Raw genomic sequence first — 85,535 nt, forward strand, 5'->3', positions numbered from 1 at the left:
AGCGGTCCGAACCACGCCCCGAACATGGCCTACCTCGGATGGGGCGTTTACGTCATGGCCCGGGTCGACAGCGACGAAAAAAAGAAGAAGGCAGCCTGGAGCGCCGCCGCCCATCTCGGCGGCAAAGACCTGGCTCTGTGGATGGCGGCATATCCGTCCGGCTTCCAGTGCTATCGCAAGAGCCAGTTCGACACCAAGGAATGGGTCGAGGCTGGCTACGACGAGGCCTTCATCTCGAACTATCTCGCCTCGCAGTCGAACTCATACAACCACCCCAATGCTGCCATCGAGCCGCGCATCCCCGGCATCTTCCAGTATTACAGCGTCGCGGAAGACGAGTTGGCCAAGGTGTTCGCAGGCCAGATGACAGCCCAGGAGGGGGCGGATGCGATTGCCGTTGCCTGGGAGAAGATCACCGATCAGCTGGGCCGCGACAAGCAGATAGCCCTCTACAAGGCATCGCTCGGCGTCTGAGCCTGAGGTCAATCGCCTCAAGGGCTCACCTGCGGGGTTCCGGCGGCATGATTCTCCCATGTCGCCGGAACCGCAGAGACAATTTTCAAACTTCGGCCGTGAGGGTCTGCTGCCATGTCTCAGTCAATGACGCTGGTCACGAACGAACCATTTGCAGTGCGCCGTGCTGCCCCTGCCGGAAAACATGTCCTGCTCGGCAGGGCTATGCTGGCGTTCGCGACCATCACCTTCCTGGTGGTCCTGGCGCTTCAGTCGCTCGATGCCATGGGCGTCATTGCGTTGGGCTTTGAGAGCTGGCGCCCTCTGCTCTACGTCTATCTCATCTGGGCGGTGGTCTTCGGCGTATCCCAGGTGATGATCCGCGGCGAGGCGGGCGAGCGTGCGGCCTTCGTCCTTCCGGCGGTTCTTTTTACCGTCGCCATGGTGATCTTCCCGACAATCTTCGGCCTCTACATCGCGTTTACCGATTGGAACCTCAGTGCGGTCGAGGGACGACGCTTCAACGGTCTCGACAATCTGCGCACACTTCTGGCGGATACCTATTTCTGGAATGCGCTCCTGAACATGGTCTACTATGTTCTGGCGGTTCTCGCCCAATATGCGATCGCCTTCGGCCTGGCTCTTCTCCTCAACGCGGAGATCAAGGCCCGCAAGTTCTTCCGCGTCGCTTTTCTGTTGCCGTTGATGCTGAGCCCGGTCGCCGTCAGCTGGATGATCGGCAAATCGCTAATGGAGTACCGCTTCGGTCCCGCGGCGACGCTGGCACGCTATCTGGGCTGGGACAATCCCGCCTTCTTCTCCACCCCCTGGCTGGCGCGGTTGTCGATCATGGCCATGGATGCGTGGGTATCCATTCCCTTCATGATGGTTCTGCTGCTGGCAGGCCTGCAGGCATTGCCTGCGGAAATCAAGGAGGCGGCGCGCGTCGATGGCGCCACTGGCTGGCAATCATTCAAGGAAATCACCTTCCCGCTGATGCTGCCGGTGAGCATGACCGCCTTGATCCTGCGCATCATATTCGAGCTGAAACTTGCCGACATCGTCATCAACGTCACGGCAGGCGGCCCCGGTGGCGCGACCGACACGGTATCGAGTTTCATCTTCCGGGAATACCGGGACCGTTCCAACGTCGGCTACGGCACCATGCTCGCCGAAGTCTATCTCGTCATCATCATCGTTTTCGTCGCGCTCATCCTGAAATGGGCAAGCCGGTGGATGCAAAGAACAAACTGAGGGCTGACACGATGTCGACAGCACATGAGGCAATACGTCCAGAAACGCCCGCACGTCGTAGCTTCGCGGTGCCCGGCTTCATGACGCGCAGCATGTTGATCTATGCCGCCCTGGTCTTTTGGGCCTTCGTTTCCCTGTTTCCGATCTACTGGACGGTAACGACGTCGTTCAAGACCGCGGTGAACGTGACCCAGGGCCATCTCATTCCCTTCGTGGATTTCACGCCGGACTGGAAAGGCTGGCGTTCGCTCGGCCTGTCGCCGGACACGATCTTTGAGCAATCGACCGTGCGCGACGAGTTCATGCGCCGGTTCTTCAACAGCATCGTCGCGTCGGCAGGCGCCTCGCTTCTCGCCGTTGTCATCGGATCGCTCGCGGCCTACGGCCTGAGCCGGTTCTCCTACAAATTCCTCTGGATGCGCAACAAGGACATCTCCTTCTTCTTCCTGTCGCAGCTCATCCTGCCACCGGTCGTGCTCGCGATGCCTTTCCTGGTTCTCTACAAGCAACTGATGCTGCTGGACTCGCTTGTTGGCCTCATCCTGGTCTACACGCTGATGGTGCTGCCGATCGTCATCTGGATCATGCGCGACCAGTTCGACACGATCCCTTTGGAGCTGGAGCAGGCGGCGCTTGTTGATGGCTGCTCGATCTGGGGCGCGTTCCTGCGGATTGTGCTGCCCATTGCGCTGCCCGGCATGGTCGCAGCTTTCATCCTGTCCGTTATTCTCTGCTGGAACGAGTATTTCTTCGCAGCTCTTCTGACCAGCACCGATGCCAAGACCCTGCCGGTGATGGTCGCAAGCCAGACCGGATCGCAGGGTATCAACTGGTGGTCCATGGCAGCGATCGCCAGTGCCGCCATTCTGCCGCTCGTGCTTATCGGCATATTCCTCGAGCGCTACATCGTTAAAGGCCTGACGGCGGGCGCGGTGAAATAGCACAGCGTCTCCTTCGCCGACCCAGGACGAGCATGACTGCACGAATGGTGCGCCGCACAACATTTCATAACTTTACAAAATATTATTATTATGTGAAGTAGACCCCAACACCAAATGATGTGAGCCTAGTCCAGTGACCCCATTGAAATTCGCCACCCGCCTCAACTCCTTTGCCTCCCGGCCGCAGGCCGAATGGCCTGATCTTTCCGGGAAGCCGAGTGTCAAGCAGATGGTCTCCCGTGCTGCAAAGGTCGATGGATTGACGGATCTCGATCTCAATTATCCCGATCACGTCTCCGAAGACCCGCGCGAATTGGCACGGCAGATCGGGGACATGGGCCTTGCGATCAACGGCTTTGCGATGCGTTACTACACCAATCCCGCTTTCAAGATTGGCGCCTTCACCAACCCTGATGCAGCGGTTCGCCGTGAAGCCATCGACCTCACGAAGAAGGGCATCGACGCGACCCGTGAGGCCGGCAGCAATCTGATGACCATCTGGCTCGGGCAGGATGGGTTCGATTACGCCTTCCAGGCCGACTATGCAACCTTGTGGCAACACGAGATTTACGGAATTCGTGAAGTTTGCGAACATGATCCCGATTGCCAGATCAGCATCGAGTACAAGCCGAACGAGCCGCGCTCCTACAGCCTGATGCCTGACTGCGCCACGACGCTGCTGGCCATCAAGGAAATCGGCCTCCCCAATCTTGGCGTGACGTTGGACTTCGCCCATGTGCTCTATGCCGATGAGCAGCCGGCCTTCGCGGCGGCGCTGATAGCGCGCTACAGCCGTGTTCTCGGCGTCCATCTCAACGACGGCTATGCCAAGCGTGACGATGGACTGATGGTCGGCGCCGTTCATACACAACAGACGATCGAACTGCTGCGCCAGATCCGCAAGGACGGTTATGACGGCGCGATCTATTTCGACACATTCCCGGATATGACCGGTCTCGATCCGGTCCACGAATGCGAGGTGAACATCCAGACCGTCAAGCGCATGCTTGACGTCGTGGACCGCCTTGAGCAGGACAATCGCCTGTCTGGTGCGATTGACCGTCAGGATGCCGTCTCCGCCCAGTCCATCATTCAAGAAGCGATGCTTGGCGCGAGGGCTTGAACTCCAACACCGCAGCACGCCGGACGGCGTGTGAATTTCACACTCGGGAGGAACCGATGAAGACATTTTTGAAGACGACCGTTGCCGCAGGTCTGGCCGCCAGTTTCCTGTTCAGCGCCGCCGTCGCGCAGGAACTTGCACCACTCAACTCCGACACCGAAAAGGACCGCATGGACTGGTCGCAGCTTGAAGCCAAGCTCGGCGCCTTCCCCAAACCGCCGGAAGGTACCAAGGCTGGTGCTGTGTCCAAGACTCTGACCAACGAATACTGGCGCTCGCTGGGTGAAGGTTACACGAAGTTCGGCGACAAGGCCGGCGTGCCGGTGGTCTATCAGGCAGCGCAAAGTGAAGGCGACCAGCTCGGTCAGCTGACCATTGCCGAGGGGCTGATCACCCAGGGATACAATGTCCTTTTGGTCTCGCCGCAGACCGATGCCAACCTGCAGCCGGTGATCGAACAGGCGAAGGCTGCCGGCATTCCGGTCGTCAACGTCAACGATGCCGTCATTCCGCAGGCGGAGCACTATGTCGGCAACGTCCAGCGCGACAACGGCGTGCGCGTGGCGAAATGGTTCATCGAGAACCGTCCCGAAGGCGGCAAGGTCGCCATCGTCGAGGGCCAGGCCGGTGTCTACGCCGCTGTCCAGCGTACGGATGGGTTCAAGTCGACGATCAGCGAAGGCGGCAAGTTCGAAGTCGTCGCCAGCGTTCCGGGCAACTGGGATCGCCAGACATCCTATGACGCCGCCACCAACATCCTGCAGCAGCATCCCGACCTGATCGGCTTTTATGCCAACAATGACGGCATGGCGCTCGGTATCGTCGAGGCAGTCAAGGCAGCCGGCCTTCAGGACAAGGTTGCCGTGTTCGGCACGGACGGCATTTCCGATGCCTATACGTCGATCAAGGCTGGCGAGTTGACGGGCACCGTCGACAGCTTCCCGGTGCTGACCGGCGAGGTTGCTCTTGAAGCCGCCTTGCGTCTTGTTGCCGGCCAGAAACTGCCCCGCGTCGTCGCCACGCCGCAGGCGCTCATCACCAAGGACAATGTCGCCCGCTACCAGGGCGAGGGCGTCGACGTCCGTGCCGTGCTGATGGAAGACGCAGCTGCGGCGAAGTGATCGCCAACTGATAAGAATGCCGGCCATTCTGGCCGGCATCTCTTTGCCGATGGAGGGGTGACGCAATGACACCTAGACTGAGATTCGAAGCGATATCCAAGAGATTCCCGGGCGTGAATGCATTGTCCGACGTGTCCTTCGACGTCGCACCCGGCGAAATCCACGGGCTTCTCGGCGAAAACGGCGCGGGAAAGTCGACGCTGCTGCGCATTCTGTCAGGCGTCTTTCGCCCAACCTCCGGGTCCATGTTTGTCGACGGCGAAAACGTCTCCTTTCGCAAGCCGATGGACGCCCGTGGTGCCGGCATCGCCATGATCCACCAGGAACTGCAGCAGGTACCGCATCTGAGTGTCGCGCAGAACATGTTCCTTGGCCATCCGCTGACGACCGTGGGCGGGCTGTTCGTCTCGAGACGCGAGCAGGAGCGGCGGGCTGCCCAGGCATTGTCGATGATCGAACCCGGCATCGATCCTGCGGCCCCGATCTCTTCGCTCAAGGTGGCGCAGCGCCAGATCGTCGAGATTGCCCGGGCATTGCTCGACCGCGCCAGGATCATCGCCATGGATGAACCGACATCCAGTCTGACGCCAAGTGAATTCGAACGACTGGCCGAGGTCATAACGAAGCTATCGGCCAGTGGCGTGACGATTATCTATGTCTCGCACAAGATGGACGAAGTGTTCCGCATCTGCCAGCGCGCCAGTGTCATGCGCGACGGCAAGCTTGTCGGTGCGGTGGATGTACAGACGGCTTCCCATCAGGATGTCATCACAATGATGGTGGGGCGCGAGCTAATGCAGGAGCAGCATGTCTCACACGCGACCGCGACGGTGAAACTCGAGGCGCGGGGGCTCTCGTCGCTGACGAAAATCAGGGATGCATCGTTCAAACTTCACCGTGGTGAGGTTCTCGGCATCGCCGGGCTTGTCGGATCCGGCCGGACGGAACTCCTGCGCCTTCTGGCCGGAGCTGACAGACTGACGGCAGGCGCGATCGACATAGATGGCAAAACCGTGAACCTGCGCAATCCCCGGGATGCCATTTCTGCCGGCATTGGTCTCGTTCCGGAAGAGCGCAAGCGGGAGGGGATCATCCCCGTCCGCTCCGTCACGATCAACATGGCACTTGCCTCGCTCGGAAGCTTCTCCAAAGCCGGCATCATTCAGGGCGGCAAACTGCGCAACACGGCTGAGGACCTGCTGCGCCGGGTCAATCTCAGGCCTTTCCAGTTGGACAGACCGATCCGGCTCTTCAGCGGCGGCAACCAGCAGAAAGCGATCATCGCCCGCTGGCTGGCAAGCAAATCGCAGATTCTCCTGTTCGACGAGCCGACCCGCGGCATCGATGTCGGCGCCAAGGCGGAAATCTATCACCTGATCGAGGCGCTGGCCGCCGATGGGCATTCCATCGTGGTGGTCTCTTCCGAACTGCCGGAAGTTATCCGGCTTTCCGATCGTGTCCTTGTCATGCGCGACGGCCGGATTGCCGCGGAGATCGCGCGTGCCGACCTCACAGAAAGCGCCATCGTGGCGCATGCTATTCCCGGTGCAAACACCGGCCGCCCGCCAGCCCCGGCCGCCTAGGCGTGGACGAAATAAAGGAACACGTTATGAGCAACTCACCGGCCGCCGCCGACACGAAACTCTCGCCCGCATTCGGCCGCTTCTCGTTTTCTTTGAGAGACGCCGGCACGCTGATCGGCCTCGTCGTCATCATGGCGGTGTTTGCGACATTGGTCCCTGGCTTCCTGTCGGAACGCAACCTCGTCAATATCCTGCAGCAATCCAGCATCAACGCCTGTCTGGCACTCGGCATGACATTGGTGATCATATCGGGCGGTATCGATCTGTCCGTTGGGCCTACCGCTGCGATATCGGCGGTCATCACGGCGACCCTGCTTCTTTCCGGAACCCCGGTTCCGCTTGCGATCCTGGCGGGCCTCGGGATCGGCATGGCCTGCGGTTTCATAAACGGAGTCCTGGTCGCCTATGTCGGGCTGCAGCCCTTCATCGTCACACTCGGAACGTTGAGCACGTACCGCGCACTCGCGCTGATCTATACGGGCGGCAATCCTGTTCTTGGCATCCCGGCGGGTTTTCGATCGCTCTTCAATGGAAACCTGTTCGGTATTCCGATGCCCGTTCTGATCGTTGCCGTCGTGGCGCTGGCCGCCTGGGTCTTGCTCAAGAAAACCCCGATCGGCGAATATCTTCTGGCCGTCGGCGGTAATGAGGAAGCAGCCTACGTCGCCGGTGTCCCAATCGCCCGGACCAAGATCACGGCCTACGTGATCTCCGGTGGACTTGCCGCTCTTGCGTCCCTGATATTGATCGGGCGCCTGGGTGCTGCCGAACCGATCCTCGGCAATCTCTGGGAGCTTGATGCGATTGCCGCCGCGGCCATCGGCGGAGCGTCCCTGATGGGCGGCAAGGGCAGCATCCTGGGAACGATCCTCGGCGCCATCATTCTCGGCACGATGCGCAACGGTCTGACGTTGATGAACGTCCAGGCCTTCTATCAACTGCTGGCAACCGGTCTTATAATCCTCGTCGCGATGATGATCGATCGCGCCACGAGGGGACGAGAATGAATACCGAAAACTTCGACACGAAGGCCGTCGGCCCGCGTATCCGCATGATGATGCCCTTGCTGACGCCGCTTGAAGCAAAGGTGGTCGATACGGTCTTTGCGTTGCGCGACTTCAGCGACGACACATCGCTGAAACAGATTGCCGACGATGCCGGTGTTTCGGAAGCCATGGTGGTGAAGATCACCAAGAAACTTGGTTTTGCCGGATATCGGGATTTCCGCGCGGCGGTCAGCCAGTATAACCGCCAGCCCACGGCCGAAATGCATCAGGAACTCTCGGTCGACGATACGTCGCAGGAGATCGTGCAAAAGGTCTTTCGGACCTCGATCAACGCCCTGGAAGAAACATTGTCGATACTCGACATGGAGGCGTTCGACAGGGCGGCGGATCTGATCCATCGCGCCAAACAGCGCGATTTCTATGGTGTGGGCGGCTCCGCGCAGATTGCACGGGATGTGTCGCACAAATTTCTGCGGATCGGCGTGCGCGCCAGCGTTTTCGATGACTTGCACATGATGCTGATGTCGGCGTCGCTGCTGGTCGATGGAGACATTGCGATCGGCTTTTCCCATTCGGGCAATACCACGGCAGTGATCGAGGCGATCCAGCTTGCCCGGCGAAACGGCGCTCGCACGATTGCTATCACCAACTACAACTCGTCCGCGTTGGCGCAGGCGGCCGACGTGGTGCTTTGTTCCACAGCGCAAGGTTCCCCTTTGATGGGCGAGAATGCCGCCGCGCGGATTGCGCAGCTCAATATTCTTGACGCCGTGTTCGTTGCCGTTGCCCAGCGTGACTACAAAGCTGCCGAACGCAATCTCGAGCGGACCATGTCCGCCGTCACGTCCAAACGAAAAGATCGACTCCCATGACAACTGCACCCCTCGTCACCGTCTTTGGCAGCCTCCACTACGACATCGCCGTGATGGGACCGGCCCGGCCGCGCAAGGGTGAAACAGTGACGGGGACATCATGGCATCCGAAAAGCGGCGGCAAAGGCGGTAACCAGGCCGTTTCGTCGGCACGCACGGGTATTGCGACGTCGATGATTGGGGCGGTTGCCGATGACGAATTCGGGCGGTTTCTCATTGAAAATCTCGATCGTAAAAATGTCGATCACACCTTCGTTCGGCGCGATGCGTCGCACTCCACCGGCATGAGCGTGGCGATCTTCGATGCCGAAGGAGACTATGGCGCAGTCATTGTCTCCGGAAGCAATCTCACCCTTGGCGATGGAGACGTTGCTGCCGCCCGGGATCTTTTGGACAGGACGACGCTGCTTGTTTTGCAGAGCGAAATCCCGGATGCTGCCAATGTCGCAGCGGCGAGAGCCGTCAAACGGGCCGGAGGTCGTATCCTAATCAATGCTGCGCCGGCACGACCGCTGTCTGTCGATCTTCAATGCCTCGTTGATATCATCGTCGTGAACGCCATCGAAGCCGAGATGCTAACGGGACTTCCCGTCGTCGAAACGCTCGATGGCGCACTGCAGGCTGCCAAGACGCTGGCCAATGTCTTTCCGGAGGTTGTGGTAACCGCAGGTGGCGCGGGTGCCGCCTTTGTAAATCGCGAGGGGGACGAAATCCTCATTGAAGCAGTCAAGGTCGATACTAGAAGCACCCACGGCGCCGGTGATGAGTTCATTGGCGTGCTGGCGGCGGAAATTGCGTCCGGGAAAACGATGGCAGATGCGCTTCAGAAAGCAAACATGGCAGCTGCCAAGTTGGTGAGTACACCTGAAAAAGATCGTGTTTGACGCGGCTGATCTTTAAGAAGCTGCCCCAAAAAGAGCTGAATGATTTTAGCCAGTTGTGGGTCCTTCGGATTTGCAAAGATTTGGTGGAGATCACTATGGCCTGGACTGAAAACACCCGGCGGAATTATGTCCGCCGGACGCTTCGATATGCAAGCGACGTTAGTCTACGGCTCGTAATAGGGGTTGCTATTCATTCGTCGTCTCATGATGAGGCGTGCAGCATGTAGACTACGTCGTCAAGGAACGATGGAAGGAGGCTTTTCCGCTGGTCCTCGATCCGGGAGAGGCGTTCCTCGATGCTCTAGCGTGCCGTCGGAATGCTCCTTTCACCTGTTGGTCGCGGTGGATGCCGGTTTGAGATGGATGAGGACGCCTTTCTGCGTCTTGCCGGATCGGTCGATGTCGAATTTCCCCGTCGCCTCGACCAGTTCGCTGAGACGGGCAAAGCCGTAGTTTCTGGAATCGAATTCGGGTGACTGCTTTGCGACATGACTGCCGACAGCACCGAGATTGACCCAGCCGTCTTCGTCGGCGGTGGCGATGACGGCTTTGGTCAGCATATCGATCAGGTTCTTGTCGATCTTGCTCTTTATGGGGGTTACCGGGACAACCGGCGCAGCGGCTTGGACCGGTTTCGCCTTCTTGGCGGCCTTCCGAGCGGGCTCTGCTGCTGCAACGACGGCAGCCGGTTCTTCGACCGACGCATTGAGCACGTCGAAATAGACGAACTTGTCGCAAGCAGTGATGAAGGGACGAGGGGTCTTGCGCTCTCCGAATCCGTAGACGGTCACACCCTGTTCGCGGATCCTCGCTGCAAGTCTGGCGAAATCGCTGTCACTGGAGACAATGCAAAATCCGGAGAAGCGTCCGGTGTAGAGAAGATCCATGGCATCGATGATCATCGCGCCATCGGTGGCATTCTTGCCGGTGGTGTAGGCGAACTGCTGGACCGGCTGGATCGAATGTTCGAGCAGGCATTCCTTCCAGCCGTTGAGATTGGGTTTGGTCCAGTCGCCATAGACACGTTTGACGCTGGCGGTTCCGTAATTGGCGATCTCGGCGAGTAAGCCTTTGACAATTTTGGGCGTTGCGTTGTCGCCGTCGATGATCAGCGCCAGTGTTGCGTTTGCCTCTGCCATCGGATCGTTCCTTTTCCATAATCTCATTCGAGAGCTTAGCGGAAATAGGCGACACGGACGGTTTCGACGACGTCCCTGTCAGCGTCAGCCTGGTGCGATCGTCTGTTTCTGATACCAGCGTTCGACCGGAAATCTCGCGTCTTAGGGAACGGGCTCTGTATAGTCTCCAACTCGGGATAAGTGCCCGACTTGCACATCAATACTTTGAAGGTGAAGAGCCGTAATTTTCAGTAAGCCCCGTAGAGCGCGGACGAGACCAGCTTGCCCAGATTTGACGATCAGGCTGGTCTCGCGGCCGACAGGTCAGAGCACGCTAACGTTCTCAGCCTTCGATTTTCCGGTCTTGCGGTCCTGGCCAACTTCGAAAGTGACCTTGTCACCTTCTCTCAGCGACCCGCCTTGCTGCAAAGCGGACACGTGAACGAACACGTCCGTTCCGCCCGTCTCCGGGGTGATGAAACCAAATCCCTTATCATCGTTGAAAAATTTAACAGTACCGGTTGGCATGACAGTTCCTTTTCAAATTTCGCAGCCGTTCACTCAAAGCTGTGTTAAAGTTGCATATCTGGGTGTGCTTTGCATCCAGGCAAACCCAACCCCGCTTAGCGGGAGAAAGAGAGTCCTATAAGCAATGAGGAATTTGAAACTAGATGTCCAAGAAATTTAAGTTTGTGAACGACGGCGCCAAGCGCGCCTTTATGGACCTTCCGACCGATATTAGAATCAATTTTTCAGGCGAGATCCGAAGAGTTCAGGAGGGAGAGGACCCGCTGGATGACTTCAAGGTTCTCAGAGGCGAATGGAAGGGCGTCATCGAGCTGCGCGAGAACGGTTCGCCCGCCTATAGAGCCGTCTACTGCGCAAAACACCTCGACACTGTCTACATTCTCCACGCCTTCACCAAGACCAGCGAAAAGGCTGATCAGAAGGAAATGGACACTGCACTGTCCCGCTACAAGGAGATGATGGCCGAGGTCCGGGAAGTGACCCAGGCTGAAGCGAAGGCGGCTAAAGACAAAAAACCGGCGAAGAAATAACACTCCGAAACTGGAGCAAGGAGAGGCCGGTTATGCGGCCTCTTTTTGTTTTTCTTCGACACGGCAAACCACGTGATGGTTGCCATCAAGCGACGGCTTGAAGCGATAGCCGAGGACTGCCAGGTAGCCAAAAAGCTTCTGGACCGAAAGGACGGCGATCTTACCGCGCACGAGTTCACTGACGCGCGACTGCGGGATGTCGAGCGCGGCGCCGATATCGGCGTTCTTCCAGCCGCGCTCCTTGAAGATGGCGACCAGCGTGTTGACAAGGTCCGATCGCAACGTCAAATCCGCAGCTTCGATCGGATCGTCCGTGATCGCTTCAAAGATGTTGTCGTATTCAAGCTGTGTCATCGCACAATTCCAAACTTCAAAATTACAGAATTCTGTAAATATGCCAAAATGACGGAGCCGTCAAGTTGGCGACGCTGAATCGTGCGAACCCGGTGCGGAACGCCGCAACGCCATCGCCCTTGGGCCGGGCAGGTGGCTGAGCTAAAGTCTTGCTGCCAGCAAGTCTTCACCGTTCAAGCTTTCATCCCTGATGCCCGTCTCGGCGGGGTCGTTCGAAGCGCATCAGAAGCGACTTTGGCAATCCCGCTGCCATACGGAAGGCAGAATTCATCCAATGCTATCCGGGGTTTTTGACCGCCGACGGATCGAATGATCGGATGGTTGGCCTGCAATTCGGACCGGATCAACGAACGCTCCAAACCATTGGCATTTCCGATCCCGCTCTCTTGTCTGGCATCCCTAATCCAGTCCCGTCCTTGGACGGTCACCCCACGAGGGGTTCGCAGTTCCTGCGACCTCTCTGGCTGCGCCGCCGAGGTGACCGCGGCCGGGCCTGGACCAAACGGGCGCCATCGAGCGGGGATCGGCCCCGCCAACGGATGGAGCCTAACATGTCGGATCTCAGCCTCGTACAAAACCACGCATTCGATCTTGCCCAGACCCTGATGGTCCCGGTCACCCTCTTCGAAATAGACAGCGAAATCGGCGTCATGCCTTCCGCCGAGTATGACGGCGACGAGGACGCCATCATCAATATCTATGACCCCTTTGCCTATGGATCGGCTCATTGAGCCGATCACCCCTTCGGGGGAGCGCGTGCCGCTTGCGCTGATGCGCACGCAAGGGAGGCTTCGCCGCGAGCTTGTCCCGCAGATCTGCAGATTGCGAACCGCGCCCTTGCACGCTTCCATCTTCGCGGCCTGGGCGCTGATGGCACTGATAGTGAGGAAAATTAAAGAAGAGAATATGGAAAAGAACGACATCGAAGAACTGCGCGCCCGGGTGGGCTGCGCAGCGTTCCTTGAGCATGAGGGCTTCGCAATAGACAGGAAAGAGAGCACACGCCGGGCAGTCAAATTCCGGCGCGACGACGACATCATCATCGTAATACACGACGACAGGGGCTGGTTCGACGTTCGTTCGGACGCGAAGGGCGATGTGTTTGCTCTTGCAAGCTATCTGCGCGGAATCGGATTTACGGAGGCCCTGACGGTGGTCGGCGATCTCGTCGCGTTTCAGCCCACCGCACCGACTTGGGAGAAGCCTCTCCGTCAAACGCAAACGGGGCTTCGGTCGCTGACCGCTGGAACCACCGAAAACGGCCGTGGCGCGCATCGGCGACGTGGAGCTATCTTCGACAGAACCGGGCGCTGCCATGGCAGGTCATCTCTGCTGCCATCGAAGCAAACTTTAGCAAGATTGTCCGCGTAATTCTAATTATGATCATCCCGAAAAGGAGCCCAGAATGTTGATCCCGCCAGTTTTGCCAAATTTTTTTGCCATTCGTGCGATCCGTTAAGGCCACGAAATCCTAGATTATCATGTATAGCTCAATGGGCCGGTTTTCCCGAGCTCGATCTAAGCCTTCGACTAATGGGATACGGGAAGTGACCGTTTTACTGGTGACGTGGAAGGCTACATCTTAAACTGCGGCGGCTGTCCAACGGGTTCACCCCCGAAAACCCTCCTACAACGCATACGGGCGCCATCGAACTTGGCACCGGCACAGTTGGCGCCCCATCGAAAGCTCAACGCGCGTCAAAAATTCATGCAGGTGGCTCGCCCAATGGGCGCTAGACGATCAACCGGAAGGACAAATGAAACATGCAACTAAGCCCCCCGCCACCTGTCGAGTCCGCGCTCGATGCTATTGGCAATACACCGGTGATACGCCTGCGTCGCGTCGTACCGGAAGGGAGTGCTCAAGTCTTTGTGAAGCTCGAGTATTTCAATCCGACAGGTTCCTATAAAGACCGCATGGCAAAATCCATCATAGAAGAGGCTGAGCGGCGCGGGGATTTGAAGCCAGGAATGACAGTAGTTGAGGCGAGTGGGGGAAGCACTGGGTCCTCGCTCGCCTTCGTTTGCGCAGTGAAAGGCTATCATCTCATCGTGGCTTCTTCCAACGCCTTTGCCATGGAGAAATTGCGTACCATGCGCAGCTTTGGCGCAACCGTTGATCTGATCCACAGCCCGTCAGGCGAAATTTCGGCCGATCTAATTCCGTCAATGATCCGTCACGCCCAGGAGGTCTCCAAGCGGTCGGACTGCTATTATTCGGACCAATTTAACAACCGCGACGCCTTGATAGGCTACGAAGACATCGGCCACGAGTTGGTCACACAATTTCCAGACGGTATCGACGCCTTCTGTGGCGCGGTTGGCGTGGCCGGAATGACAATGGGCGTGGCGAGGATTCTTAAATCGCGCTCAGCGTCGGTTCGGATCGTGGTTCTGGAGCCGGCCTCTTCACCTGTCATATCGGAGGGTTGGGCGGGAACCCACCATGTCGAAGGCATAGGGGTAGGCTTCGTTCCGCCTTTGCTCAGTCGGGATCTATATGACGAAGCACGCAGCATTCCGGAAGAAGAAGCACGTGCTATGTGCCACCGGCTGGCACGGGAAGAAGGATTGTTGGTCGGTACGTCCACGGGCCTCAACGTCACTGCGGCGATTCGTTTGGCCAAGGAGTTGGGGCAGGGTAGGACGGTCGTCACGGTCGCGAGCGATACCGGTCTAAAGTACATGAACGGGAAGCTTTTTGCAGATTCCTGACAACGCGCGCTCGATGTTCCTTAGCGCAGTTTTTGGAGCATCCTGTCAGCGCGGTAGGGAAGGTTCATAATCGTCACTACGGGCGAACACCTAGGCACCAATTTGAACTTGGACTGAGTGCACTGCGTTTCTTGCGTCCGATGGCGGCTGTCCTTCGCCAAGCTCGTTGGTGCAGCGACATAGCAGGACACGCTGGCCAGATGCTGGGATCCATGGCAACTCGAACCGCTGCCAACTTCTATCCTCGCGCGGACCTACGGTGGCTCTTTGCCACGAGCCTCCTCCATCCACGCTGACTTCCACGGCTGCTGTCTGACGATCTCCCCAAGCCCAACCCCATATTTTTGTTGGCACATCAGCCAACAGTAGATCGTGAGGGGATGGCGACACGATAACGGACTCCGGGGCGACGCTCCAAACTGGCTTCACCCCTGATGGCGTGGGATCGTTATAGAAGCGCGTCGTATAGGCGCCGCTCGCCCGCCGGTTCGCGGCCGTGATGGAACCAACCCACTTTACGGAATTCGTGCCGTACCAACCCGGCACAACCAGTCGAACCGGACCTCCACGCTCCGGAGTGAGCGGCCGGCCGTTGATCTCAAGTGCAAGAATAACCTCTTCTGCGAGTGCTTTCTCGATAGGCAGGTCTTTTTGATAGGCTTCTTCAATTTCGGCGTATTCGCCCCACTCGAGGCCGGACGTCCATACATATGACGCATCGGTGCGGATCTTTGCACGTTCCAGAACAAGCGATAGCGGCACGCCTTTCCAAACCACATTTCCGATCCTGCGCTTGGCGACTGTCGGGGCAAGAGGGCTTCCAGCGCATTCGTGAAATGACATGTACTCGCGCTGAGGCATGGCTTGAAGATCCGAGAGACGCAACCTCGTTGGGTTGTCCACGAGGCCATCGACATCGAGATGCCAATGGTCGGGGTCGATGTTCAGAAACCCCATATGCGTCACCAGAAAAAGATCGTCCTCCGGAGTGATCCAGGAGTTGAGGGCATGAACCCCTTCAGCCGGACCTTGGAAGGAGAAGCCCTTCTTTATCATGTGCATACCCGTCCGCGTCATCGCCTTACTCCTCTAGGGCCGGTGCATCGAAGCGGGTTCCATATTCCTCCCGGCCTTCTTTGAACCGGATCGGTTTGCGGCGTGTCCGATTGACAGTGACGTCGAATATATCGAAGCGGTTGTAACCAGCAACGACGTCATGAAATCGTTTCGGTTCCACACACTCGTCCAGATCGATATGGGCATAACCGATACCTCCATCGATCATTTCATCACCAATTGGGGCTCCAGTCGGTCCAAGGAAAAAGCTGCTGGCCCGCGGACTGGCATCTATGATAGCTGCGATTTTGGGGTCATCCAAAGCAATAGCTCTGCGTGCGCTTTCATCGAACCGGCCGGCGACAACGATGCCGAAGCACTTGCCCTCGAAACAATGGGCTGAGGCCCGGATGCGGTTGGCTGCCCGGTTGTCGTAGTTGTCGCTCTCTGTCGGAACGCGAGTGGGCCAGATCGGCGGATAAGTGCTTATATGAACCTGCTCGGCCTGCGTCATCAGACTATAGCGCGCGAGTGGATTTGTGTTTTCCCCGCAAATGAGACCGCCAATACGGCCAATTCTTGTATTTGCGACGACCAGACCTGCGCCGTCGCCGGGATCCCAAACCAGTTTCTCGAAGAAAGTTGCGACCAGCTTTCGATGGTGGATCAGGATCTCACCCGTATCGGAGATCAGGACATTGCTATTCCACAGACCCGCGACACTTGCCGGGTTGCGCTCGGAGAAACCGATTGAAACGAAAACACCGTTGTCGGACGCAGCTTTCCGCACACGCTCGATTTCAGGTCCGTCCACGTATACGGAGGCATTCAAGAAGCACTTAAAATGTTCGTGCGATTGAATGGGTGGGTAAAGTGCCGCCCAGACGGGGAAACCGGGAAGAAAGCTTTCGGAAAATACCACGAGCGATGCGCCGTTTCGCGCAGCCTCTGCTATTGCCGAACAAGCCTTCTCAGCGCTCGCCTGGGGATCGAGATAAACGGGGGCAATATGAGCAGCGGCGGCCTTGAAGGTCATATTTCCCATCGACATTCCTCTCCTCATGAAGTTTTGGCGATTGGCCATTTCGACAAGGTCGCCAATGACCGGGTCACGAGTGCCGTTTTGCCGTTAGACCGATTTCAATGCGTGCACCAAGGGGCAGGCTGGCGCAGCCGATTGTGGTGCGGGCAGGATAGGGCGATGAAAATCGCGTTGCGTAAATCTCGTTCATTTGAGCGAAGTCGTCCATGTTGGTGAGATAGACGTTGACGGATACGACATCATCCGGCCCGAGGCCTGCTGCCTCCAGGACCTGAAACAGATTATCGAAACACTGGCGGGTCTGATCAGCAACATTTCCTTCGACAAGTTTGCCGGTGCCCGGATCAAGTGGAGTCTGACCGGAGCAGAACAGCAAGTCGCCGGCCCAGGTCGCGTGCGAATACGGTCCTACTGCCGCAGCGTTCGAAGCATTCACAGTTCGTCTTGACATGGTTCCTCCAAAGGCAGGTTCAAGCGGCGCCAACCTGCTGGCGGTCAGCGTGTCCGCAGGGCATCTTGCTTCATTGCACGCTGCACGTTCAGCTTTACAGCCCTCGAAACTAACAGAACGAATTTGCGCGCCAATGCGAATAGGATGGACTACGCTGTGCAAAAATAGACGGGGATACTATGGCGACTGCAATCGATCATCTTGATTGGGACGATCTCAAACTCTTCCTCATCGTCGTCCGGTGCAAGAGCGTGACAGGAGCAGCCCGTGAACTGAAAGTCAGCCACTCCACCGTATCGCGTCGGCTTGCTCGTCTGGAATATACGGTTGGCGGCGCACTCGTCGAACGGACGAAGGACGGACTTTTGCTGACACCCGCCGGGCTGGTTACAATGCGGCGAGCGGAGGAAATCGAGAACGGTGTGAATGCTCTTCGAAGCGACGTGAGCAATCGTGACGAAATTCGCGGCACGGTCAGATTAGCCACCATGGAAGGCATCGCAACGCTTTATCTCTCACAGCGCCTTGTTGAACTCAGTAGCCGGTACCCTGATCTTGACCTTGAACTTGTAACATCGCCGCAATCCGTTCGGGTCGCTCGCCGGGAAGCGGATCTGTTCTTAAGCTTCTTCAAACCGCATGGAACTTCGCTCGACAGTCAGTTGATCGGGCGCTTCAGGACGGGCTTGTTCGCTTCGCAGGCCTATCTGGAGCGTAACGGCGTTCCCTCTCACGCGGCGGATCTTAGCGAGCACCGCTTTGTTGGCTATATCGAAGAGCTGGTCCAGCTCGAAAGCGTTCTCTGGCTAGAGGAACTTGTACCCACCCCGAAGATTGCGTTCAGCTCAAACAGCATGTTGTCGCAGATGTTTGCCGCGTCTGCAGGCGCAGGTATCGTAGCCCTTCCGGAATTCGCACGCAGCTTGGACATTGGTCTCGTTCCAGTGCTCGACGAGTTGAAGGGCGAACGCGAGATCTGGATGTCGGCACATCAAGACTTAGCTTATCTCCCGAGAGTGAAAGCCGTAAAGCAATTCTTGAGGGAGTCAGTTCGTCGCGACGAACAACGCTTGCTGAGAAACGCACCCTGGTCACGGTGAAATTACGCAAGTTGGTGCGAGCGGAGCAGTTCTGGCCTGCTGAATTAGCGGCCAGTCACACATAACGAGCAATTCTGCACAGCGGCTTGCGAAAGTATCGGCTGCCGCGACAATGCAAATTGCGTCAACAAGATAGCTGGCTCGATCAAAGGAAGGAAACCCTCATGTCACAAATCAGGGGCGACGCTCGCAAGACTTTGGATCTCCTTCGCCTGCGTGCTGATACTCCCGGCACAAAGAACAGAAACCATCTGAACAATGCTGGGGCGGCGCTGATGCCGAGCCCGGTGATCGATGCAGTGATCGGTTATTTGAACCGGGAAGGCGAAATTGGAGGTTACGAGGCGGCGGCGGAGGCCAACTCGCTGTTAGAGGGAGCCTATGACAGCTTGGCGACTTTTGTAAACTGCGCTCGCGACGAGATAGCGATCGCTGAAAACGCAACGATCGCCTGGCAGCGCGCATTCTATTCCCTCTCTTTTGGACCTGGGGACCGGATCCTGACGGCAAGTGCCGAATTTGCAGCGAACTACATCGCCTTTCTGCAGGTTGCCAAGCGCACCGGCGTATCGATCGAGGTCATTCCGAATGACGCCTCTGGCATCCTGGATCCGGACGCGCTGGTGAAAATGATTGATGATCGCGTTCGGTTGATTGCCGTTACCTGGATCCCGACCAACGGCGGGCTTATCAATCCAGCAGCAGCGATCGGTCGAATTGCACGAGACAATGGCATTCTCTATCTGCTCGACGCATGCCAGGCTGCCGGTCAAATCCCGATCGATGTTAACGCTCTCGGCTGCGACATCCTCACCGCTACTGGCAGGAAGTTTCTCCGTGCACCGCGGGGAACTGGTTTCATGTACATGCGCAAATCCGTCCTGGAAACGATCGAGCCAGCGATGATCGACCTTTATGGCGCGCCTTGGACTGCGCCCGGTCGATACGAATTGCGACCTGATGCTAGACGTTTTGAAACTTGGGAGAAGAACTATTCGGTTCGTCTTGGCCTGCGGACGGCAGTGGACTACGCCCTCGGCATTGGGCTCAAGAACATCGAAGAGCGTTGCAAACACCTTTCGACAATGCTTCGCGAAGGCCTGAGGGGGATGCGTGCGGTGTCCGTACATGATCTCGGAGCGCCACTTGCGTCCATCATCTCATTCACGGTTAAGGGCTGGGACTCGTCAGCCGTCTTGGCCCACCTGACTAGCAAGGGAATCAACGTCTCGGTTTCGCCTCCCTCCAGTACCCCTGTTGATGCCTACACGCGACAACTTCCGCCTGTCGTACGAGCGTCGCCACATTACTACAATTCGGAGGAAGAGATCGATGCGTTCCTCAAGGCGATTGCCGGTATTGCCTTGTAGCGGATCTGCTCGGCTGGCGAATGAAGCAGCTCGCTTCTAAGAGGCAGTTGATACGTCACCTCATATCAAGTCACGTTGCCAGTCAAAAGGTATCAAACCATGACGGGTTCTTAACTCGCCACAGTATCAATCGAAAGCCGCTGCCAATGGCGGCTATTAATGGTGCAGGTGCGAGGGTTAGCTATGGTGATCGGATTGCCTCGAGATCAATCGGCGCTTCCCAATGCAGACGAGTTCGCCGGCGGTGACTGCGCGCGAGTTTCGCCGAGTTCAGGAAGGAATTCATTCCTATCACGGACGACGGCTTTGCACCCTTCAGCTACTCTGCGGTCAATGTTATTTTAGGCGTGTGAGGTACTCCGGGTTGGAGCCTAGCTGCAATCGTGGCATGAATGTACTTTGGAACGGGTGAACACGCTCCAATTCAGGTTCTTTATTTTCGCCTCATCCGGCGGCAGGATCATGGGGATGTGAGTACCCCAAGACTGTCTTGATGACTGTTGCACCGTGAGCGGGGTCATCACCACGCCAGGCGACGACTTGATCGGGTCTGATCAACACAAGGGGTTCACGATAAAGTTCGAGAAGTTGGTCAGACTCGATATCGACGACGGCAAGTTCCATCGACATCATCGAGGCTGCGGCGACCAACTCGTCGCCACTGCAGGTAGACGGACGAAGCCTGAGAAGTGTCCACTCGAACCCGAACCTGTCGAATAGGGATGTGTGAGGATCGAGCCACAGATGAGGCGCTCTTCCACCCGGCGACGCGGTGGGCGTGTAAACATCGGGAAGGTCAGGGGCATCATCGGCTGCTTCGGAAAAAATGACCGGGGAATTGTAACGAGCACCGAAAGTCACACCTGGAATGTTGAATTCTGCCCGTCCATGAGCTTCCAGATATGCGCCAGCTTCTTTGCGTATTTCCAAACCGAGGTCAGACTGCGTTTCCAGTCCGAGTTTTGGCGCGTAGTTCCCGATCGACTCGGCGAAGTTCTTGGCAAACCCGGTATTCCTGATCGCAACGGGTCGCCGCTCCTGTTCATATGTCTCGAGAAGTCGCGAAGATGCACTTTGCTTGATCACCGCAGCAAGCTTCCAACCTAGGTTGACCGCATCATCAACGGCCGTGTTATAGCCCAAGCCACCTGCGGGCGTGAAAAGATGAACTGCGTCGCCGCCGAGAAAGACCCGGCCTTGTTGAAACTTCACCGCAACCAGCGCATAGCCGGCTGTCCAGGTGCCGCGAGACAGAATTTCCGCATCAATTGGGTACCCCACCGCCGCTCGAAACATCTCGATGGCCTGGTCGTCGGAAATATCGTCTTCGCGCTCACCGTCTTTCAATTGGGTATGAAAGGCGAATTCGCCCTTACCATCGACCGCCGCCATAAATGCGCGGCGTTCGTCGTTGAATGCAACATTCATCCAAGCGGGTGGGAACGGAACGACGTCGTAGAACTGTGGGCACCGTAGGTAGAGGGCAAACATTTTACCGCCAAAGAAGTCCCGGACAGCACCGCCGTCGCCTTGGTAGCGGATGCCAAGCGCCTTGCGAACGGCGCTTCGGGCGCCATCCGCCCCGACAAGGTATTTGCACCGGACCACGCGCGTCGCTGCCCCCTCCACCTCACTGGCCGTGACAGTTACAGCGTCACCGGTGTCGTTGAATTCAGAGACACGCCAGCCGTAATTTATCGAAATCGGCGACAGTGCCTCCGCGTGCTCGCGAAGGACGCGCTCGACAAATTTCTGAGAAACTCTGTGGGGCAGTTCGGCCGCGCTCCACGATCCTGTCATCGTTAGGACGCGTTCCCGCGCCTCTTTGGCAGAGGGAAGACGAAAACGGGCCAGTTCGTGACGAGCGAAGCGTGTGAAATAGGCGATATCCGTCGGGAAATCCTCCGGCATACCCAGCGCACGGATTTCGTCTGCAAACCCAAGGCGCCGATAGTGCTCCATCGTTCTGGCCTGAGTGGCGTTTGCCTGCGGATTGAAGGCGGTCGACGCCTTCTCATCAAAGAGCACGGCAGAAATTCCCCGGCGGCCAAGCTCGTTTGCAAGCATCAGTCCAAACGGTCCGCCCCCCGCAATGACGACGTCGAAAGCTTCACCGGTCACTTGTTACCCTCCCAAATCCTGTCTGCAGATTTAGTAAGGAAACCGGACCAAAGTCAACCGGCTAGATCGGGCTGTTTTCCCTGGCGAGCTTCGACATATTTCCCCAATGCCTCAACGAGCAGGTCGACCATTGCGACGCCGAGTTCCTCACGCATCTCATTCTCCGCGACTTCGAGGCTCTGATGAAATGCTTCAAGCCACTCGAACCCCTTCTCCGTGAAGCATACCAGCTTTGCTCGACCATCGGCTGGATCGGGCCGCTTTTCTATAAGGCCCGTGCGCTCCACTTGATCAACCAGCTCGCTCATCGACTGTTTCGTCAACGAAGCGCGTCTGGCGAGTTCGGTTAGCCTCGTTCCGTCCTCATCGAGGTTCCGGGTCAGGTTGATATGGGCCGAGGTCAGTTCCGCATGCCCGTGATCCTTGAGATGTTCAATAATCCTGTTTTCAAAAATTCTGACCGCCTCGTTCATGCGACGACCGATGTTGTTCCTGCGCCACGCGTTGCGTAAAGTCATTTTTTGCCACCTTCAGAGTCATCTTCTTCAACGAGTAGAGTTCATGCCCCTTTTTTTCCAGCCCGAATTTCAAAATGATTGACACAGGCTAAAATAAAATCATATGGTCAGGCATCCGAACTAAATTGGGTTTGCGTTGAGCGTCGGATGGGGTCGTGCGTGGGAGGCAATTTTGCTCTGATCCCGTCTGAATTCTCCGAAATGCCTTCCGGGGTCTCTATGCGACGTGATGCGGAGGGCATCTCGCATACGGGTAAAGGTGTGAACTCGCTTGAAAAGCTGGCGCCGTGGAATGAAACGGAATGAGGAGGATACTTTCACAATGGTTAAGTCGAATGGCGGAAGGTCGCTGCAAAATCTGGTGGACGAGAAAAGCAATCTTGTCGACTATTTCTACAACGACACCTTGGCACCTCATTATCGGGCTCGAACCGGTTTGACCGCTGCGTTCATCCCCCCGGAATTCACCAATTGGCGGGATGAACAAAGAGCTTGGCGGGAAACTGCAATCCTTTTCGATCAGTCTCATCACATGCCCGAGCTCCTGTTGAAGGGTCCGGACGCTTTCAAGCTGTTGCAGCGCCTCGGCATCAACAGCTTGGCAAACTTCACCAACGACCGGGCTAAGCAGTTTGTCGCATGCACCCCCCGTGGGCATGTTATCGGCGATTGTGTCATCTACAGACTTGGCGACGAAACTTTCGAACTCATCAGCGGCATGCCCGTCTTGAATTGGGTCCAATACAACGCCGAAAAAGGTGGTTACGACGTTACCATCGAGCGCGATGATCCAACGCCTTACAACCCGACCGGCAGGCGATGGTTTTATCGGTTCCAGCTGGAGGGGCCGAACGCCGGTCATATCTTCAATGCTGCTGTCGAGGGTGGAGCCCCCGAGATCGCGTTTTTCAGGACCGCGAAAGTGCGGATTGGCGGATGCGAGGTAATGGTGCTGCGCCATGGGATGGCGGGGCATCTCGGCGCCGAACTTTCCGGCCCCTACGACGATATGGAACGGGTGAGGGCTGCCCTTCTGGAAGCGGGTGAACAGTATGCCCTGAAGCAGGGTGGTACTAAGACATACTTCAGCACGATTTTTGAATTCGGCTGGATGCCCTATCCGCTGCCGGGGATCTACTCCGGTGATGAACTTCGAGATTTCCGTGAATGGCTGTCGGGGAATGGGTGGGAGGCGAACGCCCAACTCGGTGGAAGCTTCGTTTCGGAGAATATCGAAGACTACTATGTGACGCCTTGGGATCTCGGCTATGGCCATATCCTCAAGTTCGACCATGACTTCATCGGCCGTGAGGCGCTGGAATCCCAACCGCCCGAGCAGCGGCGCCAGAAAGTCACGCTGGTGTGGAACCGCGACGACGTCACTGCAATCTTTGCGTCCGCACTTGGACAAGGCCCCCGCTACAAAGCCATAGATCTGCCGGTAGCCTATTATGGCTGGCCCCAGTTCGACGAGGTCCGCAGCCTGGATGGGGCCTTGGTCGGGCACTCATGTCATTGCGGCTATAGCAACAACGAAGGTGAGATGTTGTCGCTTGCCATGCTTGAAGGCCGCAGCGCGGCGCCCGGAACCGAGGTTACACTGACCTGGGGTGAACCTGGGGGTGGATCGCGTAAGCCGCATGTCGAAAAGCATGAACAATTCAAAGTGCGGGCCATTGTGGCGCCTGTTCCTTACGCAAGTTCGGTTCAGAAAATGAAGCGCGCGACAATCAGCTGAATGCGGCGGGCGTCGGTCCCACCTGCATTGGTGCAGGTGGGACCGGAAGGCGATGCCCGTGCGAAAACCAGTCACGCCACATGTGCGGTCGCGCGATCTGCGCCCTCCTGTCGGTAAACCAGTCGAAAATCCCCTTGCGTAGACGCGAGCGGGGCGGGGTCAATATGGACATATCAGGCTTGAAAAGTGAGCACCGGTATCGCGATGTCCTCGAGCGATTTTCGTTGGAAGTCACCGCGAAAGATGCATCGCAGTTGTCGGACCTATCTCCCGACATTCCAAAGGGCACGTTGATATCGGTCCCGTATCTCTCGTCGGAAAGCGGAAACGTTCGCATCTCGGCGGCAAAGACGATACGCCAGTTCGGCTTTGAGCCTATGCCGCACATTGCGGCGAGGAGTATTGGCACCGAGGCCGAGTTGTCAGACGCCCTGTCGGACTTTGTTCGTGAAGCACAGGTCACACGTCTGCTCATTCTTGCCGGCGATCTTGATCCTCCCAAGGGCGCATTTCGCGATACCGCAGCGATCTTGCGGAGCGGTGTCCTGCAACAGCATGCGATCAGACACGTCGCTATAGCTGGGCATCCAGAGGGCCATCCCTTACAAAGCACAGGCATGCTTATCGAAGCGATCTCGGAGAAACGCCGCATTCTCGAAGCGCTCGATCTTGAATGGTCGATTTTTACCCAGTTCACATTCGGTGCGGCTCCAGTGCTTGACTGGATCATCGGAATCCGCAGCAGAGGAATAACGGTGCCCATCCATGTCGGTATTCCCGGGCCAGCAAGCATCAGAACGCTGATGCGGTTTGCGTCGGTCTGCGGCGTCTCCGCCTCGACAGCGGTACTCAAAAAATACGGACTTTCGATCACCCAGCTACTGTCAAGCGCCGGCCCAGACGTTCTCGTCGACGACTACGCCGACGCAATGATCGACGGCGTGTACGGCGATATCCGCCTGCACTTCTACCCTTTTGGTGGCGTTCGCAAATCTGTCGAGTGGATAAGAAGCTACCGGAGATGACGGCACCGCCGTAGTATCTGGCGACGATTTGGTTCGGCAGGTTGACGACGTTGAGCTGAACCAAAGCGACAAGGAACCGAAATATATCTGCATGTCGAGCTTGGTACTGCCGGAGTTGGAGGACCGTCGGCGATCAGCGTCGGCTTGACAATTATAGTACGGTATCCGTACTAATATTTACTGGGGAGAGCGGCTTTCGCCGAGTTGCGTCCGGACGCATTTCCGGGAGGGAGGATAATATGAAATTCAAGAAATTTGCGCTATGCGCCGTGGTAACCGCGGCGTTCTCAACGGCGAGCACCATGGCGTTGGCCGAGACGATCAAGGTGGGTGTTATCGCGACATTTTCGGGACCGAATGCCATCTGGGGCAAACAGTTTCGTGAAGCAATCGATGTCTATGTGGCGCAACATGGAGATGAAGTCGCCGGCAACAAGGTTGAATTTATCTACAAGGACGTCGGAGGCCCAAACGCCGACGCGAGTAAAGCCGCAGCTCAGGAACTCTTGGTGCGCGAGGGTGTGAAATATCTGGCGGGTTTTGATTTCACGCCAAACGCTATCGCTGTCGCGCCCCTCACAAAGCAGGCCAAAGTACCGGCGGTCATCTTCAACGCAGGAACATCGGCGATCAACAAACAGTCGGAATTCTTTCTCCGGACAAGCTTTACCTTGTCACAACTCGCTCAGCCGGCTGCGCAGTGGGCCGCCAAAAGCGGTGCAAAAAAAGTCGTGACAGCCGTATCTGACTACAATCCAGGAATAGACGCAGAAGCGGCGTTCTCCAGTTCGTTTGAGAAGAACGGTGGCGCCATCGTCGAGAAGATTCGTATGCCTCTTCAGACGACGGATTTCGCGCCGTTCATGCAACGGATCAAGGCTTCCGGAGCGGATGCGGTATTTGCGTTCCTGCCCGTGGGTCCAGCAACGTTCGCCTTCACCAAGGCGTACAACGAAAACGGGCTCAAAGCCGCCGGGATTTCTTTTTACGGCACCGGTGAGACCGATGAAACGACGCTGGACGCGCTGGGTGACCAGGCGATCGGCTTGGTCACGGCGTACCACTATTCTGCGGCACATGACTCCGAACTGAATAGGAGCTTCGTTGCCAAGCTGAAGGAGCTCCACCCAGGCTCACACGCCAACATGGCGTCGGTGGGCGCCTACGACGGTGTTGATCTCATCTATAAAATGATCAAAGTGGCTGGAACCGACGGACAAAAGGCGGTCGAGGCAGCGAAGGGATTGGAATGGGAGAGCCCGCGCGGCCCCGTGAAGATCGATCCCGTTTCGCGCCATGTGATTCAAAACGTCTATATCCGGCAGGTGGAGCGAGCCGCGGACGGGACCTTGATCAACAAGGAAATCGCGACGATACCAAACGTTCCGGACCTGGGCTTCAACCCGTAATCTGGTTGCACGTGGCGGGGAATATTCCCGCCACTCTTCCTCTCGTGCCATTTTCCTCGATAGGTATCGAATGTCGATCATTTTCAGCATTGTTGTCGATGGCGTCGCCTACGGGATGATCCTCTTCATGATCTCCGTCGGACTATCGATCACAATGGGACTCATGAGGATTATCAACCTTGCCCATGGCGGCTTCGCTCTTCTCGGCGGCGCGGCGGTACACGTGCTTAGCGTGCGCTTGGGGGTTCCATTCTGGATCGCATCGTTCACTGCTGTGATTATAGTGATCGTGCTCGCGCTTGTCCTGGAGCGGCTGCTATATCGTCACATCTACGGCTTCGGGGAACTCGGCCAGGTACTGGCGACCATCGGCATCGTTTTCCTGATGATTGCCACAGTGAACCTGTTCCTAGGCTCAACGATCTTGTCTCTGGGGGCGCCCCAGTCGCTGACTGCAGCCGTCGATCTCGGATTTAAGACACTCCCGCTTCATCGGGTGATCGTTATCCTTGCCGGCTTTATAATTATGGCTTCGCTCTGGCTTCTGATGGAGAAGACCCGCTTCGGGATCTATCTGCGCGCAGCTGTCGACAACAAGGTTGCTGCCGCCTCGCTCGGGATCAACACGCCTCGCGTTTTTCTCGCTGCCTTTGCGATCGGGGCAGGGCTCGCCGCTTTCGGAGGTATCCTTGGCGCAGAGCTCCTTCCGATAGAAGCCTATTATCCGCTCCGGTACATGGTTCTTTTCCTGATCGTCGTCTCGGTTGGTGGCCTGGGCAGTATCCCGGGGTCATTCGCTGCTTCGCTTGGGCTCGGGATTCTGGACACTGCCGGTCGCTATCTGCTGCCAGGAACCGGCACGATCTTCTTTTTTCTTGCGATTACGGCGTTGCTTGCACTTCGTCCGCAGGGCTTGATGGGGAAAGCTCAATGACGAATGCCACCGATCAAGTTTCCATCAGAAGAAAAATGGGCCGGCTGGCGCCCGTCCTACCAGCGTTGATCGTTTCGGTTGCAGCCGCCATCGCGTTTATCCTGTTTCCTTACGATCTGGCCTTTCTGACGCGCATCGTCATCATGATGATCTTTGTGCTCTCCTTTGACCTGATCCTCGGATATGCGGGGATCGCAACGCTTGGTCATGCGGCGATGTACGGGTGTGGCGCTTATGCGGCCGGGCTCGTGTCATTGCACCTCGCTTCAGACCCGCTGATTGGACTTTTGGCCGGTGCAGTTGCCGGGGCGTTGATTGCCTGGATCTCCGGTTGCGTGCTTTTGCGAGCGCAGGGCGTAGCCCTCTTGATGATTTCGATTGCGGTTACCATGGTCCTTCAGGAGACTGCTTCGCAGGCGCGGTGGCTTACTGGCGGGGCCGATGGCCTCGCGGGGATTACTGTCTCTCCCCTTCTCGGCATGTTTGAATTCGACTTCGTTGGCCAGGTCGCGTTCGTCTATTCCGTCTGCATTCTGATAGCAGTCTTGATTTTTTGCTGCATTCTCGCTTCCTCTCCGTTTGGGCTGGCACTTCGCGGCATCGAAGGAAGTGCGAGCCGGATGCGAGCGATTGGAACGCCCGTCTACCGCCGCAAAGTGACGGTTTACGTAATAGCTGGAGCGATTGCCGGTATCGCTGGCGCGCTGGCCGCGCAGGTTACCGGCCTGGTGGGGATCGAAGTCTTTAACTTCTCTCTTTCCGCTGATGTCATGGTGATGTTGATCGTCGGCGGAGCCGGGCGCCTCTATGGCGCGCTCGTCGGCACCCTCGTGTTCATGGTCGTCCATCACATTGCAGCAGGCATCGATCCTTTCAACTGGCTGTTCGTGATCGGGTTCATGCTTCTCATCATCGTGTTTGCTCTCCCCAAAGGATTGATCTCGCTCCCGGATCGCCTGGTCGCGCTGTTGAGGAGAAAACCATGACCTCCGGTCTTGCAGTCCATGGACTTTCGAAAAATTTCGGCGGCTTACAAGTCGCACGAAACCTGACGCTTTCCCTCCCAAATGGAGCGAGGACCGCCTTGATCGGGCCGAACGGTGCGGGAAAGACGACATTTGCGAACTTGTTGACGGGCGTTCTCAAACCCACCTCGGGAACCATCCTGCTCAACGGCAAAAGCGTTGGTAAAATGTCTGAGTCCGAGCGGGTTCGAGCCGGAATCGCGAAAACTTTCCAGATTACCAATCTCTTCCGTGATCTCACCGTTCGCGAGAATATTCGCCTGCCGATACTGGAAAGGGAGCGCCGCACGAACAAGGTTTTTTGCCACTCTGATGGGATACCTGAGTTAGAATGCGAAATCTTTCAGTTACTGGAGGATCTTGCGCTGACGCCTCTGGCGGACAAGCCCGTACGTGGACTTGCTTATGGCCAGCAAAGGCTCGTCGAACTGGCGCTGACATTGGCTTTGAAGCCTAAGGTCTTGATCCTTGATGAGCCAGCGGCCGGGGTACCTTCCACGGAAAGCCACCTGATCGTCCAGGCAATAAAGAGACTTCCGGCAGATTTGTCGGTTCTCATCATCGAGCATGACATGCAACTGGTTTTTGAGGTTGCCAATAGGATCATCGTCCTGGTCAACGGCGCGATCCTTTTGGACGGCACTCCACAGGAAGTGATCTCCAATCGCGAGGTCCGGGAACTCTATCTGGGGGCCGATCATGGCTGATGCGCTGCTGGAACTGGACGGCGTGATTGCTGGCTATGGTGAAACGCATATTCTTCGCAATGTGTCGCTCAAGGTTGCGAAGGGCGAGCGCCTGGCAATCGTCGGACGGAACGGAGTGGGCAAAACAACTCTGCTGGCCACCATCATGGGGCAAACCCGCCAGCACGCCGGAAGCATCAGATTGAGGGGAATTCCTGTCGATGGCGTACAAGCCCACGAGCGCGCGCGGCTAGGGATTGGTATCGTCCCGCAGACGCGCGATATCTTCCCCTCGCTCTCTGTCGAAGAGAACCTGATCGCGGGCATGCGGAATGGATCAAATCTGAACGAAGCCTATGATCTTTTTCCGAGATTGAAGGAACGCCGGTTCAATGGAGGTCGCCAGCTTTCCGGAGGGGAACAACAGATGTTGTCGATCGCCCGGGCACTGCTTGGGAGACCGGACATCATTTTGCTGGACGAACCCCTGGAGGGACTGGCGCCGGTAATTTGCGAGAGGCTCGTCAGTGTTTTTGGCGATCTTGCCGACCGTGGCCACACGGTCGTTCTGGTCGAGCAACAGATCGGCCTCGCTCTGCGCTTTGCTGATCGGGTTGTCGCTCTTGACCAGGGAAAGATTGTCTTCGAGGAAACCGCGGCAAAACTCGCCAGCAATCGTGCCGAGCTCGATCGGCACATCGGGCTTTCCGCTACCTAAGCGGGGCCGGCGCATCGGCACGGCTTAGCATTGCTGCTGACAGGGCACCCCTTGGGCCAACTGGCTCTAGACTAGAACGAACGCGGTGAAGAATGAAGAACTATGTCCTGACGGTTTCATGCGACACAACCCGCGGCATCGTGGCAGCGGTCTCCGGATTTCTGTTCGAGCAGGGGTGCAACATCGTCGATAGCTCGCAGTTCGACGACCTGGGCACCGGGAAGTTCTTCACGCGTGTCAGTCTCTTTTCCGAAGGTGCGTCGCGGGATGCACTGATGGAGGGGTTTAAACCAGTCGCGGCAAGGTTCGGGATGGAGTGGAAACTTCACGATGCGCAGGAGCGAATGAAGGTTCTGCTCATGGTCTCGCGCTTCGGTCACTGCCTCAACGATCTCTTATACCGCTGGAAGATCGGCGCGCTGCCGATCGACATCGTCGGCGTCATTTCCAATCACTTCGATTACCAGAAGCTGGTCGTCAATCACGATATCCCGTTTCACCACATACCGGTGACAAAGGCTAATAAGCCGGCGGCGGAGGCGCGTATCATGGACGTGGTCGACAGTACCGGAACGGATCTGGTCGTGCTGGCCCGATATATGCAGATACTCTCGGATGAGATGTGCAGCACGATGTCCGGACGCGTCATCAATATTCACCATTCATTTTTGCCAAGCTTCAAGGGCGCAAACCCTTACAAACAAGCCTATCAGCGGGGCGTGAAGTTGATCGGCGCCACAGCTCATTACGTTACCGCCGACCTTGACGAGGGACCCATCATCGACCAGGACACCGTACGCGTCACCCATGCGCAGTCGCCGGAAGACTATATCTCGCTCGGCCGCGACGTCGAAAACCAGGTACTGGCACGCGCGGTCCACGCTCACATTCACCACCGCTCTTTCATCAACGGCAATCGCACGGTCGTTTTCCAACCAAGCCCGGGGTCTTACGCTTCGGAACGCATGGGCTGATGACGCGGGTGATGATCAGTCTTGGTCGAGATTCGTCAGTGCATCGGATAGTCCGGTCACGTAGGCGGATGTGGGCCGGGTCGGCGGTCTGATGTCGGTACCGAACATTGGCGGCTAACGAAACCGAGATGGGGACGTTTGGTCAACGACAAGAAGGCAACATGTTGGCGCATCCATGCCCGCTGCAATTGATCTCAAGGAGGCCACAATGACCGAGCCGTTCACGTTCGATAGCACTATTCCCCGCATCGTGTTCGGTGTCGGGTCCATATCAAAAGTCTCCGAAGAATTGGGCCGCCTGGGTTGCGGCAGGGCGCTTGTCCTATCGACTCCTCAGCAGGAGCATGACGCGCGAGCGCTGGCGAGCGCGCTGGGCCGACTTTCGGTGGCGGTGTTCAGCCGCGCAGTCATGCACACGCCGGTCGATGTCACGACCGAGGCACTTTCCATGTTCGATGGATCCGGAGCGGATTGTGTCGTGTCGCTCGGTGGAGGATCGACCATCGGGTTGGGAAAGGCCATTGCTTTCAGGAACAATGCCCCCCAGCTTGTTGTCGCCACGACCTATGCCGGTTCCGAGGTAACACCAATCCTTGGGCAGACGGAACACGGGATCAAAACGACGATCCGCGCATCATCGGTTCTTCCAAAGACGGTCATTTATGATCCCGAACTGACCTTCGGGCTACCTGTTCCGATGAGCGTCACAAGTGGCCTCAACGCAATGGCTCACGCCATTGAGGGACTTTATGCCCAAGACCGCAATCCCATTGCTTCTCTTATGGCTATGGAGGGCATTGCCGCATTGCACAAAGCGCTTCCCGCCATCGTCAGCTCGCCGCGAAGCCCGGTGGCGCGCGCAGAGGCGCTTTACGGCTCCTCGCTCTGCGGGGTTGTTCTTGGTGCTGTAGGCATGTCGTTGCACCACAAGCTTTGTCACACACTTGGCGGGACCTTCGATCTGCCTCACGCGGAAACGCACGCGATACTTCTTCCGCACACGGTTGCCTTTACTGAACAGGCTGTTCCGGAACTGCTCGCGCCTGTTGCGCGTCTGTTCAGCTCGCCGCGCGCCGGTACGGGTCTGCATGATTTTGCGCTTAGCTTAGGCGCACCGATGAGACTTCGTGATCTAGGTGTGACCGCTGACGATCTTGATAGGGCGACGGCGCTGGCTGTCAGCAACCCCTACTGGACCCCGCGTCCTCTGGAGGCCGGTGGAGTACGGGCTTTGCTCCAGGATGCATGGGAAGGCGTAAGGCCCTCATGAGGCAGGCAACGGCACCCAGTTGGTCCCAATAGGACCCGCTTCTAGTGCTTCGACTCGATACTCTCATTCAGCACCCTAAGGAGCAGCAATGTCTGGTTACTTCTCGGAAGACGCCTCGGTCGATGCGGTAAACGGGCGAATGGAACCCAATATCGATCCTCGTTTGAGAAGCGTCATGAGCTGTCTTGTGAAGCATCTCCACGCTTTCATCAAAGAGGCTAGGCTAACGCAGGAAGAATGGGAGATCGCGATCAATTTTTTGACGGAAACCGGGCAAATTTGCTCCGAGCAGCGGCAGGAATTCATCCTTCTGTCTGACACCTTAGGCGTATCCATGCTTGTCGACGCCATAAACAATCGCAGGCAACCAGGCGCTACGGAAAACACGGTACTCGGGCCTTTTCACGTGCATGGAGCGCCGCGTCGGGAGATGGGGGATTGTATTACTCTCGACGGCAAGGGTGAAAGCTGCCTGTTCGAGGGTCTGGTGATCGACCTTGACGGAAATCCCATTGAAGGCGCCTGCATCGACGTATGGTCGGACAATGCTGATGGCTTTTATGATGTTCAGCAGCCTCTCATTCAACCTCGATGGAACAACCGGGGAGTTTTCGTAACCGGACCCGATGGTCACTATCGCTTCATCGGCATCAAACCTGTTTCATATCCCATTCCCGATGATGGACCGGTCGGAAAAATGCTTGAGCAGCTTGGCAGGCATCCTTATCGCCCTGCCCATATGCACTATATCGTTACCGCCGCGGGGTATCAAAAACTTGTCACGCACACATTCGTCGGTGACGACGATTACCTCGGTTCCGACGCTGTGTTCGGCGTCAAGGCAACGTTGATGGCGCCTTATCATCGGGTTTCGGACGGAAGTACGCAATGGCGATCCCCGTTCGATTTTGTCCTGAATCCAGCGTGAGCATCAATCATGCCAAACATCAAGATCTATGTGGATCAGGGACTTCCCGAAGATGCGCAACTCGGCGTTCGCGAGGCCCTGGTGCCACTGAGAGACATAATTTGCGGTGCACTAGCGGTCGAAAGGGCCGCCTGCCAGCTTGCGATTTTACCCGCCTATGGCTTGCCTGACCAACCCGTGGTGAACATTGAGATCGCCATTCTGCCCAAATCGGACCGCACCCACCCGGTACTTTCCGACCTTGCAGAGAAAATCCAGAAATCGATCGCAGATGCCGTCAATAGGCCAGTTGCCGTACGGTTGTCCGTTCTCGACCCGGCGACGTACATCTCTCTGAAATAGTTGCCATCACAATACAGTGCACGTCCTCAGTTCGATCTTGACCTAACGAAGGTGCCCCAAGCTTCGATGCCTCAATGCGGCTCGGCGGGCGTGCAAATGGCCACCCGTTTGTTCGTGCCGGAGGAAGCCGACGCGGCGATTGCCGCCGATCGCCGTCGTGACCAATCGAAGCCAAGGCTACGACCTTTGGCTCATAAAATTCGCGGAACGAGATTGAGGAGTCGGCTTCAATCATCGAGGCGCTGATTGGCGACTGCAATCACAATGTCGGTGAGGGTCGCGAACCGGTCTGCAGCAAGTCTGTTGATCTGCCAAAAGAGCGGAATGTCAAGCGGGTTGTCGGGGATCAACTCCACCAGCGTTCCTTTCTGTAGATGTGGGCGAGCGAGATACTCGGGGTTCATGCCCCAGCCAATGCCTCCGACGCTAGCGTCAACGAAAGCATGCGTCGATGGAAGAAAGTGCGTCGGACAGATGACTTCTTCGCCAAGCGTCTGGGCGATCCATCGGGCTTGAAGCTTGTCTTTCTGGTTGAAAGTCATGGCCGGTGCGGTGCGCAGCGCTTCGCCGCTGATGCCTCCGGAAAAATAGCGCTCAACAAATTCCGGGCTTGCAGTGGCCCGGTAACGCAACGAACCGAGGGCGGTGCGCCGGCATCCGGCGACCACCCTTTCGCTGTCTGTCACAGCTGCAATCACCCGCCCGCGCTCTAGCCAATCAGCCGTGTGGCCCTCGTCATCAATAACAACGTCCAGAAGACAACTTGAAGATTTGGCAAATGCGGAAAGTGCCTCGAGAAACCAGGTTCCGAGACTATCAGCATTTGTTGCAAGGTGGATTGTCACGCGTTCAATCAATTGGGTGGACGGCGCGAGCGACGGTATGTGCTCGTACAGGTCTCGTTCAAGCAGCCCAACATTTTCGACGTGCCGACACACCCGCTGCCCCTGCTCTGTGGCAACGCACGGATTTCCCCTGACGATCAGCGCGATCCCCATTCGCTCCTCGAGGTTTTTGACGCGCTGCGAAACTGCTGATGGTGTGACATTGAGCGTCCCTGCCGCTTTTTCGAAGCTTCCAGTCTGCACAACGGCGGCCAAGGCCCGCAATGCGGAGTAGTCGAGCATGTAAGTCCGCCTTAATCGAGGTAAGCTACTTTAATTAGCCTAACTCAATGCTTTCTGGTAGTGGCTGATCGACGATCGCGAGTGTGCAGCCTTCGAACTGCCGCATGAAATCAGAACAACCGCCCGAGTGGGGTCGCGCTCAGTCGGATCCGGCATGAACAAAGGGTATGCGCGTGGGCTCGGAGTTACAGCACCTTCTTCTCGTTTACACGGCCTACGTGATCGCGGCCGGCAGCCCCGGTCCAAGTAACATGCGCATCATGGGCGTGGCGATGGACCAAGGCCGGCGCGCCGCGCTCGTGCTTGCTGCCGGTGTGGTCAGCGGCTCGATCTTCTGGGGCGCTATGGCCGCCACGGGAATATCCGCGATCCTGACCCGGTATGCCGAAGCCCTGACGATCCTGAAAATCTTCGGCGGGCTTTATCTTCTATACCTGGCGTTCAGGGCAGCCAAAGCCGCTCTCACCGCTGGCGAAAAACCGGTCGAGACAGCAGGAACGAACACCCCCGAGACGACTTCGTCACTCTACCGACGCGGCTTGCTGATGCATCTGACCAACCCGAAATCAATTCTCGCCTGGATCGCCCTGGTGGCGCTTGGCCTTGGCCCGGGTGCGTCCTCCTACACCGTGGCAGCAATCCTCTTTGGATGTGCTGTCCTGAGCGTAACGATCTTTTGTGGTTATGCTATTGTCTTTTCAACAGCGCCTATGGTGCGCTTCTACAGCCGGGCTCGCCGCTGGATCGAGGGGACGCTTGCGATCTTCTTCGGCGCAGCCGGCATCCGTCTCCTGCTTTCCCGCACATAACCAAGGCAACATTCATGTCTCTCTTCGAAGGCCTATCTGCTTTTCCAATTACTCCGGCCGACGCGTCCGGGCGCGTTGATCCAGCCGTGCTTGCGGCGCTCTTGCAGCGCATAGTTGATGCGGGTGCTGACTCCATAGGCCTTCTCGGAAGCACGGGCGCCTATGCCTTCCTGACGCGCGACGAGCGCAGGCGTGCCGTTGAAACAGCTGTCAAAACCGTCGGTGGGCGAATTCCGGTAATCGTCGGTGTTGGTGCGCTTCGCACTGACGAGGCGCAGGCTCTGGCACGCGATGCGAAGGGGGCGGGGGCAGATGGCCTCCTTCTGGCGCCCGTCTCGTATGTTCCGCTGAAGGATGACGAGGTATTTGAGCATTTCGCAGCCGTCACCGAGAGTGGCGGTCTTCCGCTTTGCATCTACAACAATCCGAGCACGACCAGGTTTACGTTCAGCAGCGCACTGATCGCCAGGCTCGCCACAGTTCCAAACATCGCCGCGATCAAGATGCCGTTGCCGGCGAACGAGGACTTCAAGACCGAACTTGCAGATCTGCGCGGCAAGTCGCCGACCGGGTTTTCGATCGGATATAGCGGTGACTGGGGAGCTTCGTCGGCTTTGCTTGCTGGCGCCGATGCCTGGTATAGCGTCGTCGCGGGGGTGCTTCCCGCTGAAGCGCTCGCGCTTGCGACGGCGGCGCGGGCCGGCAATGCCGAGGAGGTCGAGAGATTGGAAAAAGCGTTCGAGCCCCTCTGGTCGTTGTTCAAGCGGTTTGGCAGTTTCAGAGTGATGTACAGGCTCGTGGCGCTTCTTGGCATCGGAGATTTCGAGCCGCCGCGGCCAGTGAGGCCGATACCGGACTCCGCAGTACCGGATGTTGTACATGCTCTCAACCATTTGCGGGCTGCCTTTACGTGAGGCTCCGGGCAATCGTCGATGTCTTCCAGCCCGCCGATCCACGCTTGTATTCGCTGCATCGCTCCGTGATGGCTAGGAGCACTGGAGCTACAGTGCTGTCCACACATGATGAGTTCGGGACCGACAGCTCACTTCCGAATGACAGAGGAGAGTGCAAATGCCGTGAGGGTATCCCTTACGCCGGGAAGTGCTGAAATTTGTTGCCAGATTTGGCGTATGCGATCGGCTTCCACGGATTCGACCCGTACCAGCAGATCAAAATCGCCCGTCATCACATCGCAAGCGACGACCTCCGGAATTTTCCGCAAAGCGTGAATGACCTCGCCGCCCCTCATTCGGTCCTGGCGGTAGACAAACATCAATGCGGTGGTGATGGGACTGTCGTTCCCGCCTTCGCCAGTGACAATTGTATAGCCCTTGATAAAGCCTTCGCGTTCAAGCCGTTCTATTCGAACGCGAACAGCATTGCGCGACAAGTTGACCTGACCGGACAGCTCAGCGTGAGATGCGCGCGCGTTCAACTTCAAGGCGGCAAGGATCTGTTCGTCAATGCGGTCGAGAAGATATTTCATGCAGGACGGCACTCCGCTTGCCGCGCTGCTGCTCCAAATCCTGTCGATTCAAAGGCGCGAACTGCAGCCTGAAGCAGGCGAGTCTTGTCCTTCTCACCGGCGTAACGTCTGGCGGCGGATGCGAGGACAAACGCGGGAAGTGCCGTTGTTTCTGCCTCAGTCAGGAGCCTTACACTCTCATATCCGGCCCGAATGGCACTGGCTTTCTCTTCGTCCAGCTCTCCAGTCAGCAGGCTCGCCCAGCCGACGAGAACCTCGGCAATCTCTGAAATCAGCACATCATCGTGCCGAAGCCGAAAGTTGATAACCCCACTGACGTCGTCTCCAAGGAAGAAGACGTTAGAAGGTATCAAGGCTCCATGCAGAGGACCGGCAGGCAGTTCATTTAGAGAGCGCTTTTTGCCTCCTTGCAGGGTCATGTGGATCCGCGCCATGAGGCGGCCAAGGCTTTTACACTTTCCTGGCGTAGGATCGTTTGTCGACGAACCTGATACGAAACTCACGACGGCAACGAGACGGCCGGCCGCCCGGAAGGTCGCATCGCCATCAATCGTGCGCGTTGGTTTCGGGCAGGGAATACCGCTGTTGTTCAGCGTCGCCATTGTTGCGAACGCCCGCTCGAGATCTAGCGGTTCGGCGCCATTTTCGAACAGCGTGACGATGAACTCACCCTCCGCCGCCCGGAAAAGATAGGTCGTTTCCCTGTCGCCGTCGGCAATACCGATCACCGATGACAGGGAGGTCATGCCATAGGCCGCCGCGATCGAGTTTCGGTCCTCGTCGGATATTTCCGTGAAAACGGCCATTCTTTCCTCCGTTCAACCGCGCATAATCTTTGAAACATTGGCAAATTCCGCGGCGTCTCCAAAAATCTGATGAGCCTGACTTTCGGTCAGAACGCATTCTTCTTCGACGACATCTCGCAAGTTTCTCTTCTCGACCAGCGCCTTCTTGGAGAGGTATGCCGCTTTGCTGTATCCGATCAGCGTCGCCAATGGCGTGGCAAGAACGAGAGATTGGTCGAGCAACGCCTTGCAACGATCGACGTCGACTTCGATGCCATCGATGCAGCGTTCCTTCAAGACCACCATACCTCTGGTCAGCATGCGCATCGATTGCAGGATGTTCAAAACGATGACGGGTTCCATGGCGTTCAGCTGGAGCTGGCCGGCACTTGCTGCGAGCGTCACCGTCAGATCATTGCCGATGACCTGAAAGGTGATCTGGTTCATCATCTCCGGGATGACGGGATTGACCTTGCCAGGCATGATGGACGAGCCGGCTTGAACAGGCGGCAAGCGGATCTCACCCAGACCGCCGCGGGGTCCACTGCTCAGGAGCCGGAGGTCATTGCAGATCTTGGTCAATTTAACCGCAATTCGCTTGAGCACGCCTGAAAAGGAGACGAAACCGCCTGTGTCCGATGTCGCTTCGATGAAGTTGCGGGCAGGGATTAACGGATAGCCAGATATTCGGGACAGGTGACCGCAGGCCAACTGCGCGAAGCCTGAGGGTACGTTGATTGCCGTGCCGATTGCCGAGCCGCCGAGGTTTATCTCTTTGAGAAGCTTAGAGGCGTACTGGATTTGGACGATATCCTCGTCAATGAGTTCAGCGAAGGCTTCAAATTCCTGCCCCGCGGTCATCGGCACGGCGTCTTGCAACTGTGTCCGACCGACCTTTAGAGCGCTTGCATATTGCATGGCCTTGCCGCGAAAGGCGTCGCGAAGCGCGACCTCAGCTGCGATAAGCCCTTCGCATGCTCGCAAGATCGTCAGCCGGATAGCTGTTGGGTAAACGTCGTTTGTCGACTGGGACAGATTGACGTCGTCATTTGGGTGCAGCCTCGAATACTCACAGACGTCGGCGCCCATCTTCAAAAGAGCGAGGTTTGTCAGAACCTCGTTCACGTTCATGTTGGTCGAGGTGCCGGCCCCTCCCTGCATCATGTCGACGGGAAAGTTCTCATCGATATCATTGAGCGCGATGAGTTCGTCGGATGCTTGAGAGATCGCTTCGGCCTTTTCGGCAGAAAGAAGCCCGAGTTCCATGTTGGCGAGAGCAGAAGCCTTTTTCACCATCGCCATCGACTGGATGAGCTCAGGAAAATCCCTCAGGCGCAGGCCCGATACGTCGAAATTCTGCTCCGCGCGCCGTGTATGGACGCCGTAAAGGACGTGTCGAGGAATAGCGAGCGGCCCGATAAGATCTGACTCGATACGCTCAGCAAGCTTTGTCTTGTCCATCAAATCAGGATCCCCGCATGGCGCATGGCGCTATCGATCTCTTCTTGAACGGAAGGACTGATCGTAACGAGTGGCAGCCGCAGATCCCCACGTATGCGACCGAGACGCTGCAAGGCATATTTCGGCCCAGCAGGGTTGGTTTCGAGAAAAAGCGCCCGGTGCAGGGGCATCAGACGGTCCTGAAGCTTCAAGGCGGCGGCGAAGTCGCCGTTCAGGCAGGCCTGCTGGAAGTCAGCGCAGAGGCCCGGAGCGACATTCGCCGTCACCGAGATACAACCATGTCCGCCATGCGCCATGTAGCCGAGCGCCGTGCCGTCTTCACCGGTCAGGAGATTGAACGAGTGCCCGCAGGCCATACGATCGAGGGACGGGCGCAACAGGTTGCCGGTTGCATCCTTGACGCCCTTCACGTTTGGGCAGTCTTCAAATATGCGGGCCAACGTTTCGACCTGAATATCGATGACGCTGCGGCCGGGAATATTGTAGACGATGATCGGAACGGTGGCCGCAGCATCGATCGCCTTGAAATGCTGGTAGATCCCTTCCTGGGTTGGCTTGTTGTAATAGGGCGCGACAATCAGCACACCGTCGGCGCCGGCGTCCTGCGCATGGAGGACGAAGTCGATTGCTTCCGAGGTGCTGTTTGAGCCGGCGCCCGCGATGACGGGCACACGGCCCTTGGCGGCCGTGATGGTGATCTCGACCACCTGCTTATGCTCGGCATGGCTGAGCGTCGGACTTTCCCCCGTTGTCCCGCATGGAACGAGACCGAAGGATCCTTCTTCGATCTGCCACTCGACGAGGTCGCGCAAGGCGGCCTCGTCGACGCGACCATCAGCAAAAGGCGTGACAAGCGCGGTAATGGAACCCTTGAACATTTTTACTCCCTGAGTTGCCGATGGATTTGAGCCGGCCTGGCGTTACGTCCTCAGGCGGTTGATGCACACGACCTTAGGCTGGGTCATGTCCTCATAGGCAAACCGGACGCCCTCGCGGCCCATGCTGCCATATTTGAAGCCGCCAAACGGCATTGCATCGAACCGATAGTCGGAGGAGTCGTTGATCATGATGCCTCCAGCCTCGATCTTGCTTGCAGCCTCAAGCGCCCCTTCCAGGTCGTTTGTAAAAATGCCGGCGTGAAGGCTGTACTCGGGGCTGTTTGCCAGATCGATGGCATCCGCCAGCCCATCGAAGGCCTGAAGAATGACGATCGGCGCGAACACTTCCTCGGTCCAGGCGTCACAGGAGGCTGGAACATTCTCCAGGACTGTCGGCGGATAGAGGTTTCCAGTTGGTTTATGGCCGCAAAGCAACGTCGCACCGGCAGCGAGCGCCCGTTCGACCATTGCGGCCGCTCTGCCGACCGCCTTTTCTGAGATCATCGGGCCGACATCGGTGTCGGCTTCCAAAGGATTGCCGGTCTTGAGCTTCCTGGTTTCTACGACGAACTTCGCTTTGAATTGCTCATAGATCGGCCGTTGGATCAGAATTCGCTGTGTGCCAATGCAGTTCTGACCTGCCGCCCAGTAGGCTCCGGATACGCAAGCCTCGACAGCCGCATCGAAGTTGCAATTCTCCATGATGATGACGGGTGCATTGCCGCCAAGGTCCATGGCAAGTTTCTTGAGGCCTGCTGTTTTGGCAATTGCCTCGCCGGTGGCAAAGCCACCGGTGAAGGAGACCATGCGAACGTCTCTCGCGGCAACGAGAGCCTTTCCAAGCTCAGGGCCGCCAATCGCGACCGTTATGATTTCCTCGGGTAGACCGCTTTCGACCAGGACTTCGACGAGCTTGATAGCAGAGAGAGGGGTAAGTTCGGACGGCTTCAAAAGTACGGCATTGCCGCCGGCAATTGCCGGGCCAAGTTTGTGGGCGACGAGATTGAGCGGATCATTATAGGGCGTGATGGCGGCAATGATGCCCAGCGGTTCTCTCGTGTACCATCCTTGGCGGGACTCAGAGCCTGCGTAGGCATCGAACGGGATGACTTCGCCCGCATTGCGTTTGGCCTCGTCGGCAGACAGCTTGAGCGTATTGACGCACCGGGTTGTCTCTTTGCGAGCCTGCGTAATCGTCTTGCCCGCTTCTTTGACGATGAGAAGCGCGAAGTCCTCGCGCGCGGCTTCGATGACCGCAGCGGCCTTTTCAAGGATCGCGGACCGCTTGTGACGGGGCAGGGTTCTGGCAATCTGCGCACCGCGCCTTGCCCGCTCGAGCAGCGCGTTCACGCTTGCGGCACAGGTTTCCACGACCGTTCCGACCAGCGTACCGTCGAACGGGCTGGTGACGGCAATTTCTGCAGGAGCGTTCGTTTGGGTGAGTGCAAGGTTGTGCATCATGCAGCCTCCTTAGCGATGGGAGAAGTGCCGGTGGAATGAATGGCGACGATATCGGAAAGAAGCGCATAGGCCGTTTCGATGCGGCCAGCGCCGGGTCCGGTGATCGTCACGGCGCCCAGCAGTTCGGTGTCGAGCGATACTGCATTGGTGGCGCCGTTGACGCCTGCCAGGGGATGATCGAGGCTAAGCCGCCTCGGTGCAACACTGCCTGTCACGCTGCCATCGTCATTGCGGACCGCAGCCCCGATGAGCTTCCAGCGGCTGTTTGCCTGTGCCGCATCCTCGATGTCGGAAGGTGAAAGACCGGAGATACCCTTGCAGCTTACATCCTCGGGCTTGAGACTTGCACCAAGCAGTTCGTTTGCCAGGATGACGACCTTCAGACGAACGTCGAAACCTTCGACATCGGCGGTGGGATCGGCCTCGGCATAGCCGAGCTCTTGGGCTTCCTTCACAGCGGATGCGAAATCCAAACCCGCTTCCATGCGACCGAGGACGAAGTTGGAGGTGCCGTTCAAAATTCCTTCGAAGCCCTTCAATTCGGCGCCGGCAAGCGTCTTCTCAGCCATGCGAATGACCGGAGTACCGCTCATCACGGCGCCCTCGTACTCGAAGCGTACACCGTTGGCCTTTGCCAGCGCCTTGAGCGCCTGGGCCTCAATGGCGACCGGGCCCTTGTTGGTGGTAACCACGTGTTTGCCGGTCTCAAGCGCCCAGCGGCAATGCGAGACAGCAGGTTCGCCGTCCTTGGGATTGGTGAACGTTGCCTCGACGACAATGTCTGCGGGTGCGGTCTTGATAATGGTCTCGTTGTCGGCTTCGGCACTTCCCCCGGAAAGCTGTCCAAAGCCGCCCTTTTCGAACTTCGCCTCGACCAGGGTCCTCGCATCAAGACCGTTCGGCGAAATCACGGAGCCAAGATAGAGATCGCTCACGGCGACGATATTCAGGCGGAATCCAAGATCGCGCTCCCAGAGCTGGTTCTTGGCGGCAATGAGTTCGGCCAGGGCGCGATTGACGCCGCCAAATCCAATAAGTGCGATATTGTAAACTGTCATAACGATCCTCCAGTGAAGTCTATGAGGGTAAGCATGGGATGCGGATTGCTCTGCAGGAACCAGGCAAACGGACCAAAGAGCAGCGCACTTTGCTCAATCTGCTGCCGGACGTAGGTCAGGTGCTGGCGAGCTTCATCATGAGAATCCCCGACACGATCAAGGCGCCCGCTGCCAAACGCATGGGCGACGCGGGCTCTCCAAGGATCGCCATTCCGAGCAGAAAGGAGCCAACTGCACCGATCCCTGTCCAAACCGTGTAGGCGGCACCGAGCGGCAGCACCTTCATCGAAAGGGACAGCAGCACGCCGCTGGCAATCATCGCAATGACGGTGATTGCCGACGGGATGAGCAGCGTGAAACCGTCGGATCTCTTCATGTAGAACGCCCAGACGACCTCAAGCAGGCCGGCGACGAACAGGATTATCCAGTACATAATATCCTTCCTGGCGGACCTCCGGGTCTACCGCGCATCAGGCTTTGACGGCGACATGAATTGCCCGGCGAGGGGCAATTCATGTCCAACTCGACTTCGTGTTCAGCTTCGCCCGAACGTCTCGTCGAGGGCGTTACTGATGTCAGCAATCAGATCCTCGGTGTCTTCCAGACCGATCGAAAGCCGCAGATGCCCGTATTTCTGGAAGTTCGGCGGGTAACGATCGGAGCCGCCGCGGCCACTGCCACCGACATGGACGATCAGGCTCTCGTCGTGACCAAGCGAGACGGCGGACGTGATGACCCTGAGATGTGCGACGAACCGGTTCTGCGTATCGGGATCGCCATCGACGGCAAAAGCCATGACCGCGCCATAGCCCTTGCCAGCAAACTGCGTTCTGGCAAGCGCGTGCTGGTCATGGCTGTCTAGACCGGGATAGGTGACATAGGCGACGCGCTTGTCGGCTGCCAGGGACCGGGCGACGATCTCTGCCGATGAAAACTGCTGCTTCAGGCGCAGCGGCAAAGTCACTGAGCCGCGCATGATCAGCCAGGCGTTGAACGGGGAAATCGTGCCGCCGAGATCGACGAGCGCGTCTGCCTTGATGTGATGGATAAGCGGCTTCGAGCCGATGACGACCCCGCCCATCGCGTCGCCATGACCGTTGATGTATTTCGTCAGCGAATGGATGACGAGATCTGCACCAAGTGCGAGCGGGCGGAAGAATGGGGGAGGGGTGAAGGTCGAGTCCACCGACAGGAGCGCGCCCGCTTGTTTTGCGATTGAGGCCAGCGTCGCGATATCGGCAACCTTGGTTGTCGGATTGGCAATGGTCTCGGTATGGATCAGTCTGGTGTTCGGGCGCACGGCGGCTCGGACGGCATCCGTATTGCCCATGTCAACGAAGGTGGCTTCGATATTGTAACGCTGCGGCAAAAGCTCTGAAAACAGTCGCCACACGGCCTCATAGGTGACGTCACCGACAATCACGTGGTCGCCGCTCTTTAAGAACGTAAAGAACACCGCGTGAAGCGCCGCGACGCCCGTTGCGAAGACTGCTGCATCCTCGCCGCCCTCTATGGCCGCGAGCTTGCGCTGCAGGCCGATCTGATTGTGGCCGGAATTGCGCGTATAGGAGGGGCTCTCGGTGTCCGACCAGTCCATTGTAGAAGGGTCGTAAGGAAGTTCGTACGAATTCGCCATCACGATCGGTGTGCGAATAGCGCCAGATGTCTTGTCGATTTCGTTGCCGCCGTGCACCGACAGCGTATTGAAGGAGAGCGTCGATAGATCGTGTTTGTCTGGTCTCGACATAATTAACCTCTTTGTTGAAGTGAGTGGTTGGGGAGTGCCTCAGCGCCTGACCGGGATGGCGTTTTCCAGTTTCTGGAACCCTTGCGTGATCAGGAAAGTCAGGCTGACGTAGAAGACGGTGACGAGGAGGAGTGGCTCGTAGACGAGGAGCGTATCCTGGCGGATTTTGTAGGCAGCACCGTAGAGATCCATCACGGTCACCGAAAATACGATCGGTGTCGCCTTGAGTTGCAGGACGACCTCGCCGGCAAATGTTGGCAGTCCAATCCGGATCGCTCTCGGCAACCAGATCCGGCGCAGGATCATCCAGGGTGACATGCCAACGGCGCGTGCAGCCTCAAGTTCTCCTTTCGGGACCGCCAGCATGGCTCCCCGAAGAATCTCCCCCTGGTAAGCGGCGAAGTTGAGCGTCAGGGCCAACGCCGCAAAGAACAATCCCTCTCGCAAGACCGGCCAAAGAAAGCTGCTCCGCAATCCAGGGATATGCGGCAGATACGAGCCAAGACCGTAATAGATGAGCCAAAGCTGGATGAGCAAAGGCGTTCCGCGAAAGAATGTGCAGTACGACTTGGAGAGCCAACGGGCGATGGAACCACGGCCGACCTGGGCAATCGCCAGGAGGATAGCGAGCGCAAATCCCAGCGTGACCGAAATCGTCAGCAGCAGGCATGTCAGGAAGGCACCATAGAGCAGCAAGTCCTGGTATTCGAAAATCCAGCTGAAATCCATGTCCGCCTCCTATGCTACTGGTCGTTGGCCGCGGCGGAAGTAGGCTTCGAGCGCGGAGAACAGCAGGTTCGATAGAATTGTGATGACGAGATAAAGTGCCGCCGCAGCCAGGAAGAAGACCATGTACTGCTTGGTGTTGCTCGCGGCGACGCGGGCAGCAAGAGCCAGTTCCTGATAGCCAACGACGGCAATCAGGGCGCTGTCCTTGATCACGGACATCCACAGATTGGCAAAGCCGGGCAGTGCATTGGGGATGAGAGCCGGTAAGACGATGCGTCGGAAGCGTAAGCCTGGCCGCATCCCAAAGGACTTGGCGGCTTCAAGCTGGCCAACAGGAATGGCGAGGATCGCGCCCCGCAAAACCTCGGTCATGTAGGCTCCCTGAACAAAGCCCAGCACCGCGATTGCTGCGACCAGGCCATTGACCTCGACTGGGCCAAGGCCCGCCATGGCAAGAATCCGATTCAGCCCATCCGTTCCCGCATAGTAGAGCGAGACGATCAGGATGAGCTCCGGCACGGCACGGACGATCGTCGTATAGACATTGAGAGCATATTGCAGTGGGGCAAACCCACTCAACTTGCCGAGTGCGCCGAACAAGCCCAGCACCATTCCAAACAGATAGGCACCAAACGAGATAAACAGGGTCGCGAACGCGCCGGTGATCAATACGCCGCCCCAGCCGGGAGGGGAAATCGACAGCATGTCCAGAATGGAACTTGGGGAACTCATGGGAAGCCTTCCAGAACAGGACCGGCAGATTTGCCACCAACGGCTGGTGACAAATCCGCCTCGCCCGTGGACTCAATAGGGGTCGTAGTCGAAGTACTTCTTGCTGAACTCGGCATAGGTGCCGTTCGCCCTGACAGCCTTGATCGCACCATTCAGCTTTTCGCGAAGCTCGTCGTCGCCTTTGCGGACACCACCGCCGACGCCAGCGCCAAGAACTGCATCATCTGCCTCGACACTGCCTTTATATTCGCAGCACTCCTTGCCGAGATCGGTTTTCAGGAGTTCCTTGAGCGGTCCCGTGTCGGCAAAGATGTAGTCGACGCGGCCCGACGCGAGGTCCTGGAATGATTCATCGACGGTCGCATAACTTTTCTCGGTCGCAATTTCGGCGAAATGCTTCTTGAAGTAAGCCGACTGGGTCGTCGACACGGCGATGCCGACGGTCTTTCCTTTCAGCTGCTCGGCGGTCGCGCCGATGACGCCATCCTTGGCGCCAATCATGCCGGCGAGAGCCGAGTAATATTTGTCCGTGAAATCGATGCGCTTCTTGCGCTCGTCGGTGATCGACATCGAAGACCAGATCACGTCGATCTTCTTGCTCTCCAGAGCCGGAATGAGGCCGTCCCAGGAGACGTCGACGATCGTGCATTGTTCCTTCAGCTCTTTGCAGATCGCATCCATCAGATCGATCTCCCAGCCAATCGCTTTTCCCGAAGCGTCCTTCGTAGTGTAGGGCGCATAGGCCTCATTGACCACGCCGAAGCGGATTTCCGCTTGGGCGCTCGTCGCCAGCATGAATGCTGCGACAGCTAGAGCTTTTCCCAAATGCTTCATCTTAGGGTTCCCCTTTTTCTGTTGGGATGGTGGTGGTGGTTAGTGCGAACCGGCTGCAACAAACTCCTTGCAGCGTGCGCTGGTGGGTGCACCAAAGACCTGGGCCGGAGGGCCGAGTTCCTCGACCTGGCCCTGGTGCAAAAACATGACGCGGGTGGAAACGTCGCGTGCGAACTTCATCTCGTGGGTGACCATCACCATGGTGCGGCCTTCCTCGGCCAGCCCACGGATGACCTTGAGCACTTCGCCGACGAGTTCCGGATCGAGTGCCGAGGTCGGTTCATCAAACAGCATCACTGCCGGATCGACGCAGAGCGCGCGGGCAATCGACGCACGTTGCTGCTGGCCGCCGGAAAGGAAGGCGGGGTAGGCGTCCTTCTTGTCGTAGAGACCGACTTTGGCCAGTAGCGCCTCGGCCTTTTCGATCGCCGCTTTGCGCTCGATACGCAGGACGTGGATCGGGGCCTCGATGACGTTCTGGAGAATGGTCATGTGCGGCCAGAGATTGAAGCTCTGGAAGACCATGCCGAGGCCACTTCTCAGCCTCTCGATCTGCCGCCAGTTGGCGGGGTGGCATTTGCCGTCACGGCCCTTGCGGAAGATCACGTCTTCGCCGTTGATCTGGAAGGTTCCTTGGTCCGGAATTTCGAGGAAGTTGATGCAGCGCAGGAACGTGCTCTTTCCTGAGCCCGAAGATCCGATGATCGAGACCACGTCGCCCTTCTCCGCTGAAAGGGAGATCCCCTTCAGCACCTTGTGCGCGCCGTAGCTCTTGTGAACGTCGCTCACCAACAAAGCTGGCTTGACTGTTTCGATGTACATTTCACCTCCATTGACTTGCGAGGGTTGGCCCACTCCTCCGCGGGCAAAGCTTCGCCATCGCCGTATCTGACAGCGCCATCATTCGTGGTTGCGAGTGTAAAAAATGGACGCGAACGTCCGCACGCGCCGCCTAAACGGCGCACGTTCCTCACCCTGCCATTGTCTCGGATTTACTGCCGGCGCGTTAGCCGGCTATAATCTTGTGTCTGTAGACCTCACAGCCTGGTGCCAGCTGCCTTAAACCGTTCACCAGCATGTTGGCCGCCTCCTCTAGCGCCTCCTCAGGCATTGTCGCCAAACTTTCCAAGATGAACCACATCCGGCCGCCCAGCGTCTCCAGTCGGGTCCGGGTACCTTGCCGCCAGTTCCAGCGCCGGCACGTGACACCGATATCGTCGCGCCAGATGACTTCACCCTTGGTAGGGTTTTCGATGACAGCCTCTCCGTTCATCACCGTGTCGAACACTTCGGTTCCGTCGGCAACAGACAGCTGTGGCTTGCCGACATAGGCGTCGAAGTTTTCTCCACCGACCGGTATGGCAAAACGTAAGCTGACTGCGTTGTAGAGATCGACGATCGGGTTGATCGAAGGGATACGGCCGTCCTTCTCCACCCGCTTCTTCAGCGCCTGTGCAGAACAGGGCGTGCGATTTGGTTTTGCTCCAAACCGGCTATAGGTGTCGGACCAACTTGCCAGATGTGCTTCACTCCAGGCTGGCCCTCCAGCTCGGACAAAATCACAAGCCTCTTCCAGCACATTTCTGGCTATGGTGCCACGCGTGTCATCCTTGATCTCAACGAAGACGCTGATCGCGCGAAAGTCTGGTGCGATGTTTGCGATTTCTTTATCGATGACCGGAAATTCCAACATGCCCTCTAGCTCCCATTGACCAATTTAGTCTATAATACTGACCATGGAAAAGAAAGTCAATATATCGACCGAAGCGGTCACCGACGTCGAACGCGTCAGTGCAACCGTGTCCCAGAACCTCAAATTGTTCAGGAAACAGAATGGCCTGACACTCGATGAGTTGTCGCGCAAATCCGGCGTCAGCAAAGGCATGCTGGTCGAAATCGAAAAGGGCAGCGCAAACCCGAGCATTGCGACGCTCTGCCGAGCAGCGACCGCATTGGGCGTTTCCGTCGCCGATTTCGTCGGGGTCGCAGTCAACGTGCCTGTGCGCATTGTTCCACCCGAGGATGCCTCGATCCTCTGGCGCGGTCCGAAGGGCGGGAGTGCCACTCTTCTGGTTGGAACCCACGGGCCGGATGAAATCGAGCTTTGGCGCTGGACGCTGTTTCCCGGTGAGGTTTTCGAATCGCCCGGCCATTCGGCCGGAACACTCGAACTGCTGAATGTGGAAACCGGTGCGCTTACCTTGAAACTGGCTGACAGTGAGCACCTCGTTAAAGCGGGCTCTTCGGTTTTGGCACGGACGGAAGACAAACATGCCTACATGAATTGTGGCAAGGAGGAGCTCCGCTTTGTAATGACTGTCGCGGAGCTGCAGCGTCCGCGCGTGAGAACGGGCGGCCTGTAAATACAACTGCTTCTGCTTGAGGTCGGACCGAAGCACTTTTGGGTTGGCGGAGCAAAAAACGTTGCCGCATGCACCGGCCGTCTCCTGAAATCGAACGCCGTGAGCCTAACGCCACATCGATGGTCACGCTCATCTTCACTGGCGCACCCCAATGCGCGCCGACCGGATGGCCGCAGCGGCCGATATTCGAATACCGTCTGGAACAGAGATTGATTGGTCTAGTCCGCCGATGAGGTACAAGTTCATGCGAGATCGCGATGAGTTAGATGCGGCCGATCCGGAGTTCGACGAACTCGGATTCTCGACGCGTGCTATCCACCAACCGGTCGACCTGTCATTGAACCGTCCCGCTCAATTGGTCAGAGAAATCAGCGGTGCAGACAACAACGCCCACTCTGCGACGGACATGCTCGAGAAGACATTGGCTCGCCTCGAAGGAGCCGAGGCCGGCTTGGTCCTTTCATCAGGGTTGGCCGCCTTCAATATGCTCGCACTGGCGCTTCTCTCCGAAGGCGACGAGATGATTGTCCACAGACAAGTTTGTACCGATACGGCCGCTCTGATGGAGAAGACGCTAACGCGGGCCGGCATCACAATGGTCCCGGTTGATCTGTCGCTTCCGGCAAACATCTACCGTGCGGTGACACCTCGAACGCGTCTCATTTATTTTGATACGCCGACAAATCCTCTCGGCGACATCCTCGACATTGCTGCAATCGCAAAATGCGGTCGCTCCTGCGGCCTCAAGATCGTCGTTGACAGCACATTCGCTTCGCCAGCCTTGCAGCGCCCGATTGAGCACGGCGCCGATATTGTCCTGCAATCACTTACCAAATACATCAACGGTCATGGCGACACACTCGGCGGCGCCCTGCTGGGAGACACCGCAACCATTCAAAAACTACGGGAAACCAGCCTTCGTTTTCCTGAGGCGAACGTGATTTCACCGCAGGCTTCGTTCCTCATCCTTCGTGGCGTGAAAACACTTGCTCTCAGGATGGATCGGCACAGTTCCGCCGCCCATGCGATCGCGCTGACATTGGAAACCCATCCGGCAGTGGCGTGGGTAAGATATCCCTTTCTTCCATCTCACCCGAACCATTCAATCGCTCGCAGGCAGATGTCAGGTGGCTCGGGAATGTTGGCTTTCGGCCTTCGTGCGGGCAGGGATGGTGCCACGGCGATGATCAGCAGACTGCGGCTTATACAGTCGGGCGTCAATCTGGCAGAGGTCGGCAGCCTCATATGCCATTCGGCCCGCCTCACCAGCACCCGCCACCTGTCCCTTTCAGGAGGCGGTCTTTGCGACGCGCTTGGAGATGACGTCATCCGCTGCTCCGTCGGCCTGGAGGATGCCGAGGATCTTATCGAAGACATCCTGGAGGCTCTGGATTTTGGCTGAGCGTTTGTCTTGCCCGACCACGCGAGCCAAGGCGGGGGGAATTGTTTGCGGCTGAAAACGGGGCGACTTCCTTGAAGGCAAGCTATTTTGCGCCCGGCTCCTTGAGAAGGCGATAGAGGTGGGCCCGGCTGATACCGAGCAATTCAGCGGCACGGCTCCTGTTACCGCGCGTTTGTTTGAGAGCGGAGCGGATCTCCGCGTCCGTTTGGGATCGGATCCTGTCTTTGAGTGGTGGCGTTGCGTCTGGCTCCGCCGGGGTTGAGGAAACCTCCTGGGCAGAAATAGCGAGTGTCCCGGTAATGATCATTCGCGTCAGCGCGTTTTCGAGCTCGCGCACGTTTCCCGGCCAGGCGTATCCGATCAACAGATTGCGATCGTGATCGGTCAGGTTTGGTGTGGGCTTACTCAGCCGACCTGCGATGCGCGCAAGCAAGCACTCGGCAAGGTGTGGGATATCGTTCCTATGCCGCAGGGGAGGGACGTTGATCGGCAAAACATTCAGCCGGTGATACAGGTCCTCGCGAAAGCGGCCCACCTTCACCAGGTCAAGAAGAGCTTTATTGGTCGCGCAGACGATACTCAAGTCGATACTGACCGGATTGGTACCGCCGACACGTACCATTTCGTTCATCTGCAGAACGCGCAGCAAACTGCCCTGAAGGGCGAGCGGCATGTCGCCGATCTCGTCCAGGAAAAGCACGCCGCCTGTGGCAAGTTCAAACTTGCCCGGTTTGCCCTGGCTGCGAGCGCCCGTGAAAGCACCGCCTTCGTATCCAAAGAGCTCGGCTTCAATCAGCTCGCTGGGAATGGACGCGCAGTTGACCCACACAAAGGGTCCACTACGCCTGTCCGACAGTGCATGAAGGGCATGCGCGGCCAGTTCCTTGCCCGCGCCGGTCTCGCCACAAATCATCACAGGCAAATCATACGCAGCGGCCACCTTGATGGCGTCACGATAGGAATCCATCAACTCACCCGTGCCGATGATGTCATTCAGGCTGAACTTCGATTGCCACGCTCTAGGACGTTGCGGAATGGCGAGTTCCGCTTTCGATATGCGGCTGTAGGTCTTCTTCAAGGCATCATAGTCAGAGAAGAGGGCAAGCCCGACCGCGCCGATGATCTTGCCGTCCCGGTGCACTGGTACTTGCTTCGTTACCAGTTTATGGCCACGAACCTCGAGCGGATAACCGACATGGGTGCCGATCCCGCGTGCAACGAAATGAAGCTTGGTCTGTGGCCCAACCACATCGGTTATGTGGCGCCCGAGGAAGTCATCGGCCTCACCGCCGAGCAGCCTGCAGTAGGGCTCATTGATCAGGACGATTGTCCCTGCTGTATCGACGGCGACGAGGCAGTCTGAGACATGATCGAGCACGAGACGGAGGAACCCGGCTTCTTCCGATGAACCTGCGAACCACTCCGGAAGCGTCATCTCAGCCTGACCTGGTTGGTACCCCGATGAAATTGCGTCGCTGTCACTCTACCGACTAATCGTCTCTAAAGCGAGACAATATGTGTCTCTATTAGGTGACGGTATTTGCGAGAGACTGACGGGCAAGTGTTTGTCGAGCGGCGATGGACCTTCGAAATTTGCTCATGTTTCCAGCTCGTTGAGTGATGGTGACCCTCCAAAACCGCTAACTGGCCCGCCCCTTGCGATGCTCCCGGTGTAGAAACCAAAAGGGGAGCAGAAATAATGCATATCGAAACCAAGACAATCGGCGATACGGTTGTGCACGTGTCGGGCGCCGGTTTGCCGCTTGTGTTCGTGCACGGGTTCACGACCACAGCCCAATTCTGGCGGGAGCAAATTGAGGCGTTCTCGTCCCGTTACAGGGTCATCCGCATCGATCTTCCAGGACACGGTGTATCGCCACGACCGGAGGGACGCAGCTACACAATCGCGGCCTTCGCAAATGATATCCTGGCGGTCTATCGTGCACTCGAAATCGACGAAGCCATTCTCGTCGGCCTCTCAATGGGAGGAACGGTGGTGCAGACCTTTACCCTGTCCCACCCCGAGCGTGTCCTCGCGCTTGTGCTTGTCGGGGCAACGCCCCACGGACTTGGCGCGGATGTCAATGTCGACAATGTTCTCAAGGCCATCGATGACCTCGGCGTTGTCCAGGCGAGCCAGAATGTCATCGAGCGCTCGTTCGGCCGTACAGCCGGCAGAGACCTTGTCGAATTTGCCAGACAAGAGGTTGCCCAAACGCCGGCTTTTGTTGCACGGGAGGCGATCGCCTCACTCAATGCGTCGGACAGCCGGGCCAATCTTCACGATATCGGCGTCCCCACGCTGGTCGTGGTCGGCACTGAGGACATCATCACGCCACCCGGAGAATCCGTTGTTCTCGCAGAGGGTATTCCGGAAAGCCGGCTTGAGGTTATAGCGGACGCGGGTCATTTCCCGATGCTCGAGCAGCCGCGGGTCTTCAACCATGTCCTCGAGAGCTTTCTCAAGGACTGCGATAGTCGTTTTTCTCGGTCGAGCGGCACAGGCCTCTCGCGTCAAATCGTTTGAGTGGGAGGCTCACATGTCTGTTCAAGAGATGACTTCACAGATCAAGCCAAAAGCGCACGATCTGGACCGCAACACGAAACGGACCGTTTTTGCGGCCGCGCTCGGAACCGTTTTCGAATGGTACGACTTCTTTATCTACGGCTCCCTTGCCGCCTTCTTCAGTACGCTGTTCTTCCCGAAGGGCAACGAGACGGCCGCCTTGCTCGCAGCCCTGGCGACCTTCGGCGCGGGCTTCGTCCTTCGGCCTTTTGGTGCAATCGTCTTTGGCAGGCTCGGTGACCTTGTTGGCCGGAAGAAGACCTTCCTTGTAACCATGCTGGTCATGGGTCTTGCCACGGCGGCCATCGGTCTGCTGCCGACATACGATTCCATCGGCTGGGCAGCGCCGGCTTTGCTGGTCGGGCTGCGCCTGCTGCAGGGGTTGGCGGTTGGCGGCGAGTTTGGGGGCGCGGTGACCTACGTTGCGGAGCATTCAGACAGCGATCGGCGGGGGCTCACGACAAGCTGGATTCAGATCACCGCAACGCTTGGTTTATTCTTGTCGCTGATCGTGATCGTTCTTTGCCGGTCCTCGTTGTCGGCGGAGGATTTTGCGAGCTGGGGATGGCGCATACCCTTCATCGGTTCAATCCTGCTTTTGATCCTGTCGCTCTATATCCGCCTGAAGCTACACGAGTCGCCGGTCTTCCAGGAAATGAAGGCGCAGGGGAAAGGCTCGAAGAACCCGATCGCCGAGACCTTGGGTGACCGCAAGAACCTGCGCCTTGTGCTGGTAGCGATCTTCGGCGTCGTCGCCGGGCAGGCGGTCATCTGGTACACGGGCCATTTCTACAGCCTGTATTTTATGACGACGATACTAAAGCTGACCCAGGATCAGGCAAACTTCTACATGCTCGTTGCCCTTACGCTCGGCACCCCGTTCTTTCTGTTCTTCGGTTGGCTTTCCGACAGGATCGGACGCAAGTGGATCGTCGTGACGGGATGCGCCTTGTCGGCCCTGCTGATCATGCCGCTTTTCCAAGCACTGGCGACCTATGGCAATCCTGTGCTGACAGAGTTCCGCGCCAAAACGTCCGTGGTACTGGTGGGTAATGACTGCAACCACGACCAGTCCTTTATCGGACAATTGTTCCGGCCGCAGGCAACGACGGAATGCCAGAAGGTGAAGGCGCTGCTGACTGGGCGTGCCGTTCCTTACACCGTGAAGGTCGATGCAGAACCTCTCCGAATCCAGATCAACAGTGGCGAGGCTAAAACCCTGAATGAGGGCGAACTCGTTGCCGCCCTGACGGAAGTGGGGATGCCGGCGGCAAATGCCCCGGTCCAGCCGAATGGTCCCATGGTCGTCCTTGTCCTCTTTGCCTTGGTCTTCCTGGCGACAATGGTCTACGGACCGCTCGGGGCGCTTCTGGTCGAACTCTTTCCCGTTCGGATACGCTACAGCGGTGTTTCGGTTGCCCTGCAACTCGGCAATGGATGGATCGGCGGATTTGCGCCTTTCGTGGCAACGGCAGTTGTGCTCACGACAGGAAATATCTTCGGCGGGCTCTGGTACACAGTAGCCTTTGCCGGCTTGACGTCAGTGATTGGTGCACTTCTCCTTCCGGAAACGCGAGGGCGCGATCTGAACACATAATCTTTACAACGAGGGGCGCCCCGCGCAGGGGACTTCGGTGAATATGGCTCCCGCCCCACTGCCTTGAAAACCGCATCGAAAGTCCGGGCACTTGTCCGGACTTTTCTGTCATGGGACGGGCATGACAACCCGACGAAATCGTGGCTTGCAGATTATCATCTTCCGGACAAGCTTAACCGCTGAGATCGACGGCGTGCATCGCAAGTACGCCCGAGATCTCCTGGCCGATGATCGGGCGACACAGTTGAGGCTTGGCTACACGCACCACACCAGGACCCCGGCCCGTTGCGCCAACGGTCTGTTAAGCGGTTAAATGGAATTTTGCAAATCTGGGGACCATTCCAGGTTAAAAACGGGAGTTCATTGAAATTGACTACAATAAAATCATACCCTGCCTACGTTTTAAGCATGCAGTTTATTTAAGCAGCAGCCGCGGTAAAGTACGAAAATTTGGCGGTTTCTGCTGTTATTTTGGCCGGAAATGCATGCCTTGGCCCTATTGCGCTATTGGCCGGTTTTACCTGTAATGCGCCTCAAGCAAGCCTAGCGGCTCGCCACTAATAGTACCTCTAAATCGAGAACTGGCTGAAATCGAACCCGCTTTAAGCGAGACGGCGAAGCTATGCAAACACGGAGCAAGCGGCAATGTCGAAGTTGAAAACCACAATCCTGACGGGTTTTTTGGGCGCGGGAAAGACAACCCTGCTGAACCGGATTTTGAGCTTGGGAAGCGCCGAGCGTGTCGCCGTCATCGTCAACGAGTATGGGGAGGTCGGGATAGATGGACAACTCGTCGTTCAGACCAAGGATGAAATCGTCGAGCTCAACAATGGTTGCATTTGCTGCACGGTCCGGGACGATCTTATCGCCGCCATCCGCAGCCTGCTCGCATCTGGACGACCAATCGACCGTTTCATAATCGAAACCTCTGGGCTGGCCGACCCAGCCCCGGTCATACAATCGTTCATTCTCGACGAGGTTCTATCGGCAAGGCTTGAGCTCGATGCGATCGTGACAGTTGTCGACGCGCGTCACATATCGCGCCAGCTCTCGCAGGAGGAGGCGGTCGAGCAGATCAGTTTCGCCGACGTCCTCTTGCTCAACAAGATCGATCTTGAAGACGAATATCGTTTGATCGAAATCGAACAAGACCTGTCGAGGCGCAACCCACTGGCCCGGATCATCCGCACAAGTTCCTGCGACGTGGAACTGGCCGACGTCCTGGGGATCGGCGCCTTCGACCTCAAGAACATTCTAGCGATCGATCCGAACATTCTGGACGAACATGCCCACGAGCACGACCAGACGATCGGCTGCGTCGCTATCCGCGACTACGAGGCTCTCGACCCGGCCGCCCTCAATCGATGGCTCACCCGACTTGTCCAGGAGATCGGTACCGATCTTTTCCGCATGAAGGGCGTGTTGAACTTCGCCGGCGAGGCGCGGCGATACGTCTTCCATGGCGTCCATATGACCCTGGAAGGACGCCCAGGCAAGATCTGGCAGCCATCCGAGGCTCGCCTGAGCGACTTGGTCTTTATCGGTCGCAATCTCGACGAACGCAGCCTACGCGAGGGTTTCAGAAGCTGCCTTGCCAATCCGCATGCGCTCGCTTCCTGACCCCTTCATTCCGGAAATGCCACTTGTCCATCAAGGAGACCAATCATGCCCCCTCTAATTGCCGCAATGATCAGCCTTGGCGTCCTGGGCGCGATCGATACCTACGTTACTGCAACCGTATTTCCCGTTCCCGTCTGGGTGACGTTCATCGCCTGGGCTTCCTTCTTCGCTTGTGGCGGTGGCCAGCGCGGACTGGTCAAAAGCATTGTTTCGAACTGGACGGGCATCATGATCGCTACGATCACGCTCCTAATCATCCAGTTCGGACCAGCCTATCCAATCTTCGCTGCCGTCCTGGTCGGTCTCGGCACGTCGGCAATGGTACTTGCTTCCTCCATTCCGATCCTGAGCTTCACTCCAGCGATCGTCTTTGGCTTCGCCTCCTTCGTTGGCACGACGGCCGCCACCAACACCACCGTTGTGACCTCCGGCATCAATCATCCAACACTCGTCGCGATGGCCGCCATGCTGCTTGGGGGCGTCTTCGGGTTGCTCTCCGAAATGGGCACCAATCTCCTGGCGGCCAAGAAGCCGATCACCGCCTAATTCCGTAACGCAGAAAGGACAACGTCATGAAACTGCAACACTATCTAGGCGGGCTTGAGGGTCTAGGCCCGGTGAGCACCGAAACTCGCGTTTTCGTCGAGACCTGGGAAACCCGCATCTTCGGCATCCATACGGCTATGATGGCGCTTTCCTCGCAACTGCCACTTCCCCCGACACCGTCCAAATTCACGACTGTTTGGACATGGGCGGACCTTCGAAAGGGTGCCGAATCCCTGAACCCGTTCGATTATTTCAAATTCCGCTATTACGAAAAATGGCTCGGCGGCATTTCCGGCTACTTCATCGACAACGGATATATCACCGCGGACGAACTCGACGCGTTGACGGAAGAATATTATAGCGATCCGTCGAAGTCGGTTCCTGCCGCCGGCGACGCGGCCATCGACAACCGGGTGGTGCAATATCTCGTCGAAGGCGACAGCCCGAAGCGCGACACCAATGTGTCTTTTGATTTCGCGGTCGGCGACTTGGTTTCAATCAAGAACGTTCCCTCCATCGAGCACACCAGACTTCCGGGCTTTCTCCGCAACAAGAGCGGCACCGTCGAGACTGTCTACGATGGAGCTTACGTCTACCTCTGCGATACAGGGACCGACGGCGTCGGCGCTGCAATGCCCGTCTACTGCATTCGGTTCGAACCGGAAGACCTCTGGCCCGGCAACACTGAGAAAAACTTCAGTCTCTACGCCGATCTGTATTCGCACTACGTCGAAGCGCCTGCGGCAGCATCTGCCAAACAGGCTGCTTGACCCGCCATCCAATAGGAGCACACATCACATGATCGACCGCTTTCAATATCGCGAGGATCGCGAAGCCTACAGCGCCGCGCGGGTCAAGGCTCTCGAAGCCCTGCTGATCAAAAAGGGCATTATAACGGACAAGACCGTCGACACGGTCCTCGACTTCTTCGAAACGAAGATGGGACCCTTCAACGGTGCAAAGATCGTCGCCCGAGCCTGGGTTGACCCGTCCTTCAAAGATCGGCTCGTGACAGACACGCCGGCGGCGATCGCCGAACTCAATCTGCCCGAGGGCATGGCAGGCGCCGAGGGCGAGCATATGCGTGCCGTCGCGAACTCGCCGGATGTGCACAACCTTATCATATGCACACTTTGCTCCTGCTATCCCTGGCCGGTCTTGGGGCTGCCTCCCTACTGGTACAAGGATCCCACCTTTCGCAGCCGCGCCGCCCGCGAACCACGCGCTGTCCTGGGCGAGTTCGGACTCCCGGTCCCCGAGGCCATCGAAATCAAGGTGTGGGATTCCAGTGCGCAAATCCGCTGGTTCGTCGTTCCTGAACGTCCCGTTGGCACAGAAGGAATGACGGAAGCGGAGCTTGAGGCGCTCGTTACTCCCGAGGCTATGATGGGCGTCGCCATCGCCAAGGCCGCGTGAGGCCGTCGACGATGTTGACCCAGTTCGAGCACTTCGCAGTCACCGAGATGATGGGGAAGACTGACAATCCGCCTCGCGCCAACGGGTCTCTCTGCTTCGGTTCGCAATGGGAGCGGTCCTCGTTCGGAATGGCCCTGGCGCTCGCCAAGAACGGCATTTTTGAGTGGGATGATTTTCGCGACGAACTCATCTCGACGATCAAGGCCTGGGAGGATGCCCATCCTGTCGATCGCTCGACATGGAACTACTACGACCAGTTCCTGGCGGCGCTCGAGAAGGCAGTCGTCAAGGCTGGCATCATCGATCCCGAAGAGATCCGGGCCGTGCTCGCGGGCTGATCAAAAACAGCAACAGATACTTCGCAAAGGGCACGCCGCCCGTCTCGAAAGGTACGAAAAATGTCAGTATCGGCAACTTCAAACATCTCGACGCCCATCATAGCGAACTCCGCAGCCAGAATTCTTCAGGCGGCGATGGCCTTGTGCTTTGGCGCGATCATCGTCGGCTTTGTAGGGTTTTCCCATATCGAGATCGTTCACAACGCAGCGCATGACGCCCGTCATGCCAATGCCTTTCCTTGCCACTGAGGGCCTCTAAAATGTCTTTGTTTCGCTCCATCGTTTTTACCGCTGCCCTTACCGGCGTCATCGTTGGTGTGTCCGTAAGCGCGGTTCAGTTTGCCGGCACAAGCCAGTTGATCGCCAAGGCGGAGATCTACGAAAAAGCGGGCGACGTGGAGCCCGAGGCGATCACCAAGTCCCCCATGGCGGATGCCCACGTCCATGAAGCTGGTCACGATCACGAAGAAGGCGCCTGGGAACCCGCAGACGGGTTTGAACGAATGGCGTTCACGGTGGCCGCCAACATGCTGACCGCGATTGGATATGCGCTGGTGCTGTGCGGCCTTATCGCGACGCGCGGAAAACCCGTAACGTGGCGCGAAGGCCTGCTTTGGGGATTGGCAGGGTTCGCATGCGTAATGCTCGCTCCCATGCTGGGTCTGCCGCCCGAACTGCCAGGGACACCCTCTGCTCCGCTTGGTGACCGGCAACTCTGGTGGATCGGAACCGCCCTGGCGACTGCCGCGGGCATCGGACTGATCGCGTTCAAGCGTAAGCCATGGGCGGCCCTGATTGCCATCGCGCTGATCGCCGCGCCTCATTTGATTGGCGCCCCTGCAGCGCCAGAAGGGACGCACGCGCTGGCTCCGGAAGCTCTCGAGCGTCAATTCGTTGCCGCGGCAGTCATGACCAGCCTCGTGTTCTGGGCGCTCCTGGGCTCGTTGAGCGGGACACTCTTCAACCGCTTCGAACGCGCGACGTGAGCAACGATATGATCTGGAGGGACGACCTCGATGCACTGCAGTTTGCCGCCGGAAATGGTGGCAACTGCATCGTTCATCGCCGAGCATTCCGTGCACTATTGTTCAAACCCCCAGTGCAGCAAGACTGCGTCGAATTCTATGAACAGAACGACGTCGCATTTGAGGCGGCAGCCAAGGCGAAGATCGACAAGGGGGATGTCCATGAGGGATGTAACTTCCACCTCAACAGCAGGCAGATACGACGCAGCCTGACGCGAGGGAACTGGCAGCGATCTTGCATGACCAATTTGGCGAATGACAAACCAGGAGACTAAAGCCCATGCGAATCGTCATCCTCGCGCCACCCGGCGTGCAGTCACTCGACATCGTTGGTCCCGCCGAGGTCTTCTGGGAGGCGGCAAGACGATTGGGCGACATGGACGCTTACGATATCCAAATCATGTCGACTGGCGCCCCTTCCGTGACGGGAACGGGCCAGTTGCGGTTCATGGCCGATCGGACAATCTTCGATGAGGACGAGGATATCGACACCCTACTCGTAGCAGGCGACCCGGCCTTCTTCGAAATCGACCCAGCCGTCATTGCCTGGCTCCAGCGTCGAGTACCGACGGCCAGACGGTTCGGATCGATCTGCACTGGAGTGTTCCTGCTCGCCGCCGCCGGTCTTCTCGACGGAAAAAGGGTCACCACGCATTGGGAATGCGCCGCGAAGTTCAGCGACGAATATCCCGATATCGATCTGGACGCCGACGCCATCTACGTGCGCGACGGGTCTCTGATAACGGCTGCCGGTGTCACGGCAGGTATCGATCTCGCATTGTCGCTCGTCGAGGAAGATCATGGCAAGGACACCGCAATGATCGTTGCGCGCTACATGGTCATGTTCATGAAAAGACCTGGCGGACAGTCGCAGTTCAGTGCATATCTCGTCGGCCAGATGTCGGAAACGACCCTGATCCAGAAGGCCCAGGAGTACGTTTTGTCGAATTTGAACCGCGACCTCGACGTGGAGAGTCTTGCCCACGAGGTCGGCATGAGCACCCGGAACTTCGCTCGGGTCTTCCGTAAGGAGCTCGGCTTCACGCCGGCGGAATTCGTTGCAGCCGCCCGCACGGACGCTGCGAGACGACTGCTGCAGGACACCACGCAGCCGCTCTTGAGGATCGCTACGACTTGCGGCTTCGCGGACGTGAATGCTATGCGCCGGGTCTTCGCCAAAACCATCGGCGTAAGTCCGAATGACTACAGGAGCCGTTTCCAGACATCGTCGAAGCCATCGCAAACCATGCCTATTGGCGATGCTAAAGGGCACCCGCAGAGGGCTCTCGCGATGGAGATAGCGTTAGCTACCTCCCATCCTGGCGCGGTCAGCGGGCGAGGAGCGCGAGCGGTTTGAGTTCGAGTCTGTGGCATTGAATTTCTTCACACACCAACCGACCCAGGATGATCGGAATGTCCGGGCCAACCGCCCCCCGAATGGCAGCGACGACCTGGCTTGCGAACCGTGACCGCTCCTTGATCGTCGCACCACCATAGCGATCGGTACGGCAGTTGGTGCCTGACCATAAACGAACGATATTCGAACCCTGTTGACCCGCAACGCTCAATCATCGGTTCAAACGGGTCTCACACCGGAATTGGGCCGTAGGTCTTGACGTTTTCCATGGACACGCAGGTGCGGAAACTTTTGACGTTGCCCGCGTCGAAAAACAACCTCCGCGTGACCTCATTGTACTCTGCCATGTCCTTCACGTTGAGGATCAGGATGAAGTCCATCTCGCCAGTGACGTAATAGCACTGCTGAACCTGTGGACACCGGTTGAAGCGATCCTTCATTGCATCCAGCAGGTCCAACCGTTCATTCTCGGTGGTGACATGGACGATGATCGTCAGCGGCCGCCCGACGGCAGTCTCGTCCAGCACCGCAATATCCTGTCGGATGACTTTTGTTTCGCGCAGATGCTGAAGTCGGCGTGCGACCGCGGGAGGCGACAGCCCAATTTTCTCTGCGATGACGCGTTGAGACGCATGGTTGTCCTGCTGCACCATGCGCAGGATTTTCACATCGAAGTCATCGAGCTCAACTGCGATAGATCGAACCATGTTTCCCCTCGTTCGCGCAAACTTCTTGCAAAGACTATGTGAAATGAGAGCGCAAATAAAGGTCGTTCCGCAATATTGTCTCGCAATCGACGAACGAGGCGGCCATGATCCATTTCCATTCTCCCGACCACGACCTTCTAACCGAGTCCGACAAGGTGCTTCTCGGCGCTGCGGCGCCGAACCTTGTACGCCCCTACCTCAGCCTCTGGCGAAACGAACGTTCAACGCCGCTGATCTTGCTGCCAGAGATCGCGCAGGCAACCGAAGTGGCGACGGTCGTAATGAAGGACGAGGGACAGCGGTTAGGTCTCGGCAGCTTCAAGGCTCTTGGCGGGGCATATGCGGTGATGACCCTTTTTAAGCGCATGCTGGAGGCGCATCTCGAAGACAACATCTCCATCGCGCAGCTCATCTCTCCAGCAGCTCGTGGATTCGCGGCATCGATTACGTTCTGCTGCGCCACCGATGGAAACCATGGGAAGTCGGTGGCCGCCGGTGCGCGCATTCTCGGTTGCCGTTCGGTCATCTTTGTCCATGAGGGGGTGACAACCGCCCGCGCTGCGGCGATCGGCGCGGATGAAATCGTGCGTGTCAAGGGCAACTACGACATGTCTGTCGATGAAGCCGAACGGGTCAGCAAGGAGCGCGGTTGGGTGCTCGTTTCAGATACATCGTGGGAGGGTTACGAGGAGATCCCATCGTTGGTGGCGCAGGGGTATACGATTCTCGCTGAAGAGGCCTTGGATCAGATTGAAGAACTTAACATCGATCCGCCAACCCATGTGTTTCTACAGGCAGGGGTCGGTGGCTTTGCGAGCAGTATTTCGCTCCATCTCAGTGAGGCGCTTGGACACGAGAACATAAAGACGATTGTCGTCGAACCTGACCGTGCAGCCTGCCTGTTCATGTCTGCAAAGGCCGGACGGCTCTCTTCGTTTTCTCCCACCGAACCAACCATCATGGCCATGCTTGAGTGCTACACGCCGTCTCTGGTCGCCTGGCGGATCCTGAACGCAATCGCAACCGCCTTCGCCACAGTTTCGGAAGAGGAGGCGAAGGACGCCATGCGCAAGCTGGCCTTTCGAGAACAGCCTATTGTCGCGGGCGAAAGTGGTTGCGCCGGGCTGGCGGGGCTGCTGGCCGTTGCCGGTGATCCAGAGGTGCGCAGGAGACTTGGCCTCAACGATAGTAGCCGCGTCCTCCTCATCAACACGGAAAGTGCAACCGATCCAGCTTCTTACGAAAACATAGTCGGTTCAACCGCTGATGAAGTGCTTCGGAACGTTGCCAACCATTCAAGCTGATATGCCAAATCCCAATCAAACCAACCTATAGAAAGGGAACAAAAATGAGCGCCATCAACATTCCCCAGCGCGGCTTTTCGCCAAAAGAATTCGAGACCCGCGTCGAGCGCGCAAGACAGATCATGCACAGGCACAAGTTCGATGCGCTGCTGGTCTCTTCGCCGCCAAATGTCCGCTACTTCACGGGATTTGACTCCCAGTTCTGGGAAAGCCCGACCAGGCCGTGGTTCGTTGTCGTTCCGCTCGAAGGTGATCCGGTAGCCGTCATCCCGGAAATCGGGGCGCCAGAAATGGCGCTGACCTGGATGAAAGATATTCGCACCTGGCAAGCTCCGAATCCCGAGGATGACGGCATCTCTCTGCTCAAATCGACGATCGAAAGCTTTCCACGGCGCTATGGTCGCATTGGTGCGGAGCTTGGCCGCGAGATGGCGCTGCGCATGCCTGTGTCGGATCTGCTTAGGTTGCGCGATACCCTCGCGCTTGAGATCGCCGATGGATCGCCCTGCATCTGGGAAATCCGCATGGTCAAGACCCCGGCGGAAATCGACCACATCCATTACATTTGCCAAATTGCAAGCGATGCTTACGAGGCCCTCCCCGCGAGTATTTCGATCGGCGAGAGCGAACGCGAGATCGCCCGAAAGTTACGGATTGACATTGCCCGCCGTGGTGCGGACGCCACCCCATTCATGCCGGCGATCTCCGGACCAGGCGGCGTGTCGCAGATCGTGTGTGGGCCCCACGACCGTCTGATCCAGGCGGGTGACGTCCTTTTTATCGATACAGGTTCAACATTTGACGGGTACTTCTGTGACTTCGATCGGAACTACGCGATCGGCAGCATCTCCGATGAAGCGAAACGCGTTCACGACGCCCTTTGGCTGGCGACGGAGGCCGGAATCGCTGCGGCTGTGCCTGGCGCGAAGACCGACGACGTGTTCCGCGCCATGGCGAAGATCATCGACGATGCCGGTGCCATCGGCAACAACGTCGGCCGCCTTGGCCACGGGTTGGGATTGCAGTTGACCGAACCGCCTTCCCATAGGCTCGGTGATGGCACCGTGATCGTCGAGAATATGGTGCTGACCATCGAACCCGGAATGGAATACGCACCAGGGAAAATGATCGTCCACGAAGAGAACATCGCCATCACCAAGGACGGACCGCGGCTCCTTACCAAGCGCGCCCCGCGGGAGATGCCAACAATCCGCTAAGAGTTTCGGGAGGGAAAACGGAGGAGGACTGCTTCAACACCGCGCGGATGGTCCGCACGGGAAACACAAAAAAGGGGAATAAAATGCACAAGAAAATTATTTCGGCCGTCGTAGTGGCATTCACCGCATTGGCCACAATGACCGCAAGTGGATCGTCTGCGGCAGCGCGAAACCTCAAGACGATTACCGAGGGGACTTTGCTGGTCGGCTCGGACCAGGTGTACCCGCCTTACGACTATCTTGAGGATGGTGTGACGAAGGGCTTTGACGCCGATGTCATGGCTATCATAGCGCCGAAGCTAGGTGTGGAAGTGACGTTTATGGATACGCGCTTTGCCAGTCTCATCCCGGGTCTTCAGGCAAACCGCTTTGATATGATCGCGTCTGCGCTCTATGTCACGCCTGCGCGCGCCAAAGTGGTTGATTACATCGCTTATGCCAAAACGGGCGGCTCGTTGATGGTGCGCGCCGACGACACCTTCGAACCAAAGACACCGGAAGACCTTTGCGGCAAGCGGGTGGCTAACCTCAAGGGCGCGGCCTGGGTGCCCGAACTGCAGAAGGTTTCGCAAGAGACATGCGGTTCCAACCCAATCGACGTCAAGGAGTTCGCAACGTCGGCCGAAGCAGCGCAAGCACTCCTGTCGCGCGGCGCCGATGTCGTGTTCGACGATGCCGGTGTATCAAAAGCGGCATTGGTTGCATCGGGTGACCGACTGAAGATCACGTCCTCTAAAATTCTCTTTCCGGTCATCATGGGACTGGCGGTGAAGAAAGGCAATGATCAGTTGCTTGCCGGACTCAAAGAGGCGTTCGAGCCGCTGAAATCGAGTGAGGAATACAAGGCGATTCTCGCCAAATACAACCTTGATCTCCCGACCGATGCCGAAATCGCCTCTGCGTTGACCGAGGCCAAGTAACCTCACTCCGTCCCGGGTCGCCTTGGCGGCTCGGGCATCCTCTGTTGGAAACTGAAGATATGGCTTTCGATTGGTCTTACACAGTCGGGCTCCTGTGGAGCCGCGACTTTTGGAATGCGACCTTGCTGGTCGTCGAGCTCAGCGTTGCGACATGGGTGCTAGCCGTAGTCCTTGGCTTTTTCGTCGCCCTTGCCGACCGCTCCGGCCTCATGGTTGTGAGGCGCGCTGCTGCACTATACGTCTGGTTCTTTAGAAGCCTTCCGCTTCTCGTGCTGCTAATCTTTGTCTACAACCTGCCCCAGGCCTTTCCCTCGACGTCGGCTCTCCTCTCGATCCCCTTCGTTGCGGGGCTCTTGGCCATGGTGCTGAGCGAGACGGCGTACATCGCGGAAATTCACCGCGGCGCTCTTGTTTCGGTGGGAAAGGGCCAGTACGAGGCGGGTCGCGTCCTTGGCCTCTCACGGGCTGGAATCCAGCGCCTGATTGTGATCCCACAGGCACTGCGTATTGCTCTTCCCTCGCTTGGTAACGAGTTCGTATCGATCGTAAAGCTGACATCACTCGTGTCGGTCATTTCGCTCGCTGAAATCCTCCTGGTCGGTCAACGCTACTACACCCAAAACTTCAAGGTCATCGAAACGATGGTGGCCGTCGCCTTCTACTATATCCTGATCGTCACCGTTTTTGATACCGGACTGAAGGCACTCGAACGGCGGCTGGACTTTTCCAGACGCTTGGCCGAGCTAACCACGGAGGATGTGGCATCGAACGGCGAGATTGCAGAAGAAATCGGCACCGACAGTCCGCCAGCGTCCAGGCAGCCTGCCATCCGGCTAGAGCGCGGTGGCAAGTCATTCGGTATTTATCCGGTCTTCCAGGATCTGAACCTTGCCGTGAAACCCGGTGAAGTTGTCTCCATTATCGGACCGTCAGGATCTGGGAAAACCACACTCATTCGCTCACTGAACGGACTCGAAACGCTTGAGCACGGCGTGGTCTATCTCGAAGAGAAACCCTTCCTTGCGGGGTCGAAAGAGAAGCTCGCCAAATCACTCCGTCATGTCAGCAGCGACGCACTCCGGATTGGAATGGTTTTCCAGAACTTCAATCTCTTCCCGCACCGCACAGCGCTTGAGAACGTCATGATCGGCCCCCTGTATCACAAGCGCGCAAGTGCTTCGGAGCTTCGGCAGGAAGCGCGGACCATGCTCAACGATGTCGGAATGCTTGTCCACGAGAACAAGTATCCGCATCAACTTTCCGGAGGCCAGCAACAGCGCGTCGCCATAGCGCGCGCGCTCGCAATGCACCCGTCGATTCTCTTGTTCGACGAACCCACATCCGCGCTTGATCCCGAAACCGTCGGCGAAGTGCTCCGGATCATGGCCGCGCTGGCGCGATCGGGTCGGACTATGGTGATCGTCACACACGAGATGAAGTTTGCAATGGAGGTCTCCGACCGAGTCGTCTTTATGGAGAAAGGACGGATCGTGTTTGACGGATCTCCGGCGCTACTGGCCGAGCGAAGGAGAGAGGACGGTCGACTGGCGGAATTTGTCCGCATCTAAGGGAGTAATGATGGCAGCGCGGGCGATTTCAGATGAACAAAAGCTGGCTGAGGCAACAACGCTTCACGCCGATACCAAAGGTCAAATATGAGCGATATCTCAGTTGATGGGGACCGTCTCCTAATGCGTCTCAAGGAGCTTGGAAATATCGGACGTGACGCTGGTGGGCGACTTGTCCGGCTTGCCGGATCTGACGGCGACAAACTTGGGAGAGACCTCTTCGTTTGCTGGCTCAGCCAAGCAGGTCTCGACGTTGCAGTCGACCGTATCGGAAATATCTTTGGTATATGGCGCCCGGCCGGAACTGAAGACTGCCAGCCCCTCATGCTTGGTTCACATATCGACACCGTCATCAATGCCGGTATTTACGATGGATGCTACGGCGTTGTCGCCGGGCTTGAAGTAATACAGGCCCTCAAGGCGGCAAATTTTCGGCCGATACGTCCAATAGCGGTTGCAGCCTTCACCAATGAGGAGGGTGTGCGGTTCGCACCTGACATGATGGGGTCGCTGGTCTATGCCCGGGGCTTGGACGTGGATGCCGCGCTCTCGACGGTCGGCACCGATGGAGCGATCCTCGGCGAGGAACTCAAACGCATCGGTTACGCTGGAGCGGAAGCGCCCGGGTTCCTGAAGCCCTTTGCCTACGTAGAGCTTCACATTGAACAGGGCCCTGTCCTGGAAAGGGAGGGTATCGCCCTGGGAGCGGTGGAGAACCTGCAAGGTATCTCCTGGCAAAGGATTACGGTTGAGGGCACCGCCAACCACGCCGGGACAACCCCAATTAACATGCGGGCGGATGCGGGCTACGGAGCCGCCCGTATCATTGCCTATCTTCGCGAACGTGCCCGTTCTTCAGCTACCCCCACGGTTGCGACGGTCGGCTGCCTCGAACTCGAACCCAATGCGATCAACGTCATTCCGTCTCGCGCTACGTTGACCGTCGATCTTCGCGACCCATTCGAGCATAGGCTCAAAGAGGAAAGTGGAGCATTAGGGGCATTTTTGGAGATGCTGGCACGGGAGGAACAATTGCTGATATCAGTTGAGCAACTGGCTCAGTCCAGTCCTGTCGCCTTTAACCGGGAGATCGTGCAAATGATTGAAGGTGCTGCGGAAAAGCGCGGTCTTACCTGCCGCCGCATGACCTCCGGCGCTGGGCATGACGCGCAGATGATCGCACCAATCGCGCCAACCGCGATGATTTTTGTTCCCAGCTGCGGCGGCATCAGTCACAACCCTGCCGAATATACATCAAAGGCCGACTTGGTCGCAGGTGCCAACGTACTGATGGATGTCGTTCGCCATATCTCATCGCAAGCGTGTATATAGCTAACACCGAGATTTTGACTTCTCGAAGCTGCCATGCGCAAGCGTGAACTGATGGATATCGGCGCTGGCAAGCTTTATGTGCGTCGCGACCAAGACGACAGGTTCAAGGAAAGGTCGGCATACCGGGAACTCTTTTGCCCCGCCGGCCGGATTTTTGCACAGCCGTTTTCGCTTGTTTGCTGCGCAGTACATATAGACATTATCGCTTCCGCTCAAATCGCTGCGTCCGATGAGCGGCGTATCCAAGCCGCGGTTATGCTGGATGGGCTGGCAGAGCCCATCGTCGGTGAAGCCCATTGCCGGGTCGATAAAAGGTGCGAGATCATTTCTGGTTTAGGATCAGGCGTCAAAGTGGATGTTAACTGGCGTCGCCGGGGGACAGTCGAGTCTGCAGATTTGACTATTCAGTGCCCAAAGGACTGCTCGTTCACATCAGGTCGGTCGAAGGTCACTTTCCAGAGCGAACGAAAATTCGATCTTTTTCGCGGCGCAGAGAACCACGTTGAGATAAAGCCGGTGTTAAGGCCCAGGATCAAAATTGGGCAAATTTTTCTGATCGTCGAATAAGCTTACTGATCGCTGCAATTGACGCATTGTTGCCATCTGCCTGGCAGCGGAAGTCGTTCGAAACGGCAAAACGTGTCGTGGTCAAGGTGCCCGGCAAACAGCGCTTACCCATCACAGACCCATGTCAAAACATGGTCGCCTATGAATCACTGATCATGCCGGTTGGGAATCCTGAATGTCGATCCGGCCTAGTCAATTGAGCCTGAGATCAATGCCCGGGTGGAGCTTCTTCAGATTTGGAAGTGACTTTGATTGCCACGGAAACTCCGATGTTCCGCGCACCGTCAGATGGACATTTGGCCTGTTGCGCGTTTCAATCGTGAGCTTGGCAAGCAGGTTGATTCCGGAAGAATTGAGAAACTGCAATCCCGTCACGTCTAAGGTAAGGCGATCCGGGTTCGCCTCAAGAGCGTCCATGACAAGGGCAAAAATCGGGGCATAAGCCTCCGCGCTCTGAAGACGCATGATCCCATCGAAGTAGATTTCTTTTTCATCCGACCAGACGCGATATTCTTCTTCTTTGATTTCCATATTGTGTCTGCCAATCAATTTGAGATGTCGGGGACCGTGATAGAGGCATAGGTTTCCAGCGGGATTTTATGATCCTGTAATCTGGAACCAAAAACCCACGCAAAGTGGGCACCATAATCGCTCATGAGCGTCAGAAGTCCAAGCCCTGAACTATTCGTGTTGCCGAGCGTCGCATTTGCTTCGATCTTCTCTATGAGCCGTTCGCCGGGATCTCCGGTCGTGATTTCTGAAAGCAGCTGCTGGAATCGCCGGGCCGTTGTCTGGTCGACGAAATTGGAAACCTTCACACGAAAGGTATTCGCCTCGATCGAGGTTTCCACGAGAATCTCACCGCCTTCGCGGAATTTTACGGCATTTTCTATCAGTTCATTGATCAGGTAACCAACGTTATGTCGCACCTCCCTGTATAGGCTGCGCGAAGCGCGGTAGGGCAATGCGACGAACTCGCCAACAAAGTCCGAAGTGATCGCGCAGTGCTTGAAGCCAAGATCCAGCGGCCCATCAAATAGTCGGAGTCGGGTAACGTTTTCGCCGGTACCTATCGTCAGATCTACCATTCCATATAAAGTCGTCATCGTTCACCTGTGTCTCATTACGACAAGAGTGATATCGTCGTGGATCTTCTGGGTGCCGATATGCGCCATCAGTTCCTTGATGATGCCTAATTTGACGTCTTCAGCGCTTCGCCCGTATAGCTCGCGCGCGCATTCGCAAAGTCTCTCTATGCCAAAAAGCTCCCCGTCCTGGTTCTCTGCCTCTGTGACGCCGTCGGTGTGGAGAATGATCATATCACCATGGCCGAAAGGGATTTCCCGTGTTGCCACGAAGAGCGAGATATCCGGCTCCAAACCGATCGGCAAACCGAGATCAAGGGTGTCGATCCGTTCCACCACTCCGAAATCCCGAACCACGATGAGTTCCTCATGCTGGCCTGAAAGCGTCAGGCGTCCCCCCTCGTAGTCTAGGAATGCGAGGGAAAGATGCTTGTTGGCGTTGGTTCTGAGGAGGTTCTTGTAGATGGTACGGTTGACACAATTGAGGAATTGCGAAGGGTTCATATCTCCCGCTTCCTGAAGAGCCCGCGCAACCGACTGAACCATCAGCATTAACACGCCGCTCTCCAAGCCATGTCCCGTGACATCACCGATGCCGATTTTCAAACGCTGTCCATCTCTTAAAACATCGTAGTAGTCGCCGCCGACTTCGTCGGCGGGCCGCATGTAGGCGACAATCTCCATATCCGTGATTTCTTCGAGTTCGCCAACATTGGGCAGAACCATCATCTGAATCCGGCGGGCGACTGCCAGTTCGGCGCCGAGACGCGAATTCTCACCACGAAGCTGCATGTTCAGCGACGAGATTTGCAGGTTGGCCTCTTCGATCTCCGTCGTGCGATCCTCCACCATTTGCTCAAGGTTCTCGGTATGAAAACTGATTTGCTCAGCCATGCGATTGAAGGCGGCGCCGGCCTCCCCGACCTCGTCGCGGGTCGGAATCTCGACCCTGACGGAATAGTCCTTGGCCTGAATGCGCTTGGCTGCACCGGCGAGCGCACTGATGCCGCTGGTTATGCGTTTGGACACCGCGAACACAGCCGTAGTCACGAAAACCAGAGATACGAGGAGCGCCAGGATCTGGTAGATCAATATCCTGTTCGTGGCCTGTGAAATTTTCGCCTGGGCAGCAAACAAGGAGGCGTAAATCTCGCGCTCGGGCACGACGATGCCAAGCGACATGGTTTCGCGCCGAACGGGGCCGGATCCCCACAGGTTTGTCGGCTCCAGCGACTTCACAACGACCAGATAGGGTACCTTCTCGCCGTTTTCGTTGAGCAGGATATGTTGCAGCAAGCCATCCTGTCCCAACGGCAATTGCGCGATCGCCGGCTGCCCGCTCTTGCGCAAGGAGCGTTCGACACCTGTCACACCTGCGCTATTTGTATCGCTCGATGCCCGGAGGCCGATCACCTTCTCTCCCACCGGGTTGATGGCGACGACATTGCCGTCCGACATTGTCAGGAAACCGAATCCATGATCGGCCACCTTGACGTTTTCCACGATCTGCGCCAACTGGTCGAGTGTGATATCCGCTCCCGCAGCTCCGGCAACACGCTTGCCACCGCCTGACCAAAGCGGCTGGAAGAAACTGACGATGAGTCGGCCGGTGATTGCGTCTGTATAGGGTGCCGTTTGGGTAATGTTGTTACCAACCGGACGCATTTCGGGATCTCGTCCCCATTGTTGCCACGACTCGTAGAGACCCGGGAAGAAGAATGTCCAGAAGTCTGCCTGGTTGTGACCCGGGTAGAGTTTGTCGAAAGTCTGAGCTTGGTCCGTATATGGCGCTGTTCTAAAAATTGGCCGCTCTTTCGGGCCGATGTAATACATCTGCAGCTTCGACTGGCCGTTCGCTAACAAGCTTGGAGCAATCAGGTCTAGTACCGCGCTGTTTTCGATCTCGTCCTGGACTTCCGAAAGAGGCCTATGATTGGCATCGAGAAGATATCCCCACACGCTGACAACGGAGAGAGGTCCAGGTTGGTTCTGCGCCCATCCCCCCTTTGCGTCGTAGACAACGGTAACCGCCGCGGGGGCGACACGTGACATTGCTTCCCCAATCTGGGAGTTTCTCACTGGACGGTCGAGTTGCGCCTGAAGAACGCCTGCTAAAGTACCGACGTCGGAATGGACCTGATCCAGGAGAAGATTGACGCGAGCGGCTGTCGCTTCGGCGTAGGAGCGAATGTAGTCTTGGTTGGCCTGTTCCAGGCCTTGTCCCACCTCTTGCGTAGCATCACGCGAGAGCCTCTGAACATTCCAGAGCGCCAGCCCGCCGCTGACGAGCAGATCGAACAGCACGGCACCGCCAACGACAAGGACGAACTTGGCGCGGAACGAGCGCAGGCCGAAACGGGGGGTGTGTTGCTGAGGTGCGTTCATCGAGGTTTGCGTCCTGACGCCACCCAGATCGGCCAGCCAGCATAGCCCTTAGGGTGGAGAGCAGCGAAAATGTGGTCTTGGAAACCTTGGCGGAAACGTTGGATAAATTCAGGAGAGTCGCCACGTTTCACGGCCATTTCACCGGCATAGACATTTTCCCAAGCAGCGATAACGTCAGCGAAATCCTGTGGATCCCCGTCCAGATTGCTAACCATGATTGACTCGACGACAATGTCTTCGAAGCCGGCGTCTGCAAAATACCGCCGGCTTTTAGGCCCCAGTTCCACGTCCATCTCGAAATGACTGAACAGTTTGGCCACTTCATTGTATGTCCATTGAATGCTCTGTGATCGAGGTTCGCCGAGGCAGTGCGAATTTTTCTCGTTGGTTACGTATACACGTCCTCCTGGCTTGCAGATTCGGTATAGCTCCGCCAGAAGCACGTCTGGACGGTTGAATATCTGCAACGAATGGCGGCAGCTCACGAAGTCGAACTGACTGTCTTCGAGCAACATTTCGGACGCGTCGCCGTAGGTATATTCGATATCTGTGATGCCAAACCCGGTTGCCACGTCCCGTGCATACGCAAGACTTGCCCTCGAATGGTCAAGAGCGACAATTCGCAGCGGCTGGAATTCTTTTTGAACAAGCACAGCAAAATCTCCGATGCCGCAGCAGATATCCGCCATCGCGATTCCGGGTCTCATTCCATGACGGGGAAGGATTGTGCGTTCGTGGCGCCAAGTCATTTTCGTTTGCGTGCGAAGTATCGGAATAAAGCTCGCGTCCTCCACAAAGCTCTGACCAGGGTAGAATTTGGAGTCGTAGACCTCGATCGTAATCTGCGGTTCGATCTTGTTCAAATGGGAGAACATGCGAGTGGTCCAGCCGACGACACTCGATGTGACGATTACGAAGCGAAGATCTGGCCGCGCCCGGCACGCGTCGAGAAACACCCGCACAAACGCGTGAAAAGCTGTGTTGTTCATCTGAATAAGGCGCTTTACGTTGATGTAGAGAACGCCGCGCACCTGGTCGATGGCCCCCTTGAGCATCGATATGTTCACTGCGATCTCGTCGACCGAACGCGGTCGGATCACGCCGGTAAGAGAAAACTCTTGGCTGTTGATGTCAAAAGCTGCGCTGAACGGTTTGGAAAAACTCCCAGTGCTCAATTCACAATTCCTTGAAGGGGTAAATCCACGACGAGTGTTATCGATGGGGGCGCACTATTTTCCAAGCGAATGCGAGCGTCAAAGTTGATCGCGAGATCCAAAAAAACAGCATCTCGATTTGATGCCAGGTCGGTCGAGATGGAATCGAGATGGCGCGCTAGTGCGTCCGCCCGGCGTGTTTTCGAGACTGCCTCTCCCACGAATTGTCTCTGGTGAGGAGGACACGGGAAGGTGAGTCTTACCCGTTCCACGGCACCGTGCCGATAGACGGCACAGTCGATCTGACCGTCGGGAGAGCCACCGCGAAACGAGACCTCCAATAGCTCGTTGAGGACTGATGAGAAGACGTTGGAGTGCCGAACAGGGTCTGTCCGATTGTGACTGACGATCCGACCGATGAATGTCGACAATTGATCGCAATGGTGCCAATCCGAAAGGAAGGTAGTCATCTCCATCTCAAGTTGAAGCAAGGGCTCAAAGGCCGCTTCCACAGACTCTCTGTCGGCCTCATTCATGCCCTCTCCTCTTCACATCGGCTTTTACCTGCTAAGAGCCTGCCGTCAGGATCTGAACGCAGTGCCGGCCCCGGCCTGAGGCTCGGACTTGGCGCCGCTGCGGTGCAGGAATGGGTGTAAGATGCCACGGCTAGGACATTACCAACGAAGATTGGCGAAGGAATTCGTCGATCGCTTCCGCAGGCATCGGAACGCCCAACAAATACCCCTGCAACTGATCGCACCCCTCCGTCTGGAGCCAATTTGCCTGTCCTCGCGTCTCGACGCCCTCGGCGGTGACGCGCATTCTCAAGCCGTGAGCGAGAGCGATTATAAATCTCACGATCGTCTGGCTCTTCTCATCGCTCTCGAGGTCCTTGATGAAATATTTGTCGATCTTGATCGTGTCGAAGGGGAAGTTTTTGAGATAGCTCAAAGAGGAATATTGAGTTCCAAAATCATCGAGCGAAATCTGAACGCCGAGTACATTCAGCGTATTGAGGGTGTCTAGATTGTTCGTCGTTCGCTCCAACAACACAGATTCGGTTATTTCGAGCTCAAGGCGATCAGCGCGCAAGCCGACGGCGTCCAGTGTCTGGGCCACCCGATCCGTCAGTCCTTCACGTAAAAACTCCGCCGGGGAAAGATTGACGGCTACCGTGAACTGGGCAGGCCACGTCCTCGCCGCTCGGCAAGCTTGCTCCAAAACCCATTGCCCAATTTCGCTCATGAGGCCGTCTGATTCAGCCATAGGAATGAAGACGCTCGGCGGTATCAGGCCCGCAAGTGGGTGACGCCATCGCAAAAGTGCTTCAAAGCCCACGATTGAAAATGGTGGCTTCACCAGAGGCTGATACTCAACGAAGAATTGCCCCTCTTGAAGGGCAATCCGCAAACTACGGCGGAACATCTCGCGTTGCTCCAGGGCGATGAGCATCGCTCGACTGAACGTCCGTGCTCGGCCGCGACCATCTCTCTTTGCCGCGTAAAGCGCAATGTCCGCAGCCTTCATCAACTGCTCGTTTTCGTTTCCATCGCTAGGCGCTACCGCAACCCCCACGCTCGCTCCCACGAAGACATTGATATCCTCAACCGTAAACGGCTCCTTGAAAGCGTTGACAATCGCATCAGCCAGGCGCTCTGCCTCGATTGGCTGGTCGACTTTCCGCTGAATAACCGCAAACTCGTCACCCGCCAGCCGGTAAGCAGTCTCCCGCTCCCCAAGCACTCTCTTTATTCTTTCCGCTGCCATTTTGAGAACTGCATCACCTGCACCGTGGCCCAATGTGTCATTGATGGGCTTGAAATCATCAAGATCTATTTGCATCACAGCCAGCTTCGCGTCGGCTACCACTGGTAGAATGCCGTGCAACTCATCGCTGAACTGGCGCCGGTTTGGTAATCCTGTCAGAACATCATGGGTTGCCTGGTGAAGAAGCCGAGCGCGATCGTTCTCACCTTGATTAGTTGACTCACAACCGGTCGAGTTTCCTTCCGCTTCAACGACTCCTATTCCGTGAGCAGTTCGAAAGATAAGCAGACTGCGGTGAATACCCGTTGTTGCATCTGGAATTTCGACATTCCGCGGCACCCCGCCGGTAAACAGGGATTCAACGACGGACTTAGATTTAGTAGCAACTAGCTCGGGGTAGATGTACCACAAGGTTGCGTCAACCAGGGGGGCAACGACGTATCTTACCCTGTGCCTCGGCGAAGCGTCGATAAGATGGAGGCTTTCATCGTAAAAAGAGATCAACTCATCGGTTTCGGACAAGGAGCGGTGCTCAACTGAGGGGGGACCGGACAGCGGCGATTCGGCATCTGACATCCTTGCCTCTCCCTTCTGTTGCAGAAACTCCCGGCAGCGATTGCGCCAACCTATCTCAGACCGCATCACATTCAGATGCACAATGTTATTCCAATCCTACCGCTCCATATAGAACTATCGCGCGAAGTGTGTTGGTCAATGCCACTCGCCCTTCGAGAAGCATAACATTGTAAAATCTCGCTCTCTCAGAGAGCGTGTGAGCGCGGCTCGGTCACGGCCATCCGTGAAGTTCTTCTTTTAACACTCGCCGCTAAAACACGCAACTTGGGCGATTGTCCAAACTCCAACCCGGTGAGGACTGGAGCGAGCTGCCACCGATTCCCGGGTACATAGCCTCGTCGTACCTGTTGACCGCGGTCATTCGTGTTTGAGCACTGGCCCACATGTTTTGGTGTGATCAGAACACTGAGCTAGCGCCAAGAAATACTTTGATTCAAGCGATTGCTGCCTTGATCATCGTTGACTGACACGGCAGTTTCTCTGCGTATGATGAGAGCCAAGATCTGAAAGGGTCATCCATTCTATAAGGGGTAGCGAAATCGTTGGCCATCCCGTATAGTTTCCTCAAGGCAATGGAGGTTGCCTGAGGAGGATCTCATGAGCGAAAGCGCTTTTGGTTTTTTGTTGGCCGCTGAAATATCCGCCCTTATCTGGGCGGCAGTATTCGTGGTGGCATTCTCGGCTTCGTAGCTGGCGTGGGCAAATCCTAAACCGTCATCATTCAGAAAAGGGGACTGTTTGCGCGTTCATTTCACATTCAACGAAGGTACCGGGATCCAGCAGGACGGCACCCACGACTATCTGAATGTGGAGGAGCCGCGTATTCGTCGATCTCGTTCGCTCTCTCCGGATCCGGTGAGAGGCGGATGTAATAGGTTAAATTCCGCCGCTTTTGCCACAGCACTCCGTTACGCCTTCGTGCGCTTCTGCCCAAGACCTATATCCCGAGCGAGTTGGGACCGCTTCTCGGCGTAGGCTCGGGCTACCATCGGATAATCGTCCGGCAACCCCCACTTCGCGCGGTATTCATCAGGGGTCATATTGTAGCTGGTGGCGAGGTGGCGTTTCATCGATTTGAATTGTTTGCCATTTTCCAGACAGATGATGAATGCATCGGTGACCGACTTCCGGATCGGAACTGCAGGCTTCTGTTTTTCGGGAAGTGATACCGGCAGCGTCACAACATCCGCGAGCTGCGTGTTTTCCAAGGCTGCGTGCACGCCGGCAATTAACTCAGCAAGCCCTGTAGCCGGAACGATATGCTTCTGCACGTAAGCGGAAACAATGCCCGTGGTTAGCCCAACAAGACGGCTGGCTTCTTTGCGTTCTATCTTCAGCATTTGTTCTCCAAGCCCTACAGCGATCATTTGTCGATTGACACCTACGGTTTGTCCGCTGGCAATCAACTGCGAAATCTAGCTTTTGCGGATATTTGAAAAATTGCCGGGGATCGGTTGCTCCGGCAAAAGGAAACCCACCGATGCGGGTGAGTGGGGTGGGAGAGAAGTGAGGTGCGCGTAGCAATAGCGTTTCGCGCGTACCCAGTACACTGCCCACCAAGGGTAAAAGACAGGTCGACAAGTCTAGTGTCTCGAGCCGTCTTTTATGATCACCCCAATCCTGAAATCCATCGGGAACCGCAAACCCCGGATCTGCCCGGCTGATGCCAGTAGAACAGCGCGGACGCCTTGGTTTGGTCCCTGATCGATTGACGCCGCTACCGTGCCTATATCAAGCGCTGCATCAGCCAGGGTTCCACTGGTCGGTATTCCGACAAAGTTGCGCATGTCGCGGATTGTAACGATAGAGTGCAGCAGCCGGACTTTTTCTGCGATGGATGTATTCCAGGATCAGATCGTCCACATACTCTTCGGCGTCTTCTTTGTCCCATCATTTCAACAACGGTGCATTCAGCTGGTGCCGACTTTCGGTCGCGCTTTACATCTTCATGAAGTGCTGCTGCCGGTCTACCTTAGTCGATCCCCATGCAGATCGGCGCGTTAGGAGAGAATGTGTCCTTAAATGCCGACCGCTCTGGCCCACGCGCATTCGAACGCAGGTACCGGCATAGAGAACCCCTTGAGCTGCAATTGTTCGATTTCTGTAAAAATAGCGCTGCTGTGCTGATTCCGGAGCACATTCTCCGAAACAAGAATCTGATCGGTCGAGGCCGCCGAGCATAAACGGGCAGCTAGCTGAACTGTCCTGCCAAAAAGATCGTTGCTGTCCTCGACGGGTTCTCCGCAATCGATGCCGATCCGAATGTGTATGGGCTCGGTGTTGCCTCGGTCGTAAGCAGGAACTCCTGAAGAATGGCGGTAGCGCAATCAACGGCCTGCGTGGTGGATACGAAGGACGCCATTATGTCGTCGCCAGTGTGTTTGACCTCGCTCCCGCCGCATCCTTTTAGGCACCTTCGGACGATGGAATCATGCCCCCTGACAAGCTCTGTACCCATGAGGTCGCCGAGGCGGGAGGTCATTTCAGTCGACCCGACAATATCCGTGAACATAATCGCTCGGTGTGCGTAGTCCTTATCTTGCGTATTTCCGGTAAGAGGTTCGGGATCGCTGATCCGGCCGAGAAAAGCCTCAACCGCCGATATGGCCACCTCGACAACCTCGCCGGCAACATAGCCGTGTGCAACGCGATGAACGCATTGAGCGGTTTCCTTGTCCGGAGCATCTATCAGGCAAAAGGCAGTGCCGCGCTGATGGTCGAACCAGTAGGTCAGGAACTTCACTCCGTACTCGTCCTGGACTTCGAGATCCTTCTGATGCGCCTGGGCAACGTCGGCTGCGCTAAATCCTTTGAGTTCATGGCGATCCATGAAGATGGCCATCGTCTTCCTCACCGGTCTCAGGTCCATGGGAAGTCTATGCCCAATCAGGTTTTTGGGCAATCGATCGATTCCCGCTCGGTTTGTGTGAACTGCTGACGCTGCTTTCAAAAGTAGCCAAGCTCGAAATATGACCCGATGGAGTTGCGCGAATTGTTTCTATTTTAACAGCCAGACTGGCCGGCGCCAAACTCGCGTGACCATCAATCACCGGAAGAGATGTTGGAGCTCGGCAGGCGATTGCTGCAGGTCAAGGCGAAGCTTCCTCACGGCCATTTCGGGCTGTGGGTGCGGGAGAAGTCCGGCCAGACCGAAAACTCGGTCCAGCGGTATATGAAGCTCGCCAAAAAGGGCTGAGGAGGCGCCAAATGTTCGGCCATTCAATTTAACCATTCTTTAATAAACGGATTGCACAACTCTAAATATGTGCCATCCTTCCCCCTATAAAAAGGGGGGAATTCTTATGGCAAAAGTTTTTATCGATACCAATGAAATTGAATTCGACCTGAGCAGTTCGCGCTGCAGAGGAGACGTCGAAAGAGCCTTCCACTCGATGCTGATTGAACTTTGTAAAAAAGGCTGGCATCCCGCCGCCGTGGCAATGGCATTGGCCGATACAGCAGAGGACTTCATTATGGAGTTGGCCGAGAAGCCGTCACGCGATATTCCATTTGGGTCACAAACCCCCACCAAGGGCACCAGGGCTCATTAATGTGAGATGCAAACACACTGCGGAGCACGAACTGAGCCACCTCGCCTATTCGTTCGGCGGGGTGGAGCGCTCGATGGCAGCCTATTACCCTGATGTCTTGATGCGGGCATCCATCATCTCTTGCTCGACGGCCTCGACGGCTAAGTCCTTCGAAGCCGCGTACCACGGGGAGCCACGCTCCGCATATCCGAGTGGGTGTAGGTATCAAGGCATCGAGGTACACTGGCCGGTGCATCCTTAAAGTTGCTATTTCGATTTTAATACACAACTAACGTCTGTCGACTACAACGCAGGCGAGAGTGGGTGCGCGGATTAGGCAATCTCACAGATTGCTAATTTGGGAAACGGTGATGTTGAATCAATACGACGCGACCCCCCTCAACGGTCGTGAAGATGCCACGGGCCTGTTGCATGCCACGATCGACAACTTCCCGGCGGTATCTGTGTGCTCGACAACGACCTCACGATGCTCGTAACCAATCGAAAATTCTATGAGCTGCTAGATCTGTCCGAAGAGATGTTTCCGGTGGGCTCCAACCTCGAAGGCGTGTTCCGGTACAACGCACGCCGTGGTGAATACGGCACCGGCGACCCCGAAGAAAAGGTGCGCGAGCGCCTCAGCCACGTCAGGCGCTTCGAGGAGCATTGCTTCGATCGCGAGGTCGGAACGGGTCTGGTCATCGAGATGCGATCAGCACCAAAGCCGGGGGGCGGGAGCGTTCTGACCTACCTCGACGTCACCGTCAACCGACGGGCTGAGCAGGCGCTCCTCAGACATAAGGAAATACTTGAGGAGCTTGTCTTGCGTCGCACCGAAGAAATCGAACGACAGGCTGAGGAACTGAGAAGACTGCTCGACCAAGAACGGCATATCAACGAGCTGCAACGCCAGTTCGTAACGATGACCTCTCATGAGTTCAGGACGCCGCTCGCCATCATCGACGGTGCGGCCCAGCGCCTCCAGCGGCGCAGGTATGCCATCACGAGCGAGTTAGTTGAAGAAAAGGCGGGACTTATCCGCGGCGCCGTTTCGAGAATGGTGGACCTGATGGAGAGCTTCCTGTCGGCGGGCCGCATCGAACACGGAAACATGACATACGAATTCCGTCCCTGTTCCTTGAGGGAGATTGTTGAGCGGTGTGTTGCCCGGCAGCAATCCATTACTGCCACCCACCGTTTCCATTTGGAACTTAACAATCTCCCACCCGTTGTGGTTGCTGACACAGTGGCGATGGAACAAGTGTTCACAAACCTCATCTCAAACGCAGTGAAGTATGCTCCGGTTTCGCCGGACATCTACATAACCGGGTATTCAGAAGTGGGCAGCGCCTGCCTGACTGTCACCGACACAGGGGTCGGCATTGATGCCGACGACCTGCCAAAAATGTTCCAGCGCTACTTCCGTGCCAGAAGTTCGACTGGGATTGCGGGGACGGGAATTGGCCTAAACCTGGTGAAACAGATCGTTGAGGCACATAGGGGGAATATTTCGCTCGAAAGCCGGAAGGCCAAAGGGTCCACGTTCACCGTAACTCTTCCTATCACCAACCCAATGCTCACCGTCGCTGGATGCGGCGAAGCGAAAGCAGGTTAAGCCCATGATCACCATCCTTTGCGTCGAAGATGAAGACGACATCCGCAACCTTCTGGTCGAAGAGATCAGCGAAGCCGGGTTTACTACGCTCGAAGCCACAAATGGAAAGCAGGCACTCGACCTGATCATCAGCAATTGGCCTGATATCGTCGTGTGCGATATCACCATGCCTGAAATGAATGGGCATCAGTTGTTCGCCGAAATACAGATGAACCACGAGCAGCTTGCCAACATTCCGTTCATCTTCCTGACGGCTCTGAGCGACAAGGACAATATGGTCACGGCGCTTAAAGCAGGAGCGGCTGATTATCTTACCAAGCCGGTCGATTTTGATTTGCTGATGGCGAAAATCCAGGGCTGCGTCGCGCGACTGGAGAATGACCGGAAAATGGGGCGGGCGTTCTAAAGTCATTATCCCAGCCTCGGGCCGACGTGCTGCAGATTTCTGTCATCATTCTCTTTGAAGAGCGGCTAACGCAGTATCTGGCGAGGCCGGAGGTGTGCCCGTGTCTTTCGAAAGTTTGAGGCACAGCTCCAAAGAGCCCCACTGAAGGGGCCCGATGGAGAGCTGACTGCCAGAATATTGGAGTTCTAATCAAGCATGGGCGCCACTGATCAGATCTTCAATCTTTGCATCGAACGCAACCGCCTGTCTCGCCATTGTGAAGTGTCGCTTCACAATGGCGAGACAGGCGGTACAGCCAAAAATTCCGGCGGGAACGGCGCTCTTTGATCCTTGAGACTACTGACCCAGGCTAGTCATAGGAGCGGGATGGTTCGGCAAAAAGCTCTCGCAGTTCGCTTGACATCGGCAGTCGCATGTTGATCCCGTTGGGCGGGATCGGCTTCGTGAACCACCTGTTGTAGATGGGTTCGATCTCCCCGCTGCGATAGATTTCAGTGAGCGCCGCGTTCACCGCATCCTTGAAGTCCTGATCGTCATGTCTAATCATCAAACCATAGGGCTCTGGCCGCCCGAGGGCATCGCTCGAAAGGGCATAGTCGTCAGGTTGATCTGAGGCGGCAATCATCGCGGCGAGAAGAATACCGTCCATCACGAAGGCCGAAGCACGACCTTCCGCCACCAATTTGAAGGCGGCCGTGTGGCTTTCGACGGGCATGACAGCGATGTGCAGCCCGCGCGTGCGATTGATGGAGTTGAGCTGGCCGATATTGGTGGTGCCCGACGTGGCCGCAATCGTATGCCCTGCGAGATCGCCAATGGATTTCAGATTGCTTTTCTTGAGGGAAACGAACTGGGTGCCCGTGACGAAGTGGCTGTAGGAAAACGCGACGCTCTTGCGCCGCTCGGCGTTGTTGGTGCTCGCCACGCATTCGATGTCGAATTTCCCGTCCCGCAGCATCGCAACGCGGTTGCTGGGAGTGCGCTCGACATATTCTATTGCCAGTGCCGCAAGGCCAAGTTTCTGCTTGAGGAGATCCACGACCCGGACACAAAGTTCGGTCGAATAGCCCGTAACCGTGCCGTCCGGCGCCCTGTAGGAAAACGGAATGTCCTCGGCGCTGTAGCCGATCCTGATCACACCGCTATCGGCGATCGTCTTGAGCGTTGACTCCGGAGCTTGGGCCGATCCAGCCCCGGCGGAGGCAAATATCATAAGTGCTGTCAGTGCAGATCGTATCAGTGGCGACATGGTGTTTCTCCCGGACTTCTGGCGCATCAGCAAAATCTTCCTATTCCAGATAGTCCGTCGGATTCGCAAAGGCGTCTCTCAGGGCGGGTGTCATTGGCAGACCGAGATTCATCCCATCGGGTGGAATCGGCGACGTGAACCATTTGGCATAAAGTGTCTCGATTTCGGGGCTGGTGAAAATCTCCTTCAAGGAAGCGTTCACGAGGGATCTGAACTCCTCGTCGCCATGACGGATCATCAGACCATAAGGTTCGGGCTTGCTGAGGGTTTCCTCCGAGAGGCGATATTTCGAAGGATCCTTCGTCTCGGCGACCATGGCGGCAAGCAGGATGCCGTCCATGACGAACGCGGACGCCCGACCCGAAACGACCAATTTGAAGGACTCTTCATTGGTCTTGGTTGGCATCACACCGATGTTCAGCTTTTTCTCGCGATTGATGGTGTTCAACTGGTCGATGTTGACCGTGCCGGATGCAGATGCAACCGAACGCCCAGCAAGATCCTCCAGGGTTTGAATACCATCCTCGCGGCGCGTGACGAACTGAGTGGCGGTCTGGAAATGTGGATAGGAGAAGGCGACGACTTTGCGTCTTTCGGCATTATTTGTTGTGGCGGCACATTCGATATCGACCTTCCCGCTCTTGACGAGAATGAAACGGGTCGCCGGTGTTGCCAGCACATATTCGACTTTGAGAGTGTCGAGTTTCAAGTGCTGCTTGATGCCTGCGATCACGCGATTGCAAAGGTCCACCGAGAAGCCGACAATCTTGCCGTCGGGCGTCTTGTAGGAGAACGGTGGTTCTGCCTCGCGATAGCCAAGTGTGACTGTGCCGGTTTCGGCGATCTTCTTCAGAGTGCTTTCTGCACTTTGCGCCATCGCGGCCACCGGTAGGAAAAGTCCGGGCACGATGCACAGAGTGAAATTCAGAATACGCAATTCGCTTCTCCGATCGTTATCTGCTCAATCCGGCGGGAACCGTCACCCGAGCATGCTGTTGGCGTGTCGTCAATTTACTCACTGCGTAGGTCGGACGGCGGGTTTAACGCTGGCATTCCATTCACATTCAACGTCGTCAATCGGCTTGGGACGGGCAAAGTAATAGCCCTGTGCATGGGTGCAACCGGCTGCCTTCAGGATGAGCAACTGTTCCTCGGTCTCGACGCCTTCCGCAGTGACTTCTATATCCAGTTCGCGGGCCAAATTGGTGATTGCGCCGACGATGGCGCGCGAGGTGGCATGGGTCGGAAGATGCGCGATGAAGCCTCTGTCGATCTTGATTTTGCTGAAGGACATGTCGGCCAGATAGCTGAGGGACGCGTAGCCGGTGCCGAAATCGTCGAGGACGATCGCAATGCCCATGGAGCGCAGCGTTTCGAGTGCCTCCCTGCTCTGGGCACCAGCCAGCATCACACTTTCAGTGACTTCCAGTTCGAGCCTTGACGATGCCAGGCCCGACGATCTGAGCGCAGCGGCGGCGGCCTCGACGATACTGCCCTGGCGAAGCTGGACCGGAGACAGATTGACGGCAAGTTTGATCTGATCGGGCCAGGCCATCGCGTCTTTCGCGGCGCGCTTTAGAACCCATTCTCCAAGCGCTACAATGATGCCGGTTTCTTCCGCCAGCGGAATGAAACGATTGGGGGCGATCAAGCCAAGTTGGGGATGACGCCAGCGGACAAGCGCTTCGAAGCCGCAGACCGCTTTGGTGGTCAGATTGACGACGGGCTGATAGTGCAGTTCGAATTCTTGACGCTGAAGTGCGAACTTCAAATCCATCTCAAGGGCGTGCTGATCCTGCACGACCATGTCCATGCCTTCCTCAAAGACAATCGCCGTCCCGCGGCCGGCGGCCTTCGCGCGATAGAGGGCGAGATCGGCGTTCTGGAGTAGCTGGCTGGCGGTCGTGCCGTGCGCAGGGGCACAGGCAATACCGATGCTGGTGCCGATGACCACTTCGTGGCCCTCCAGCAAAAATCCGGAGGAGATCGTTTCCAGCAAGCGCGCCGCAAGCGTTCGAGCTTCCTGTTCCGGATTTCGGTTGACGCGCTGCACGATGGCAAATTCGTCCCCGCCGAGGCGAGCGGCCAGATCGCCCGGACCCAAAACGGTGGTGATGCGGTTCGACGTGGTTGTCAGAAGCAGGTCGCCGCAAGCATGCCCCAGCGTATCGTTGACCACCTTGAAACGATCAAGATCGAGCAGCAGAACATTGAAGCCGTCCGATTTGGCAATGTGTTCCAGCGCCTGGTCGAGGGTGTTGATCAACAGCGCGCGATTGGCAAGGCCGGTCAGTGCATCGTGGTGGGCCATATGTTCAAGTTTGACAGCCATATCGCGAATTTCGCGCAAACGGCCACGCTCGACCACGGCCTCGCGCAAAGCTTCAATCGCCCTTGCCAAATCACCGATTTCATCGCTGCGATCCTGGAAAGGCGTTACCTTGTCCGTGACTTCGCTGGCGATCTGCAGTGTGGCTTGAACGAGGGCAGGCACCGGCCTGAAGAGGCGCTTTGCCATGACGGTGGCTAGCACGCCAGTAAGGAGGAGAATGGTCAGCAATATGAAGAGCGAATTGCGAACCAACTCATCCTGCGCGCGGTTGAGGTTTGTAGCCTTGCCGATGCTCATCGCGACCACGCCGAGAATGGCGGTGTCCGGACCGACGATCGGCAGCAGACCGATATAGTGCTTTTCGCCCCCGATCGTTGCAAAGCCCATCGCAAAGCGCCCCTTGATGGCGTCGCCGACAAAGAGCGGCTCGTTCGGAGCGACGAAACCGCCGCCCGCCGCTGAGCTACCGGAAGAGGTCGCAACATCGACAAAAGCTCGGGTTTCTGCGTCATAACGCAACAGCCAAGTGTCGTTCTTGGTTTGTGCGGTAATCAGTGCCAGCACATCCGTCGGGTTGAAACCTGTGTAGAGGATGGAATCGTCGTCGCCAATCGGCTGGCTGGTGACGATGCGCTCCACCTGACCACCCTGATCTGTTTCGATGGCGATATAAGTATAGATGTTGCGCAAAGTGGCGCTGGCAATCTGCGTGTTGATGCGTGCCTGATTCTTCCACTGCTCTTTCGCTGAATCGACGAACATCGACCAACCCACAAGTGCGCCGACACTGTACGCAAGCATGATGCCGGCGAGAAAAACGACAATCATCTTGAACAGCAGCGACCGTTTCCAGGCAGTCGTCAACGCGAAGGCCGAAGTCCAGCCTTCCAACCGATCGTCACCCCGACTGGAGACTTCTTTCAATCTTGCGGGATCTTGTGCTTGGTGCATGTCAACAGTCATCAAGCGAGCGCCAATCAACGTGTAATGTCAGCCATTTGCAAAGGATAGTTGAGAGAGGTTTCTAATTGATTGAGCCAGCGGGTGATTGTCGACTGGAAGATGAGGTGCGGATGAAGGTAAGGATGCTGCGGATCGGCATCGGCTAAAGCTGCGCCTTCGACCCTTGGAGCGAGCGATATAATCTTTGTTTTTGCTGAGACGCAGCAAGGTCAAATGCTCAGGCTATGGAAGAATTTCATCAGCAGCCGTTGGTCGAACTGACCTTCTTGCTCGAGCATAAACCTCGCTGCGTCTCTTGGGCTCCAAGCCTTCTTATATGCTCGCACCGAGG

Annotated in this window: 85 protein-coding genes and 3 pseudogenes (1 of these 88 running past the window's edge); 52 read left to right on the top strand and 36 right to left on the bottom strand. The window is 57.0% G+C overall.

What is annotated here, in order from left to right:
- From J2Z75_RS25630 to J2Z75_RS25670, 9 genes are all read left to right on the top strand, one after another.
- Positions 1 to 474 carry the final stretch of an ABC transporter substrate-binding protein gene (locus J2Z75_RS25630; RefSeq protein WP_209856252.1) on the top strand. 1,188 nt of this gene lie to the left of the window's left edge, so the window shows 474 of its 1,662 coding nt (coding positions 1,189-1,662); its start codon lies beyond the left edge, outside the window; its stop codon occupies positions 472 to 474.
- A 204-nt stretch (positions 475 to 678) separates the two neighbouring features.
- Positions 679 to 1,707, top strand: coding sequence for a carbohydrate ABC transporter permease (locus J2Z75_RS25635; protein ID WP_234937580.1), 1,029 nt, complete (start codon positions 679 to 681; stop codon positions 1,705 to 1,707).
- A gap of 80 nt (positions 1,708 to 1,787) precedes the next feature.
- Positions 1,788 to 2,648: a carbohydrate ABC transporter permease gene (locus J2Z75_RS25640; protein ID WP_234937568.1), complete on the top strand. Its 861-nt coding sequence runs from the start codon at positions 1,788 to 1,790 to the stop codon at positions 2,646 to 2,648.
- A 142-nt stretch (positions 2,649 to 2,790) separates the two neighbouring features.
- Positions 2,791 to 3,771: a sugar phosphate isomerase/epimerase family protein gene (locus tag J2Z75_RS25645; protein ID WP_209856441.1), complete on the top strand. Its 981-nt coding sequence runs from the start codon at positions 2,791 to 2,793 to the stop codon at positions 3,769 to 3,771.
- A 56-nt stretch (positions 3,772 to 3,827) separates the two neighbouring features.
- Complete coding sequence (locus J2Z75_RS25650; RefSeq protein ID WP_209856254.1) at positions 3,828 to 4,892, top strand: sugar ABC transporter substrate-binding protein; 1,065 nt, start codon at positions 3,828 to 3,830, stop codon at positions 4,890 to 4,892.
- A gap of 65 nt (positions 4,893 to 4,957) precedes the next feature.
- Positions 4,958 to 6,475 carry a sugar ABC transporter ATP-binding protein gene (locus J2Z75_RS25655; protein ID WP_209856257.1) on the top strand — a complete coding sequence of 506 codons (1,518 nt, stop codon included), beginning with the start codon at positions 4,958 to 4,960 and terminating at the stop codon, positions 6,473 to 6,475.
- Between the two features lie 26 nt (positions 6,476 to 6,501).
- The gene (locus tag J2Z75_RS25660) at positions 6,502 to 7,482 is read left to right on the top strand and encodes an ABC transporter permease (protein WP_209856260.1); all 981 of its coding nucleotides are present in this window, start codon (positions 6,502 to 6,504) and stop codon (positions 7,480 to 7,482) included.
- Positions 7,479 to 8,354 carry a MurR/RpiR family transcriptional regulator gene (locus tag J2Z75_RS25665; protein ID WP_037168216.1) on the top strand — a complete coding sequence of 292 codons (876 nt, stop codon included), beginning with the start codon at positions 7,479 to 7,481 and terminating at the stop codon, positions 8,352 to 8,354. The genes J2Z75_RS25660 and J2Z75_RS25665 overlap by 4 nt, the downstream gene beginning before the upstream one ends.
- Positions 8,351 to 9,238, top strand: a complete 888-nt coding sequence (locus tag J2Z75_RS25670) for a ribokinase (protein ID WP_209856263.1) — start codon at positions 8,351 to 8,353, stop codon at positions 9,236 to 9,238. The genes J2Z75_RS25665 and J2Z75_RS25670 overlap by 4 nt, the downstream gene beginning before the upstream one ends.
- 326 nt (positions 9,239 to 9,564) lie before the next feature.
- On the opposite strand, the gene J2Z75_RS25675 is transcribed toward J2Z75_RS25670, so the two are convergent.
- Together J2Z75_RS25675 and J2Z75_RS25680 are read right to left on the bottom strand one after the other, a co-directional pair.
- On the bottom strand, positions 9,565 to 10,377 hold the full coding sequence (locus tag J2Z75_RS25675) for an NYN domain-containing protein (protein WP_209856266.1): 813 nt from the start codon (positions 10,375 to 10,377) through the stop codon (positions 9,565 to 9,567).
- 303 nt (positions 10,378 to 10,680) lie between these two features.
- Positions 10,681 to 10,884 carry a cold-shock protein gene (locus J2Z75_RS25680; protein ID WP_011654114.1) on the bottom strand — a complete coding sequence of 68 codons (204 nt, stop codon included), beginning with the start codon at positions 10,882 to 10,884 and terminating at the stop codon, positions 10,681 to 10,683.
- 143 nt (positions 10,885 to 11,027) lie between these two features.
- On the opposite strand from J2Z75_RS25680, the gene J2Z75_RS25685 reads away from it, so the two are divergent.
- Positions 11,028 to 11,414, top strand: coding sequence for a type II toxin-antitoxin system RelE/ParE family toxin (locus tag J2Z75_RS25685; RefSeq protein WP_209856269.1), 387 nt, complete (start codon positions 11,028 to 11,030; stop codon positions 11,412 to 11,414).
- A gap of 30 nt (positions 11,415 to 11,444) precedes the next feature.
- Here J2Z75_RS25685 and J2Z75_RS25690 read toward each other — a convergent pair whose 3' ends face one another.
- Complete coding sequence (locus tag J2Z75_RS25690) at positions 11,445 to 11,768, bottom strand: helix-turn-helix domain-containing protein (protein ID WP_018480196.1); 324 nt, start codon at positions 11,766 to 11,768, stop codon at positions 11,445 to 11,447.
- Positions 11,769 to 12,319: 551 nt separating this feature from the next.
- Here J2Z75_RS25690 and J2Z75_RS25695 point away from each other — a divergent pair.
- The 3 genes from J2Z75_RS25695 (at position 12,320) to J2Z75_RS25705 (ending at position 14,483) form a co-directional block, all read left to right on the top strand.
- Positions 12,320 to 12,499: a hypothetical protein gene (locus tag J2Z75_RS25695; RefSeq protein WP_209856271.1), complete on the top strand. Its 180-nt coding sequence runs from the start codon at positions 12,320 to 12,322 to the stop codon at positions 12,497 to 12,499.
- Positions 12,483 to 13,139 (top strand): hypothetical protein, encoded by a 657-nt coding sequence (locus tag J2Z75_RS25700; protein WP_234937569.1) that lies wholly within the window; start codon positions 12,483 to 12,485, stop codon positions 13,137 to 13,139. The genes J2Z75_RS25695 and J2Z75_RS25700 overlap by 17 nt, the downstream gene beginning before the upstream one ends.
- Before the next feature lie 393 nt (positions 13,140 to 13,532).
- The gene (locus J2Z75_RS25705; protein ID WP_209856274.1) at positions 13,533 to 14,483 is read left to right on the top strand and encodes a PLP-dependent cysteine synthase family protein; all 951 of its coding nucleotides are present in this window, start codon (positions 13,533 to 13,535) and stop codon (positions 14,481 to 14,483) included.
- 90 nt (positions 14,484 to 14,573) lie between these two features.
- On the opposite strand, the gene J2Z75_RS25710 is transcribed toward J2Z75_RS25705, so the two are convergent.
- The 3 genes from J2Z75_RS25710 to J2Z75_RS25720 all read right to left on the bottom strand — a co-directional run bounded on the left by J2Z75_RS25710 (position 14,574) and on the right by J2Z75_RS25720 (position 17,032).
- A complete protein-coding gene (locus tag J2Z75_RS25710) occupies positions 14,574 to 15,560 on the bottom strand; it encodes a molybdopterin-dependent oxidoreductase (RefSeq protein ID WP_209856277.1) in 987 nt (328 codons plus the stop codon).
- A gap of 4 nt (positions 15,561 to 15,564) precedes the next feature.
- Entirely contained in the window at positions 15,565 to 16,584 is a 1,020-nt protein-coding gene (locus J2Z75_RS25715) for a carbon-nitrogen hydrolase family protein (protein WP_209856280.1), read from the bottom strand.
- A gap of 64 nt (positions 16,585 to 16,648) precedes the next feature.
- Positions 16,649 to 17,032 (bottom strand): RidA family protein, encoded by a 384-nt coding sequence (locus J2Z75_RS25720; protein WP_209856443.1) that lies wholly within the window; start codon positions 17,030 to 17,032, stop codon positions 16,649 to 16,651.
- A gap of 179 nt (positions 17,033 to 17,211) precedes the next feature.
- On the opposite strand from J2Z75_RS25720, the gene J2Z75_RS25725 reads away from it, so the two are divergent.
- Entirely contained in the window at positions 17,212 to 18,132 is a 921-nt protein-coding gene (locus J2Z75_RS25725; RefSeq protein WP_209856283.1) for a LysR family transcriptional regulator, read from the top strand.
- A gap of 164 nt (positions 18,133 to 18,296) precedes the next feature.
- Positions 18,297 to 19,502 (top strand): aminotransferase class V-fold PLP-dependent enzyme, encoded by a 1,206-nt coding sequence (locus J2Z75_RS25730; RefSeq protein ID WP_209856286.1) that lies wholly within the window; start codon positions 18,297 to 18,299, stop codon positions 19,500 to 19,502.
- Positions 19,503 to 19,946: 444 nt separating this feature from the next.
- Here J2Z75_RS25730 and J2Z75_RS25735 read toward each other — a convergent pair whose 3' ends face one another.
- Positions 19,947 to 21,623: an FAD-dependent oxidoreductase gene (locus J2Z75_RS25735; protein ID WP_209856289.1), complete on the bottom strand. Its 1,677-nt coding sequence runs from the start codon at positions 21,621 to 21,623 to the stop codon at positions 19,947 to 19,949.
- Positions 21,624 to 21,676: 53 nt separating this feature from the next.
- A complete protein-coding gene (locus J2Z75_RS25740; protein ID WP_209856445.1) occupies positions 21,677 to 22,096 on the bottom strand; it encodes a MarR family winged helix-turn-helix transcriptional regulator in 420 nt (139 codons plus the stop codon).
- A 367-nt stretch (positions 22,097 to 22,463) separates the two neighbouring features.
- Between J2Z75_RS25740 and J2Z75_RS25745 the strand changes: the two genes are divergently transcribed.
- From J2Z75_RS25745 to J2Z75_RS25795, 11 genes are all read left to right on the top strand, one after another.
- Entirely contained in the window at positions 22,464 to 23,879 is a 1,416-nt protein-coding gene (locus tag J2Z75_RS25745) for an aminomethyltransferase family protein (protein ID WP_209856291.1), read from the top strand.
- Between the two features lie 164 nt (positions 23,880 to 24,043).
- On the top strand, positions 24,044 to 24,904 hold the full coding sequence (locus J2Z75_RS25750; protein ID WP_209856294.1) for a methylenetetrahydrofolate reductase: 861 nt from the start codon (positions 24,044 to 24,046) through the stop codon (positions 24,902 to 24,904).
- A 239-nt stretch (positions 24,905 to 25,143) separates the two neighbouring features.
- On the top strand, positions 25,144 to 26,313 hold the full coding sequence (locus tag J2Z75_RS25755) for an ABC transporter substrate-binding protein (protein ID WP_209856297.1): 1,170 nt from the start codon (positions 25,144 to 25,146) through the stop codon (positions 26,311 to 26,313).
- 70 nt (positions 26,314 to 26,383) lie between these two features.
- Positions 26,384 to 27,247 carry a branched-chain amino acid ABC transporter permease gene (locus J2Z75_RS25760; RefSeq protein ID WP_209856300.1) on the top strand — a complete coding sequence of 288 codons (864 nt, stop codon included), beginning with the start codon at positions 26,384 to 26,386 and terminating at the stop codon, positions 27,245 to 27,247.
- Positions 27,244 to 28,233 carry a branched-chain amino acid ABC transporter permease gene (locus tag J2Z75_RS25765; RefSeq protein ID WP_209856303.1) on the top strand — a complete coding sequence of 330 codons (990 nt, stop codon included), beginning with the start codon at positions 27,244 to 27,246 and terminating at the stop codon, positions 28,231 to 28,233. Before J2Z75_RS25760 ends, J2Z75_RS25765 begins: the two co-directional genes overlap by 4 nt.
- Positions 28,230 to 28,979, top strand: a complete 750-nt coding sequence (locus J2Z75_RS25770) for an ABC transporter ATP-binding protein (protein ID WP_209856306.1) — start codon at positions 28,230 to 28,232, stop codon at positions 28,977 to 28,979. Before J2Z75_RS25765 ends, J2Z75_RS25770 begins: the two co-directional genes overlap by 4 nt.
- Positions 28,972 to 29,676 carry an ABC transporter ATP-binding protein gene (locus J2Z75_RS25775; RefSeq protein WP_209856309.1) on the top strand — a complete coding sequence of 235 codons (705 nt, stop codon included), beginning with the start codon at positions 28,972 to 28,974 and terminating at the stop codon, positions 29,674 to 29,676. Before J2Z75_RS25770 ends, J2Z75_RS25775 begins: the two co-directional genes overlap by 8 nt.
- 92 nt (positions 29,677 to 29,768) lie before the next feature.
- On the top strand, positions 29,769 to 30,650 hold the full coding sequence (purU, locus tag J2Z75_RS25780) for a formyltetrahydrofolate deformylase (RefSeq protein ID WP_209856312.1): 882 nt from the start codon (positions 29,769 to 29,771) through the stop codon (positions 30,648 to 30,650).
- A 208-nt stretch (positions 30,651 to 30,858) separates the two neighbouring features.
- Entirely contained in the window at positions 30,859 to 31,920 is a 1,062-nt protein-coding gene (locus tag J2Z75_RS25785) for a maleylacetate reductase (RefSeq protein WP_209856315.1), read from the top strand.
- 88 nt (positions 31,921 to 32,008) lie between these two features.
- Positions 32,009 to 32,848, top strand: a complete 840-nt coding sequence (locus tag J2Z75_RS25790) for a dioxygenase family protein (protein WP_209856318.1) — start codon at positions 32,009 to 32,011, stop codon at positions 32,846 to 32,848.
- A gap of 9 nt (positions 32,849 to 32,857) precedes the next feature.
- Positions 32,858 to 33,190: a hypothetical protein gene (locus J2Z75_RS25795; RefSeq protein WP_234937570.1), complete on the top strand. Its 333-nt coding sequence runs from the start codon at positions 32,858 to 32,860 to the stop codon at positions 33,188 to 33,190.
- A 227-nt stretch (positions 33,191 to 33,417) separates the two neighbouring features.
- Here J2Z75_RS25795 and J2Z75_RS25800 read toward each other — a convergent pair whose 3' ends face one another.
- Positions 33,418 to 34,317 carry a LysR family transcriptional regulator ArgP gene (locus J2Z75_RS25800; RefSeq protein ID WP_209856321.1) on the bottom strand — a complete coding sequence of 300 codons (900 nt, stop codon included), beginning with the start codon at positions 34,315 to 34,317 and terminating at the stop codon, positions 33,418 to 33,420.
- A gap of 167 nt (positions 34,318 to 34,484) precedes the next feature.
- Here J2Z75_RS25800 and J2Z75_RS25805 point away from each other — a divergent pair, with 167 nt between their 5' ends.
- Both J2Z75_RS25805 and J2Z75_RS25810 read left to right on the top strand, forming a co-directional pair.
- Positions 34,485 to 35,126, top strand: coding sequence for a LysE family translocator (locus J2Z75_RS25805; RefSeq protein WP_209856323.1), 642 nt, complete (start codon positions 34,485 to 34,487; stop codon positions 35,124 to 35,126).
- A 14-nt stretch (positions 35,127 to 35,140) separates the two neighbouring features.
- Positions 35,141 to 36,040 (top strand): dihydrodipicolinate synthase family protein, encoded by a 900-nt coding sequence (locus J2Z75_RS25810; RefSeq protein ID WP_105009729.1) that lies wholly within the window; start codon positions 35,141 to 35,143, stop codon positions 36,038 to 36,040.
- A 128-nt stretch (positions 36,041 to 36,168) separates the two neighbouring features.
- On the opposite strand, the gene J2Z75_RS25815 is transcribed toward J2Z75_RS25810, so the two are convergent.
- The 13 genes from J2Z75_RS25815 to J2Z75_RS25875 form a co-directional block, all read right to left on the bottom strand.
- On the bottom strand, positions 36,169 to 36,612 hold the full coding sequence (locus tag J2Z75_RS25815) for an Lrp/AsnC family transcriptional regulator (protein ID WP_209856325.1): 444 nt from the start codon (positions 36,610 to 36,612) through the stop codon (positions 36,169 to 36,171).
- Complete coding sequence (locus J2Z75_RS25820; RefSeq protein WP_209856327.1) at positions 36,609 to 37,418, bottom strand: phosphotransferase; 810 nt, start codon at positions 37,416 to 37,418, stop codon at positions 36,609 to 36,611. Before J2Z75_RS25820 ends, J2Z75_RS25815 begins: the two co-directional genes overlap by 4 nt.
- Positions 37,419 to 37,430: 12 nt before the next feature.
- Entirely contained in the window at positions 37,431 to 38,858 is a 1,428-nt protein-coding gene (locus J2Z75_RS25825; protein WP_209856329.1) for an aspartate ammonia-lyase, read from the bottom strand.
- Entirely contained in the window at positions 38,858 to 39,736 is an 879-nt protein-coding gene (gene dapA / locus J2Z75_RS25830; RefSeq protein WP_209856332.1) for a 4-hydroxy-tetrahydrodipicolinate synthase, read from the bottom strand. Before dapA ends, J2Z75_RS25825 begins: the two co-directional genes overlap by 1 nt.
- 42 nt (positions 39,737 to 39,778) lie before the next feature.
- Complete coding sequence (locus J2Z75_RS25835) at positions 39,779 to 41,197, bottom strand: aldehyde dehydrogenase family protein (RefSeq protein ID WP_209856335.1); 1,419 nt, start codon at positions 41,195 to 41,197, stop codon at positions 39,779 to 39,781.
- Complete coding sequence (locus J2Z75_RS25840) at positions 41,194 to 42,255, bottom strand: homoserine dehydrogenase (RefSeq protein ID WP_209856338.1); 1,062 nt, start codon at positions 42,253 to 42,255, stop codon at positions 41,194 to 41,196. The genes J2Z75_RS25835 and J2Z75_RS25840 overlap by 4 nt, the downstream gene beginning before the upstream one ends.
- A 115-nt stretch (positions 42,256 to 42,370) precedes the next feature.
- Positions 42,371 to 42,688, bottom strand: coding sequence for a DMT family transporter (locus J2Z75_RS25845; RefSeq protein ID WP_209856341.1), 318 nt, complete (start codon positions 42,686 to 42,688; stop codon positions 42,371 to 42,373).
- Positions 42,689 to 42,790: 102 nt separating this feature from the next.
- Entirely contained in the window at positions 42,791 to 44,002 is a 1,212-nt protein-coding gene (locus tag J2Z75_RS25850) for a trans-sulfuration enzyme family protein (RefSeq protein ID WP_209856344.1), read from the bottom strand.
- Between the two features lie 39 nt (positions 44,003 to 44,041).
- Positions 44,042 to 44,731, bottom strand: a complete 690-nt coding sequence (locus J2Z75_RS25855; protein WP_209856347.1) for an ABC transporter permease — start codon at positions 44,729 to 44,731, stop codon at positions 44,042 to 44,044.
- A 9-nt stretch (positions 44,732 to 44,740) separates the two neighbouring features.
- Positions 44,741 to 45,463, bottom strand: a complete 723-nt coding sequence (locus tag J2Z75_RS25860) for an ABC transporter permease (protein ID WP_209856350.1) — start codon at positions 45,461 to 45,463, stop codon at positions 44,741 to 44,743.
- A gap of 72 nt (positions 45,464 to 45,535) precedes the next feature.
- Positions 45,536 to 46,297 (bottom strand): transporter substrate-binding domain-containing protein, encoded by a 762-nt coding sequence (locus J2Z75_RS25865; protein ID WP_209856353.1) that lies wholly within the window; start codon positions 46,295 to 46,297, stop codon positions 45,536 to 45,538.
- A gap of 39 nt (positions 46,298 to 46,336) precedes the next feature.
- Positions 46,337 to 47,119 carry an ABC transporter ATP-binding protein gene (locus tag J2Z75_RS25870; RefSeq protein WP_209856356.1) on the bottom strand — a complete coding sequence of 261 codons (783 nt, stop codon included), beginning with the start codon at positions 47,117 to 47,119 and terminating at the stop codon, positions 46,337 to 46,339.
- Positions 47,120 to 47,303: 184 nt separating this feature from the next.
- Positions 47,304 to 47,990, bottom strand: a complete 687-nt coding sequence (locus J2Z75_RS25875; protein ID WP_209856358.1) for a B3/B4 domain-containing protein — start codon at positions 47,988 to 47,990, stop codon at positions 47,304 to 47,306.
- A 43-nt stretch (positions 47,991 to 48,033) separates the two neighbouring features.
- Here J2Z75_RS25875 and J2Z75_RS25880 point away from each other — a divergent pair, with 43 nt between their 5' ends.
- Both J2Z75_RS25880 and J2Z75_RS25885 read left to right on the top strand, forming a co-directional pair.
- On the top strand, positions 48,034 to 48,660 hold the full coding sequence (locus J2Z75_RS25880; RefSeq protein ID WP_209856361.1) for a helix-turn-helix domain-containing protein: 627 nt from the start codon (positions 48,034 to 48,036) through the stop codon (positions 48,658 to 48,660).
- A gap of 244 nt (positions 48,661 to 48,904) precedes the next feature.
- A complete protein-coding gene (locus J2Z75_RS25885; RefSeq protein WP_234937571.1) occupies positions 48,905 to 50,062 on the top strand; it encodes a trans-sulfuration enzyme family protein in 1,158 nt (385 codons plus the stop codon).
- Positions 50,063 to 50,144: 82 nt separating this feature from the next.
- Here the strand turns inward: J2Z75_RS25885 and J2Z75_RS25890 are convergent, their stop codons facing one another.
- Positions 50,145 to 51,497 carry a sigma-54 interaction domain-containing protein gene (locus tag J2Z75_RS25890; RefSeq protein WP_209856363.1) on the bottom strand — a complete coding sequence of 451 codons (1,353 nt, stop codon included), beginning with the start codon at positions 51,495 to 51,497 and terminating at the stop codon, positions 50,145 to 50,147.
- Between the two features lie 264 nt (positions 51,498 to 51,761).
- Between J2Z75_RS25890 and J2Z75_RS25895 the strand changes: the two genes are divergently transcribed.
- The 11 genes from J2Z75_RS25895 (at position 51,762) to J2Z75_RS25945 (ending at position 60,527) form a co-directional block, all read left to right on the top strand.
- Entirely contained in the window at positions 51,762 to 52,589 is an 828-nt protein-coding gene (locus J2Z75_RS25895; protein ID WP_209856366.1) for an alpha/beta fold hydrolase, read from the top strand.
- Between the two features lie 13 nt (positions 52,590 to 52,602).
- The gene (locus J2Z75_RS25900) at positions 52,603 to 54,225 is read left to right on the top strand and encodes an MFS transporter (protein ID WP_209856369.1); all 1,623 of its coding nucleotides are present in this window, start codon (positions 52,603 to 52,605) and stop codon (positions 54,223 to 54,225) included.
- Positions 54,226 to 54,870: 645 nt separating this feature from the next.
- Positions 54,871 to 55,845 carry a CobW family GTP-binding protein gene (locus J2Z75_RS25905; protein ID WP_209856372.1) on the top strand — a complete coding sequence of 325 codons (975 nt, stop codon included), beginning with the start codon at positions 54,871 to 54,873 and terminating at the stop codon, positions 55,843 to 55,845.
- Positions 55,846 to 55,890: 45 nt separating this feature from the next.
- Positions 55,891 to 56,391, top strand: coding sequence for a DUF1097 domain-containing protein (locus tag J2Z75_RS25910; RefSeq protein WP_209856374.1), 501 nt, complete (start codon positions 55,891 to 55,893; stop codon positions 56,389 to 56,391).
- Positions 56,392 to 56,417: 26 nt separating this feature from the next.
- Positions 56,418 to 57,161, top strand: a complete 744-nt coding sequence (nthB, locus tag J2Z75_RS25915; protein WP_209856376.1) for a nitrile hydratase subunit beta — start codon at positions 56,418 to 56,420, stop codon at positions 57,159 to 57,161.
- Between the two features lie 28 nt (positions 57,162 to 57,189).
- Complete coding sequence (gene nthA, locus J2Z75_RS25920; RefSeq protein ID WP_018484462.1) at positions 57,190 to 57,807, top strand: nitrile hydratase subunit alpha; 618 nt, start codon at positions 57,190 to 57,192, stop codon at positions 57,805 to 57,807.
- An 11-nt stretch (positions 57,808 to 57,818) separates the two neighbouring features.
- Positions 57,819 to 58,145, top strand: coding sequence for a nitrile hydratase accessory protein (locus J2Z75_RS25925; protein WP_209856378.1), 327 nt, complete (start codon positions 57,819 to 57,821; stop codon positions 58,143 to 58,145).
- Positions 58,146 to 58,205: 60 nt separating this feature from the next.
- The gene (locus J2Z75_RS25930; protein ID WP_209856380.1) at positions 58,206 to 58,394 is read left to right on the top strand and encodes a CbtB domain-containing protein; all 189 of its coding nucleotides are present in this window, start codon (positions 58,206 to 58,208) and stop codon (positions 58,392 to 58,394) included.
- 11 nt (positions 58,395 to 58,405) lie between these two features.
- Positions 58,406 to 59,131: a CbtA family protein gene (locus tag J2Z75_RS25935; RefSeq protein WP_209856382.1), complete on the top strand. Its 726-nt coding sequence runs from the start codon at positions 58,406 to 58,408 to the stop codon at positions 59,129 to 59,131.
- Entirely contained in the window at positions 59,128 to 59,445 is a 318-nt protein-coding gene (locus J2Z75_RS25940; protein WP_327791297.1) for a hypothetical protein, read from the top strand. Before J2Z75_RS25935 ends, J2Z75_RS25940 begins: the two co-directional genes overlap by 4 nt.
- Before the next feature lie 5 nt (positions 59,446 to 59,450).
- Positions 59,451 to 60,527 carry a GlxA family transcriptional regulator gene (locus J2Z75_RS25945; protein WP_209856385.1) on the top strand — a complete coding sequence of 359 codons (1,077 nt, stop codon included), beginning with the start codon at positions 59,451 to 59,453 and terminating at the stop codon, positions 60,525 to 60,527.
- Between the two features lie 43 nt (positions 60,528 to 60,570).
- On the opposite strand, the pseudogene J2Z75_RS29810 reads toward J2Z75_RS25945, so the two are convergent.
- Both J2Z75_RS29810 and J2Z75_RS25955 read right to left on the bottom strand, forming a co-directional pair.
- Positions 60,571 to 60,696: pseudogene (locus J2Z75_RS29810) on the bottom strand (12-oxophytodienoate reductase); the annotation flags it as partial.
- Positions 60,697 to 60,757: 61 nt separating this feature from the next.
- Positions 60,758 to 61,234, bottom strand: a complete 477-nt coding sequence (locus J2Z75_RS25955) for an Lrp/AsnC family transcriptional regulator (protein WP_027668200.1) — start codon at positions 61,232 to 61,234, stop codon at positions 60,758 to 60,760.
- A 104-nt stretch (positions 61,235 to 61,338) separates the two neighbouring features.
- Between J2Z75_RS25955 and J2Z75_RS25960 the strand changes: the two genes are divergently transcribed.
- The 6 genes from J2Z75_RS25960 to J2Z75_RS25985 all read left to right on the top strand — a co-directional run bounded on the left by J2Z75_RS25960 (position 61,339) and on the right by J2Z75_RS25985 (position 68,142).
- A complete protein-coding gene (locus tag J2Z75_RS25960; RefSeq protein ID WP_209856388.1) occupies positions 61,339 to 62,538 on the top strand; it encodes a diaminopropionate ammonia-lyase in 1,200 nt (399 codons plus the stop codon).
- 44 nt (positions 62,539 to 62,582) lie between these two features.
- The gene (locus tag J2Z75_RS25965; protein WP_209856392.1) at positions 62,583 to 63,755 is read left to right on the top strand and encodes a M24 family metallopeptidase; all 1,173 of its coding nucleotides are present in this window, start codon (positions 62,583 to 62,585) and stop codon (positions 63,753 to 63,755) included.
- Between the two features lie 83 nt (positions 63,756 to 63,838).
- Positions 63,839 to 64,675 carry a transporter substrate-binding domain-containing protein gene (locus J2Z75_RS25970; protein WP_234937572.1) on the top strand — a complete coding sequence of 279 codons (837 nt, stop codon included), beginning with the start codon at positions 63,839 to 63,841 and terminating at the stop codon, positions 64,673 to 64,675.
- A 59-nt stretch (positions 64,676 to 64,734) separates the two neighbouring features.
- The gene (locus J2Z75_RS25975; protein ID WP_027668197.1) at positions 64,735 to 66,243 is read left to right on the top strand and encodes an amino acid ABC transporter permease/ATP-binding protein; all 1,509 of its coding nucleotides are present in this window, start codon (positions 64,735 to 64,737) and stop codon (positions 66,241 to 66,243) included.
- An 87-nt stretch (positions 66,244 to 66,330) separates the two neighbouring features.
- Complete coding sequence (locus J2Z75_RS25980) at positions 66,331 to 67,575, top strand: Zn-dependent hydrolase (protein WP_209856395.1); 1,245 nt, start codon at positions 66,331 to 66,333, stop codon at positions 67,573 to 67,575.
- Between the two features lie 33 nt (positions 67,576 to 67,608).
- Entirely contained in the window at positions 67,609 to 68,142 is a 534-nt protein-coding gene (locus J2Z75_RS25985; RefSeq protein ID WP_209856398.1) for a hypothetical protein, read from the top strand.
- 192 nt (positions 68,143 to 68,334) lie between these two features.
- On the opposite strand, the gene J2Z75_RS25990 is transcribed toward J2Z75_RS25985, so the two are convergent.
- The 8 genes and pseudogenes from J2Z75_RS25990 to J2Z75_RS26025 all read right to left on the bottom strand — a co-directional run bounded on the left by J2Z75_RS25990 (position 68,335) and on the right by J2Z75_RS26025 (position 77,951).
- On the bottom strand, positions 68,335 to 68,673 hold the full coding sequence (locus J2Z75_RS25990; protein ID WP_209856399.1) for a slr1659 superfamily regulator: 339 nt from the start codon (positions 68,671 to 68,673) through the stop codon (positions 68,335 to 68,337).
- A gap of 14 nt (positions 68,674 to 68,687) precedes the next feature.
- Complete coding sequence (locus tag J2Z75_RS25995) at positions 68,688 to 69,248, bottom strand: slr1658 superfamily regulator (RefSeq protein ID WP_209856401.1); 561 nt, start codon at positions 69,246 to 69,248, stop codon at positions 68,688 to 68,690.
- Between the two features lie 3 nt (positions 69,249 to 69,251).
- Positions 69,252 to 71,612: a SpoIIE family protein phosphatase gene (locus J2Z75_RS26000; RefSeq protein WP_209856403.1), complete on the bottom strand. Its 2,361-nt coding sequence runs from the start codon at positions 71,610 to 71,612 to the stop codon at positions 69,252 to 69,254.
- Positions 71,609 to 72,787 carry a class I SAM-dependent methyltransferase gene (locus tag J2Z75_RS26005; RefSeq protein ID WP_209856405.1) on the bottom strand — a complete coding sequence of 393 codons (1,179 nt, stop codon included), beginning with the start codon at positions 72,785 to 72,787 and terminating at the stop codon, positions 71,609 to 71,611. Before J2Z75_RS26005 ends, J2Z75_RS26000 begins: the two co-directional genes overlap by 4 nt.
- Entirely contained in the window at positions 72,784 to 73,302 is a 519-nt protein-coding gene (locus tag J2Z75_RS26010) for a ubiquinone biosynthesis methyltransferase UbiE (RefSeq protein ID WP_209856407.1), read from the bottom strand. The genes J2Z75_RS26005 and J2Z75_RS26010 overlap by 4 nt, the downstream gene beginning before the upstream one ends.
- Positions 73,303 to 73,432: 130 nt before the next feature.
- Complete coding sequence (locus J2Z75_RS26015; RefSeq protein ID WP_209856409.1) at positions 73,433 to 75,109, bottom strand: putative bifunctional diguanylate cyclase/phosphodiesterase; 1,677 nt, start codon at positions 75,107 to 75,109, stop codon at positions 73,433 to 73,435.
- A 908-nt stretch (positions 75,110 to 76,017) separates the two neighbouring features.
- A complete protein-coding gene (locus J2Z75_RS26020) occupies positions 76,018 to 76,449 on the bottom strand; it encodes a MucR family transcriptional regulator (protein WP_209856410.1) in 432 nt (143 codons plus the stop codon).
- A 678-nt stretch (positions 76,450 to 77,127) separates the two neighbouring features.
- Positions 77,128 to 77,951, bottom strand: a pseudogene (locus tag J2Z75_RS26025) (nickel-binding protein).
- A gap of 216 nt (positions 77,952 to 78,167) precedes the next feature.
- Here J2Z75_RS26025 and J2Z75_RS26030 point away from each other — a divergent pair.
- The 5 genes and pseudogenes from J2Z75_RS26030 (at position 78,168) to J2Z75_RS26045 (ending at position 80,660) form a co-directional block, all read left to right on the top strand.
- Positions 78,168 to 78,305: a DUF3102 domain-containing protein gene (locus tag J2Z75_RS26030; protein ID WP_209856412.1), complete on the top strand. Its 138-nt coding sequence runs from the start codon at positions 78,168 to 78,170 to the stop codon at positions 78,303 to 78,305.
- A 106-nt stretch (positions 78,306 to 78,411) separates the two neighbouring features.
- Complete coding sequence (locus J2Z75_RS26035) at positions 78,412 to 78,660, top strand: hypothetical protein (protein ID WP_209856413.1); 249 nt, start codon at positions 78,412 to 78,414, stop codon at positions 78,658 to 78,660.
- A gap of 436 nt (positions 78,661 to 79,096) precedes the next feature.
- Positions 79,097 to 79,735, top strand: a pseudogene (locus J2Z75_RS29750) (PAS-domain containing protein); the annotation flags it as partial.
- A 15-nt stretch (positions 79,736 to 79,750) separates the two neighbouring features.
- Positions 79,751 to 80,254 carry a sensor histidine kinase gene (locus tag J2Z75_RS29755; RefSeq protein WP_407692821.1) on the top strand — a complete coding sequence of 168 codons (504 nt, stop codon included), beginning with the start codon at positions 79,751 to 79,753 and terminating at the stop codon, positions 80,252 to 80,254.
- A gap of 4 nt (positions 80,255 to 80,258) precedes the next feature.
- Entirely contained in the window at positions 80,259 to 80,660 is a 402-nt protein-coding gene (locus tag J2Z75_RS26045) for a response regulator transcription factor (RefSeq protein ID WP_209856414.1), read from the top strand.
- 349 nt (positions 80,661 to 81,009) lie between these two features.
- On the opposite strand, the gene J2Z75_RS26050 is transcribed toward J2Z75_RS26045, so the two are convergent.
- From J2Z75_RS26050 to J2Z75_RS26060, 3 genes are all read right to left on the bottom strand, one after another.
- Positions 81,010 to 81,909, bottom strand: a complete 900-nt coding sequence (locus J2Z75_RS26050) for an amino acid ABC transporter substrate-binding protein (protein ID WP_209856415.1) — start codon at positions 81,907 to 81,909, stop codon at positions 81,010 to 81,012.
- Between the two features lie 40 nt (positions 81,910 to 81,949).
- Positions 81,950 to 82,846 (bottom strand): amino acid ABC transporter substrate-binding protein, encoded by an 897-nt coding sequence (locus tag J2Z75_RS26055; RefSeq protein ID WP_407692819.1) that lies wholly within the window; start codon positions 82,844 to 82,846, stop codon positions 81,950 to 81,952.
- A 78-nt stretch (positions 82,847 to 82,924) separates the two neighbouring features.
- Positions 82,925 to 85,222 carry a bifunctional diguanylate cyclase/phosphodiesterase gene (locus J2Z75_RS26060; RefSeq protein ID WP_234937573.1) on the bottom strand — a complete coding sequence of 766 codons (2,298 nt, stop codon included), beginning with the start codon at positions 85,220 to 85,222 and terminating at the stop codon, positions 82,925 to 82,927.
- Positions 85,223 to 85,535 lie beyond the last annotated feature (313 nt).

Source organism: Rhizobium herbae, from assembly GCF_017873135.1.
Lineage (GTDB): Bacteria > Pseudomonadota > Alphaproteobacteria > Rhizobiales > Rhizobiaceae > Pararhizobium > Pararhizobium herbae.

Coding starts and splice junctions, on each gene's coding strand:
- J2Z75_RS25995 (WP_209856401.1), bottom strand. CDS start 69,248: ATGACGACTTTATATGGAATGGTAGATCTGACGATAGGTACCGGCGAA.
- J2Z75_RS25715 (WP_209856280.1), bottom strand. CDS start 16,584: ATGGGAAATATGACCTTCAAGGCCGCCGCTGCTCATATTGCCCCCGTT.
- J2Z75_RS25835 (WP_209856335.1), bottom strand. CDS start 41,197: ATGATGCACAACCTTGCACTCACCCAAACGAACGCTCCTGCAGAAATT.
- J2Z75_RS25895 (WP_209856366.1), top strand. CDS start 51,762: ATGCATATCGAAACCAAGACAATCGGCGATACGGTTGTGCACGTGTCG.
- J2Z75_RS25855 (WP_209856347.1), bottom strand. CDS start 44,731: ATGGATTTCAGCTGGATTTTCGAATACCAGGACTTGCTGCTCTATGGT.
- J2Z75_RS25875 (WP_209856358.1), bottom strand. CDS start 47,990: ATGTTGGAATTTCCGGTCATCGATAAAGAAATCGCAAACATCGCACCA.
- J2Z75_RS25695 (WP_209856271.1), top strand. CDS start 12,320: ATGTCGGATCTCAGCCTCGTACAAAACCACGCATTCGATCTTGCCCAG.
- J2Z75_RS25790 (WP_209856318.1), top strand. CDS start 32,009: ATGTCTGGTTACTTCTCGGAAGACGCCTCGGTCGATGCGGTAAACGGG.
- J2Z75_RS25905 (WP_209856372.1), top strand. CDS start 54,871: ATGTCGAAGTTGAAAACCACAATCCTGACGGGTTTTTTGGGCGCGGGA.
- J2Z75_RS25820 (WP_209856327.1), bottom strand. CDS start 37,418: ATGGCCGTTTTCACGGAAATATCCGACGAGGACCGAAACTCGATCGCG.
- J2Z75_RS25700 (WP_234937569.1), top strand. CDS start 12,483: ATGGATCGGCTCATTGAGCCGATCACCCCTTCGGGGGAGCGCGTGCCG.
- J2Z75_RS25775 (WP_209856309.1), top strand. CDS start 28,972: ATGGCTGATGCGCTGCTGGAACTGGACGGCGTGATTGCTGGCTATGGT.
- purU (WP_209856312.1), top strand. CDS start 29,769: ATGAAGAACTATGTCCTGACGGTTTCATGCGACACAACCCGCGGCATC.
- J2Z75_RS25730 (WP_209856286.1), top strand. CDS start 18,297: ATGTCACAAATCAGGGGCGACGCTCGCAAGACTTTGGATCTCCTTCGC.
- J2Z75_RS26000 (WP_209856403.1), bottom strand. CDS start 71,612: ATGAACGCACCTCAGCAACACACCCCCCGTTTCGGCCTGCGCTCGTTC.
- J2Z75_RS26045 (WP_209856414.1), top strand. CDS start 80,259: ATGATCACCATCCTTTGCGTCGAAGATGAAGACGACATCCGCAACCTT.
- J2Z75_RS25945 (WP_209856385.1), top strand. CDS start 59,451: ATGCGAATCGTCATCCTCGCGCCACCCGGCGTGCAGTCACTCGACATC.
- J2Z75_RS25785 (WP_209856315.1), top strand. CDS start 30,859: ATGACCGAGCCGTTCACGTTCGATAGCACTATTCCCCGCATCGTGTTC.
- J2Z75_RS26030 (WP_209856412.1), top strand. CDS start 78,168: ATGTTGGAGCTCGGCAGGCGATTGCTGCAGGTCAAGGCGAAGCTTCCT.
- J2Z75_RS25770 (WP_209856306.1), top strand. CDS start 28,230: ATGACCTCCGGTCTTGCAGTCCATGGACTTTCGAAAAATTTCGGCGGC.
- J2Z75_RS25655 (WP_209856257.1), top strand. CDS start 4,958: ATGACACCTAGACTGAGATTCGAAGCGATATCCAAGAGATTCCCGGGC.
- J2Z75_RS25925 (WP_209856378.1), top strand. CDS start 57,819: ATGTTGACCCAGTTCGAGCACTTCGCAGTCACCGAGATGATGGGGAAG.
- J2Z75_RS25880 (WP_209856361.1), top strand. CDS start 48,034: ATGGAAAAGAAAGTCAATATATCGACCGAAGCGGTCACCGACGTCGAA.
- J2Z75_RS25685 (WP_209856269.1), top strand. CDS start 11,028: ATGTCCAAGAAATTTAAGTTTGTGAACGACGGCGCCAAGCGCGCCTTT.
- J2Z75_RS25870 (WP_209856356.1), bottom strand. CDS start 47,119: ATGTACATCGAAACAGTCAAGCCAGCTTTGTTGGTGAGCGACGTTCAC.
- J2Z75_RS25815 (WP_209856325.1), bottom strand. CDS start 36,612: ATGAAATATCTTCTCGACCGCATTGACGAACAGATCCTTGCCGCCTTG.
- J2Z75_RS25890 (WP_209856363.1), bottom strand. CDS start 51,497: ATGACGCTTCCGGAGTGGTTCGCAGGTTCATCGGAAGAAGCCGGGTTC.
- J2Z75_RS25970 (WP_234937572.1), top strand. CDS start 63,839: ATGCACAAGAAAATTATTTCGGCCGTCGTAGTGGCATTCACCGCATTG.
- J2Z75_RS25935 (WP_209856382.1), top strand. CDS start 58,406: ATGTCTTTGTTTCGCTCCATCGTTTTTACCGCTGCCCTTACCGGCGTC.
- J2Z75_RS26050 (WP_209856415.1), bottom strand. CDS start 81,909: ATGTCGCCACTGATACGATCTGCACTGACAGCACTTATGATATTTGCC.
- J2Z75_RS25975 (WP_027668197.1), top strand. CDS start 64,735: ATGGCTTTCGATTGGTCTTACACAGTCGGGCTCCTGTGGAGCCGCGAC.
- J2Z75_RS25705 (WP_209856274.1), top strand. CDS start 13,533: ATGCAACTAAGCCCCCCGCCACCTGTCGAGTCCGCGCTCGATGCTATT.
- J2Z75_RS25850 (WP_209856344.1), bottom strand. CDS start 44,002: ATGTCGAGACCAGACAAACACGATCTATCGACGCTCTCCTTCAATACG.
- J2Z75_RS25640 (WP_234937568.1), top strand. CDS start 1,788: ATGACGCGCAGCATGTTGATCTATGCCGCCCTGGTCTTTTGGGCCTTC.
- J2Z75_RS25825 (WP_209856329.1), bottom strand. CDS start 38,858: ATGGACAAGACAAAGCTTGCTGAGCGTATCGAGTCAGATCTTATCGGG.
- J2Z75_RS25665 (WP_037168216.1), top strand. CDS start 7,479: ATGAATACCGAAAACTTCGACACGAAGGCCGTCGGCCCGCGTATCCGC.
- dapA (WP_209856332.1), bottom strand. CDS start 39,736: ATGTTCAAGGGTTCCATTACCGCGCTTGTCACGCCTTTTGCTGATGGT.
- J2Z75_RS25745 (WP_209856291.1), top strand. CDS start 22,464: ATGGTTAAGTCGAATGGCGGAAGGTCGCTGCAAAATCTGGTGGACGAG.
- J2Z75_RS25930 (WP_209856380.1), top strand. CDS start 58,206: ATGTCAGTATCGGCAACTTCAAACATCTCGACGCCCATCATAGCGAAC.
- J2Z75_RS25985 (WP_209856398.1), top strand. CDS start 67,609: ATGCGCAAGCGTGAACTGATGGATATCGGCGCTGGCAAGCTTTATGTG.
- J2Z75_RS25725 (WP_209856283.1), top strand. CDS start 17,212: ATGGCGACTGCAATCGATCATCTTGATTGGGACGATCTCAAACTCTTC.
- J2Z75_RS25800 (WP_209856321.1), bottom strand. CDS start 34,317: ATGCTCGACTACTCCGCATTGCGGGCCTTGGCCGCCGTTGTGCAGACT.
- J2Z75_RS25690 (WP_018480196.1), bottom strand. CDS start 11,768: ATGACACAGCTTGAATACGACAACATCTTTGAAGCGATCACGGACGAT.
- J2Z75_RS26010 (WP_209856407.1), bottom strand. CDS start 73,302: ATGAATGAGGCCGACAGAGAGTCTGTGGAAGCGGCCTTTGAGCCCTTG.
- J2Z75_RS25795 (WP_234937570.1), top strand. CDS start 32,858: ATGCCAAACATCAAGATCTATGTGGATCAGGGACTTCCCGAAGATGCG.
- J2Z75_RS25965 (WP_209856392.1), top strand. CDS start 62,583: ATGAGCGCCATCAACATTCCCCAGCGCGGCTTTTCGCCAAAAGAATTC.
- J2Z75_RS25650 (WP_209856254.1), top strand. CDS start 3,828: ATGAAGACATTTTTGAAGACGACCGTTGCCGCAGGTCTGGCCGCCAGT.
- J2Z75_RS25720 (WP_209856443.1), bottom strand. CDS start 17,032: ATGTCAAGACGAACTGTGAATGCTTCGAACGCTGCGGCAGTAGGACCG.
- J2Z75_RS25865 (WP_209856353.1), bottom strand. CDS start 46,297: ATGAAGCATTTGGGAAAAGCTCTAGCTGTCGCAGCATTCATGCTGGCG.
- J2Z75_RS25860 (WP_209856350.1), bottom strand. CDS start 45,463: ATGAGTTCCCCAAGTTCCATTCTGGACATGCTGTCGATTTCCCCTCCC.
- J2Z75_RS25675 (WP_209856266.1), bottom strand. CDS start 10,377: ATGGCAGAGGCAAACGCAACACTGGCGCTGATCATCGACGGCGACAAC.
- J2Z75_RS25660 (WP_209856260.1), top strand. CDS start 6,502: ATGAGCAACTCACCGGCCGCCGCCGACACGAAACTCTCGCCCGCATTC.
- J2Z75_RS25810 (WP_105009729.1), top strand. CDS start 35,141: ATGTCTCTCTTCGAAGGCCTATCTGCTTTTCCAATTACTCCGGCCGAC.
- J2Z75_RS26035 (WP_209856413.1), top strand. CDS start 78,412: ATGGCAAAAGTTTTTATCGATACCAATGAAATTGAATTCGACCTGAGC.
- J2Z75_RS25900 (WP_209856369.1), top strand. CDS start 52,603: ATGTCTGTTCAAGAGATGACTTCACAGATCAAGCCAAAAGCGCACGAT.
- J2Z75_RS25680 (WP_011654114.1), bottom strand. CDS start 10,884: ATGCCAACCGGTACTGTTAAATTTTTCAACGATGATAAGGGATTTGGT.
- J2Z75_RS25760 (WP_209856300.1), top strand. CDS start 26,384: ATGTCGATCATTTTCAGCATTGTTGTCGATGGCGTCGCCTACGGGATG.
- J2Z75_RS25765 (WP_209856303.1), top strand. CDS start 27,244: ATGACGAATGCCACCGATCAAGTTTCCATCAGAAGAAAAATGGGCCGG.
- J2Z75_RS25635 (WP_234937580.1), top strand. CDS start 679: ATGCTGGCGTTCGCGACCATCACCTTCCTGGTGGTCCTGGCGCTTCAG.
- J2Z75_RS29755 (WP_407692821.1), top strand. CDS start 79,751: ATGACATACGAATTCCGTCCCTGTTCCTTGAGGGAGATTGTTGAGCGG.
- J2Z75_RS26020 (WP_209856410.1), bottom strand. CDS start 76,449: ATGCTGAAGATAGAACGCAAAGAAGCCAGCCGTCTTGTTGGGCTAACC.
- J2Z75_RS25910 (WP_209856374.1), top strand. CDS start 55,891: ATGCCCCCTCTAATTGCCGCAATGATCAGCCTTGGCGTCCTGGGCGCG.
- J2Z75_RS25845 (WP_209856341.1), bottom strand. CDS start 42,688: ATGTACTGGATAATCCTGTTCGTCGCCGGCCTGCTTGAGGTCGTCTGG.
- J2Z75_RS25670 (WP_209856263.1), top strand. CDS start 8,351: ATGACAACTGCACCCCTCGTCACCGTCTTTGGCAGCCTCCACTACGAC.
- J2Z75_RS25710 (WP_209856277.1), bottom strand. CDS start 15,560: ATGACGCGGACGGGTATGCACATGATAAAGAAGGGCTTCTCCTTCCAA.
- J2Z75_RS25885 (WP_234937571.1), top strand. CDS start 48,905: ATGCGAGATCGCGATGAGTTAGATGCGGCCGATCCGGAGTTCGACGAA.
- J2Z75_RS25990 (WP_209856399.1), bottom strand. CDS start 68,673: ATGGAAATCAAAGAAGAAGAATATCGCGTCTGGTCGGATGAAAAAGAA.
- J2Z75_RS25755 (WP_209856297.1), top strand. CDS start 25,144: ATGAAATTCAAGAAATTTGCGCTATGCGCCGTGGTAACCGCGGCGTTC.
- J2Z75_RS25805 (WP_209856323.1), top strand. CDS start 34,485: ATGCGCGTGGGCTCGGAGTTACAGCACCTTCTTCTCGTTTACACGGCC.
- J2Z75_RS25955 (WP_027668200.1), bottom strand. CDS start 61,234: ATGGTTCGATCTATCGCAGTTGAGCTCGATGACTTCGATGTGAAAATC.
- J2Z75_RS25980 (WP_209856395.1), top strand. CDS start 66,331: ATGAGCGATATCTCAGTTGATGGGGACCGTCTCCTAATGCGTCTCAAG.
- J2Z75_RS25740 (WP_209856445.1), bottom strand. CDS start 22,096: ATGAACGAGGCGGTCAGAATTTTTGAAAACAGGATTATTGAACATCTC.
- J2Z75_RS25960 (WP_209856388.1), top strand. CDS start 61,339: ATGATCCATTTCCATTCTCCCGACCACGACCTTCTAACCGAGTCCGAC.
- J2Z75_RS26015 (WP_209856409.1), bottom strand. CDS start 75,109: ATGTCAGATGCCGAATCGCCGCTGTCCGGTCCCCCCTCAGTTGAGCAC.
- J2Z75_RS25750 (WP_209856294.1), top strand. CDS start 24,044: ATGGACATATCAGGCTTGAAAAGTGAGCACCGGTATCGCGATGTCCTC.
- nthA (WP_018484462.1), top strand. CDS start 57,190: ATGATCGACCGCTTTCAATATCGCGAGGATCGCGAAGCCTACAGCGCC.
- J2Z75_RS25840 (WP_209856338.1), bottom strand. CDS start 42,255: ATGACAGTTTACAATATCGCACTTATTGGATTTGGCGGCGTCAATCGC.
- nthB (WP_209856376.1), top strand. CDS start 56,418: ATGAAACTGCAACACTATCTAGGCGGGCTTGAGGGTCTAGGCCCGGTG.